This is a genomic window from Salinibacterium sp. CAN_S4, assembly GCF_015752305.1.
Classification (GTDB): Bacteria; Actinomycetota; Actinomycetes; order Actinomycetales; family Microbacteriaceae; genus Rhodoglobus.
In genome coordinates this window covers 1-112,982 of sequence record NZ_JADOVB010000005.1, presented here as the reverse complement: position 1 = coordinate 112,982, position 112,982 = coordinate 1, and the positions used below count along the sequence as shown (strand labels likewise).

The 112,982-nt window shown below is 65.1% G+C and carries 108 protein-coding genes, 2 tRNA genes and 1 pseudogene; 44 read left to right on the top strand and 67 right to left on the bottom strand.

The window, feature by feature from the left end:
• Nucleotides 1–20: 20 nt before the first annotated feature.
• From IWX81_RS12780 to IWX81_RS12770, 3 genes are all read right to left on the bottom strand, one after another.
• Nucleotides 21–1,169 carry a hypothetical protein gene (locus IWX81_RS12780; protein ID WP_199281708.1) on the bottom strand — a complete coding sequence of 383 codons (1,149 nt, stop codon included), beginning with the start codon at nt 1,167–1,169 and terminating at the stop codon, nt 21–23.
• 20 nt (nt 1,170–1,189) lie between these two features.
• Entirely contained in the window at nt 1,190–1,687 is a 498-nt protein-coding gene (locus IWX81_RS12775) for a DUF4365 domain-containing protein (RefSeq protein ID WP_334594251.1), read from the bottom strand.
• Between the two features lie 523 nt (nt 1,688–2,210).
• Nucleotides 2,211–2,286, bottom strand: a tRNA-Lys gene (locus IWX81_RS12770).
• A gap of 93 nt (nt 2,287–2,379) precedes the next feature.
• Here IWX81_RS12770 and bcp point away from each other — a divergent pair.
• Entirely contained in the window at nt 2,380–2,853 is a 474-nt protein-coding gene (gene bcp, locus IWX81_RS12765) for a thioredoxin-dependent thiol peroxidase (protein WP_199281706.1), read from the top strand.
• Here bcp and IWX81_RS12760 read toward each other — a convergent pair.
• A complete protein-coding gene (locus IWX81_RS12760; protein WP_199281705.1) occupies nt 2,850–3,677 on the bottom strand; it encodes a sulfurtransferase in 828 nt (275 codons plus the stop codon). The two genes, bcp and IWX81_RS12760, sit on opposite strands and share 4 nt — an antisense overlap.
• Nucleotides 3,678–3,705: 28 nt before the next feature.
• Nucleotides 3,706–4,110, bottom strand: coding sequence for a hypothetical protein (locus tag IWX81_RS12755; protein ID WP_199281704.1), 405 nt, complete (start codon nt 4,108–4,110; stop codon nt 3,706–3,708).
• A 232-nt stretch (nt 4,111–4,342) separates the two neighbouring features.
• Here IWX81_RS12755 and IWX81_RS12750 point away from each other — a divergent pair, with 232 nt between their 5' ends.
• Nucleotides 4,343–4,591, top strand: coding sequence for a WhiB family transcriptional regulator (locus IWX81_RS12750; RefSeq protein WP_179498346.1), 249 nt, complete (start codon nt 4,343–4,345; stop codon nt 4,589–4,591).
• Nucleotides 4,592–4,665: 74 nt separating this feature from the next.
• Here the strand turns inward: IWX81_RS12750 and IWX81_RS12745 are convergent, their stop codons facing one another.
• From IWX81_RS12745 to IWX81_RS12735, 3 genes are read right to left on the bottom strand one after another with little or no spacing between them, the layout of a single operon-like run.
• Nucleotides 4,666–6,162 (bottom strand): sensor histidine kinase, encoded by a 1,497-nt coding sequence (locus IWX81_RS12745; protein ID WP_199281703.1) that lies wholly within the window; start codon nt 6,160–6,162, stop codon nt 4,666–4,668.
• Between the two features lie 9 nt (nt 6,163–6,171).
• On the bottom strand, nt 6,172–7,404 hold the full coding sequence (locus IWX81_RS12740; protein ID WP_199281702.1) for an AAA family ATPase: 1,233 nt from the start codon (nt 7,402–7,404) through the stop codon (nt 6,172–6,174).
• Nucleotide 7,405: 1 nt separating this feature from the next.
• Nucleotides 7,406–8,035 carry a hypothetical protein gene (locus IWX81_RS12735; RefSeq protein WP_199281701.1) on the bottom strand — a complete coding sequence of 210 codons (630 nt, stop codon included), beginning with the start codon at nt 8,033–8,035 and terminating at the stop codon, nt 7,406–7,408.
• Nucleotides 8,036–8,155: 120 nt separating this feature from the next.
• On the opposite strand from IWX81_RS12735, the gene IWX81_RS12730 reads away from it, so the two are divergent.
• Nucleotides 8,156–8,437 (top strand): helix-turn-helix domain-containing protein, encoded by a 282-nt coding sequence (locus IWX81_RS12730; protein ID WP_199281700.1) that lies wholly within the window; start codon nt 8,156–8,158, stop codon nt 8,435–8,437.
• A 16-nt stretch (nt 8,438–8,453) separates the two neighbouring features.
• Here IWX81_RS12730 and IWX81_RS12725 read toward each other — a convergent pair whose 3' ends face one another.
• Nucleotides 8,454–9,101: a hypothetical protein gene (locus tag IWX81_RS12725; RefSeq protein WP_334594145.1), complete on the bottom strand. Its 648-nt coding sequence runs from the start codon at nt 9,099–9,101 to the stop codon at nt 8,454–8,456.
• A 110-nt stretch (nt 9,102–9,211) separates the two neighbouring features.
• Here IWX81_RS12725 and IWX81_RS12720 point away from each other — a divergent pair, with 110 nt between their 5' ends.
• Nucleotides 9,212–9,691 (top strand): Rv3235 family protein, encoded by a 480-nt coding sequence (locus tag IWX81_RS12720; RefSeq protein WP_334594143.1) that lies wholly within the window; start codon nt 9,212–9,214, stop codon nt 9,689–9,691.
• A 19-nt stretch (nt 9,692–9,710) separates the two neighbouring features.
• Here IWX81_RS12720 and IWX81_RS12715 read toward each other — a convergent pair whose 3' ends face one another.
• Nucleotides 9,711–10,706 (bottom strand): ribonucleotide-diphosphate reductase subunit beta, encoded by a 996-nt coding sequence (locus IWX81_RS12715; RefSeq protein WP_199281699.1) that lies wholly within the window; start codon nt 10,704–10,706, stop codon nt 9,711–9,713.
• Between the two features lie 176 nt (nt 10,707–10,882).
• Nucleotides 10,883–13,327, bottom strand: coding sequence for a ribonucleoside-diphosphate reductase subunit alpha (locus IWX81_RS12710; RefSeq protein WP_199281698.1), 2,445 nt, complete (start codon nt 13,325–13,327; stop codon nt 10,883–10,885).
• A 250-nt stretch (nt 13,328–13,577) separates the two neighbouring features.
• Here IWX81_RS12710 and IWX81_RS12705 point away from each other — a divergent pair, with 250 nt between their 5' ends.
• Together IWX81_RS12705 and IWX81_RS12700 are read left to right on the top strand one after the other, a co-directional pair.
• The gene (locus IWX81_RS12705; RefSeq protein ID WP_199281697.1) at nt 13,578–14,786 is read left to right on the top strand and encodes an MFS transporter; all 1,209 of its coding nucleotides are present in this window, start codon (nt 13,578–13,580) and stop codon (nt 14,784–14,786) included.
• Nucleotides 14,787–14,926: 140 nt separating this feature from the next.
• Complete coding sequence (locus IWX81_RS12700; RefSeq protein ID WP_199281696.1) at nt 14,927–15,121, top strand: hypothetical protein; 195 nt, start codon at nt 14,927–14,929, stop codon at nt 15,119–15,121.
• Nucleotides 15,122–15,165: 44 nt separating this feature from the next.
• On the opposite strand, the gene lhgO is transcribed toward IWX81_RS12700, so the two are convergent.
• Nucleotides 15,166–16,398 carry an L-2-hydroxyglutarate oxidase gene (gene lhgO / locus IWX81_RS12695; protein ID WP_334594140.1) on the bottom strand — a complete coding sequence of 411 codons (1,233 nt, stop codon included), beginning with the start codon at nt 16,396–16,398 and terminating at the stop codon, nt 15,166–15,168.
• A gap of 129 nt (nt 16,399–16,527) precedes the next feature.
• On the opposite strand from lhgO, the gene IWX81_RS12690 reads away from it, so the two are divergent.
• The 3 genes from IWX81_RS12690 to IWX81_RS12680 are packed head-to-tail and all read left to right on the top strand — an operon-like array spanning nt 16,528 to nt 19,451.
• Nucleotides 16,528–17,139 carry an acyltransferase gene (locus IWX81_RS12690; protein WP_334594137.1) on the top strand — a complete coding sequence of 204 codons (612 nt, stop codon included), beginning with the start codon at nt 16,528–16,530 and terminating at the stop codon, nt 17,137–17,139.
• A 21-nt stretch (nt 17,140–17,160) separates the two neighbouring features.
• A complete protein-coding gene (locus IWX81_RS12685; RefSeq protein WP_199281695.1) occupies nt 17,161–18,450 on the top strand; it encodes an MFS transporter in 1,290 nt (429 codons plus the stop codon).
• Nucleotides 18,447–19,451, top strand: coding sequence for a TolB family protein (locus IWX81_RS12680; protein ID WP_334594135.1), 1,005 nt, complete (start codon nt 18,447–18,449; stop codon nt 19,449–19,451). Before IWX81_RS12685 ends, IWX81_RS12680 begins: the two co-directional genes overlap by 4 nt.
• Before the next feature lie 10 nt (nt 19,452–19,461).
• On the opposite strand, the gene IWX81_RS12675 is transcribed toward IWX81_RS12680, so the two are convergent.
• From IWX81_RS12675 to IWX81_RS12660, 4 genes are read right to left on the bottom strand one after another with little or no spacing between them, the layout of a single operon-like run.
• Complete coding sequence (locus IWX81_RS12675) at nt 19,462–19,908, bottom strand: VanZ family protein (protein WP_199281694.1); 447 nt, start codon at nt 19,906–19,908, stop codon at nt 19,462–19,464.
• The gene (locus IWX81_RS12670) at nt 19,901–21,229 is read right to left on the bottom strand and encodes an O-antigen ligase family protein (protein WP_199281693.1); all 1,329 of its coding nucleotides are present in this window, start codon (nt 21,227–21,229) and stop codon (nt 19,901–19,903) included. The genes IWX81_RS12675 and IWX81_RS12670 overlap by 8 nt, the downstream gene beginning before the upstream one ends.
• Before the next feature lie 17 nt (nt 21,230–21,246).
• A complete protein-coding gene (locus tag IWX81_RS12665; protein ID WP_199281692.1) occupies nt 21,247–22,110 on the bottom strand; it encodes a hypothetical protein in 864 nt (287 codons plus the stop codon).
• Entirely contained in the window at nt 22,107–22,811 is a 705-nt protein-coding gene (locus IWX81_RS12660) for a hypothetical protein (protein WP_199281691.1), read from the bottom strand. The genes IWX81_RS12665 and IWX81_RS12660 overlap by 4 nt, the downstream gene beginning before the upstream one ends.
• 140 nt (nt 22,812–22,951) lie before the next feature.
• Here IWX81_RS12660 and IWX81_RS12655 point away from each other — a divergent pair, with 140 nt between their 5' ends.
• Nucleotides 22,952–23,872: a glycosyltransferase family 2 protein gene (locus IWX81_RS12655; protein WP_199281690.1), complete on the top strand. Its 921-nt coding sequence runs from the start codon at nt 22,952–22,954 to the stop codon at nt 23,870–23,872.
• Nucleotides 23,869–24,705: a glycosyltransferase gene (locus tag IWX81_RS12650; protein WP_199281689.1), complete on the top strand. Its 837-nt coding sequence runs from the start codon at nt 23,869–23,871 to the stop codon at nt 24,703–24,705. The genes IWX81_RS12655 and IWX81_RS12650 overlap by 4 nt, the downstream gene beginning before the upstream one ends.
• On the opposite strand, the gene asnB is transcribed toward IWX81_RS12650, so the two are convergent.
• Complete coding sequence (asnB, locus tag IWX81_RS12645) at nt 24,693–26,549, bottom strand: asparagine synthase (glutamine-hydrolyzing) (protein WP_199281688.1); 1,857 nt, start codon at nt 26,547–26,549, stop codon at nt 24,693–24,695. The two genes, IWX81_RS12650 and asnB, sit on opposite strands and share 13 nt — an antisense overlap.
• Before the next feature lie 78 nt (nt 26,550–26,627).
• Between asnB and IWX81_RS12640 the strand changes: the two genes are divergently transcribed.
• The 3 genes from IWX81_RS12640 to IWX81_RS12630 all read left to right on the top strand — a co-directional run bounded on the left by IWX81_RS12640 (nt 26,628) and on the right by IWX81_RS12630 (nt 30,683).
• A complete protein-coding gene (locus IWX81_RS12640) occupies nt 26,628–27,980 on the top strand; it encodes a glycosyltransferase family 4 protein (RefSeq protein WP_199281687.1) in 1,353 nt (450 codons plus the stop codon).
• Between the two features lie 2 nt (nt 27,981–27,982).
• The gene (locus IWX81_RS12635) at nt 27,983–28,834 is read left to right on the top strand and encodes a glycosyltransferase (protein WP_199281686.1); all 852 of its coding nucleotides are present in this window, start codon (nt 27,983–27,985) and stop codon (nt 28,832–28,834) included.
• A 115-nt stretch (nt 28,835–28,949) separates the two neighbouring features.
• Nucleotides 28,950–30,683: a DUF4082 domain-containing protein gene (locus IWX81_RS12630; protein WP_199281685.1), complete on the top strand. Its 1,734-nt coding sequence runs from the start codon at nt 28,950–28,952 to the stop codon at nt 30,681–30,683.
• 67 nt (nt 30,684–30,750) lie between these two features.
• Here IWX81_RS12630 and IWX81_RS12625 read toward each other — a convergent pair whose 3' ends face one another.
• The 12 genes from IWX81_RS12625 to IWX81_RS12570 all read right to left on the bottom strand — a co-directional run bounded on the left by IWX81_RS12625 (nt 30,751) and on the right by IWX81_RS12570 (nt 49,670).
• A complete protein-coding gene (locus IWX81_RS12625; protein WP_199281684.1) occupies nt 30,751–32,136 on the bottom strand; it encodes a glycosyltransferase in 1,386 nt (461 codons plus the stop codon).
• Complete coding sequence (locus IWX81_RS12620) at nt 32,133–33,356, bottom strand: glycosyltransferase (RefSeq protein ID WP_334594130.1); 1,224 nt, start codon at nt 33,354–33,356, stop codon at nt 32,133–32,135. The genes IWX81_RS12625 and IWX81_RS12620 overlap by 4 nt, the downstream gene beginning before the upstream one ends.
• The gene (locus IWX81_RS12615; RefSeq protein WP_334594128.1) at nt 33,353–34,903 is read right to left on the bottom strand and encodes a lipopolysaccharide biosynthesis protein; all 1,551 of its coding nucleotides are present in this window, start codon (nt 34,901–34,903) and stop codon (nt 33,353–33,355) included. Before IWX81_RS12615 ends, IWX81_RS12620 begins: the two co-directional genes overlap by 4 nt.
• On the bottom strand, nt 34,900–36,084 hold the full coding sequence (locus tag IWX81_RS12610) for a glycosyltransferase (RefSeq protein WP_199281683.1): 1,185 nt from the start codon (nt 36,082–36,084) through the stop codon (nt 34,900–34,902). The genes IWX81_RS12615 and IWX81_RS12610 overlap by 4 nt, the downstream gene beginning before the upstream one ends.
• Nucleotides 36,085–36,094: 10 nt before the next feature.
• On the bottom strand, nt 36,095–37,201 hold the full coding sequence (locus tag IWX81_RS12605) for a DegT/DnrJ/EryC1/StrS family aminotransferase (protein WP_199281682.1): 1,107 nt from the start codon (nt 37,199–37,201) through the stop codon (nt 36,095–36,097).
• Complete coding sequence (locus tag IWX81_RS12600) at nt 37,198–37,836, bottom strand: NeuD/PglB/VioB family sugar acetyltransferase (protein WP_199281681.1); 639 nt, start codon at nt 37,834–37,836, stop codon at nt 37,198–37,200. Before IWX81_RS12600 ends, IWX81_RS12605 begins: the two co-directional genes overlap by 4 nt.
• Nucleotides 37,833–38,990: a DegT/DnrJ/EryC1/StrS family aminotransferase gene (locus IWX81_RS12595; RefSeq protein ID WP_334594126.1), complete on the bottom strand. Its 1,158-nt coding sequence runs from the start codon at nt 38,988–38,990 to the stop codon at nt 37,833–37,835. Before IWX81_RS12595 ends, IWX81_RS12600 begins: the two co-directional genes overlap by 4 nt.
• Nucleotides 38,987–39,982: an NAD-dependent epimerase/dehydratase family protein gene (locus IWX81_RS12590; protein WP_199281680.1), complete on the bottom strand. Its 996-nt coding sequence runs from the start codon at nt 39,980–39,982 to the stop codon at nt 38,987–38,989. Before IWX81_RS12590 ends, IWX81_RS12595 begins: the two co-directional genes overlap by 4 nt.
• The gene (locus IWX81_RS12585; RefSeq protein ID WP_199281679.1) at nt 39,979–41,043 is read right to left on the bottom strand and encodes a Gfo/Idh/MocA family protein; all 1,065 of its coding nucleotides are present in this window, start codon (nt 41,041–41,043) and stop codon (nt 39,979–39,981) included. Before IWX81_RS12585 ends, IWX81_RS12590 begins: the two co-directional genes overlap by 4 nt.
• A 54-nt stretch (nt 41,044–41,097) precedes the next feature.
• Nucleotides 41,098–46,797 carry a DUF4082 domain-containing protein gene (locus IWX81_RS12580; RefSeq protein ID WP_199281678.1) on the bottom strand — a complete coding sequence of 1,900 codons (5,700 nt, stop codon included), beginning with the start codon at nt 46,795–46,797 and terminating at the stop codon, nt 41,098–41,100.
• Between the two features lie 2 nt (nt 46,798–46,799).
• Nucleotides 46,800–48,317, bottom strand: coding sequence for a sugar transferase (locus IWX81_RS12575; RefSeq protein WP_199281677.1), 1,518 nt, complete (start codon nt 48,315–48,317; stop codon nt 46,800–46,802).
• A 378-nt stretch (nt 48,318–48,695) separates the two neighbouring features.
• Nucleotides 48,696–49,670, bottom strand: coding sequence for an aldo/keto reductase (locus tag IWX81_RS12570; RefSeq protein ID WP_199281676.1), 975 nt, complete (start codon nt 49,668–49,670; stop codon nt 48,696–48,698).
• Between the two features lie 103 nt (nt 49,671–49,773).
• Between IWX81_RS12570 and IWX81_RS12565 the strand changes: the two genes are divergently transcribed.
• A complete protein-coding gene (locus tag IWX81_RS12565; RefSeq protein ID WP_199281675.1) occupies nt 49,774–50,991 on the top strand; it encodes an MFS transporter in 1,218 nt (405 codons plus the stop codon).
• On the opposite strand, the gene IWX81_RS12560 is transcribed toward IWX81_RS12565, so the two are convergent.
• Both IWX81_RS12560 and IWX81_RS12555 read right to left on the bottom strand, forming a co-directional pair.
• Nucleotides 50,988–51,785, bottom strand: a complete 798-nt coding sequence (locus tag IWX81_RS12560) for an alpha/beta fold hydrolase (RefSeq protein WP_199281674.1) — start codon at nt 51,783–51,785, stop codon at nt 50,988–50,990. The genes IWX81_RS12565 and IWX81_RS12560 overlap by 4 nt on opposite strands.
• A gap of 61 nt (nt 51,786–51,846) precedes the next feature.
• On the bottom strand, nt 51,847–52,053 hold the full coding sequence (locus tag IWX81_RS12555; protein ID WP_334594125.1) for a hypothetical protein: 207 nt from the start codon (nt 52,051–52,053) through the stop codon (nt 51,847–51,849).
• A 167-nt stretch (nt 52,054–52,220) separates the two neighbouring features.
• On the opposite strand from IWX81_RS12555, the gene IWX81_RS12550 reads away from it, so the two are divergent.
• Nucleotides 52,221–53,147 carry a DUF4349 domain-containing protein gene (locus IWX81_RS12550; RefSeq protein ID WP_199281672.1) on the top strand — a complete coding sequence of 309 codons (927 nt, stop codon included), beginning with the start codon at nt 52,221–52,223 and terminating at the stop codon, nt 53,145–53,147.
• Here the strand turns inward: IWX81_RS12550 and IWX81_RS12545 are convergent.
• The 5 genes from IWX81_RS12545 to IWX81_RS12525 all read right to left on the bottom strand — a co-directional run bounded on the left by IWX81_RS12545 (nt 53,144) and on the right by IWX81_RS12525 (nt 59,601).
• Complete coding sequence (locus IWX81_RS12545; protein WP_199281671.1) at nt 53,144–54,175, bottom strand: LLM class flavin-dependent oxidoreductase; 1,032 nt, start codon at nt 54,173–54,175, stop codon at nt 53,144–53,146. The genes IWX81_RS12550 and IWX81_RS12545 overlap by 4 nt on opposite strands.
• A gap of 215 nt (nt 54,176–54,390) precedes the next feature.
• Entirely contained in the window at nt 54,391–56,232 is a 1,842-nt protein-coding gene (locus IWX81_RS12540; RefSeq protein ID WP_334594124.1) for an alpha/beta hydrolase family protein, read from the bottom strand.
• A 123-nt stretch (nt 56,233–56,355) separates the two neighbouring features.
• Nucleotides 56,356–58,113, bottom strand: coding sequence for a glycerol-3-phosphate dehydrogenase/oxidase (locus IWX81_RS12535; RefSeq protein ID WP_199281670.1), 1,758 nt, complete (start codon nt 58,111–58,113; stop codon nt 56,356–56,358).
• Nucleotides 58,114–58,229: 116 nt separating this feature from the next.
• Complete coding sequence (locus tag IWX81_RS12530; protein WP_199281669.1) at nt 58,230–58,487, bottom strand: hypothetical protein; 258 nt, start codon at nt 58,485–58,487, stop codon at nt 58,230–58,232.
• An 82-nt stretch (nt 58,488–58,569) separates the two neighbouring features.
• Nucleotides 58,570–59,601: a sugar-binding transcriptional regulator gene (locus IWX81_RS12525; protein ID WP_199281668.1), complete on the bottom strand. Its 1,032-nt coding sequence runs from the start codon at nt 59,599–59,601 to the stop codon at nt 58,570–58,572.
• Between the two features lie 244 nt (nt 59,602–59,845).
• Here IWX81_RS12525 and IWX81_RS12520 point away from each other — a divergent pair, with 244 nt between their 5' ends.
• Together IWX81_RS12520 and glpK are read left to right on the top strand one after the other, a co-directional pair.
• Nucleotides 59,846–60,607: an MIP/aquaporin family protein gene (locus tag IWX81_RS12520; RefSeq protein ID WP_334594122.1), complete on the top strand. Its 762-nt coding sequence runs from the start codon at nt 59,846–59,848 to the stop codon at nt 60,605–60,607.
• Between the two features lie 58 nt (nt 60,608–60,665).
• The gene (gene glpK, locus IWX81_RS12515; protein WP_199281666.1) at nt 60,666–62,180 is read left to right on the top strand and encodes a glycerol kinase GlpK; all 1,515 of its coding nucleotides are present in this window, start codon (nt 60,666–60,668) and stop codon (nt 62,178–62,180) included.
• Between the two features lie 88 nt (nt 62,181–62,268).
• On the opposite strand, the gene IWX81_RS12510 is transcribed toward glpK, so the two are convergent.
• Complete coding sequence (locus tag IWX81_RS12510) at nt 62,269–63,414, bottom strand: ATP-binding protein (protein ID WP_334594120.1); 1,146 nt, start codon at nt 63,412–63,414, stop codon at nt 62,269–62,271.
• On the opposite strand from IWX81_RS12510, the gene IWX81_RS15010 reads away from it, so the two are divergent.
• Nucleotides 63,400–63,549 (top strand): hypothetical protein, encoded by a 150-nt coding sequence (locus IWX81_RS15010; RefSeq protein ID WP_334594118.1) that lies wholly within the window; start codon nt 63,400–63,402, stop codon nt 63,547–63,549. The two genes, IWX81_RS12510 and IWX81_RS15010, sit on opposite strands and share 15 nt — an antisense overlap.
• A gap of 141 nt (nt 63,550–63,690) precedes the next feature.
• Here IWX81_RS15010 and IWX81_RS12505 read toward each other — a convergent pair whose 3' ends face one another.
• From IWX81_RS12505 to galU, 5 genes are all read right to left on the bottom strand, one after another.
• Nucleotides 63,691–64,332 carry a hypothetical protein gene (locus IWX81_RS12505; protein ID WP_199281664.1) on the bottom strand — a complete coding sequence of 214 codons (642 nt, stop codon included), beginning with the start codon at nt 64,330–64,332 and terminating at the stop codon, nt 63,691–63,693.
• A 43-nt stretch (nt 64,333–64,375) separates the two neighbouring features.
• Nucleotides 64,376–64,451, bottom strand: a tRNA-Ala gene (locus IWX81_RS12500).
• 62 nt (nt 64,452–64,513) lie between these two features.
• Nucleotides 64,514–65,377, bottom strand: coding sequence for a hypothetical protein (locus IWX81_RS12495; protein ID WP_199281663.1), 864 nt, complete (start codon nt 65,375–65,377; stop codon nt 64,514–64,516).
• Nucleotides 65,378–65,560: 183 nt separating this feature from the next.
• Nucleotides 65,561–66,211 carry a GNAT family N-acetyltransferase gene (locus tag IWX81_RS12490; RefSeq protein WP_199281662.1) on the bottom strand — a complete coding sequence of 217 codons (651 nt, stop codon included), beginning with the start codon at nt 66,209–66,211 and terminating at the stop codon, nt 65,561–65,563.
• A 1-nt stretch (nt 66,212) separates the two neighbouring features.
• Entirely contained in the window at nt 66,213–67,103 is an 891-nt protein-coding gene (gene galU / locus IWX81_RS12485) for a UTP--glucose-1-phosphate uridylyltransferase GalU (RefSeq protein WP_199281661.1), read from the bottom strand.
• 40 nt (nt 67,104–67,143) lie between these two features.
• Between galU and IWX81_RS12480 the strand changes: the two genes are divergently transcribed.
• The 3 genes from IWX81_RS12480 to mscL are packed head-to-tail and all read left to right on the top strand — an operon-like array spanning nt 67,144 to nt 68,527.
• The gene (locus IWX81_RS12480; RefSeq protein WP_199281660.1) at nt 67,144–67,722 is read left to right on the top strand and encodes a 5-formyltetrahydrofolate cyclo-ligase; all 579 of its coding nucleotides are present in this window, start codon (nt 67,144–67,146) and stop codon (nt 67,720–67,722) included.
• 17 nt (nt 67,723–67,739) lie between these two features.
• Complete coding sequence (locus IWX81_RS12475; protein WP_199281659.1) at nt 67,740–68,078, top strand: FmdB family zinc ribbon protein; 339 nt, start codon at nt 67,740–67,742, stop codon at nt 68,076–68,078.
• Nucleotides 68,079–68,086: 8 nt separating this feature from the next.
• Nucleotides 68,087–68,527 carry a large conductance mechanosensitive channel protein MscL gene (mscL, locus tag IWX81_RS12470; protein ID WP_199281876.1) on the top strand — a complete coding sequence of 147 codons (441 nt, stop codon included), beginning with the start codon at nt 68,087–68,089 and terminating at the stop codon, nt 68,525–68,527.
• 239 nt (nt 68,528–68,766) lie between these two features.
• Here mscL and IWX81_RS12465 read toward each other — a convergent pair whose 3' ends face one another.
• Entirely contained in the window at nt 68,767–72,477 is a 3,711-nt protein-coding gene (locus tag IWX81_RS12465) for a DEAD/DEAH box helicase (protein WP_199281658.1), read from the bottom strand.
• 171 nt (nt 72,478–72,648) lie between these two features.
• Here IWX81_RS12465 and IWX81_RS12460 point away from each other — a divergent pair, with 171 nt between their 5' ends.
• On the top strand, nt 72,649–73,935 hold the full coding sequence (locus IWX81_RS12460) for a hypothetical protein (RefSeq protein ID WP_199281657.1): 1,287 nt from the start codon (nt 72,649–72,651) through the stop codon (nt 73,933–73,935).
• A gap of 58 nt (nt 73,936–73,993) precedes the next feature.
• Here the strand turns inward: IWX81_RS12460 and IWX81_RS12455 are convergent, their stop codons facing one another.
• On the bottom strand, nt 73,994–74,275 hold the full coding sequence (locus tag IWX81_RS12455; RefSeq protein WP_199281656.1) for an iron-sulfur cluster assembly accessory protein: 282 nt from the start codon (nt 74,273–74,275) through the stop codon (nt 73,994–73,996).
• A 207-nt stretch (nt 74,276–74,482) separates the two neighbouring features.
• Here IWX81_RS12455 and IWX81_RS12450 point away from each other — a divergent pair, with 207 nt between their 5' ends.
• Both IWX81_RS12450 and IWX81_RS12445 read left to right on the top strand, forming a co-directional pair.
• A complete protein-coding gene (locus IWX81_RS12450) occupies nt 74,483–74,680 on the top strand; it encodes a hypothetical protein (RefSeq protein ID WP_199281655.1) in 198 nt (65 codons plus the stop codon).
• Nucleotides 74,681–74,964: 284 nt separating this feature from the next.
• Complete coding sequence (locus tag IWX81_RS12445) at nt 74,965–75,318, top strand: hypothetical protein (RefSeq protein ID WP_199281654.1); 354 nt, start codon at nt 74,965–74,967, stop codon at nt 75,316–75,318.
• 94 nt (nt 75,319–75,412) lie between these two features.
• Here the strand turns inward: IWX81_RS12445 and IWX81_RS12440 are convergent, their stop codons facing one another.
• Nucleotides 75,413–75,736: a hypothetical protein gene (locus tag IWX81_RS12440; protein ID WP_199281653.1), complete on the bottom strand. Its 324-nt coding sequence runs from the start codon at nt 75,734–75,736 to the stop codon at nt 75,413–75,415.
• Between IWX81_RS12440 and IWX81_RS12435 the strand changes: the two genes are divergently transcribed.
• The gene (locus IWX81_RS12435) at nt 75,722–76,015 is read left to right on the top strand and encodes a hypothetical protein (RefSeq protein WP_334594114.1); all 294 of its coding nucleotides are present in this window, start codon (nt 75,722–75,724) and stop codon (nt 76,013–76,015) included. The two genes, IWX81_RS12440 and IWX81_RS12435, sit on opposite strands and share 15 nt — an antisense overlap.
• Nucleotides 76,016–76,152: 137 nt before the next feature.
• Here IWX81_RS12435 and IWX81_RS12430 read toward each other — a convergent pair whose 3' ends face one another.
• Nucleotides 76,153–77,010 carry an aldo/keto reductase gene (locus IWX81_RS12430; RefSeq protein ID WP_199281652.1) on the bottom strand — a complete coding sequence of 286 codons (858 nt, stop codon included), beginning with the start codon at nt 77,008–77,010 and terminating at the stop codon, nt 76,153–76,155.
• A 95-nt stretch (nt 77,011–77,105) separates the two neighbouring features.
• Nucleotides 77,106–77,756: an NAD(P)-dependent oxidoreductase gene (locus tag IWX81_RS12425; RefSeq protein WP_199281651.1), complete on the bottom strand. Its 651-nt coding sequence runs from the start codon at nt 77,754–77,756 to the stop codon at nt 77,106–77,108.
• A gap of 74 nt (nt 77,757–77,830) precedes the next feature.
• Between IWX81_RS12425 and IWX81_RS12420 the strand changes: the two genes are divergently transcribed.
• On the top strand, nt 77,831–78,223 hold the full coding sequence (locus IWX81_RS12420; RefSeq protein ID WP_334594110.1) for a winged helix-turn-helix transcriptional regulator: 393 nt from the start codon (nt 77,831–77,833) through the stop codon (nt 78,221–78,223).
• A 52-nt stretch (nt 78,224–78,275) separates the two neighbouring features.
• Here IWX81_RS12420 and IWX81_RS12415 read toward each other — a convergent pair whose 3' ends face one another.
• Both IWX81_RS12415 and IWX81_RS12410 read right to left on the bottom strand, forming a co-directional pair.
• Complete coding sequence (locus IWX81_RS12415) at nt 78,276–79,112, bottom strand: alpha/beta fold hydrolase (RefSeq protein ID WP_199281650.1); 837 nt, start codon at nt 79,110–79,112, stop codon at nt 78,276–78,278.
• 68 nt (nt 79,113–79,180) lie between these two features.
• Nucleotides 79,181–79,552: a DUF1801 domain-containing protein gene (locus IWX81_RS12410; protein ID WP_199281649.1), complete on the bottom strand. Its 372-nt coding sequence runs from the start codon at nt 79,550–79,552 to the stop codon at nt 79,181–79,183.
• Nucleotides 79,553–79,605: 53 nt separating this feature from the next.
• On the opposite strand from IWX81_RS12410, the gene IWX81_RS12405 reads away from it, so the two are divergent.
• Both IWX81_RS12405 and IWX81_RS12400 read left to right on the top strand, forming a co-directional pair.
• On the top strand, nt 79,606–80,259 hold the full coding sequence (locus tag IWX81_RS12405) for a class I SAM-dependent methyltransferase (RefSeq protein WP_199281648.1): 654 nt from the start codon (nt 79,606–79,608) through the stop codon (nt 80,257–80,259).
• A 40-nt stretch (nt 80,260–80,299) separates the two neighbouring features.
• Nucleotides 80,300–81,046 (top strand): SGNH/GDSL hydrolase family protein, encoded by a 747-nt coding sequence (locus IWX81_RS12400; protein ID WP_199281647.1) that lies wholly within the window; start codon nt 80,300–80,302, stop codon nt 81,044–81,046.
• Between the two features lie 20 nt (nt 81,047–81,066).
• On the opposite strand, the gene IWX81_RS12395 is transcribed toward IWX81_RS12400, so the two are convergent.
• The 3 genes from IWX81_RS12395 to IWX81_RS12385 are packed head-to-tail and all read right to left on the bottom strand — an operon-like array spanning nt 81,067 to nt 83,618.
• Complete coding sequence (locus tag IWX81_RS12395) at nt 81,067–82,452, bottom strand: sensor domain-containing protein (RefSeq protein WP_199281646.1); 1,386 nt, start codon at nt 82,450–82,452, stop codon at nt 81,067–81,069.
• Nucleotides 82,449–83,264, bottom strand: a complete 816-nt coding sequence (locus tag IWX81_RS12390; RefSeq protein WP_334594106.1) for an alpha/beta fold hydrolase — start codon at nt 83,262–83,264, stop codon at nt 82,449–82,451. The genes IWX81_RS12395 and IWX81_RS12390 overlap by 4 nt, the downstream gene beginning before the upstream one ends.
• A 51-nt stretch (nt 83,265–83,315) precedes the next feature.
• On the bottom strand, nt 83,316–83,618 hold the full coding sequence (locus tag IWX81_RS12385; RefSeq protein ID WP_199281645.1) for a DUF7882 family protein: 303 nt from the start codon (nt 83,616–83,618) through the stop codon (nt 83,316–83,318).
• Between the two features lie 151 nt (nt 83,619–83,769).
• On the opposite strand from IWX81_RS12385, the gene IWX81_RS12380 reads away from it, so the two are divergent.
• On the top strand, nt 83,770–84,030 hold the full coding sequence (locus IWX81_RS12380; RefSeq protein WP_199281644.1) for a hypothetical protein: 261 nt from the start codon (nt 83,770–83,772) through the stop codon (nt 84,028–84,030).
• Here the strand turns inward: IWX81_RS12380 and IWX81_RS12375 are convergent.
• The 4 genes from IWX81_RS12375 to IWX81_RS12360 form a co-directional block, all read right to left on the bottom strand.
• A complete protein-coding gene (locus tag IWX81_RS12375) occupies nt 84,027–84,887 on the bottom strand; it encodes a serine/threonine-protein kinase (protein ID WP_199281643.1) in 861 nt (286 codons plus the stop codon). The genes IWX81_RS12380 and IWX81_RS12375 overlap by 4 nt on opposite strands.
• Nucleotides 84,884–85,663 carry an EAL domain-containing protein gene (locus IWX81_RS12370; protein ID WP_199281642.1) on the bottom strand — a complete coding sequence of 260 codons (780 nt, stop codon included), beginning with the start codon at nt 85,661–85,663 and terminating at the stop codon, nt 84,884–84,886. Before IWX81_RS12370 ends, IWX81_RS12375 begins: the two co-directional genes overlap by 4 nt.
• Nucleotides 85,664–85,870: 207 nt before the next feature.
• The gene (locus tag IWX81_RS12365) at nt 85,871–86,617 is read right to left on the bottom strand and encodes a DUF429 domain-containing protein (RefSeq protein ID WP_199281641.1); all 747 of its coding nucleotides are present in this window, start codon (nt 86,615–86,617) and stop codon (nt 85,871–85,873) included.
• Nucleotides 86,614–87,159, bottom strand: coding sequence for a MarR family winged helix-turn-helix transcriptional regulator (locus tag IWX81_RS12360; RefSeq protein ID WP_199281640.1), 546 nt, complete (start codon nt 87,157–87,159; stop codon nt 86,614–86,616). The genes IWX81_RS12365 and IWX81_RS12360 overlap by 4 nt, the downstream gene beginning before the upstream one ends.
• 70 nt (nt 87,160–87,229) lie before the next feature.
• Between IWX81_RS12360 and IWX81_RS12355 the strand changes: the two genes are divergently transcribed.
• Both IWX81_RS12355 and IWX81_RS12350 read left to right on the top strand, forming a co-directional pair.
• Complete coding sequence (locus IWX81_RS12355; RefSeq protein WP_199281639.1) at nt 87,230–88,801, top strand: MFS transporter; 1,572 nt, start codon at nt 87,230–87,232, stop codon at nt 88,799–88,801.
• A 45-nt stretch (nt 88,802–88,846) separates the two neighbouring features.
• Complete coding sequence (locus tag IWX81_RS12350; protein ID WP_199281638.1) at nt 88,847–89,443, top strand: YdeI/OmpD-associated family protein; 597 nt, start codon at nt 88,847–88,849, stop codon at nt 89,441–89,443.
• A 26-nt stretch (nt 89,444–89,469) separates the two neighbouring features.
• On the opposite strand, the gene IWX81_RS12345 is transcribed toward IWX81_RS12350, so the two are convergent.
• From IWX81_RS12345 to IWX81_RS15005, 4 genes are all read right to left on the bottom strand, one after another.
• Nucleotides 89,470–89,880, bottom strand: a complete 411-nt coding sequence (locus IWX81_RS12345) for an arsenate reductase ArsC (protein WP_199281637.1) — start codon at nt 89,878–89,880, stop codon at nt 89,470–89,472.
• Between the two features lie 73 nt (nt 89,881–89,953).
• Nucleotides 89,954–90,850: a metalloregulator ArsR/SmtB family transcription factor gene (locus tag IWX81_RS12340; protein WP_199281636.1), complete on the bottom strand. Its 897-nt coding sequence runs from the start codon at nt 90,848–90,850 to the stop codon at nt 89,954–89,956.
• Between the two features lie 10 nt (nt 90,851–90,860).
• Nucleotides 90,861–92,654 carry a M16 family metallopeptidase gene (locus tag IWX81_RS12335; RefSeq protein WP_199281635.1) on the bottom strand — a complete coding sequence of 598 codons (1,794 nt, stop codon included), beginning with the start codon at nt 92,652–92,654 and terminating at the stop codon, nt 90,861–90,863.
• Nucleotides 92,655–92,771: 117 nt separating this feature from the next.
• Nucleotides 92,772–93,203: a hypothetical protein gene (locus IWX81_RS15005; protein ID WP_334594097.1), complete on the bottom strand. Its 432-nt coding sequence runs from the start codon at nt 93,201–93,203 to the stop codon at nt 92,772–92,774.
• A 107-nt stretch (nt 93,204–93,310) separates the two neighbouring features.
• On the opposite strand from IWX81_RS15005, the gene IWX81_RS12325 reads away from it, so the two are divergent.
• A complete protein-coding gene (locus tag IWX81_RS12325; RefSeq protein ID WP_199281634.1) occupies nt 93,311–93,670 on the top strand; it encodes a bleomycin resistance protein in 360 nt (119 codons plus the stop codon).
• Here IWX81_RS12325 and IWX81_RS12320 read toward each other — a convergent pair.
• Entirely contained in the window at nt 93,651–96,503 is a 2,853-nt protein-coding gene (locus IWX81_RS12320; RefSeq protein WP_199281633.1) for an FAD-binding and (Fe-S)-binding domain-containing protein, read from the bottom strand. The genes IWX81_RS12325 and IWX81_RS12320 overlap by 20 nt on opposite strands.
• Nucleotides 96,503–98,206 (bottom strand): L-lactate permease, encoded by a 1,704-nt coding sequence (locus tag IWX81_RS12315; protein WP_199281871.1) that lies wholly within the window; start codon nt 98,204–98,206, stop codon nt 96,503–96,505. Before IWX81_RS12315 ends, IWX81_RS12320 begins: the two co-directional genes overlap by 1 nt.
• 134 nt (nt 98,207–98,340) lie before the next feature.
• Between IWX81_RS12315 and IWX81_RS12310 the strand changes: the two genes are divergently transcribed.
• A complete protein-coding gene (locus IWX81_RS12310; RefSeq protein WP_199281632.1) occupies nt 98,341–99,036 on the top strand; it encodes a GntR family transcriptional regulator in 696 nt (231 codons plus the stop codon).
• A 15-nt stretch (nt 99,037–99,051) separates the two neighbouring features.
• On the opposite strand, the gene IWX81_RS12305 is transcribed toward IWX81_RS12310, so the two are convergent.
• On the bottom strand, nt 99,052–100,086 hold the full coding sequence (locus IWX81_RS12305) for a substrate-binding domain-containing protein (protein ID WP_199281631.1): 1,035 nt from the start codon (nt 100,084–100,086) through the stop codon (nt 99,052–99,054).
• 413 nt (nt 100,087–100,499) lie between these two features.
• On the opposite strand from IWX81_RS12305, the gene IWX81_RS12300 reads away from it, so the two are divergent.
• From IWX81_RS12300 to IWX81_RS12260, 9 genes and pseudogenes are all read left to right on the top strand, one after another.
• Nucleotides 100,500–101,993: a family 43 glycosylhydrolase gene (locus tag IWX81_RS12300; protein WP_199281630.1), complete on the top strand. Its 1,494-nt coding sequence runs from the start codon at nt 100,500–100,502 to the stop codon at nt 101,991–101,993.
• 289 nt (nt 101,994–102,282) lie between these two features.
• Nucleotides 102,283–102,435, top strand: a pseudogene (locus tag IWX81_RS12295) (hypothetical protein); the annotation flags it as partial.
• Between the two features lie 336 nt (nt 102,436–102,771).
• The gene (locus tag IWX81_RS12290; RefSeq protein WP_334594094.1) at nt 102,772–104,085 is read left to right on the top strand and encodes an ABC transporter substrate-binding protein; all 1,314 of its coding nucleotides are present in this window, start codon (nt 102,772–102,774) and stop codon (nt 104,083–104,085) included.
• A gap of 71 nt (nt 104,086–104,156) precedes the next feature.
• On the top strand, nt 104,157–105,044 hold the full coding sequence (locus IWX81_RS12285; protein WP_199281629.1) for a carbohydrate ABC transporter permease: 888 nt from the start codon (nt 104,157–104,159) through the stop codon (nt 105,042–105,044).
• Complete coding sequence (locus IWX81_RS12280; protein WP_199281628.1) at nt 105,041–105,880, top strand: carbohydrate ABC transporter permease; 840 nt, start codon at nt 105,041–105,043, stop codon at nt 105,878–105,880. The genes IWX81_RS12285 and IWX81_RS12280 overlap by 4 nt, the downstream gene beginning before the upstream one ends.
• 40 nt (nt 105,881–105,920) lie before the next feature.
• Nucleotides 105,921–106,958: a LacI family DNA-binding transcriptional regulator gene (locus IWX81_RS12275; RefSeq protein ID WP_199281627.1), complete on the top strand. Its 1,038-nt coding sequence runs from the start codon at nt 105,921–105,923 to the stop codon at nt 106,956–106,958.
• A gap of 14 nt (nt 106,959–106,972) precedes the next feature.
• On the top strand, nt 106,973–107,944 hold the full coding sequence (locus IWX81_RS12270; RefSeq protein ID WP_199281626.1) for a glycosyl hydrolase family 32: 972 nt from the start codon (nt 106,973–106,975) through the stop codon (nt 107,942–107,944).
• Nucleotides 107,941–108,858: a PfkB family carbohydrate kinase gene (locus IWX81_RS12265; RefSeq protein WP_199281625.1), complete on the top strand. Its 918-nt coding sequence runs from the start codon at nt 107,941–107,943 to the stop codon at nt 108,856–108,858. The genes IWX81_RS12270 and IWX81_RS12265 overlap by 4 nt, the downstream gene beginning before the upstream one ends.
• The gene (locus tag IWX81_RS12260; RefSeq protein WP_199281624.1) at nt 108,851–110,173 is read left to right on the top strand and encodes a right-handed parallel beta-helix repeat-containing protein; all 1,323 of its coding nucleotides are present in this window, start codon (nt 108,851–108,853) and stop codon (nt 110,171–110,173) included. The genes IWX81_RS12265 and IWX81_RS12260 overlap by 8 nt, the downstream gene beginning before the upstream one ends.
• A gap of 20 nt (nt 110,174–110,193) precedes the next feature.
• Here IWX81_RS12260 and IWX81_RS12255 read toward each other — a convergent pair whose 3' ends face one another.
• Complete coding sequence (locus IWX81_RS12255; protein ID WP_199281623.1) at nt 110,194–110,430, bottom strand: hypothetical protein; 237 nt, start codon at nt 110,428–110,430, stop codon at nt 110,194–110,196.
• A 119-nt stretch (nt 110,431–110,549) separates the two neighbouring features.
• Here IWX81_RS12255 and IWX81_RS12250 point away from each other — a divergent pair, with 119 nt between their 5' ends.
• Nucleotides 110,550–111,188 carry a TMEM175 family protein gene (locus tag IWX81_RS12250; RefSeq protein ID WP_199281622.1) on the top strand — a complete coding sequence of 213 codons (639 nt, stop codon included), beginning with the start codon at nt 110,550–110,552 and terminating at the stop codon, nt 111,186–111,188.
• 171 nt (nt 111,189–111,359) lie between these two features.
• Here the strand turns inward: IWX81_RS12250 and IWX81_RS12245 are convergent, their stop codons facing one another.
• The 3 genes from IWX81_RS12245 to IWX81_RS15000 form a co-directional block, all read right to left on the bottom strand.
• The gene (locus IWX81_RS12245) at nt 111,360–111,758 is read right to left on the bottom strand and encodes a PPOX class F420-dependent oxidoreductase (protein WP_199281621.1); all 399 of its coding nucleotides are present in this window, start codon (nt 111,756–111,758) and stop codon (nt 111,360–111,362) included.
• Between the two features lie 40 nt (nt 111,759–111,798).
• Nucleotides 111,799–112,242 carry a TetR/AcrR family transcriptional regulator gene (locus IWX81_RS12240; protein ID WP_199281620.1) on the bottom strand — a complete coding sequence of 148 codons (444 nt, stop codon included), beginning with the start codon at nt 112,240–112,242 and terminating at the stop codon, nt 111,799–111,801.
• A gap of 64 nt (nt 112,243–112,306) precedes the next feature.
• On the bottom strand, nt 112,307–112,624 hold the full coding sequence (locus IWX81_RS15000) for a zinc-binding dehydrogenase (protein ID WP_334594088.1): 318 nt from the start codon (nt 112,622–112,624) through the stop codon (nt 112,307–112,309).
• Between the last annotated feature and the right edge of the window lie 358 nt (nt 112,625–112,982).

The window sequence follows — 112,982 nt, the reverse complement described above, 5'->3', positions numbered from 1 at the left end:
GCGCATTCACTCCCGACAGACTAATCAGTCTGATCACCAGAGAATGCATCAAGCAGGATCTGATCGAGAGGCGTGACGGCGACCGGATCGGGCATGCTCAGTGGTCGACCGGGGCTAGCGACGATGGCGCCGTATGCAAGGGCCGCGCGCCCGGACTTGAACCAGTCCGTCGCTTCCCGGGTTACGTCGGTCGAGGTCGACACCCTGATCTCAGCCATTTTCCCGTGACGAATGGTGCGGATAGTGACCTCGCCCCTCGATTCGCCTGGGACTTGACGAATCTGCACGATCTGCCCAGATATCGACTCCTCCGGACTAGGCTTAGCAACTTTCAGCCGTTTCTCTACCCGCTCCAACAGGCCTTTCGCGTCGTCCGGAATCAACACGCGCTGGGGAAGGCCCGGAGGCGTTCCCACTCCCGGCGCCCATTCGAACCGAGTCTCGAAAGCGTGCACTCCGGCGTTTGACGCTATCGCTCGCACTGCGGTTACCAGCTCTTTGCTGACTCCAACTTGCACAAGATACTCAAGCTCCACATTCGTGGGCTCCTTATCGGGCCTCACTGCGATGGTGTCAAGGGCGGCCAGCGCGGTAGCAAGTGTCCGGGTAGTCCGGCGTTCCGTCGACTCGATCTTGACATCAGTCGCCTGATCCAGAATCTGGTTCACAAGGTACTCAGGGGGTTCGATCGGCATAGCTACCGGTAGAACGAACGATCCTCGTCGCGTGTGCGACAGTCGAGCTTTCTTGGCAATGTCATCGGCGGGCTTGCTGAACCCGGATGCGATGTAAGCGCGCGGTGAACGTGCAGTATTTGCTGCAGCCCGAATGAGTTTGCGGGCGGAATCGAGCACGATCGCTGCACTGTCAAGAAGGGCGCGATCTTCCAGCACGAAAGCGTCAGCTATCCGATATGCCTGCACGTCAAGGAACTCGTGTTCGATTTCCTGCGCCACGGTCTGCTCGGGTCTTTGCTCGTGTCGCGCCACCCCAACGATCAGCGCCGCGAACTCGCGTGAGTCCGCTCGCAGACTGAAGGGCACGGCGATCCGGCTTCGATCGTCGGCAACGCTCGACCAAAGCTCTCCGAACCTGCCCGGTGTACCGCGTATCCAGCCCAGACGTCCGAGGTAGCTTGCGACCTCGTCCCGAAGGTCGTCATCGTGCACTGAAGGTGTCGCTTGATCAGTCATCCGCCGAAGTCCTGAATCATCTCTCGCTGCCATTGACGAAGGGTGGCCGCCTCCACCCGCTGGCTACGCAGGGCTGCGACCGACATATTCTGCGGGCTGAATGAAGTCGGATCGATTCTCGTCCAGTAGGCAGCCGTGTCCAGCATGTCCGTTCCACCCGAGTGATGATTCAACCATGGACCACCGGTAATATCGTGGGGAACTACTACCACAACGAAGTAGATCGGCCTGCGAGCGATCGCCCAGGAATCGACCCAATGTTGCTTGGCCGTATAGGACAACCGCGAATTAGTGCCACCGATTTGGTGCTTGTGCGTGGTCTTCACCTGCACGCCCACAGGCCCTTCAGGAAAGTGCACATCACCATCGAGCCCCAGGGCGTCCGCACCAGACCCTGTCTCGCGCCACTCGTAGCCAGCCGCCGACACGATTGCGTCCAAGTACCTGACCCCGTACCGACCCTTCAGCGAGTCGCCTGAGAGCTGGGGCGGCATAGGAGAAGGCGACACCGCTGGCATGCCCCGACTATACAGTCAAGGATCACTCAGAGTGGAGACAACTTGACTCGACCCAATCCGTGTTTCGTACGCTCGCCGTGTGAGCGACGATCCCTTCCCAAAGACGCCAAACTGCCGGCGGTGCCTCGTCCCGATGGAGTTGCTCGGCGACGAGAGGTTCCGACGTTGGCAGTGTCCGGAATGTGGATTCGTGCGTATTGCTTAAGGTCGAGAATACCCGACGCAAACTCGCTGCTGTGTGGCGTGTAGCCGAGAGGCTCGCTGAAACTTAAAGTAGCTCAATTGGGAGAGCGCTGTGTAGGGGACACGGAGGCAGCGGGATCGAAACCCGCCTTCACTTAGAGAATGGCCCCGCGCATTGTTGCCGGCGCTATTCTACTTTTGGCTCAGCGGCCAAGCGGGACAGCCAGCGGAGGGGTTCTGGAGGGGATGCCGTTTGCATCCCGATCAAGCAGAAAGCCCGGCGCGTCGCTCTTATGCGAGATACCGGGCTGTTGTGTGGTGCACCCCCCCGGACTTGAACCGGGAACCCACTGATTAAGAGTCAGTTGCTCTGCCAATTGAGCTAGAGGTGCCAGGCCCGAGAAACGAATCAACGGGCCGACGAACAAGATTAGCATGGCAGAAACGGGTGTACGAACCGTACGCCGAATCTGATGCGGAGAACCATGACCGACCGACTCGAATCCGGCGCCACCGCCCCGGCTTTCACCCTGCCCGACCAGACCGGCGCACCGGTTTCTCTGGCAGATTTCTCCGGCCAGAAGGTGATCCTCTACTTCTACCCCGAGGCCATGACCCCCGGATGCACCACCCAGGCCTGCGACTTCCGCGACAGCCTGAACTCACTGAAGTCGGCCGGGTACAGCGTGATCGGGGTCTCCCGCGACGCCCCGGACAAGCTCGCCACCTTCGCGCACGAAGACAACCTGAACTTCCCACTGCTGAGCGACCCCGACCTAACGGTCCACAACGCCTACGCGACCTGGGGCGAGAAGAACCTCTACGGCAAGACCGTCACGGGGGTCCTGCGCTCCACGTTCGTCATCGACGAGAGCGGCTCCATCACGCTGCCGCTCTACAACGTCAAGGCCACCGGCCATGTTGCTTCGCTGCGCAAGAAGCTCGGCATCGACAGCTAGCCGACTGCGACCGGGCGCTCCGGATGATTCGACCAGGCGCTCCACGAGCCGGGGAACAGTGCGGCATCCACCCCGGCGATCGCCAGCGCGAGCACGTCGTGGGCTGCGGTGATCCCTGAGCCGCAATACGCGCCAACCGGAGTGCCAGCGGTCACGCCCAGTGCCGCGTACCGCTCCGAGAGGGCGGATGGCGACAGGAACCGTCCCTCCGCGTCGACGTTGCCGGTGGACGGTGCGTTGACCGCACCGGGGATATGCCCGGCCCGGGGATCGATCGGCTCGACCTCTCCGCGGAACCTCTCGGGCGCCCTCGCGTCGAGCAGCACACCGCGCTCGGGGAACGCCGCGGCCTCGTCGATGGTGAGCACGGGAAGGTGCCCGGATTCGAGCACCACTATGCCGGCATCCGGAATCACGTCGCCCTCATCGAGCGCGTGCCCTGCGGCAACCCAGGCCGGCAGCACACCGTCGAGCAGGCGTACGTTCTCGAGCCCGGCCCAGCGCAGCAGCCACCACGCTCTCGCTGCGGCCATGCCCTTCAGGTCGTCATACACCACAACTGAGCTGTCAGGTCCGATCCCCCAGCGGCGCGCGGAGGCCTGCAGGTCAGCAATGTCGGGCAATGGATGCCGCCCCTCCCCGGGCTCGCCATGCCCGGCCAGTTCGCGGTCGAGGTCCACGAACACCGCACCGGGGATGTGGCCGGCGAGGTAGTTCTCCCTGCCATCGGAGCGGCCGAGCACCCACCGCACATCGAGCAGCACGGGCGGCGTCGGGCTGCCGAGCGCTGCCAGGAGGTCGGGGACGGAGATGAGCTGGGACATCGCGCTCCTGTGGTGGATGGTTCGAGGGCTACGGGCGGCGCACTGTCGCGGCCAGGACCGGCGCGGTGAACAACAGCACGAGGGCGGCGATGGCGGGGATGAGCAGCAGCCACCCGAGATCGGGGCGGGCGAATGCTCCCTGGAACGCGCCGATCGCGACGGCGATCTGGAGCACCTGAACCACGATTGTCGCTCCGCGAACCCACGGGCTTCCGCGCAGCACATTGATGCCGATGATGGCGAGCCACACGGCCGCGATGGTGGTGAGAACCGCAAGGGCGACCGCACTCGCGTACGAGTCGGGAGTGGCGATGATCAGCTCGATCACGAGGTACCCGGTGGCGACCGCCAGGAGGGTGCACTGGGCGAAAATCAACACGGCCAGAGCGATGACAAAGGGATGTCTCGCAGAGCCTCTTCGTACGTCACTCACAGTAAGGCCCCATATACAACCATTGATTTGCATCTACCGATATGAGAGTCTATATGAGGTTGATTTCCAGCTCTCAGTGTTGCGAGCGGGTCCCCCATTTCTACGAACCCGATAAGCCCGGGCCTGAGCAGTCGCTATGAAATCCCAGCCTTTTCGCGGCGGGGGATCTCTACACAACTGATGCAGGCCTGCCAGCGGGCCAGCCCCCCGCACGCACTGAAGGAGTACAACTATGGATTGGCGCGACAAAGCTGCTTGCCTCACAGCAGACCCAGAGCTTTTCTTCCCCGTCGGCAACACCGGCCCCGCCGTCGACCAGATCGACAAGGCAAAGGCCGTCTGCGGCCGCTGCTCGGTGACCGAGATGTGCCTCCAGTACGCCCTCGACACCTCACAGGACTCCGGCGTCTGGGGCGGCCTCAGTGAAGACGAGCGCCGCGCCCTCAAGCGTCGCGCAGCTCGCGCCCGCCGCGCCTCCTGACCTCGCTCGCGAACGTCGCCACCAAAAGTGGCGACGTTTCTGCGTGCGCTCCGGGTGGATGACCATGCCGCAGCTCAGCGTCGGTGGAGCCACGTCATCGGAACCTCGATCGTCACCTCGGTGCCGCTGCCCACGAGCGTGTGCCAGTCGATAGTGCCACCCAGTTCACCCTGAATGAGGGTGCGTACGATCTGAGTGCCGAGCCCGGAACCGACCTTGCCCTCGGCGAGTCCGACTCCGTTGTCCCGCACCTTCACGCTGAGCGTCTCGTCGGTGCGCTTGGCGACGATCTGCACCTCTCCGTCCTCACGGTCGGCGAGGCCGTGCTCGACGGCGTTGGTGACGAGTTCGGTGAGCGCGAGTGCCAGCGGCGTCGCATACTCGCTCCGCAGGTTGCCGAAACTGCCCTTCGAAATGGGGCGCACCGTGGTGCTGTGACTCGACGCCACCTCGGCGATCAGCATGAGCACACGGTCGAAGACCACATCGAAATCGACATCCTGCGTCAGCCCCTCCGAGAGAGTGTCGTGCACGACCGCGATGGCCGCCACTCGACGCATGGCCTGGCCGAGGGCATCGCGCGCCACGTCGGAGTGGGTTCGCCGCGCCTGGATCCTGAGCAGCGATGCCACCGTCTGCAAGTTGTTCTTTACCCGATGGTGGATCTCGCGGATCGTGGCATCCTTCGTGATGAGCTCACGCTCCTGGTGCCTCACCTCGGTCACATCGCGGCACAACACGATCGCGCCGACGCGCTCGCCGTGGTTGCGGATGGGGATCGCGCGCAACGACACAGTCACACCGCGCGCCTCGATGTCGGTACGCCACGGTGCACGACCGGTCACGACGAGCGGCAGGGATTCGTCCACGGTCAGCTGCCCGCTGATCAGCCCGGTCGTGACCTCGGCGAGCGACTCCGCCTCGAGCTCGTTGGGGAAACCTATGCGGTTGAAGGCGGACAGCGCGTTAGGGCTCGCGAAGGTCACCATGCCGTCGACATCGAGGCGGATGAGGCCATCGGATGCGCGCGGCGCACCCCTGCGCGGTCCGCTCGGCGCACCCAGGTCGGGGAAGTCGCCCGAGGCGATCATCGCGAACAGGTCGTTGGCGCACTCGTTGAACGTGAGTTCCTGGCGGCTCGGGGTGCGGGCCTCGCTCAGGTTGGTGTGACGGGTGATGACCGCGATCGGCAGGTCTGTCGTCTTATTGCCGGTGGGGCTCAATCGTCGCAGCACCGGCACAGCGCGCACTCGCGTCGGCGTCTCCTCGTACCAATCCGGAGCCGCCGTGTCGACGATGCTCGCGGAATGGAACGCTTCGTCGATCTGCGCCTTCCATTCCGTCTTCACCGCATGGCCGACGAAGTCTCGGTAGAAGAGGGTGGCCGAGCTGGACGGCCTGGCGTGAGCGACGGCGACGAAACTGCCATCTGCGCTCGGCACCCACAGCACGATGTCGGCGAACGCGAGGTCGGCCAGAAGCTGCCAGTCACCCACCAGCAGGTGCAGCCATTCGATGTCTTCCTCGCTCGCTCGTCCCTGGGCCTGCACGAGTTCACTGAGAGTCGACATGCTTTCAGGTTAGCCCGTGGCCCGGGCCAGCCTGAACCGGCTGCGCAGGCTCCGTGGTTGCGCCGGAGGTTCCGGCACGAGGCGCGACGAGACCATGGACCGGATCGCTGCACGGGCTGGCGATCGAGGCGCCGAATCCGCGAGAGTCCTGCCGCTCAGGATGGCCCCGTCCAGACCGGCCTGGTCATGCGGCACGAGCACGGGAGACTCGATCCCACCGAATCTCGACAGGGTCTGGGTCACCTGGGCGTGGGGATTCAAGCCGATGGCGGATGCCCGGATGCGGTTCATCACGACCGTCACGTCGTTCGTCGACGCCGTCTCGATGAGGTCGACGTGCGCGCGAAGGAATCTCGACAGTCCGACAGGGTCGGCCGAGCCCACCGCCACGATGCTGTCGGCCTCGCGCACGGCCGTCACCGCCGCCGCGTTACGACGCGGCGCGAAGAGGTCACTCGAGATCTCTTCGTCGTTCTCGAGGCTCGCACTCGTGTCGAGGATCGTGTAGTCCACCCAGGTGCGGCACTGGGCGATCGTGGCCGCCACCCGCTCCCCCGACAATTCGGGCCAGCGGCTCGGCCGGCCGATGCCGGTGAGCACCCAGAATCCGCCGAGCGTGGATTCGTAGCGCTGGGAGATGCGCTCGAGCTCCGACTGGGACAGGGTGTCGTTGCCCGCCAGTCGGCAGGCCGCTGCGAACCCTGGCGCCTCGTCGAGCATGCCGAGAGCAGGAGCGATGGATGCCCCGTGCGTGTCGACGTCGGCCAGCGCGACACTGTGCCCCATCGCCGCAAGCTCCGCCGCGATTCCTATGGCGATGGTCGTGCGGCCCGGTGAACCCGCCGGACCCCAGACCGCGATGACGGAGCCACGCTCGGCGCGTCGCTGCGGTGGGCTCGGCTCGCGGCCTGCGCCCGCGATCACCCTTTCGATCTCGAGCCAGGGGGACGCGGCATCCACCGCCTCGAAGACTCCCAGCGTCGCAGCGTGCCGACGACCGGCATCGTCAGCGGCCAGCGCGATGAGCCGCACCCCGGCCTCGTCACAGGATGCGAGCACCCTGTCGGTGAGATAGCGCGGTTCAGAGGCCGCGATGACGATATCGGGAGACACGGGCCCGACGAGGGACGCGAGCTCCAGCGCGCTGACCGTCCGCGCGACGACCTCGTGACCGTGCCGCACGGCGTCCTCAGCCATCCGGTCTTCCAGCGCGAGAGGCAGCGCGAGCGCGATGCGCGCCATCTCAACCCCGGCCGGGGATGGTCGCGGGCACGATCGACATCGCATCCGCATTGGACACCGCCTCCAGCACTCTGGCCACCCTGGCCTTGGGCACCAACACCTCGACCGCCACCGATTCGCCGCCGGCCATGATCGTGTCTGACTCCACGAGTCTCACCACCGTCGCGCCGGCCACGATCACTCCTGGTGGCCCGAACTCGCCGTTGGCGACCTCCTTCGACGACCACACGTCGACCGTCGAGCCCGATTCGATGGATGCCGCGAGCGCACCGTTCACGTCGAGCACGAGTGAGGTCAGCCGCAGTCCGCTCACGCTGCCGACGGCTGACGCGGGAATCAGCTCCCCCGCGTCGACTGCTCGCGTTACTACGAATCCGCCGTCCGGAACGTCTCCCGGCAGCAGATAGAGCGACCCGACTCCGGCAAGCCGCACGTTGCTGGTATCGACATCGTCGAGCGTGATGCGGTCTCCGGGCGTGAGGGTGGAGCGAGCGGAGTAGACCTGCACGGTCTCGTCGGCCGTCGACACGATGGCGACGACCGCAGCGACCGAACCGGCCACCAACACCAGTCCGATGAGCAGCCTCGGATCTACCGCGAATCCGTGACGCTGCCGTGAATGGGTCTTCATGGGCCTACTCCCTCGGCAACCGGCTGGCGCCTCGGGACTATGGTCGCGAGTGCGGGCTGTGCCGGGCGAAAGTTATCCACATGCCCACCACGGGCGCCACTTCGGTTTCATACTCGTTGCATGGATGACGCGACTTCGGCCGAGCGACTGGGGCGGTTCCTCACGCTCGGCGACACGGCCGAGCTGCTCAATATCTCGGCGAACCAGGCCTACGCGCTGGTGCGCTCGGGCGAACTGCCAGCCATCAAAGTGGGGGCGAGCGGGCAATGGCGCATCGAACGCAGCGTGCTGGAGTCATACATCGCCGCCATGTACGAGCAGACGAGGCGCATGAACCTCTGGAACCAGGCCGACTTCTCGAACCTCACCGAGGTCTCGTTCGGGCAGCCCAACGGCACCTGACCGGAACCGGCCTCTCCTACAGCCGTACCATCATGACGGAGCCGAGGGGCAGCAACCGCAGTTCTGTCACCGACGACGCCCGGCGTTGAGCGCCCGGTTCGTGCATCGCGAGGTCGAAATGGTCCTTGCCCACCCTGTCGATGGTTCCGTGCAGGGTGGCTGCCGGCGTGACGACATCGATGGCCCGGCGCCTCCGGCACAGGTCTCTCAGTACGAAAGTGAAGCCCAGCCGAGCCGAAAGCTCCGGATGCGCGGTGCCCTCGTTGTCCGCGAGACTCCCCCGCGCTCGTGCGGCCGGGATGCTCACGCTCAGCACCGAATACAACGGGATGATGCACTGGCGCTGTCGACGGGAGTCGTCGATTACATCGGCCGACAACCAGTCACGCCCGACGAGCACGGGACGCACCGAAATTCGTTCTCCATGGGCCAGGATCACCCCCAGGTGCAGCGTGTCTCCGGGGTGCACGGCGTTATGCAGGGCCACGAGACGGTCCCGCAGAGACAGCCTTCCCAGCCGCAGTCGTTCCTCCTCGGCGTCGACGTCGCTCTCCTCGACAGAGATCTCGCGCTCGAGCTGACTCTCGAGGTCGTCGAACAAGCTGTCCCAGCGCATGCCGGTGACGTTATCGACGTGGGCGCGGTCACCGCGGAGGTTATCCACAGCGTGAAAATGCCTATGGACACAAGCCCCCGCGTGCTGCTTTAGTATGCCTACCCCCGTACGGGGGTAGGACGATTCGCACTCCACAGGATTCATCGATTGGGGCAAGCGTGACCACAGCAGCACAGCCCGATGGCCTCGAGTCACCGACCGCACCGGAACCCGCAGCCGCGTCACAGCCGCTTCGAGCTGCCCGCCAGAGATTCGTTCCCGACGAGTTCTTCGGGCAGCAACCGAGCAGCACATCCTCGCTTCCCGACCCGTCTCCGCTTATCGAAAATCTCACCAGGGCGGTAATCGAAATCCTCGCCGGTGCACGCGATCTCGAGCAGATCTCCCGCTGGGTGACCGACGATGTGTATCGTCACGTGCTCAAGCGCGTCGTGCTCAGTGCGCGCGCCAGGCAAGCCACCGGTCGCGCCGCGACCAGGCCGCACTTCTCGATCGGCTCCATCTCGCAGTTCGAGCCACGCGATGGAGCGGTCGAGGCTGTCGTCATCGTGCACAACCGAGCGCGCACCAGGGCTGTCGCCCTCAGGCTCGAGGGTTTGGACAGCCGCTGGCGCGCGACGGCAATCAACGTTCTCTAGAGAACGGTTCTACAAGGGGTCAGGCCTTCGCTCCCACGGTTGCCGAAGCGTTCGACTCGTATGACGTGTTGGTCGACTCGAAGAAGTTCACCAGCTGGAGGGTGTCGTTGGCGGCAGCCATCCACTTGGCCGGGTTCGACACGTTGTAGTGGGCCTCGAAGCCGAGCTCCTCGAGTCGACGGTCGGCCAGGTACTTCACGTACTGGTTGATGTACGTGGCGTTCAGGCCGAGGATGCCGTTCGGGAGGAGGTCGCGGTTGTACTGCTCTTCCATCTCGACAGCATCCACGATCATCTGCTTGATCTCGGCCGCGAACTCCTCGGTCTGGAGGTCGGGGTTCTCTTCGAGCACCGTGAGAATCAGGTTGATGCCGAACTTGAGGTGCAGGCTCTCGTCACGCACGACCCAGTCCATGAGCGAACCGAAGTTGCGCAGCAGGTTGCGCTGGCGGAAGCTCAGGGCGACCATGAAGCCCGAGTAGAACCAGACGCCCTCGAGGATGACGTTGTACGCAACGAGGTTGCGCACGAAGTCCTTCTTGCCCTCTGTGGTGTTGATGTCGAGGGTCTGCTCGGTCATGCGGCGGATGTACTTGAGCTCGAACTCCTCCTTGCGGGCCATCGACGGGATGTCGACGTGGGAGTTGTATGCGGCCTCGCGGTCGATCGGGAAGGTCTCGAGCACGTACTCGAAGCTCATGCAGTGGTTTGCTTCTTCCCACATCTGCTTCGCGAGGTACAGCGAGCACTCGGCGGCCGAAACGTAGGGGTACACGCCGAAGGCGAGAGCCTTGTTGACGAGCAGCTCGTTCGGGTTGAAGTAGCTCATCAGAAAGGTGACGGCGTGGCGCTCTTCATCCGTCATCTTCTTGAAGTCGGCGATGTCTTCCCCGAGCTGGATCTCGTTCGGGAACCACGTGTTGGCAACGGCCTGGTCGTACAGGTCCATGGCCCACTGGTACTTGATTGGCTTGAGCAGAAGGCCGTCCTGAAGGCCTGTTCCGAGAATTCCCATGATGCTTTCCTTAATCCTTTACTGGCAGCTGTCGCATTGAAGGTCGTCCATCGGATCGACCGGTACGTAGTATTCGTCGAGTGAAGCGGTGGGCCATGGCAGCACAGCTGCCCCGGCGCTGGCACGGTCTGCGGCCTGCTGAGATTGCTGCGCAATCTCCATAGTTCCAGCGCGCATCAGGCACCCGCCTTGGGTGCCAGGCCGCCGAACCCTCGGCGGGCCGGGGCCGACGACGGAGCAGACTGCGCTGCGCCTCCCGCCGGTGCCGCGTTCGAAGCCACGATGTCTTCGGACTTATTGACCTTGACCGTCGACTGCTCGGCGGTGTGGCGCGGCTTCATGTGCAGGTAATAAGTGGTCTTCACGCCGCGCTCCCACGCCGCGAAGTAGATGTCCATCATGTCGCCGAGGTCTCGCGTCTCGAGGTACATGTTGCGGCTGATGGCCTGGTCGATCCACTTCTGGGCGCGAGCGGCAACCTCAAGGAAGGAGTACGGCGACAGCTGGAAGCTGGTCTTGTAGACGGCCTTGAGGTTGTCGGGGATCGATGCGATGTTCTGGATGTCGCCCTGGCTGCGAAGGATCGCCTCGCGAGTGGACTCCCAGATTCCAAGCTTCTGCAGGTCGACCACGAGGTTGCGGTTGACTTCGAGGAACTTCCCGTTCGAGGTGGAACGGCTGAAGATCTGCGAGAACTGCGGGTCGAGGCCCGGGGTGGTGCCGGCGACAAGACCAATGGATGCGGTCGGTGCGATCGCCATGAGCGTCGCGTTGCGCATTCCCCCCTTGACCTTGAGGCGCAGGGCGTCCCAGTCCAGGCGGGTCTTGCGGTTGACCTTGATCTCCATGCCGCGGTCGGCTTCGGTGAGCGCGATCGAGTCGAGCGGGACCAGTCCCTGTGCCCAGCGGCTGCCCTCGAAGTTCGCGTATGCACCACGCTCCTTCGCGAGCTCGGTGGATGCGTCGATGGCGGCGTACGAGACGTGCTCCATGATCTCGTCGATCAGGTCATAGGCCTCTTCGCTCTCGTAGCTGATGCCGAGCTGCTCGATGACGTCGGTGAAGCCCATCACGCCGAGTCCGACGGCACGGTTCTCCCGGTTCGAGAAGTCGGCCTCTGCCACGCTCGAGCGGGTGATATCGATGAGGTTGTCGAGCTGGCGGACGGCCAGTCGTGCACTCTCGGCGATCTTGGTGAAGTCGAGCTTGCCCGCATCGTCGAGGTGGCGCGCGAGGTTGATCGACGCGAGGTTGCAGACAGACACGTTGTCTTCGTCCTGCGGCAGCGTGATCTCGGTGCAGAGGTTGGAGAGGTGGATCGTGCCCGTGTTGTTGTTGAGCGCACGGTTGTTGATCGTGTCTTTCCAGGTCAGCCACGGGTGGCTGGTGGTCTGCAGGGAGATGAGGATCGACTTGAACTGCTCTCGGGCGGTGATCTTCTTGAACATGCGCATCTGGCCGGCTTCGGCCATCGCGACATACTCGCTGTACCGAGCCGAGAACGCCTTGCCATACAACTCGTTGAGGTCGGTGACCTCGAGCGGGTCAAAGAGGTACCAGTCATCGTCGTTCTGCACGCGCTTCATGAACTCGTCGCTGATCCAGACCGCGGTGTTGGCGGTGCGGGTGCGGCGGTACGGGTCGCCTGAGTTGTTGCGGAGTTCGAGGAACTCCGGGAAGTCCATGTGCCAGTTCTCCATGTAGAAGCACAGGGCCCCGAACTTCTTGCCACCGCGGCTGACCGCGCGCAGGATCGAGTCGATGGTGTGCATGAACGGGATCGGGCCGGTCGATGACGTGTTGTTCGAGCGGATGGGCGAACCCTGGGCGCGGAGCTTGGTGACCGAAAGCCCGATTCCGCCTGTGCCCTTGGTCAGCCACATGACATCGCGGGTGGTCTTCGCGATGTGCTCCATGTCATCCTGCATCTCCATGACGAAGCAGTTGGCGAGCTGGGGGTACACGGTGCCGGCATTGACGAGGGTCGAGCCCGCCGCGAGGTACTCGAGGGTCGACATCTTGTTGTAGAAGGCAAGCGCTGCCTGGGTGGGGTCGGCCTCGTTGAGCGAGAGCCCCATGGCGATACGCATCCAGAAGTACTGGGGAACCTCGAGCGCGTCGCCGTTGCGGCCCTTGATGCCGTAGCGGTTGTTGAGGGTGACGACACCGATGTACTTCAGCAGTTCGTCGTGTGCAGGCTCGAGCTGGGTCGACAGGAACTCGAGGTCGAACATCTCGACGAGTCGTGAATCGAGCAGTCCCTCGTCGACGCCGCGGGTGACGTTGGCGACGAAGTGCTGCTGGTGCAGGTTCTTGAGTTCGGTCGAGGTCTCGTAGTCGCCGAGCACGCGCTTGTAGATCGTCTTGAGAAGCAGTCGCGCTGCGACGACGTCGAATGCAGGGTCGTCTTTGACGTTCTGCAGGGCGACCTGGATGACCGCTTCGTCGAGCTGCTGGGTCGATATGCCGTCGAACAGGGTCAGTTCGAGCTCCGAGGCGATCTGCGTCACCCAGGTGATGTTGTCGTCAAGGCCAACCGTTGCGGCTTCGATCGCGAGGTTGATCTTGTTCGCGTCATATGGCTCCCGCTCGCCACTGCGCTTAACGACTGTAATTCCCACAAAAATCTCCCTTGGATGCTCTCACTACCGGGCTTGACGCCCGAAAAACAATGACTTACCGCGACCCCCGGCCAGGCGGTGTAATCACTATATATCGTGCCACCGACATCACACCAACACCATATCTAGTGGGCGTGTCGTCCACAGGTGTGTATAACTTCGGCGACTTATGCACACCCTGTGCACTGCGGCGGCAGAGCATGCCTGCCGCCCCAAAACAGGCTTCTCGCGGCACTAAGCTTGTGCTCTTGTGAAGAGCTACCTTGACCTGTTGAGAACGCCCGGAGTGGCGCGCATCATCGCCGCACAACTCACGGCGCGATTCCCCAGTGGCATGCTCTCCCTCGCGTACCTGCTCCACGTCGAGCACATCTTCAACTCCTACGGCGCGGCCGGGCTCGTCCTCGCCGCCACGAGCATCGGGCAGGCCATCGCCGGCCCGCTGACCAGCCGGTGGATGGGCGCGTGGGGCATGCGTCCCGTGCTGATTCTCACGACAGCGGTGGCCGCGACATCCATGGGCATCGTCGCCTTCGTCGCCATGCCGCTCGTCGGCTACATGATCGTCGGATTCCTCGGCGGCCTCAGCCAGCCGCCCGTGCAGCCGGCCGTGCGCACCATCTACCCCAAGATGGTGAACTCCCGGCAGCTGACTCCTCTGTTCTCGCTGGATGCCTCGGCCCAGGAGATCATCTGGGTCGCCGCCCCCGTGCTTGTGACGTTCGTCTCCATCCAGGTCTCGACGGTGCTCGGAATCGTCGTGGCGATGGTCTTCCTGGTCGGAGGCGGCGCGTGGTTCATCTCGAGCCCCGAAGTGGGACGCGTTCGCATCCCGCGCAGCAAGCGCAAGCTCGGCGTCGTGCTGAGCCGACCGCCGGTGCTGCTCGCCACGGTCGTCGGCTTCCTGCTCGTCGGCTCCTGCGCCGCCATCGAGACCGGCGTCGTCGCACAGTTCGGAGAAAACGGGCCGCAGGCTGGAATCATGCTCGCGTTCTGGGCACTGTCGTCCCTCGCTGGGGGGCTCGCCCTCGGCCACGTGCCCGTCGGGCCGTGGGCACTGGCTCGCCGCATGGCCGTCGTCTTCGTGGGATGCACGCTCGCCCTCTTCGCCTGGGACTTCTGGTCACTCGCGTTCGCCCTTCTCATCGCCGGCCTGTGCATTGCCCCGGCCCTCGCCGTGATGTTCGCCATAGTCTCGGCGAGCGTCAAGTTCAGTGACACGGCCGAAGCGTACGGCTGGGTCGGCACCGGGCAGTTGATCGGGGCCGCGATCGGCTCGGCCGTCGCGGGGTTCCTCATCGACGCGAACGGCTCCATCGGTGGCTTCATTACTGCCGCCGTCTTCGCAGCACTCGGCTTCCTCGTTCCGTTGGTGTTCCGGCGAGCGCATCCGGACCTTCGAGGCAAGGATGCGAGCCCCATCGCCGATACCGAACCGGTGGCCGTCCAGCCCAGCTGAGCCGCCCCTGGCCCCGCCCTGCCGAGGAGTGTCGCAAGATAGAGGTGACGGTGATCAGTACGACGCCGCCCGACACTGTGCCATCCACGACCACTGTGCCATCCACGACCACTGTGCCATCCACGACCAGGGAGCAAGACATGACCACTTCGCAGGGAGTAGCCGATAAGGCGATCGCGCTGGGCTTCGACACCGTCACCACCGTCCAGCACGTGGCGGGCGACATCGCCCTCGCGATCTCGGATACCTACCGTTTGAAGCCCCTGAAGTTCTGGGTCGTCGCCGGTGCCGTTGCCATCGCGGTGCTCACGACCGTGGCTGTCGCACGGCGCTGAACCAGGCGGGACTGAGGCGCGAGTCCGCCTCCCGCTTCGCGCCCTCAGGCCCTGGTGAGCATCCGTTCGGCGATCATCCGCCCGATCGGAATCGACGAGGTGGCCGCTGGGGACGGCGCGTTGCCGACGTGGATCTGACGCTGCGTGCTCTCGAACTGGAAGTCCTCGATGAAGGTTCCGTCGCGGCGCACCGCCTGTGCACGGATGCCCGCCGAACGTGAGCCGAGATCCTTCATCGTCAACGAGGATGCGTACTTGCGGCACTCCTGCAGGTAACCGGACTTGAGAAGCGAGTTCTTCATCTCGATGACCGCGGGGCGCAAATTCTTCGACGCCATCTTCCAGAAACCGCCGTACGTCGCGAAATCCAGCACGTCCGCTGGCCGCACCGAGCCACGAGGGTACCCCTCACGAGCCCAGCCCAGCACTGCATTAGGTCCGACCGTGACGCGACCATCGATGGTCGGGCTGATGTGCACGCCGAGGAAGGGCATCGAGGGATCCGGCACAGGATAGATGAGATGGCTCACGAAATCGTTGCGCCCAGGGGGAAGTTCGAAGTACTCGCCGCGGAACGGGACGATCCTGAAATCGATGTCGATCCCGGCGATCCCGGCGATGCGATCAGCCTGGAGGCCCGCGCAGGCCACCAGGCGCCTTGCCGCCCACTCGCCACCGTCTGACGTGCGCACGCGAACCGCGCCGCCATCTATTCCGTCTTCCTCGACAATCGAGGTCACTTCGGCGTTGAAGCGCACTGTGACACCGGCCGCCACGAGCTCATCCGCCATGACGGATGCCATGCGGCGGTAGTCGACGATGCCGGTCGTGGGCGACAGGAGAGCATCCACTCCCTGCACGTTCGGTTCCCGTTCGGCAAGGCCCGCGGCCCCGATCCGCTCGACGACGATCCGGTTCTCGATCGAGCGGCGCTCGAGGTCGTCGAGCCTGGCGCGAGCTGTCTCGTCGGTGGCCACGATGATCTTGCCGACGAGCGAATAGGGGATGTCGTATCGTTCGCAGAATTCGACAGTCTCGATGCGCCCCTGGCGGCAGAGTTCGGCTTTCAAAGAACCCGGCGCGTAGTAGATGCCGGCGTGGATCACGCCCGAGTTGTGGCCGGTCTGTCCAGTGGCAACATCCGACGCCTTTTCCAGCACGGTGATGCGCGCAGCGGGGATCTTTTCGAGGATGGCGCGAGCAGTGGCCAGCCCGACGAGACCGGCGCCGATGACCAGATAATCGTCCATCTCGCGCCGCACCTTCCGTGACGTCACCCGATCGGGAGTCTTCCCCGTGCAGGGGAGTGCGAATACGCTACCATTCATGCACTCTGCGGTGGTCGACGGATTTTCCCGCACCGACGACCGCTGAAAACCGAGCTCCGCCACCCCGACAGGCAGATCGTGTCAACCGAACCCGCCCCGCGAATCGCCGCTACCGCACAGGTGGACGACGGCGCGCGCGTCGAACCCGGTGCGGTCGTCTGGGAGCTCGCCCACGTGCGGGAAAACGCTGTCATCGGCGCGGGATCGAGCCTCGGTCGGGGTGCCTACGTGGGTCCAGGCGTTGTGCTGGGTCGCAACTGCAAGATCCAGAACTACGCACTTCTCTACGAACCAGCGATTCTCGAGGACGGGGTCTTCGTGGGTCCCGCCGTGGTTTTCACCAATGACCTCTACCCCCGGGCGATCAACCCCGACGGCTCTCGCAAATCCGGAGACGACTGGCACGCCGTCGGCGTCACAGTGCGAACCGGAGCAGCCATCGGGGCGCGCTCGGTCTGTGTGGCTCCGGTGGAGATCGGCGAATGGGCGCTCGTCGCCGCTGGCGCGACCGTGATCCGGGACGTTCCGGCCTTCGCTCTCGTAGCCGGAAGCCCTGCCAGGCGCATCGGCTGGGTCGGTCACGCAGGCGCCAGGCTGGTTCAGGATGGCGACGCATTCCGCTGCCCGATGACCGGCGCGATGTTCCGCGAAGATGATGGACAACTCTTTCCCGTCGAGTCCGGCTCCTGACCGTCCCGAGCCGCTTCCGCCGTGTACATCTCCCTGACCAATACGCCCGGTGATCCCGAGGGAACGCCGAAGGGGCCGAAGGCCGCCAACCGCGTGTCGTCAGTGGTGATCTCGCTCGGAATCGTCAGCATGCTGACCGACATCTCGTCCGAGTCGGTGTCTGCGATCCTCCCCCTCTACGTGACGGGTGTGCTCGGGCTGTCGACCGTCGCCTATGGCATCCTCGACGGGCTGTACCAGGGGGTCAGCGCCATTGTCCGCATCGGCGGTGGCTGGGTCGCCGACCTCGGAGACCAGCCGAAATGGGTGGCGTTTTTCGGATACGCGCTGTCGGCGGTGGCCCGCATCGGGTTGCTGTTCGCATCGAGCTTCGGAGCACTGACAGCGGTGCTGACGGCTGACAGGCTGGGCAAGGGCATCCGCACGGCACCCAGGGACTCGCTCATCACCGCGGCCTCACAGCCGCAGAATCTCGCGGCATCCTTCGGAATGCATCGAGCGCTGGACAACACCGGAGCCGCCATCGGACCGCTGCTCGCATTCGTCATCCTGTCTATCATCCCGAACGGTTTCAGCACAGTGTTCGTGGTCTCGGTGACTTTCGCTCTCGTGGGCGTGGCGGTACTGGGGATCATCGTTCCCAACCGACGCTCGAAGTCTGCCGCTCGCGGCACGGAAGACCCAGCGGAAGCCACCGCGGAACCACGCGGAGAACGTCGTCGGGGTCGCTGGCGCGAGTTGAACAATCCCGGGCTGAAGCGCCTGCTCATCGTCGCCGGGATGCTCGGCCTGCTCACGATCGGCGACGGATTCATCTACCTCGTGCTGCAGAGCAGAAGTTCGTTTGCCGCACAGTTCTTCCCGCTGCTGTACGTCGGCACGAATGTCGCGTTCCTCGCATTCGCCGTCCCGATCGGCCGCCTCGCCGATCGCTTCGGACGGGCGCGTACCTTCGTGCTCGGCCACGGTCTGCTGCTTGCCGCATACGTGTCGGCCGCGCTTCCCATCACGGGTGCCGCGATCACGATCGTGTGTCTCGTATTGCTTGGTGCTTATTACGCGGCCACCGATGGGATCCTGGCTGTGCTGGCCACCCAGTTCACGACCTCGGAGACCCGGGCGACCGCGATCGCCGCCGCACAGACCGTTGTCGCCATCGCGCGGTTCATCTCCGCGGCCGGCTTTGGAATCCTGTGGTTCGCTATCGGGCGCGAGTGGTCGATGGTGCTGGTGTCGATCGGCATTGCCATCGCGATCCCGATCGTTGCGGTCATCCTGCGCGGCGCCCGGCAGTACAGGGCGGACGTATGACCAGCCGGCAGCGCGTCGTCCTCCTCAGTGCGATCTCGGCCATCGCACTGGTCGTCATGATCGTGTTCGGTGCCCATGCCTACCTGCAGTCGCAGGCGCAGCGCGCCGCTCCGAGCTCGGTCGAGGCGACGCCGGTCACGAGCTTCACGGGGCCGCGCATCGAATTCAGGAACACCGCAGCCGGTGCAGACTACGGGAAGGTCGCGAGCGTGGCGCTGGATGATCCGTCCGGTGCCCGTTCGGTGTCCCCCCTGTTGTGCGACAGGGTGTACTCGACAGCCACGCTCACGATGTGCCTCACGACGGAGGCCGGGATCGTGACGACATGGACCGCGAAGCAGACCGGCGCCCAGGAGCAGAGCTGGGCCCTGCCGGGGGTACCGAGCCGCACGAGGATCTCGGCCGACTCGCAACTCGTGGCAGAAACATCCTTCGTGACCGGAGTCTCGTATGCCGCCGTGGGCTTCGCCACTGAGACGATCATTGCTACCGCGGCGGGCGAGAGCTACGGCAACATCGAGCGGTTCACCCTCCTGGTGGATGGCGTGCAGGTGACCGCCGCCGATCGCAATATCTGGGGCGTGACGTTCACGGATGACGACCGGCACTTCTACGCGACAGCGGCGAGCGGAGGCTCGACCTGGCTTGTGCGTGGAGATCTCGTCGAACGCACCCTCACTTCCATCCACAATGACGGGGAGTGCCCGTCGCTGTCGCCGGATGGAACGAGGATCGCCTTCAAGAAGAACGGAGGCTCCTTCACTGCCCCCGACTGGCACATCGCTGTTCTCGACCTCGAGACCATGGTCGAAACCATCGTCTCGGTCGAGCACAGCGTCGACGACCAGGTCGAGTGGCTCGACGACTCCACACTGCTCTACGGGCTCCCCCGGCCCGACGTGGTGGGTGACAGCGACATCTGGCGTGTGCCCGCCGACGGAGCTGGCGCTCCAACGGTCTTCATCGAGCACGCCTGGTCACCCTCGGTCGTGCGACGGTAGACGGCAAGACCTAGGGGCGGCCGGACTGGCGGGCAACCCGTGAAGCCCGCCTGTGGCTGACCCGCCAGTGCCGGATCAGCCAGACGACCATCGCGCCGATGACAGCGCCGATCATGTTGGCTATCACATCCCGCACCGTGGCTTGCCGGAAGGGAATGACGAGCTGCGCCAGTTCGACCCCGACCGACACGAGGATACTGGCGATCACGCCCACTGCAGGGCGACGGAACTGCAGCGTCAGCAGCACCCCGAGCGGTACGAAGAGCACGATGTTCGCCGAGAATTCGATCCATCCTGAGCCGAACAACGTGCGGTAAGAGTCGCCCATCAGGTCGCGTATGGAGGCGATGACGTCGCCGTACGAGACCGGCGCAAGCAGAACGACCAGCGCCGCGACGGCGTAGAGGATGAGCCCGGCGGCTAACCACCGGCGCGAGCGCGCCGGTCGGTCATCCATGATCGGCGAACGATTCGCCGTGGGCGACAGAGCGCATCGCCGCGGCCATACCCGCCATGAAGAAGAGCAGCCCGCCAGAGATGGTGAACGACAGCCCGTCGAAGAAGATCATCAGCACCGCGATCGTGATCATGGATGCCGCGATCGCCCTGCTCATCGCCTTCGTGCTGGCCACGGGCGACCTCCGGCTCGCCCAGTACGCGCTTCCGATGGCGATCGTCACGAACATCGCAAAGCTCACTACTCCGATGACGCCCAGTTCCACGAGCACGAGCACCCAGGCGTTGTCGAAGATGTAGTACCTCGGCAGGAAGGTTCCGAATCCCTGGCCGAGCAGCGGCGATGAGGAGATGAATTCGGGGACACGGGCCAGGCCATCCACCCTCGACTGCGTGCTGGGGTCGTCTGACGCGCCGGCGAACAGCCCCACGATGGTTCCCAGAAGTCCTGGCACCACCGCGAGCACGACGAGGGACAGGATGCCGCCACCCACGCCGATCACCCAGCGGAAGGTGACAGGAACGGCAGGAAGAGAGAAGATCACGGCCACCGCGAGTCCGATGATCGCCGATCGCGACACGGCGATCACCGAGGCTATCGTGATCACCGCCACGGCTACCCACCACCATCCCTGGTTGCGCGAGAGCCGAGCGCGGAATCCGCCGCTGACGGCTGCGGTGACAGCCAGCGGCAGGCTGGCCACGACGGGGACCGCGTACTCCAGCGGATGAATAGCCGTTCCTGACGCGCGGGTGAATGAACCCCGGGTCGCGGCGTCGGCCAGATCGACGGTCAACCCGGGAATGCTCGCCGTCCAGTCCAGGAGGGTCTGTCCCGTGATGAACTGCGCAAGCCCTAGTGTCGCCAGGGCCGCGCCGCCGATCGCGAGCCGTCGCACCAGCCTGGCGGCGTCCGAGTGAGTGCGGATGCCATCCATGACGACGAAGAACACCCCGGCCCACGACGCGAGCCGAATCAGGGCTGTCACGGCCGGGCTGACCTGGTCTCCTGGCTGACCCCGCAACATGGCGGCGGCGAAGCTGATCAGAGCGACGATCGCGAACGCGGCGAAAGCGTAGCGCAGGGGTTGCGGGATCGACCGGTCGTCGTCCGTTCGGGTCTGGAGCCTCGTCAGAATCCACCAGAAAAGCAGGACGAGCCCCCACAGCAGCGACGGGCGCCCGAGGCTTCCCAGCTGGCTGATGGACACGAAGGAGGGCCAGGCCAGCAGAAGCACGATGTAGACGGTCACCATCGTGGATGCGGTGATACCACGCCCACGCGTCGTGACCCGGCGACCGATGGCAGCGACGGGTCGCATACTCTGGCCGCCGACGCTCATCCGGCCGGGGCCTCGTCCGAATGCACGGGAAGCTCACGGCTCGCGTGGGTGTCAGTCTTATGCGCAAGCCCGACCCCTGAGCGGTCGCGCCCGGCTACTCTGCTTCGCCCGGATCGGAAGAGCCTTGGTCCGGCGCTCCTGCGTTCCCGATCGTCGGAATCCGGGGTGGTCGAGGGTGGGTCGGGGACACCATCCGGCTCTTCAGGTTCGTCCTCCGCTTCGCCGTCCGCGTCGGAGCGGGTGCTCTTCCGTTCTCGGGCCGGAGAGCGGCGAGACAGGCCGTCCAGCAGACTCGCGAGGAGGATGGTGAGCACCGCGATCCCGGCGCCGACGCCGACGGTCGCAACGAGACGATTGCGCTGTTGCAGCGTGCTCGACTGGTCCTGGGTGAGGGTAGAGATGGTGATGCGATCGACGACCCTCACATTCTGATCGCTCTGCAGTCGTTCGAGGATGCCGGCAGATCGGGAAAGGATGTCGGTGAGAGCTCCTTCCGCGTCGGCATCGCTTTTCGCTGTCACCGTGATCAGGATGATCGGACCGGACGTGCTCGGATCTTTCGAAGCCGCAATCTCTGCGCCGGGGTATTTGTCCACTACCTCCCCGGCCGCTTCGTCGGCGTTGAGGGAGCGCACCAGAACGTCAGCGGACTGCGTGAGCCCGCCGAGAAAGAGGTAGGGGTTCGTGGCGCCCTCCGGGATCGTCCCCTGGCCCGGCAGCAGCAGCTGAGTGGCCGTCCGCTCGAAATCCGGCTTGATCGAGGTGAACGCGACGACCGCGAGCACGGCGGCGATCAGCAGCCCGGGAATGACGATGTACCACCGCCGCACCAGCCCCCGCAGCGTATCTGCCAGATTCATGCGGTGATGCCTCCCCGGGTCGTCGGTGATGGCTGGGACCGTTCTCGCCGGCCGGCTGCCGAGTAGCGGCGGATCACGAGGTCGAGTGCGACCGCTGCCCCGATGCCCAGAATGGATGCCGCGAGCGCGAGCGCACCGAACGCGAAGATCTCGGACGAGCGCGACGGGACTATCTCATCGATGCGGGTACTCGTCGGTTCCACAGTGCCCGTGATGCGGTTCTCACTACTGGGTACGGCCAGACTCTGCTGGGCGCCAGCCACCTCGGCAATCTGGCTGAGGAGCTGCTGCTGCCTCGCCTCCACCCATTCCCGGGTGGGACCGACGATCTGGATCTCGATCGTCGCAGACGGGAAGATCGCCATCCACTGGTTTCCTTCATTGCGCAGAGAGACGAGCACCCCCTCGCGGACCCCGGCGCCGTAGTACGGCGCGTCGGCCGATGAGTAGTTCGCCACCGGCTTGCCTCGATTGATTTCGCTCGCGATGGCCCCGGCGAAAGCGATCACGCTGGAATCGTTGCTGCCGTTATTGGCCATCAGGGTCGTCGTCGCTGGGAGGGTGAACGTCACTGCGGTCCTCGTGGTGAAGGTGCCGCCGTCTCGATACAGGGTGAGGGCCAGGAACGCCATCGCCGCTAGAACCAGCACGAGCACGTACCAGCGCCGAAATGAGGCGTGGGCGATGTCGCGCACTGTCATACGTCCCCTTCCCCCACTGGAGACTTCACGGGGATTGCGAGTCGAGTATACTCATCTCGCCCCGAAGCCTCACCCCCATTGATGACGAGGTGCCGCATCGTAATCTCCCTGCAGTCCTCGACAGTCGGTGCGGGTCCCTCATGACCTCCGCGAAGGCCGACGCCACCGTCGACTTCTCGATCGTCGTCGTGTCCTATCACAGCGCGGGCGACCTTCCCGGGCTCATCGCATCCCTCGACGCCGCCGCGGCTGGCGCGAGCTGGCACGCGACCATCGTGAACAACGCTCCAGAACAGCCACTGGCTCCGTTGCTCGATTCTCACGATCACGTGACGATAGTCGAGGCTGGCGCAAATCTGGGATATTCCGGCGGTCTCAACTTCGGCGTGGCCCATGCCCCGGTGTCGAGGATGATCGTCTTCCTCAACCCCGACCTGACACTGCACCCTCGATCTCTCGAGCACCTCGGCGCCGTCATCGATGCGGGAGCCGACGCTGCCGTCCCCCTGATCGTCGATGCTGCCGGCCGTCGGCAGGATTCCCTGCGCACCGAACCATCCGTTGTCGCTGCGGTCGGCGATGCCCTGTTCGGTGACCGCTGGAGCACTCGACCTGCGGCGCTCAGCGAAACCGTCCGCGCTCCGGAGCGCTACCGGCGGGCCCATGCGATCGAATGGGCCACCGGGGCCGCTCTCGCCATCAGGACCGGTGTCGCGGAGTCGGTGGGTTCGTGGGACGACCGTCGGTTCTTCATGTACTCAGAGGAGACCGACTATGCGCGCCGGATCCGCGAGCGCGGCGGCACCATCGGATTCGAACCGCGTGCCGTCGTCGAACATCGCGCCGGCGGATCCGGCTCGTCGTCAGCCCTGGATGCACTGATGGAAGTCAATAAACTGCGGTACTACCAGAAATGGCACGGTGCTGCGGGATCGGCTGCGTTCGCCGTCGTGCTGCTCGCGCGCAACCTCATCCGCCCCCATCGACCCGGGGCGCGGGCCGCGGTTCGCGCACTGCTGTCGACACGTGCGCGAGCGGGCCTGCCCGGGGGAAACCGATGAACCAGGGCACAGTGATCATCGCCGCGCACGATGAGGAAGCGGTAATCGGTCGCACGCTCGATGCGCTCGGCGACGTTATCGCGGACGAGTCGGTGCGGGTCGTCGTCGTGAGCAACGGCTGCACGGATCGGACGGCTGACGTCGCGGCAGGCCATCACGGCGTGCGAGTGGTCGACATCACGGTGGCGTCGAAAGCGGCGGCGCTGAGGGAAGGTGACCTGCACGCGGCATCCGGCCCCCGCATTTACCTCGACGCCGACATCGTGCTGACGAGCCGGGCTGCTAGGGATGTCATCGACGCTCTCACACACGGTGCCATCGCCGCTCGCCCTCCCCACTCGTTCGACTCATCGCGAGCGACCTGGATCGTTCGCGCCTGGTACAGGGTGCGCGCCGAGCTGCCCTCCATCTCTGCGGCCCTGTGGGGGGCCGGCTGCTACGCCCTGTCCGAAGAAGGTCGCGCGCGATTCGCGGAATTCCCCGACCTCGTGTCTGACGACCTCTTCATCGACAGCCTGTTCACGGCCCGTGAGATCACGATCGTGGCGACCGATCCCGTCATCGTGACGACGCCGCGAACGACGGCCGACCTTCTTCGGATCCTGCGACGCAGCTACCGCACCCAGTCCGAGGTAGCGGCGAGCCACAGCCGCCTGTCCGACGGGCAGCGAGGACAACTCGGAGACCTTGCAGCGCTCCTGCGCCGGAACCCCGCGCGTGTCGCTGACGTTCTCGTGTATGTCGCGGTCATCGGCGTCGGTCGCTTCCGAGCCAGGGCGGCGCGCTCGACGGTCGGCTGGGAGCGCGACTCCAGCTCGCGTCAGCTGGACTGACGCTGCGTCGACACGAAGAACGTCTCGTGCCACACCTCGAGCGACATGAGCGTCCAGATCCGGGACTCCTCATTGAAGCGCCCGCTATCGTGACGATCGAGGAGGTCGTGGATCGCGTCCTTATCGAAGGTGTCGGCGACGAATGATCCGCTGCCGGTGAGACGCTCCCGCACCGAATCCCGCAGGGACGACCGGAACCAGGCATCGAGCGGAACGCGGAACCCCACCTTGCGCCTGTCCACGATGTTCGCCGGAAGATATCGACGAGCGACTTCCTTGAGCACCCACTTGGTCTGCCCCGACCGCACCTTCACCGACGACGGTAATCGGAACGCGAGGTCCGCCAGTCTGTAGTCGAGCAGGGGGGGCCTCAACTCCAGGGAGGCTGCCATCGACATCCGGTCCCCTCGCTCCAGGAGGTTGTCTGGCAGCCAGTTGCGCAGGTCGGCGAGAAGCATGGCCCGGATCGGATCGACGCTGCGACCGGCGGCCGCCACCGAGGTGCGCCTCGTGCTCACGCCGGTGAGCAGCTGTGCGCGTTCCTGCGCCGAGAATGGCGCAAACCACGCGCGGAACTGCTCGTCGCGGTCAGCGGTCGACCAGACGCGCAGGGCGATCCGGGCCCTGGCAAGCCTGGCCGGCAGGTGGCGATCGATTATTTCGCCGACCCCGCGACGGAACCCGCCAGGGAGAATGGATGCCGCAGCCATCGCCTGCGCGGCGCGGTACTTCGGGTACCCCGCGAAGAGCTCGTCGCCACCTTCCCCGGAGAGCACGACTGTCACGTGCTCCCGCGCGGCCTGCGCCAGCCGGTAGACCGCGAAATCCGCCGGCTCGGACATGGGTGCATCACGATGCCAGGTGAGGGTGGGCCAGAGCGACTCCAGGTCACGGGCATCCACCCGTACCTCATGGTGGTCGGTACCGACGTGATCGCTCACCTGGCGCGCGAACGGCAGCTCGTCATGGCGGGGGTCGCCAAACCCGGCGGAGAAGGTCTTCAACCTGGCGCCGCCGATCAGCCCGGCCGCCTTGGCGACGATGAGGCTACTGTCCACGCCGCCGCTCAGGTAGGCGCCGACGGGCACGTCTGCCACGAGTGCCGAGCGCACGGACTCCGTGACCACCTGGTCGACGGCGTCCACGGCATCGGCGGCGGTCCAGGCCGACTCATCCTGTTCCGGTGGCGCCCAGAACACCTGCTCGGTGATCGTTCCATCCGGCCGCACCTCGGCACGATGAGCCGCCTCGAGCTTGCGGACGCCCTCGAAGAGGGTGAAGGGTGCGGGGACGGACCGACCGTGGAGGTAGGCACCGAGGCTTTCGTAGTCGACCGACGGTGGCTGGTCCATGCCCGCGAGGATCGCCTTGATCTCCGAACCGAACAGCAGGGAGCTTCCCGACCTCCGAAAATAGAGAGGAAGGATGCCCAGCCGGTCCCGCACGAGATGAACGATCCCGGTCTGCTTGTCGAAGGCCGCGAACGCGAACTGCCCGACGAGGTGGTCGACGTAGCGGATGCCGTGCGAGACAAGTCCGGCGAGGATGGTTTCCGTGTCCCCCGACGTGCGGAAAGGGTAGTCGAGCGACTGTCGCAACTGCTGGTAGTTGAAGATCTCGCCATTGAAGACGATGGTCCACCGGCCGTCCACGCTCTGCATGGGCTGATGGGAGCCACCCACGTCGATGATCGACAGCCTCCGGTGGCCGAAGCCGATCGGCCCTTCCACCCAGAAACCATCGTCGTCAGGCCCGCGATGATGCACGGCTTCCGCCATCTCTTCGATGCGGACGCGTGACACCGCACCGCCATCGAATCGGACTGCGCCGACGATTCCGCACATAGGATGATCGTAGCGACACCCGAAGCTTCACAGTTTGTCAAAGTCACTATCCGCAGCACGCTACTGGGGGGCTCTCGAATGGCTACAGCGGGCAGGCGCCGGCGGGTTCTCATGATCGTGCAGAACCTTCCCGTTCCTCTCGATCGGCGCGTCTGGCTGGAGTGCCAGGCGCTCGCGGCGCAGGGCTACGAGGTGTCGGTGATCTGCCCGAAAGGCCCCGGAGATCCGGCCTTCCAAGAGATCGACGGCATCCATATCTATCAGTACGCTCCCGCGCGCGAAGCGAAGGGTGTTCTGGGATTCGCGCTCGAGTTCGCGTACTCCTGGCTCCGCACGGCTGTGCTGTCGGTCAGGGTGTGGGGGCGCCACGGCTTCGACGTGATCCAGGCGTGCAATCCGCCCGACACGTACTGGCTGCTCGCCCGGTTCTGGCGCTTGCGCGGAGTGAGGTTCGTCTTCGACCAGCACGACCTGAATCCCGAGTTGTATCTCTCGCGTTTCGGCACACCGACCGGGATCGCCGGACGGTGGCAACTCGGCGGTCTCGTTCGGCTGGAACGAAGCACCTACCGCACGGCGGACCGGGTGATCTCGACGAACGGATCGTATAAGCGGGTCGCAGAACGCCGCGGCAACCTGGATGCGGCCAGAGTTACCGTGGTCCGCAGCGGGCCAGACACGACGGTGATGCGACCGATCTACCCCGACCCGTCGATCAGGGACGGCGCCTCACACCTGCTCGCGTATATCGGGATCATGGGCCCGCAGGACGGGGTCGAGAACATCCTTGCCGTGATGCACGAGCTCGTCCACGTTCGCGGCCGTACCGGGATCCGGGCTGTGATGCTGGGGTTCGGCGACTGTCTCGAGAGCCTCACTCTCGAATCGACCCAGCGCGGCCTCGACGACCACGTCGTGTTCACGGGACGGGTGGGGCCGGATCAGATCGCGCACTACCTGAGTTCGGCGGACCTCGGCCTCGGCCCCGACCTGAACACCCCTCTCAACAACGTATCGACGATGAACAAGACCATGGAATACATGGCATACGGCCTCGTGCCCGTCTCGTTCGACCTCATCGAGACCCGTGTTTCCGCTGGCGACACCGGTGTATACGTCCCGTCCGGTGACATCGGCGCGTTCGCCGATGCGATCGAGTCGCTGCTCGACGACCCGGATCGCCGCATAGAACTCGCCCTGCGAGCGCGCGAGCGTGTTGCGACCGAACTCGATTGGCGGCCCCAGGCGCAGGAGTACGTCGGCGTGTTCCACGATCTGATGGGCAACGTCCCTGACGAGACGGCCTGGCCCTATGCGCCACGCCCGCCCCGACTCCGAGGCGCACGGGACGCCCTCGGCGTCGACCTCGAGGATGCCACGGAACTGCGCCGGTTCCTGCGCGACCGAACGACCCTCACCCCGAAGAACTGATCATGCCGACGATCGACCACGTCATTCTCACCAGGTTCAATTTGCCATCCGGCGGCGCCGAGGCGCGTATCCGCGCGAGTGAGAGTTGGCTCGTCAATCGCTGGCGTCTCTTCGAACGGTATTGCGCGCCCTCGGTCGAGGCGCAATCGAACCGCAATGTCTCGTGGATCATCTACTTCGATCCCGAAAGCCCGGAATGGCTCAAAAACGCCATCGCCCCCTACGCAGAACGGGGCCTCTTCACTCCCGTCTACCGTGCCGAGGTTCCTTACGACGATCTCGTCGCCGATGTGCGGCAGGTGTCGACAGGATCGGCGGCCATGCTGATCACGACGAACCTCGACAACGACGACGGGCTCGCGATCGATTTCGTCGAGCGCATCCAGGCCGCTGTCGACTTCTCCGATCGACGGGCCCTCTACCTCGTGAACGGACTGATCAAAGGCCCGGGCGGGGTGTACCTTCGCACTGACCCCGACAACGCGTTCTGTTCGGTGGCGGAGTCGTGGGACCGGCCGAAGATGTGCTGGGCCGACTGGCACCTGATGCTCAGGCGGACCATGCCCGTCGTGGAAATCGACGGCGCACCCGGCTGGTTACAGGTGGTACACGGAGAGAACGTCAGTAACCGGGTTCGAGGCCGCCTGACGACTCCCGAACCGTGGGTGTCACGGTTTCCTGGGGCGCTCGATGACGCCCGGCAGCCCGGTTTCGGGGCGCTGGTGAGCGACCGTGTCGTTACCGCTCCGCTGAGGTGGCTGCGCGACTCCGGCCGGTCTGCAGCACGCAGGATGGCGATCGCCGCACTGGGAAAGGACGGGATGCAACGTGTAAAGGCGCGATGGCAACGCTGATTGTTCCCCTGCTCCGGCGTGTCGATGGTAACGATAGGCGACAATCCGTCATATAATTGTTATCTTTTTTTCTCTTTCGTGTGCTTTAATGACCACTTCGTTACGAGGAGAGTGAATGTCATCCCAGAACCCCGGGCAGCGAGCACAGATCCGCCGCCGGAACCGACTCAAACGACGATGGTTTCGAGGTGGATTCGCCAGCCTCGGCGTGATGGCACTGGCGGTCGGCACCGCTGTAGCCATCCCCGCCTTCGCCCAAACCCCCGCTACCGCCACGTCATCCATGCGGCCGGCAACATCTACCACCGGAATCTTTTCCGATTCACTGAAGCCCTCAGTGGCAGTCGATCCGGATCGCGACCCCGTCGAACTCGGGCTGAAGTTCTCCCCGGAAAAGAGCGGCTCCGTCACGGCGCTGCAGTATTTCCAGAGCCGCGCCGCAAGCGGCGTCACCTCGGCAACTCTCTGGACCGCGGACGGGAAGAAGCTTGCGACCGCGTCCTTTTCCGCGACCACGCGCGAGGGCTGGCGCACCATCATGCTCACCACTCCCGCCGCACTCGAGGCGGGTCGTTCTTACGTCGTCTCCTATTTCGCCCCCCAGGGCTCATATGCCGTCAGTGAGCGTGACCTGACGTCGAAGAAGTCGCTGAACGGCTTCACCATCTCCCGCGGCGCTGGCGTCTACAAGTACGGCCAGGGCGGTTTCCCCACCAACTCGTACAACGCATCCAACTACTTCGTCGACGTGGTGTTCGCCCCGGGCACGACGGTCGGCAGCACTCCTGCGACGCCCCCGAGGAGCCCGGGGACAACCGCTCCGGCGACCCCCAGCCCGTCGCCTGTCGCGACCAGGCCTCCGGTCCTGCGCCCGATGCCCGCTCCGGTCCCGATCATGACGCCGCCCGCTACGCCCGCGCCGTCGCCCACGCCATCTCCGGCTCCGGCTCCGCCCCCCGCGCCGTCACCTGCTCCAGCACCCACCGCTCCTGGCACCGCCGGATGGACCGTGTCTGCGAGCACCGTCGGACTCGCTCCGCTCGGCCTGACCTGCGCCAGCCTGCCGGCCTACACCGGCAGCAGCAGCGTTCCGTCGGGATCGGTGATCTCGGGAAAGCGCATTTCGGGCGGGCTGGACCTGTCGGCCGGAAGCATCACCATCGAGAACAGCTGCATCCAGCCGACGTCTGCCGGTCGCGGAATGCCCGTGGTTGCCACCCAGAACTTCAACACGTTCGCGATCGCTCCGAGCAAGGTGACGATTCGCAACAGCGAGTTCGACGGATCGCGGCTGCCGACACAGGACGCCGCGTGGGCGACGGCGTTCATCGGCATCGCGGACCTCACAGGCAATTACATCCACGGCTTCGGCAGCGGAATCGGAATCATGAATTCCGGATCGAGCCTGGATGCCACGATCGAACGCAATTACGTCACCGGTCTGGTCGCGTGGGGCAACCCCGCCACGAACGGAAACCACTCGGATGCGTTCACCGTCCGTGACTTCACCGACCGCTCCCGCGCCGATCGCAAGCTGACGGTGCTCAACAACCGCTTCAACTCCAACTCGGGAAGCGACACGGGTGCGCTGTTCATCCAGACGTACTCCGGGAGCATCGACAACGTGCTCATCCAGGGCAACCTGCTCGAGGGAAACGGCTACCAGCTCGGCCTCAACCAAATGAACGACTCCTACAGCAACCTGCGCGCGGTGAACAACAGGTTCTCCGGCACCGGCTTCGGTGCGACCTATGTGCAGAACGGCCCCGGCTGGGCCCAGTGGGATTCCAACTTCATCTACAGCTCGTCGGCCACCGAGTGTAAGGGCGCGGCCGTCAGGCAGCCGTAGCGACTCCGTATCCATGACATGAAGCCCGTATCCGCACACCGAGGATGCGGGCTTCATGCGTGTGCGGTCAAGCGTCGGGCCGCGCAGCCCTGAGGAGGAGCTCAGCGTGAGCCCTCACCATCTCTCGCACGCCCGGGCCGTGGATCGGCGGCACACCCGCCCTCCCCGACTCGCGATCGAGTACCACCCGCTCCGCCACCCTCACTATCGCAGTGGCGAGGTGCTTCGCGTTGGGCTGCCGACCCGAGCGCCACCTCGCCCAACCCACCCTGGAATCCGTCACTTCGACTGCCGGCCCCGTCGCATTGGGGACCACGATCGACCTCGCAGGATCGCGTCCTACGAGTTCCACCGCCCCACCCACGTCGCTCAATACCAGCGGCAATCCGGCCTCGAGTGCTTCGGTGGCAGCCACGGGCCAGCCCTCGAAGAACGAGTCGAGCACGAACCCGTCGCCAGCGTCCAGAAGTGAGCGGGCATCCGATTGCCCCAGCAGGTGCACTCGATCCCGGTGGCGACTGCGGCGGCGGATCCCGTCCGCTCGACGCAGTTCGACCCAGTCTGACGGGTCCCCGGCGATGACGAGGTGAAGGGGAAGATCCGTCGAGTCGACCGCCCGCAGGAACGACGACACGGTTCCCGCGATGTTCTTTTGCGCGTCGTATCGTGCCAGGCAGATGAACACCACGGCATCCGTCAGATCCTGACCGACTGTCTCGCTGAGGCCGACCCTCGCCGCCCTCCGAGCGGCCTCGTTCACGAGCGGCCGATTCGGGGAGCCATTCGGAATGACAACGAACCGGTCTTCCGACGACGGTGACAGTCGGTGTCGGTGGAACTCGCGCACCACATGGCTGACCGCGATGGCCGAAGACGCGTGGGAGTACAACGCCGCGAACCCGATCCATTGCCGGCGCGAGTAATGGATCTCGGTGTTGTGGAGCACGGCCACTACGGGCAGCCCGCTGTCGATGGCCGCCTGTTCCAGCACCGGCGGAGCGCTGTGAACCTGCACGACATCCGCGCCAGCATCGATGACCGCCGAGGTCTCGATCGTGCCATCCGCAACGGATATCACGCGCACGCCGGCATCCCTCAACCGCTGGGCCCGCGCTCCATCCCCCTGGCACACGATCACCGGCCGCACACCGAACTCGCTGAGACCGATGGCCAGCGTCTCGACGACCGAGCCGATCCCGCCCACGTCGAGTTTGTCCGTCACGATGGCGCAGATGATGGAAGCGGGCTGCCCAGCAGCCCTGGGTGTTGAAAGCGCGGCGCCGGATGAAGCACCCACCACGCCCAATTGTCTGGGAAGCAGCTTCCGGGTAATCGGATGCACGTAGGCATAGCGCCACTTCGGAGGCAGCAGGCTCGTGGCATCCGCCATGATGCCGAACATGAAGGCGCTCATCGCTCCACCGACGCGACCGCGAAACGGGCCGGTCGTCATACGGGTGCTTTTCTCGAGGGCAAGGCGATGCCCGCATACGGGCGAGAGCGGCTGTATTCCCAGAGTTCTCCTACATCGGAGCGCGACACCCCCATCACCATCCACAATCGCGCTTCCTGCGAGAAACCGACGATGCGGGGGCACCCGGCAAGCTCGAGAGAGCCGAGATCCTGCGCTTCGAGATTGGCGAGAACGACGATTTCCCCCGCCGCGCGCGCGCCGATCTCCGCGTTCATCGTCGCGAGGTCTGCCGTGGCTGCAGAGGTGGGCCGGCCGAGTCGCTCGAGGCCGCGCACCCGGGTCGAGATGCCGCCAGCGATCTCGCGGTCGAGCGCGCGAATGCCCGACGCACCGCTCAACTCTGCTATCCGGTCGATCACGAATCGCACGTCGGCGAGCACGACATCGCGGACGGGAACGACGCCGCCTGCCGCTCGAGCTGCCCGCGACTCCCGCTCCCACCGGGCAAGGCCGCTGGCGCGACGCGCGAGCGATGCTGCGCTGCCGGTTCCACCGTTCGGCTGGATCGTGCCGCAGGTCGTACGCAGCGGCAGTTGTGCGGGATAGGAATCTCCCACGAATCGGTGCGAGACGTCGAGGTGCCTGAGGTTCGAGCTGAGACTGTTGTGGGTCAGGGGGACGTCGCGGACGACAGCCCTGAGGCCCACTTCCCGCATCCGAGCCGAATACTCGACGGCGTAGGCATGCCAGCCCAGTCGAGCGTCGTCAGCGAGAGGATCCTGTCGCCAGCGGTCGCGCGTGATCATGAAGAGCACTTCGTCCATGCTGTCGACGTCACGGGGTCGCGGCGCCGGCGCGCCCAACCCGATCACCCTGTCGCGGATGCGCCCGAGTATGTGGCCGGAGCGATCGATGCCCACCGCGCCCATCACTCCAATCTGCGGGGAGCAGAGCAACTCGTGCGCTGCCCGTTCGAGTTCGGCTATCGAGTGCAGGAACACGTCCTGGTGGGCGAAGACCACCACCTCATTCACGGCCTGCGCTGCTCCGTGATTCAGTGCGGCCCCCGCCGTCGCGAATCCGCCGTCGCGGCTGTCGACAGCTATCAGCTCCGTCAGCGTCGTTGCCGTGCGGCCTTCGTCGACGGATCGCCTGAGGCAACTCGCGAGCACCTCGGGATCATTGAAAACGCAGACGATGGACACCGGAGCGCGGCCAGGGCGCTCCGGGTTCGAGGGGAATTCGGCATCCTGCATCATGTCGTGGACCCCCGGTGTCGGAGAATCGGCATCCGCCTTCCCCATCGGCTGTGCGCCAGGATGCGCACCCCCTCGTCGATGACCGTGCGGGCAACGAGCCTCGTGACCCCGAGGTGGGTGAGGGTGACGGCGACGCCGATAGCCAGAATCGACAGTACCGGTGGCAGGTCAGAGGTCAGGAGCATCATTCCCCAGCCGGCCGCGCCCGCGATGACCGTCACCACCACGAGGTAGCAGAACGGGCCCGCGACGCTGTACCAGTGGGTGTCCAGCAGCCGCGAGGTGAGAAACCAGCGCACCATGGTCGCCACGAGGCACACCGCGAGGAATCCCCAGGCGACAGCGACGAGCCCTGACGAGACGAGTGCGATGGTCGTACCCAGCGTGAGCGCATCGATCACGATCGCGTACATGAACCACCTGCCCGGCTTTCCGACACCGTAGAACAGCCCGTGATCGAGCCATGCGCCGATGGACAGTGATCCGGCGAGTGCGAGGATCTGCGCGACCGCGAAGCTCTGCTCCCATCCAGGTCCGAAGACGATGGGAACGATGAGAGGAGAGGCGACTGCCACGAACGTGAGCGGCAGTGACAGGGCAGCGTACGTGAGTCGGAGCGCCCGGACATACGCGGCCCTGAGTCGTCCGACATCGTTCCTGATCTTCGCGAAGGCGACCTGGGTGACGGGTACAATCGCGCCGCCGGTGAGGTCCTGGACCATCTGCACCAGGCGCTGGGCGATATTCATGTACCCGAACTTCGCGAGGCCCAGGCTCGAAGAGATCACGGCAGCCTCACCCGATGCCCGCAGCATGGCCACGAACTCCACTCCGAGCACCTGGCTGCCGAAACTGACCATCCTGACGAAGTCCGGGCGGGAGAATCCGAGCCCAGGACGCCAGCGTGCGCTGATCCACAGCAGGATGGTGGAGATCACCGGCGCCGTGAGTGATTGACCGACCAGTGCCCACACGCCGAACCCGCTGAACGCCATGGCGATCGCGACCACCTGCGCAGCCAGTGCGGCGATCGTCGCCTGGCCCGCGATCGCGGCGAAGCGCATGTCGCGCCGCATGATCGCCAGCGGCACCGATCCGACCGCCGTGGCGATCACCCAGAGCGACAGCACCTGCATCACCGGGATCACATCGGCGTCGCCGAAGAGTCCGCCGAGCAACGGTGCAAGCGCGAAGAGCACCGCGCACAGCACGATCCCCGCGCTCATCGAGAACCAGAACGCCGTGCTCAGCATCCTGCGATCGGTCTTGTCGACCTGCACGATGTATGCCGCGAACCCGAGGTCGGAAAGAAGGTAAAAGAACGGGAGCACTGTCGACGCCGCCGCCACGGTTCCGAAGTCCTCTGGCGACAGCAACCGGGTCAGGATGATGATGGTCACGAAGCTGAAGATGCGCGCTGCCCACTTCTGCGCGGTCAGCCAGAGAACCCCGCGAGTCGCCTGCTGCCCGACGCTGAGCATCGGGGGTTGCTCCGACCCGACCTCGGTCGACTCGAGCGCCGTGGACGTTCCGGTGTCCTTCTTCACGGTGCCGTCCTCGTCACCAGCCGCTGGAGTTTCTCGACAAGGCGCCGGCCCTCCCGGGGAAGGTCCCTGATCCAGCGGATGGCGGCTCGGCGAGACAGTGCCCGTGAGTACACCTCCACGAGCCGGTCGGTCATTGCCTCCAGCCCGAACCGGGAGATCGCGAAGTCGCGCCCGAACGCGCCGAGTTCAGCCCGGTAGTCGGGATCGTCGAGCACGGGGGCCAGGGAATCCAGGAGCATCCGGACCGGGTCTGGCACAGTATCCGGGCTCCAGAAGCTCGATCGGGCGAGCATCGTCGCCGAAGCGGGTTCGAACAGAGCGGAGAAACCCGCCTCACCCTGCACCACCAGCGGCGTAGCGAACGCGAGACTTCGGGCGGCAGACCCGCCCATGCCGAGCACGATGTCGGCGGCAGCGTACGCCGCCCTCGGATCGGCCATCGGCCCCAGCATCCTCACGGCATCGCGGCCAGCCTCGGCATTGACCTCAGCGGCGTGCAGGGCGATCGCCGGCTCGTTGTCTCCTGTGCCCACGATGGCCAGGGTGACGCCTCTTTCTGCAAGGGTCCGCATCGCGTCGATAGCCACTCCGATCGGCAGCGACTTCATGCTGCTGACGAGTCGACTGACGATCACCAACACCACCCCTTCGCCGAGTCCGTGCATGGTGCGGAAGTCGTCGCGGTCGACCGCATCCGGGCTGTCGGCCACGAGGTCGACAGGTGGGCTGATGAGCACCACCCCGCCTGGCCGGCGCGACTGCTCGTCGAGAAGGTATCCGGTGCCGACGATGAGCGGCACATGCCGATACATCTTGAATGACACCTCCATCTCGTACACGGTCAGTACCCACGGCCGGATTCCCCAGCGCGCCGGGCCCCAGAAGGTGGGTCGGCCGCCACCCCAGGAACCGTAGACGTGCACGAGATCGGCGTCGAAGTCGTCGGCGAAACGGCTCAGCTGGCGCGCATGCGCCACCAGCCCAGGCTCGGCGTCGTATGCCTTGACGCGCACACCCTTGGCCGAGGCGATCTCCAGCAGCGACGGGCCGCTCCGACGCGAGCCACGGTCGCCGACGAGCAGGCTCTCGACACCTCGGGCCCGCAGGGCCGCCGCGAAGTCGACGGCATTGATCTGCGTACCGCCGAGTTCGAGGCTGTTGAGGTGGACGAGAATCCGCATGGCGTGAGCCTCAGGCGCCGACGGCAGAACGCAGGGCGTCCGCGACGCGCTCCTGCTGCTGCGCGGAAAGATGGGGATGCATCGGCAACGACAGGATCGAGCCTGCCGCCGCCTCGGCGACAGGGAACTGGCCGCGAGCGTAACCGAGCGACGAGTATGCCTCCGTCAGGTGCACGGGAGTCGGGTAGTGGATGCCGGACCCGATGCCCGCGGCGGCGAGCTCCGACATGACGCGCTCTCGCTCGCCGACCCGCACCACGTAGAGGTGCCAGGCATCGATGTTTCCCTGGCGCACCGAGGGCGTGCGAACTCCATCGACGCCCGCGAGCATGGCGGAGTACCGGCCGGCCGCCGCCCGTCGAGCGGCATTCCATCGGTCGAGCCTGCGCAGTTTTGCGCGCAGCACGGGTGCCTGGATCGCATCCATCCTCGCGTTCATGCCGACGTGGTCGTGCACGTACTTCGTAGAGCTGCCGTGGGCGGCCAGGTTCCTCACGAGCGCGGCGGCGTCAGGGTCGTCCGTCATCACAGCGCCGGCGTCCCCGGCGGCGCCCAGGTTCTTCCCGGGGTAGAAGCTCGTGGCGGAGATGCGCGCCATGGCCCCGGCGCGACCGGCGGCCGACGACGCGCCCTGCGACTGCGCGGCATCCTCGACGACGGCGATTCCGTGACGGTCGGCGATCGGCAGGATGCGCTCTACAGGGGCCGTTTGGCCGAACAGGTGCACCGGCACGATGGCACGGGTCCGGCTCGTGACGGCGGCCTCGACCGCTAGAGGATCGATGAGCAGGTACTCATCGTCGACGTCCACGAAAACAGGAACTGCTCCGATCCGAGACGCGGCTTCGGCTGTAGCGATGAACGTGTTGGCCGGCATCATGACCTCGTCGCCGGGGCCGACACCGACAGCGCGGTAGGCGAGCTCGAGGGCATCCGTGCCGTTGGAGACGCCGATAACGTGCCCGACACCGATGAAGTCCGCGTACTCGCGCTCGAAGGCATCGATTTCGCTGCCACCGATGAATCCGGCCGAATCGAACAGTCGCTGCCATGCGGGCAGAACCTCGTCGGCGATCTCTGCACTCTGGGCGGCCAGGTCGAGGAAGGGTACGGTCACGCCGTCACCCCCAGCGGCCGGGCCGGCACGCCCGCCCAGGTGCCCGAATCGTCGACATCCGTGAGCACGACGGCACCCATGCCGACGGTCGCACCAGGGCCGATCGACAGTCCCTGCCGAACAGAAGAATTCATCCCCAGGTAGGCGCCGCGGCCGACACGCACACCACCACCGAGAGTGACCCCGGCGGCGAGGGTGGCGAAATCATCCACGAGGCAATCGTGCGTGATGGTCACGTGCGGCATCGCGACAACGTGCGCACCGACGACGGCATCCGCGGTGATGACGACACCGGCGAGCAGGATGGATCCAACCCCGACCGGGCAGGCGCCGGGGTTTCGTACGGAAGGATCGACAACCGTGGCATACCTCGAGGAATCGACGCCGAGCTCAGAGAGCCGTGCGACGACACGCTCGCGGCCGGTTCCTGAGCCCACACAGACGAGCACATCGGCGTCGGGGTAGAGCGGAATGTCGTCGAGACCGCCGAGCACCGGAGCGCCGGCGATGGTGCGCGGGAGCTCGCCGTGCCGGTCGTCGAGGAAGCCGAGCACCGCCCGGCCCGACTCCCGCAGCACGGGAATCACCTCACGCGCGAGGCCACTCGCGGCGATGAGCAGCACGGGCCTCGTCATGCCGCTGCCCCGGCCGAGCGCGCCGCAGCCTCTGCCAGCGCGTCGATGACCTGCGCGAGTTCGGCCTCGGTGAGCTGGTGGTACACGGGCAGGATGAGCGTGTTGTCGCTCAGGTGCTCCGTGATCGGCAACGGAACACTCCCGGTGTCCCTGTGTTCATACGCGGGCTGGCGATGGGCCGCCATGATCCCGCGGCGGGCCGAGACATCCGCTTCCGCGAGCGCTTCGATCAACTGCTCCCTGGTCAGGGGGAAGCTTTCGTCGACCTCTACCCACAACGACTGGAAGTTGGAGGTGCCATGCCCGGGGTCGGCGACGAGCCTCAGTCCCGGAATCCTGGCGAGGCGCGCCCGGTACTCCGCCGCGATCTCACGACGCCGCGCAACGATCGCGGGCAGCCTGCCGAGCTGCACGATCCCGACGGCGGCCTGGAGGTCGGTCATCCTGTAGTTGAATCCGATCTCGCCGTACTGCTCGGGTGGCGCGATCACGGAGGCGGCCCGATCGGCGGCCGAGACGCTCATCGCGTGTTCGCGAAGCCGACGCGCGCGCGCGGCCCATTCCCCATTCGAAGTCGTGAGCATGCCGCCCTCCCCCGTGGTGAGGAGCTTGCGCGGGTGGAACGACCAGGCCGCGATGTCGGCCCCTGTTCCGACCGGTCGACCCTTGTACGTGGAACCCGCGCCGCATGCGGCGTCTTCGATGAGCAGGATGCCACGGGGTTCTGTGACCGCGCGGATCGCGTCGAGGTCCACGGGCATCCCGCCCTGGTCCACGACGATGACGGCGCGCGTCTTGTCGGTGAGTGCCGCGATCACGCTCTCGGCAGTGAGGTTGCCGGTGAGTCGATCGACATCGGCGAATACCGGTCGGGCGCCGACGTAGGTTGGCGCGTTCGCTGTGGCGATGAAGGAGAACGACGGGACCACGACGTCATCTCCCTTCCCGATGCCACCGACGACAAGCGCGAGATGCAGGGCGGTCGTGCAGTTGGAGGTCGCCACGGCGTGCTCGACCTGCATCGCCTCCGCGAACGCGGCCTCGAATGCGGCGACCCTCGGACCCTGAGCAACCCAGCCCGAGGCGATGACGTCCGCCACGGCCTCCGACTCCTCTGTGCCGAGCCACGGCTTCATGACGTTGACCCTGCTCATGCGATGGCCTCCGATTTTCCCGCGGAGATCTCGTCGCGAAGAGGGCTCCACCATTCCACGAGCGAGCGCAGGCCGACTTCCAGCGAGGTCTTTGCCGTGAAACCGAGATCCACCTGGGCTGCCACCGTGTCCGCGAGCCGACGTGTCACCCCGTTGACGGCGCGCTCAGGGCCGTGCTCGACGATGAGATCGGAATCCATCGCTCGCAGGAGGGCCTGCGCGAGCTCGAGCAGGCTGGTCTCCCGGCCACTCGCCACGTTGTAGACCCCGTCGACGACGTCACTCCGGGCGGCGAGGATGTTGGCGCGGGCGATGTCCTGGGTGACGACGAAGTCCATGGCCTGCTGGCCATCCCCGAAGATCAGCGGAGGCTTTCCGTCGGCGATGCGCTCCATCCAGCGCACCAGCACCTCGGTGTAGAGACCGTGCACGTCCATCCGGGGACCGTAGACATTGAAATAACGCAGGATGACGAAGTCGAGTCCGTTCATGGCCCGGAAGCTCCGGATCATGCCCTCGTTGAACGACTTGGCCGCGCCATAGAACGTGTCGTTGTTGTGGTGGTGGTGACGCTCTGTCGTGGGGAACTCCTCGGCCAGCCCGTACACAGATGCGCTCGAGGCTGAGATCAGCTTTCCGACGCCGAGTTCGGCCGCGGCCTCGACGACGTTGAACGTGCCGTCCACCAGCACCTCGAGGGCGAGGCGCGGGTCTTCAGCGCACTGGGTGATGCGGATGGCTGCCTCGTGGAAGACGAGGTCTTTCTCCGCGGTGAGCTCGCGGACCAGCTCCCTGTCGCGGATGTCACCATCGTGCAGGGTCACCCTGCCAGTGGCCAGCGCCTGGTCCAGGTTGGCGCGACGTCCGCGCACGAGGTTGTCGAGCACATCGATATGAGCCGCCCCCGCGTCGAGCAGCTGATCGACGATGTGGGACCCGATCGTCCCGGCACCGCCGGTGACGAAGACTGACGAACCGGAAATCTCGGTCATGATGCAAGCTCCATAGGAATGGGGATGGATTCGATCGGGCTCGGGGCACCCGAGAGGGCGAGACTGCGGCTTGCCGCCTCGAGAACGGAAAGCACGCGCAGTGCGGCATGCCCGTCGGTGCGCGGCGTTCGCTCCCGGCGGATGCTGTCAGCGAACTCGGTCGCCATGGCGGCGAGAGCCTCCCGTTCCGGCAGAGCCGGCGACCAGGTGTCACCCAGCCGGTACGACACTGTCGCGGCGGCGCGATCTGCAGCCGACGTCGAGACCTGGGTGAGGTCGACGCCCCTGTCGTACACACTGAGGCGCTGCTGCGGATTGAGGTCGTCCCACACGAGGGTGCGCTTGGTTCCCCCCACCACCATCTGGCGGATCTTCGTCGGGCTGAGCCAGTTCACGTGCACGTGCGCGATCGCGCCACCCTCGAGCGGAAGGCTGAGATAACCCACACAGGACTTCCCCGCTCCCAGCGGGTCGGCCCCCTGCGCCGCCGCGGTGGTCGCCTTGAGCCCGCCCGGCAGGATGAAGTCCATGATCGACAGGTCGTGGGGCGCGAGATCCCAGAAGACATCGACATCGGGCTGGATGAGCCCGAGGTTGATCCGCACGGAATCGATGAACAGGATGTCTCCGAGGGCGCCATCCTCGATCAGTTCCCGGATCTTCATCACGGCAGGCGTGTAGCAATAGGTATGGTCGGCCATGAGTACAAGGCCGCGTTGCTCTGCTTCGCGCACCATGTCGAGCCCGCGCTCTCGACTGTCGGCCAGCGGCTTTTCGACGACGACATGCTTTCCCGCGCGCAGCGCGCTGATGACCACGGCGTGATGAGTGCGGGCCGGGGTGGCGATGGCGACGGCGTCGAGTTCGGGATCAGCAAGCAACTGGTCGAGATCCGTCACGACGGGCACCCCGCCGAGCGAGTCTGCGAGTTTCTCGGCTCGCGCTCGGTCGAGGTCGCAGATCGCGACGAGTTCCCAATCAGGGCTCATCCGGAAGTTTCTGGCGAGGTTCGGGCCCCAGTAGCCGGCCCCGACGACAGCGACACGCAGCGGACGGTTCATCTGTTTCCCCCAATCTGTTCTGTGCGGGTCATTCCAGCGACCCGCGATTCATGGTCACGATGTCGGAGCGAAAACCAGGTCGACCCAGTAGTTGTGTGGCGAGGTATTGCTCAGGAATTCGCTTCCGTAGACGTAAGCGCCTGCGTTGGCTGGCGTGCTCAACGAACCGCTCGTGGACGCTGTGGCCAGTCCGTTCAGGTCGACGGCGTACATGCCCGTCGTGCTGAGCAGCCCCACCCGATACTCGAGCCCCGGCTCGAGCGTCACCGGCGTGCTCAGGGTGGCCTGCTGCCAACCGCTCGCCGTTTCGCCCGAGAAGGAGACTGTTGCGAGCAACGTGCCTGTCGCCGACCACAGGTAACCGGTGTGGGTACCCGTATTCGCCGGCCCTTTATAGAAGCGGATCTTCGTCACGGTTCCGGCGACAGAGGCCAGGAATCGGGTGCCCACCTGCACGGCCGTGGGGTCGTTCCAGTTGACGTTGGCGGGCACAGCATCAGCGGCGAAGATCGATTGGGCGGTCACGATGACCGGCGCCGAGGTCGTCGTGAACGACCACGACGATCCGATCTGCGTCGACCCTGAGCTCACCGCGGCCGTATAGATCGTCGACCAGTCCAGGGGAACTGTGGGTGTGAACGTGACGGTCCCGGTGGAATAGGTGCTCGTACCTGCGACCGGGCCGGCGGAGGAAGTCACGGTGATCGTTGCCGTCGCGGCATCCGCCCCACTGACGGCCGCCGTGATGGACACCGTCGGTGCGACGTCGGTCGCGCCAGCAGCAGGCGCCACTACTCCGACGGTGACAGCGGGAGCCGTGGGGGTCGGCGTGGGGGTCGGCGTGGGGGTCGGGGTCGGAGTCGGAGTCGGAGTCGGAGTCGGGGTCGGGGTCGGAGTGGGCGTGGGGGTCGGGGTCGGCGTGGGGGTCGGGGTCGGCGTTGGCGTAGGCGTGGGTGTCGGGGTCGGGGTCGGCGTTGTGGGCGCGAAGACGACGTCCACGAAATAGTTCGTCGAATTCCAGACGGATGCCGGCATGCCGCCTCCCGCACCGTAGACGTAGCGCCCGTTGCTGGCGTCCGCGGTGAGTGGACCACTCGTCCTTGCGGTCGTGAAGTACGAGGACGTGCTGGAGTACCGACCGTTCGGAGCGAAGTACGAGACGATATAGGTGGTCCCCGGCGTCAGCGCGAGCGGCGTCGCGAGAGTCGCGGTTTGCCATCCGGTTGCCGTCTCGCCGCTGAAGGTCACGGTGGCCAGCCGGGTGCCGGAGGTCGACCAGACCGATCCGGTGTGTGTTCCGGTGTTGCCAGCACCCTTGTAGAACCGGATAGCCGTGACCGAACCGGCCTGCGACGTTCTGAATGCCATGCCGAGCTCGACGGCGCTCGCGTCGTTGTTAGCCTCGGTGGCTGGCGTGCCCGAGATCAGTGAGAACACGGATGCTGGCGGGGAGGTGGTGCCGGTGGTGAAGGACCAGGTACCACCGCTCACGACGGTTCCACCCACGGAGACTGTTGCGGTGTACGTCGTGGATGACGCGAGGGCGGACGGTGCGAAGGTGACGGTCTTCGTCGCGGTCGAATAGGTGGAGGTGCCGGCGACGGCTCCTGCCGGACCGGTGACGGCGAGCGAGGGCGTGCCAGTGACGATGTCTCCCGACAGTACGGCGGAGACCGAGGTCGTGGTCGGCACTCCGACTGCCGCCGATGCCGGGGTTCGCGAAGCGACGCTCACGGGGACGGGCGCCGAGGTCACGAACGTGACATCCACGAAATAGTTGGTCGCCTGATAGCTCGACGTGGGGAATCCGCCAGACGCGCCGTACAGGTATCTGCCGTTGGTTGCGACGTCCGCGGCGAGGGGCCCGCTCGTCCTCGGGAAGGAGAAATAGTTCGGGGTGGAGGAGTAGCGACCCACCGGAGCAAAGTAGGACACGATGTACGTGGATCCCGGCGTCAGCGCAAGGGGGCTTGCGAGCGTCGCGGTCTGCCATCCACTGGCTGTTTCACCGGTGAACGTGACGGTGGCGAGCCGAGTCCCGGTCGATGACCAGATCGATCCCCTGTGCGTGCCGGTGTTGCCTGCACCCTTGAAGAAACGTATCTGGGTCACGGAGCCTGGCTGTGACGGAGTGAACGCCATACCGAGCTCGATGGCACTCGCGTCTGCCGTCGATGCCGTCACCGGGGTGCCGGAGATCAGGGAGAACGAGGTGCCGGTGGGCGGTGAACCGGCTGTCGTGAACGACCAGGAACCGCCAGACAGCGGTGTCGCGCCGGAGGCGACGACGACGGAATGCGCGGTGCCTGCGACCAACGCCGAGGTCGGCGTGAACGTCAGCGTCCTGGTGCCCGAGGCCCAGGCTGTCGTGCCGGCGACGGGTGTGGTGCCGGCCGTGACGGAGAGACTGGGAATCGTCGCGCCTGGATCGGCAGACAACACAGCCCTGATCACCGTAGAGGTCGCGACGGCTGTCGCACCGGCTGCCGGGGTCGTCGAGGTGACGGTCGGCAGCGGTGCTCCGCTTCCACCCGGAGGCGCGAACAGCACATCCACGAAATAGTTGGTCGTCGATGACGACGATGGGAAGCCGTCAGCGTAACTGTAGACAGCGCCACCGGCAGGAACGGTGAGGAATCCGCTCCTGAACGCCGCGCCGAAGACTCCCGAGGTCGTTGAGTAGTTGCCGGTCGTGGATCGGTACGACGCCACGTATTGCGTGCCGGCCGTGATCGCCACGGGCTGGCTGAAGGAGACGTTCTGCCACCCGGTGGCCGTCTCGCTCACGAAAGTAGCCGTCGCTAACGCCGTCCCTGTCGACGACCAGAGGGTTCCCGTATGTGTCCCCGTGTTCGCGGCGCCCTTATAGAACCTCATACCGACGATCGAACCGTTGGAGCTCGAACTGAAGGTCACCCCGAGGGTCACAGGGCTGTCGGGGACCTGCGGCACCACCGGCACCGTCGACGTGGGGAAGATCGATACAGGGCAGGATGCTGAGCTACCTGTCGCTGCTGTCGTGAAGCTCCAGGTCTGGCCGGTCGAGAGCGCGCCACCAGCACCGGACGCCACGATCGTTGCCGTATAGGACGTGTTCGCGGCGAGCGCCACGGTCGGTATGAAGGAGACCCGCATCGTGGCTGCGTCGTACGCAGTCGTCCCACTGATGGCGGCTCCTGCCGTCGTAGCGAGAGTCATGCCGACAGTGGATGCCGTGACCGTGCCCGCCAGCCAGGCCGTCACCGCGCTCGAGGTTCCCACGCAGGTCGAGCCTGCAACCGGGTAGCGGGAGATCACCGACGGCGGGGTCACGTTCTGCGTCGAGAACAGCACGTCGACGTAGTAGTTCGTACCCTGGTAGCTCGATGTCGGGAAGGTGCCGGGGTTTCCGAAGACGCCGGGCGACGGCGTTCCGTACGCGTAAGGAACAGACAGGGGCGACGACAGGCTCGACCAATAAGTCCAGTAGTAGTAGCCGGAGGAGTAATGTCCGGACGGCGCCGTGTACGACACCGTGTACTTCTGGCCAGCCGTTACACCGACGGCACTCGAGAACTGGGCTGTCTGCCATCCGGTCGCCGTCTCGTTCGTGAAGTTCACCTCCGCGAGCAAAGCCCCGGCGGAGCTCCAGAGCGACCCCCTGTGGGTGCCGACGTTGGCTGCGCTCTTGTAAAAGCGCACGCCTGTGACGAAACCGTCGACCTGGGGAACGAAGTTGAGGCCGAGTTCTGTTGCGCTCGGGTCGCCGGAATCGACGTCGAGGGGAGTCTCAGAACCGAAGACACTCGCCTGCCCCGTGACGGTCAGCGGCAGGATGCTCGGGGCCGAGGTATTCGCGCTGTCGTCAGTGGCTCGCACTCGCACGGCCTGAGATCCGATGCCGCTCTGGCTGTACGTGTAGCTCCACGATGCTGTACCGGTGGCGGCATACCACTCGGTCCCGCCGTCCGTCGAGACCTCGACACCGGCAACTACGCCTCCGATATCCTGGGCCGTGCCGGACACTGTGACGAGGGCGCCGCTGCTCCTGGTCGAGTTCGCCGCAGGAGCCGTGAACGTGACGACCGGCGCTGTCGTATCGGTGCTCCTGGAAGCGGCGGTCAACCCGGGCATGAGCGTCAACGGTTGAGCGGACATGTCGGCCAGGATGTTCACCTGGGCCTGCTGCATCCGGGGATCGGCCGGGGCACCGTTGCCGTCGTGATTCTGTGAGAGCCCCCACGCCCATTGGATCGTCCCGGCGCCGAAGACCAGCGCCCCGCTGGGAGCACGGTAGAGGGTCAGGTTGTGCGTGGTGGTTCCTGGCGCCACGGTATTGCCGAAATCCTGCAGCAATTGTGGAGTCGGACCTACGGTCGTGGACAGCCTGATGAGTCCGGCCGGGCTGAATCCGTTGTCGACGACCTCGTTCGATTCATAGCCCACCGTGTGCGGGGCAAGCGCCTGGCTGGTTCCTGCCGCGAGCGTCGTCAGCGAGGTGCCACGCCACAGCCGCGTCTTCCCCTGGTCGGCCGTCACCGTGACGGGGAGATCGTCATCGTTCGACATGTACATCGAGCCGGTCAGGGAGTTTTCAGGCCTCCCGGCTCCTGCGCTCGGCGCCGCGAACCGCGGGTCACGCCAGGTGCCGGTCCAGGTCGCGCTGGGGTCGATTTTGGCATTGGACCATGTCTCCTTGTACGAGACGAGGGTCCGGTATGCATTGGATCCGGGCTGGACCGTGGACGGCTCGTACCGCGTGTGCCAATAGACCTCGTTGCCCGACAGGAACTGGAGATTGACCCCGGCGTCGCGAGCCGCCTCGACATTGGCTCGCTGCCCTGTCGACCAGTATTCGTCGTGGCCCACGGAGAGGAAGACCTTGTGGTTGAGCAACAGGGGTCCGAAGCGATCGGTATCGACACCGGACGCGTACGTCAGGTCGTAGCCGTTCTGCTCGAGGAACTGCACCTGCGCGAATTCCGAACTGAAGTAGAAGTCGCGCGCCGTGATTCCTTCCCGGGTCGCGAACGGGCGGTTATAGCTGAGTTTGAATGCTCTGCCAGCACTCCCGCCCTGGTAGAAACTCGATCCCCCGTAGGTGTTGTACGCCTGCCACGTCGTATCCGATGTCTGGAAGAGCACATCAGAACGGCTGGAGTCATCGCGCACGACGAAGATGATGTGACTCGTCCCACCGGTGTCTGCGCGTTCGAGGACAGCGATGTACACGCCGGACACCGCCGTCGCGGGGACAGCCCACGAGGCCGAAAGTCCCCAGTTCCCGCAGTCGACCAGGCCGGTCGCGCCATCCGACGCGCAGGGAGGCTGGATCTGTGGGAGAGACGCGGAAGGCGTAACGGTCGTGATGAATCGCGCCCCGAGCCCCTGGTAGTAGCCCGTCCGGTAGATGTCGAGACGGTAGCTCGACGCCGGCGTGGAGACCTTGAATCCGATCGTCGAACCGACGTTGACGCTGATGTCTGTTCCGAAGCCCTGGATCGTCGGATCCCCCGCACCGTCGATATCCCAGAGAGCTGGATCGGTTCCCGCTTTGCTGTTCTCGCACACGATCTTGTTCGAGCTGGGACCACAGGGATCCGTTGCCGCATCGGCGGGCGCGGCCGTTGTGGCGACCATCATGCTCGCCACGAGCGCGAGAATCGCCGCAGTCGCGACCGCGAAGCGACTGCGCGGGTGCTCGCGGCGCAGGGACGGACCGGTGCCGGTCAGACGGTGGTGTATCCGGGACAGTGCGGTCGGGCGATCAAGCATGGTCAATACGCTCCTACCGGTCCGATGACGACACCGATAGTGCGCCACATGATGAGCAGGTCGCCCAGGAGCGACCAGTTCTCGACGTAATTCAGGTCGAGACGGATGCTCTCTTCCCAGCTCAGGTCCGACCGTCCGCCCACCTGCCAGGCCCCCGTGAGCCCCGGCTTGATGTACAGGCGACGCTGGAGTCTGTCGTCGTACTGCTCCGCTTCGCGCACAAGCGGGGGGCGCGGACCGACGATGCTCATGTGGCCCACGAAGATGTTCCACAATTGGGGAAGCTCGTCCAGGGAATAGCGACGGAGCACGGCACCTACCCGGGTGACGCGAGGGTCCGACCGGAGCTTGAAGAGCAGCCCATTGCCCTCGTTCTGCTCGAGAAGCCCAGCGAGATCCGCCTCGGCGGTGGTGGCCATCGAGCGGAATTTGACCATGGAGAATCTCGTGCCATCGACACCCACGCGCTCCTGGCGGAAGAACACGGGGCCCTCACTGTCACGACGGATCAGCACCGCGATCACGGCGAAGAACGGTGCCAGGAAGATCAGGGCGAGACCGGAGAGCACGATATCCAGTGCCCGCTTAGCCCGGTGCTTGGCTCCCGAGAACGTCGGTGTAGCAACGTGCATGAGGGGCAGACCGTCGACGGTATCGAAGCGCACACGCGAACGGTCGACGGAATCGAGGCACCACGCGAGAACCAGCTCAGCTGAACTGCTCTCCAGCCTCCACGAGAGTCCGCGCACGAATTCACCCCCGTCACCCGGATGGCTCGCGAGGATCACGACGTCCGCGTTCGCCATGGCGACAGCGTCGGTGATGGCGGTGATCGTGTCGATCGTCGACGGTGCGGTGTCAGCACTGTCGCCGGGGCGCCCGTCAGACAGCACCGCGGCGGCGACCACGTACCTCGGGGCAGAGGAACGACCGAGTTGCTCTGCAACGAAGTTGATATCGGGCCCGGCACCCACGACGACGGCCCTGGGCAGGCTCAGTCCTCTCGCGCGCTCGGTGTCGAGCCGGCGCTGCCAGAATGTGCGGCCCCCGACAAGAAGCACAGCTCCCAGGGGAAGACCGACGAGAAGGTACGCTCTCAGCCCGTCCACGTCCATGAACTCGCTGACCATGGCCAGGATGCCGAACGCGGCGAGCGACGCACCGACGACCCGCCCGAGCTCGCGGCTGCGGCCCACGATCCGGAGCTCGGAGGTGCGCCGCAGACGGAGCGCCCCGAACCAGAGGAGGACGAACGCCGCGGCGATTCCAGCCTGGCTTTCTTCCGGCGCCCAGGGAGCGAGCCCCGTCCAGCTGCCGACAGCAACTGATGATGCCACCGCGGTGATGACGATCGCGAGGTCGGTCAACCGATACGCGTGCAGATGGCGGTGTGCCCAGGCCGCGGAGCCGGATGGGGAAGCTGCCGCGTGTGTGCGCGCGCGCGGCTGGGCGGCGGTGGCTTGGAGGTCGACGGTGCGAGCGTTCGCTGACGGTAGACCCGTGCCGATCGTGCCACTCATCACGACACCACCATCATGGAGGCGCGGTCGGGTGACCATCGGGGGGTTGCTGAATTGCTGGGCTTTTCGGGTTGGATCGGGCGCGCGAAAAGCACCTCGGGAGGAGCATTCATGGGTTGTGCCTGCTGGGGACAGGTGGTGCGCGAGTCAGCGGATTATTCGGGTAACCGCTGACGCTTCGGTCGGGATTCCGAAGTGTTGTCAGGTTAGTGCTGCGTCCTCACGCCGTCAAGAACATTTTGCTGATGATGAGCAAAAGCAAGCCGACACGCCGGTTTCGTCGACATTGTGTTCAGGTTGTGGACCGGTTGCGGCTACCTGGTGTTCGCCGGACAGTCGACAGCAGTGTCCTGCACGATGACGTCGCTGACCGAAGAACTACCAGCGGTCGTGGATCTCGGCCCGGAACCGTCGGTCGTACAGCTCGGTGATCTGCGGGGTGAGAGCGAGCTGATCGACGCTTCCTGCCGAGGCGTTGGACGTCGCCTGCCTGACATTACGGGCGCCGGGAATGACGGTCGTGACCCCGGGGAGCTGCGACAGCCAGGCGAGGGCTGCAACGGGTGCGGTGAGCCCCACACCTTCCGCGAGCGCCGAGAACTCCTGGGCTGCGGCGACTCCCTCGTCGAAGTCCACTCCGGAGAACGTCTCCCCCACGTCGAACGCTTCGCCGTGGCGGTTGTAATTGCGGTGGTCGTCGGCGGCGAAGATCGTGTCTTTCGTGTACTTGCCGCTCAGCAGTCCGGAAGCGAGGGGCACCCGCGCAATGATCGCGACACCGGCATCGCTCGCGGCCGGAAGCACAGCATCCAGAGGCTTGAGCCTGAAGGCGTTCAGGATGATCTGCACGCTGGCCACGCCGGGACGCGCGATCGCGGTGAGGGCCTGCGCCGCTGTCTCGACGCTCACGCCGTAGCGGGCGATCGCCCCCTCAGTGACGAGCGTGTCGAGGTTGTCGAAAACGGCGTCGCTCTCGATCACGGCACTCGGCGGGCAGTGCAACTGCACCAGGTCGAGGGTGTCCATGCCGAGGTTGGCGCGAGACCGGTCGATCCAGGCCCGGAAATTCTCCATCGAGTAGTTCTCTGGCACCTGTTCGAGACGCCGACCCATCTTGGTGGCGATGAAGATTTCGGGGTGCGATTGTGCGAAGCGACCGATGATCTGCTCGCTTCGGCCGTCACCGTAGACATCCGCGGTGTCGAAGATCGTCACGCCGGACTCGACTGACGCCTCGAGGATGGCCGTGGCATCCGACTCACTGACGTCACCCCAGTCCGCGCCGAGCTGCCAGGTTCCCAGTCCGATCGCTGAGACTGGACGGCCGAGCCTGGTGAGGGGTGTTGTGCGCATTCCTCCACCATATGCGGCCCGTGTCCGCTTGTAGAATCGTGGGGTCGGGCGAGCAGCCGGCGGGCATCCCCGTCTTCGTCTGGCCAGGAATGGATTCGAGCCCGTGGCCCTCCCCCTGGTACGACCGTACGTCGAGATCCTCGCCCAACCCCGCGCCTGGCGCTTCTCGCTGGCCGCGTGGTTCGGGCGGATCATGCGCTCCACGGCGGGAATCGGCGCCATCCTCCTGATCGCCGACCGCAGTTCGAACTATGCGCTGGCGGGCGCGGTATCGGGTTGTGTCGTGCTGGGGGCCGCCGTGCTCAGCCCGATCTGGTCGCGGGCGGCGGATTCGCGAGGGCAGGGGGCCGTACTCCCCCTCGCGATCGCCACGGCGTTGCTCTCCGCGACCGCGCTGATCGCCGTGGTGCACCTGGGCGCACCGGTCTGGTCATGGTTCGTCGCGGCATTCCTCGTCGGCGCGAGTTCTATCGATGCGGGGACTCTGGCGAGAGCCAGGTGGGTGCACCTCCTGCGCTCCCCGCACGATAAGCACACCGCGCTCGCTCTCGAGTCGGTAGGCGACGAGTTCACGTTCGTGATCGGCCCACCCGTGGTCACCCTGCTCGCCGGACTGGTGTCACCCGCGTTCGGCCTGGCGACCGGCGTCGCGATCTCCGTGGCGGGGCTTGCAGTGCTACTCGCTCAACGATCGACCGCGCCCGTGCCGGTGCACTCGCAGCACGAGCGGCGTCGACTGCTTCCGGCGGGAATCATCGGGCTGTTGCCTGGCTATGTCGGGGTCGGCCTGATGTTCGGTTCGATCGACCTCACGGCGGTGGGCGTGGCTCGAGAGGCGGGCAGCCAGGTTCTCGCGGGAGTGCTCCTCGCGGTGTTCGCGATCGGCAGTGTCGTCTCCGGACTGGTCTTCGGAGCACTCAGCGGAGGCTGGTCAGCTATCAGGCGCGTGCTGTTCGCGTCTGTGGCGTTCGCCGCGGTGGTCCCCTTGCTGCTCCTGGTGCGGGACATCCCCTCCCTTGCCATCGTCAGCTTCACGGCGGGCCTGGTAACGACGCCTGTGCTCATCTCTGGCTCGTCCCTCATCGAGATCATCGTCGATCGCTCAGAAATCACTACCGCCATGGCCTGGCCGAGCGTCGCGCTGTCGCTCGGTGTCACCATCGGGGCGACCGTGGGCGGTGAGGCGATCAACCGTGGCGGCGCGTGGGCAGGGCTGCTGGTGTGCGGCGCCTCGGCTGCGCTCGTCGGCGGTTGCGGCATCCTGAACGCGGCGCTGCGCCGGCCACGACTTCCTCTGCCGGAACGGGCATCCTCGAGCTAGTTGATGACCTCGGCCACGGCCTTCGCCAGGCGCTTGCGAATGAGGTGATCGCTGAGTTCGACCCTGTGGGTGGTGACGTGCCGCATCTGCTCGATGATGGTCATGGTGCCCGGCGTGAGGAATTGGTCGAGAGTGCCGTAGATCACGTCGATCGGCACCCTGATGGACGCGATGTCGCTCACGGTGGTCTGGGATTCGATGCAATTCTGCAGGCTCAGGATGAACGGGGTCCAGTTGCGCTCCGAGACCTCGAGCACGTCCTTCAACTGGAACAGGCTCGCGATCCTGTCGACATTTCCGATCGTGAATTCCTTGTTCTCCCGCATGAATTCGTAGGCGCGCATGTACGCACCGAGCCGTCGTCGTGCGCGCGGATCTCCCATTTCGGTGGGCGAGAGGTAGACGGGAGGGCTCACCAGCACGAGTCGGGACACGTGTGCAGGATGCACGGCCGCATAGCGCGCAGACAGCAGGCTGCCGAGCGAGTGACCGACCAGCACGAATGGTGCCGAGAGGCGGAGTGAGCGGATCGTGTGGTGGATGGCTGCCACGTGCTCTTCGATCGTGTACGTGGAACGGGCGGGCGCCGGGGATTCCCCGAAGCCCAGGAGCTCGATCGAAATGCACCGGTACCGGTCGGAGAGCAACGGCACGAGCCGCTTGAACGTCGCAGCCGACGACGCGATCCCATGGATCAGGATGATGACGGGGCCCTCTCCTGCATCACCAGCGATGTTGAGCAGGGGTGTGGTTACCGGCCGGACTTTCTCGACGACCGTGCTCCACCAACCCATGGGGCCAGCTTAACGTCGGAGCGGGGACGACCATGGGTCGCCCCCGCTGCGTCGAACGGCGCTAGTCGCGCAGGTCTTCCTTGAACTCGTTCTTGGCCTTCGTGGTGTCCCGCTCGGCCTCGGCGCGCTTGACGTCGGCCTCGGCGCGCCTGACTTCGCCGTCTGCCTTGCCCTCGTCGACCCTGTCGCTCACGCGCTCCTTGGTGTCGTCCGCTACCTCGCCGATCTTCTTGCCAGCGGCCTGGGCTGCATCTTTGGCGTCATCCATGAATCCCATGTCTATCTCCTCGAATGGTGTCGGTGGTGTCGCGGGTTGTTCCCGGCTCAACCAGATTAGGTCGGACGCGGGACGGGTGGCGAGGGCTTGACAGGTGACGCCCGTGCCCGCAAAAACGTTGGGTATCGCCTTCTGGACGCGAGGGATACCGTTACGCCATGAGGCGAATACTGATCATTCCGACAGCAGCAGTACTGCTGACCATGGCCATGGCCGGCTGCACGGCAGGCTCAGGAACGAGCAGCGACAGTCCGGGCGTCGTAAACGAGCAGGCTCCCCAGGTCTCTCGCGACGGCGGTGAGTCCTCGGGCAGCGACGCGGCAGGGGGTGGTGACTCGATCGTGACCGAATCGACAGTAGATTCCGGCCGCCAGGTCATCGTCACCGGCTTCGTCACCATCACCGTCGAGAAGCCGGTGGATGCCGCATCCGACGCCGTCCGCATTGTCGAACAGTCCGGGGGCAGGGTTGACGGCCGCTCCGAGATCGCTCCCGTCAACGGCAGTGACGGCAGCGCGACCCTCACCCTGCGCGTCCCGTCGGACACTCTCACCGCCACCCTGGACAAACTCAGGGAACTCGGGGCCGTGCAGGAGGTGTCGCTGAACTCGGCGGACGTGACGATGGAGACCCAGGATCTGGACGCGAGGATCACGGCGATGTCGGCCTCCGTCGACCGGTTGCTCGGTCTGCTCGCCACAGCTACCGATACCGAGAACCTCATCACCCTGGAGACGGCCATCTCGGATCGCCAGGCGCAACTCGAGAGCATGCAGAGCCAGCGGCGCTACCTCGCCGACCAGGTCAGCCTCTCGACGATCACCCTGAACCTCGTCTCCGATTTCACCGCTCCGACACCTGAGCCCGACAACTTCTTCGACGGTATCTCGGCCGGATGGGCGGCCTTCGTCGGGTTCTTCGCTGGACTGCTCGTGGTGTTCGGCGTGCTGCTTCCCTGGATCGTGTTTCTCGGCCTCATCGCGCTGGTCGTCATCGTCATCCTGAGGCGTCGCTCGACGTCGGCAGCCACGTCAGCGGTAGCTCGTGCGACCGAACCAACGACCGAGACGACCGCAGTCGACTAGGAGAGCATGTCTTTCACCATGGGGATGACCTTCGATCCGTAGAGCTCGATCGAGTGCATCATGAGCTCGTGCGGCAGGGTTCCCGCGCTGTACTTCAGGTCGAATCGCTGGATGCCGAGGGTCGAGATCGTGGCCGCGAGTTTGCGGGCCACGGTCTCGGGTGAGCCGAGGTAGAGGGATCCGTGGTTGATCTCGTTCGAGTACTCGCCCTCGTTCGTCTCGGGCCAGCCCCGCTCGGCACCGATGCGGTCGCGCATCGCCTTGTGGTGCAGCCAGTATTGCTCTGCCGCCTCGTCGTCGGTATCTGCGATGAATCCTGGTGAATGCACGGCGATCGGCAGATCGGGCTTCTCGAGCTGGGCGAGCGCGCGGTGGAAGAGATCGACGTATGGTGCAAACCGGGCGGGGTCGCCGCCGATGATCGCCAGCACGAGGGGCATGCCGTAGCGCGCGGCCCTCACTACGGATTCGGGGCTTCCCCCCACACCGATCCAGGTGCGGATGTGGCCGGCCTCGGTGTGCGGATAGACGCTCTGCTCGGTCAGGGGTGGCCGAAGGTCGCCGCTCCACGTGACGGGCTGCTCTTTCAGCAGCTCGGAGAAGAGGTCGAGCTTCTCCTCGAAGAGCTGCTCGTACCGGCCGAGGTCGAATCCGAAGAGTGGGAACGATTCGGTGAATGACCCACGCCCGAGGATGACCTCGGCCCGGCCGTTCGAGAGAGCGTCGACTGTCGCGAAGCGCTGGAACACCCGGATCGGGTCGTCCGAGCTCAAGACCGTCACGGCCGAGCCGAGACGGATGTTCTTCGTCACCGACGCGATGCCGGCCAGGACGACCTCGGGAGCTGACACCGCGAAATCCTCGCGGTGGTGCTCACCGACACCGATGAAATCGATACCGAGCTCGTCGGCCAGCACTCCCTCTGCAACCAGGTTGCGGATCACCTGGGCCTGGCTGATCGCCGATCCGTCGACGCCGACGGTGACGTCTCCGAATGTGTCGAGTCCGAATTCAACATGCTGCGCCATGGCCACTCCTTCAGTATCCCTGCACCATATCAATGCAAACGTATAGTTCTGACAACCATTGCCGGATCATCTCTATTCCACGGTTCTGAATATTCTCGCCGGCTCGGAAAAGCCCCGACCCGCACGAGCGGATCGGGGCCTACCGTCGACGACCGACCACCACAACCGGTCGAGAATTCAGGCGCCGGACCGGCTGCCCGCCGGCCGACGCTGGATCAGTACGTGACCGTCAGGGTGTTGCTGACCGACATCAGCGTGACCACGGCGGCCATGATGAATCCCCCGATGTATGGGTTGTTCGTTGCGCGGTAGAGCTTGCGCGAGATCACCGCCGCCACGGCCAGGATGACGATCACGGGGAACAGCCAGATGCTGAAGATGCCGCCGAAGCCGAGGATGAGTTCTCCGGTGATCGCGAAGGTCGTGTACTGCGCCGCGACGAGGATGATCGGCGCGAGCGAGTTGAACAGCGCGAGCACGGCCGTGTTGCCCCATTCCTTGCCGCGGATGGTGAACCTGTTGAAGCTGTTGATGGCCACCGAATTCAGCAGGAAGTAGATCAGGAAGAAGGGCAGATAGAGCAACCCGATCCAGAGCTTGTCAGGGCCGAAGGCCTTGATGGCTACCACCCAGAGCCGGAAGTCGGTCTGGAAGAAGTAGTCGACGACGAAGACGAGCCCGAATGCGGCGGCCACGACCACAGCACCGAGGCCGATGCCGTGGAAGAACTTCCGCCAGCCGGGCAGCACACCGATCGCGCGCAGGTCTGTGCCGTTCTTCTTGCCGAACAGATGGTACGAGACCGTCATGATGACCAGGCCGATGAGACCGTTGAGGGCGGCCCAGGTGGCGATGAAGAACACTGCGCCCTGGGTGAAGATCGTCGGAACGACGTTGAAGGCGATTCCCGCCATCAGCGGGCTCTGGCTGAGCAGCACGTAGGTGATGGCCGATGCGAACGCAGACACCACGAGCCCACCCCAGAACCAGGTGTGACCCTTGCGGTCCCGGGCGACGAGCGCGTCCCCACCCTCGAACCGAAGGCCCGCGAACGCGCGGGTCGTCAGCAGCGCCCTGGCGAATGCCAGCAGGAAGATGCCGAAGCCGATCAGGCCGACCGTCGTGAAGGCTTCCTTCACCTGCCAGACCTGGCTGCCCTCGGCGATGGGGTTGGGAGCGCCGAACGACTCTTCCCAGAAACCGATCTGGCTTGCAACGGTCGTCTTGGAGATGGTTCCCCACGGGTGGGTTTCTGCGGGCGTGTAGATGACACGGAATGCATCGTCACCGTCGACCTTGCCATCGTAGAACTGGCCGGCCTCGCGTGATTCCGTGCCTTCTCCGCCGAAGTTCAGGAACGACTGGGCGTTGGCGGTACCGATGTATTCGCGGGGCGGGGTGAGCGCTGCTCCCTCAGCGCTGTAGCTGCGGAAGAAGAACTCGTCATACTGGTCGGCCACGATTCCCGCGTCGCGAGCTCCGTAGATGTTCGTGAAGGCACCGTCGGCATCCGTGTAGACACCGTCGTTGTCGACGAGCAGCACCGAGGCGATCAGCGGAGTGTCGGCTTCGTTGTCCAGCCCGATCGAAAAATTCGCCGCTCGTGCACCGTTGGAGTGGCCCGAGACGCCGATCTTGTCCTGTTGCACGTATGGCAGGTCTGCAACGAGCTTCACTGCGTCGTACATCCCCGTGCCGCCGATCGCCAGATCGGCGTTCGGCAGGTAGTCGGAGTTGCCGTGGCCATACATGTCGATCGAAACGACCACATAACCGCGGCGCGCGAGCTCGACGTAGTTGGCGTCCTGCATTTCCTTGTTATTCCACCACCCGTGCGCCACAACGATCGCGGGCGCGGGGTTGTCTGCCGAGACACCGTTCGGCTTGTAGAGAAGCGCGCTCAGCGACTGGCCCGATGAGGTCTCCCAGTTCATGTCCTTCACCGTGACCGTGTAGGCCGATGTCTGGATGAGGGATGCCCCGATCGCCGACAGCATCACCAGCACCAGCGATAACGCCAGCCAGAACCTGTTCCTCGTAAACAATGCGCGTTTCATTCCACTCCTTTGTGTATGGGTCCAGCAAGCACACGCCCGGGGGGGCGCGCATGGCTCGGCACCAGGAAGACGGCACCAAACACTCGATGCTGTCGTCCCGGCGACTCACCGGTTCGGTCGGAACTAGGGTCGCGGACGCGACCCCAGGTCGATCATCGGCACGATTTCCGCAGCGGCAGCCCTGGCACGAGCGGCGCTCGCATCGTCGGGCTGGTCGGCTGCGTCCTCGTCGGCGGCTGCCCGCTTGCGGTACAGCTCGGTTTCACGCGCGGCCTGCTCGTCACTCCAGCCGAGGGTGACCCTGGCCAGTTCGACGACCTCGGGCACGGCATCCATCGCCTCATTGAGGTACTCGTAGACCATGCGCGTGCGACGCATCATGAGGTCATCGAGGTGCAGGGCTCCCTCGTGGGTCATCGCGTACACGATTTCGGCACGGAGGTAGGCGGATGCATGCTCCAGGGGAGCCGCGAGACTGCTGTCGTTTTGGGCGATCTCTACGATGTCCCTGACGTTGGCGCCGTAGCGGTGGAAGAGGTGGTCGGTCATGCTCGTCGACCAGCCCAGCCCAGCCATGGTCGACCGCAGTTCGCGCTCGGTGGCCTTGAAGCCGTCTGCACCGATCAGCGGAATGTGCTGCGTGACCGAAGGCCGACCCTTCGCGGCCGCACCCAGGGAGAAGTCGACAGCATCCTTCGCCATGACCCGGTAGGTGGTGAACTTTCCGCCCGCGATCGAGATCAGGCCGGGCACAGAGGATGCGACGGTGTGCTCGCGCGACACCTTGGCAGACTGCGTCCCGGTCTTCGTGCCCGGCTGCAGCAGTGGGCGGAGTCCCGCCCATGTTCCGACGACGTCGGCGTGACTGATCGGCTTCGCCAGGACCTTGTTCGCTTCGGCGATCACGTAGTCGATGTCGGTCGCCGTGGCGACCGGGTTCATCAGGTCTTCGTTCCACGGAGTATCGGTCGTGCCGATCACCCAGTAGCGCGACCACGGAATGACGAACAGCACGCTTTTGGAGGTCTGCAGGATGAGCCCGGCTTCTCCGTCGATACGGTCACGGGGCACAACGATGTGGATGCCCTTCGACGCGAGCACGCGCAAACCGCCGTCGTTGCCGGCCAGCGACTGCGACTCCTCGGTCCAGACCCCGGTCGAACTGATGACTGATTTCGCCTTGACGGGGAACATCGCACCGGTTTCGAGGTCCATCAGAACGGCACCATCGACGGCTCCTGCCGCATTCTTGGTGAGCTCGACGACCTGGGTGCGCGCCGCGGCGTGAGCACCGCGCTCGACGGCGGTTCGCATCACCGTGAGCACGAAGCGCGCGTCATCGACGTTCGCATCCCAGTACTCGATGGCTCCCACCGCCGCGTCCTTGGCGAAATCGGGGAAGGTCGTGTCGAGAGCCTTGCGGGAGAGGTGGCGGTGGAAGGGCAATGCCCTCTTTCCCGGCCTGGCGCTCGCGAGCAGGTCGTAGAGCATGATGCCCGCGCCGACAAACAGTCGCTCGAAGACCCGGTGTTGCAGCGGGTACAGGAACGGGATCGGGCGCACCAGGTGCGGCGCGATCTCTGTCAGCAGCAGGTCTCGCTCCTTGAGGGCTTCGAGCACGAGCTTGAAGTCCAGCATTTGCAGGTATCGCAGGCCACCGTGCATGAGCTTGCTCGAGCGGCTGGATGTGCCTGATGCCCAGTCCTGGGCTTCGACGACGGCGGCAGAGAGGCCGCGGCTCACGGCGTCGAGAGCGATGCCGGCGCCTGTGACGCCTCCGCCGATAACGAGGATGTCGAGTTCTTCGCCGGGCTTCGTGCTGTTGGCCAGTCTGGCCAAAGCGCTGTCGCGGGTGTGGGCGGTAAGGCGGCTATCAGTCATGGGATCAGTCCTGCACGTCGATTCGCTATGCGCCGAATTCGGCGCCATTATCAGCGTATTACGGGGTTACGGGGTGGTGAGCGAAATGCCAACCAACTTGCACGAATGTGCAGAGGCTATTTCCCGTCGGTTTTGTCGGCGTCGGTGTATTGCCCCTCGACGCCGTCCCGGTCGTGCGCGCGAGGATCTGTGTTCACATCCGTGTACTCCCCTTCGATGGCGGAGTCGGAAGCGGGATGACCATCTTCTGCCGTGTAGTCCCCGTGCACCTCGACGACTTCGGGAGCCTTCCCATCCACCTCGGTGTAGCGACCCTCTGCTTCGGTCGACTCGGTCTTCTCAGTCTTCTCGTGCTTGTCGTGCGATTCGGTCATGAGGAGCTCCTTCGCTCGGTGATCGTGCGCCATCTCGGCGACCGCGCCTTCATCGACGCTAACCCGGGCCATGCCACAAGCGCTACGGCTTGACCATCTGTGCAGGTTCGGTCACCATGTCGCCCGTCACACTGTCGAGCGTCACGCTGTCGAGCAATGCTCTCGCCGAGCCCTCGTCGATGACCAGATCTGTCACAAGCCCCGCGGCGAGCGCACCACGCAGGCTCGCGACCTTCGAGACTCCTGAGACCACACAGATGCGACGTGGCGTGCGACGCAACTGGTCGAGATCCGGTCCGCTGGCCCGATCATTGAGATGGATGTCGCGATAGCTGCCGTCCGCGCGATAGAAGACCGTCGCACAATCGCCCACGACTTTTGCCTCGTCGAGCATCCTGAAATCCTCCGGCTCGAGGTACCCGCCGATGTAGACGTGGCTGGGCACGTCGGCAAACGGGGACCCGAGCCCGAACAGCGCCACATCCATCCGCGCCTGCATGTCCAGCACCCGACGGGTGCTGCGCTCGCGCCACAGTGCCTCCTTGGTGCGGGGATCGTCGAAGAACGCCGGCACCGGGAACTGCTGGCTGGTTCCCGAGTATGCGTCGCCGAAGCGACGCAGCATCTCGCTCGCGTAGACGATGCCGGTGGTCTGGTTGTTGCCGGCCCCGTTGAGCTGCACGAACTGGACGTTGTGGAGTTCCTTCGGCACGAGATGGCGGCTGATCGAGGTGAGGGTCGAACCCCAGGCGAGGCCGATCACCATGTTGGAATCGAAGTAGCGGTCGAGCATCCTCGCGGCCGACATGCATACCCTCTCGAGTCGATCGACGTTGCTCGCGTGATCGGGCACGGGAACGATGTGGACAGCAATCTGGAAGCGTTTTTGGATGGCATCTTCGAGGCTTGACGACCCATGATGGGGCGCTCTGATCTGAATGTCGACGAGACCGGTCGAGCGGGCGAACCCGAGAAGTCGTGAGATGGATGACCGTGAGGTGTGCATCTCCTGAGCAATGGCGTCCATCGTCAGATCCTGCAGATAATAGAGATGGGCGGCCCGCAGTGCTTCACGGGTCTTGTCGGACCTCTCGCCATCGATGTCGTTCGGCATTCTTCTCCCTTGCACGTATGTGCGCGATAGCCGACCGCTTCGCCCGAGACAAATCTACCCAGCCTGACCGGGAGTAGACACGCTTGCGCCGTCAACGATGCACGAATGTGCACGACGGTTCCCTTGTTGAAGTCTCACCGCCGCGGATAGCGTCGAGGTGCAGCATCCAATCCCCAGCGTCGGGTGGCCTCCATTCTGGCCCGAACCGGCGCAGAACAGGACGGTCAACGTGGACAATCTCGGCGTGGTATTTCTCTCAGAGGTAGTGGGGACAGCGTTGCTTGTCCTCCTGGGAACCGGAGTGGTGGCTAACGTCGCCCTCGCGAAAAACAAGGGCTTCAACGGCGGATTCCTGATGGTCACCATCGGATGGGGACTCGCCGTCTTCGCCGGTGTGATCGTCTCCTACAACTCCGGAGCTCACCTCAACCCGGCCGTGACGCTCGGACTGGTCGCCAACGGTGCGACCGAATTCGGATCGGGTGTTCCCGTCAACCTCCTCTCGGTCGTGGCCTACATCGGCGCGCAGCTGATCGGCGCGATCCTCGGAGCGGTCTTCTGCTGGCTCGCATACAAGCAGCACTTCGACGACGAGCCCGACCCGGCCAACAAACTGGGCGTCTTCGCCACCGGTCCCGCCATCCGCAGCTACGGCTGGAACTTCGTCACCGAGGTCATCGGCACCTTCGTCCTCGTGTTCGTGGTCATCGCGTTCGGAGGCGGACGCCAGGGCGACGGCGGCCTCGCAGCCCTCGGCGCACTCCCCGTCGCACTGCTGGTGATCGTGATCGGTGCCTCCCTCGGTGGTCCCACCGGCTACGCCATCAACCCTGCGCGTGACCTCGGCCCGCGCATCGCGCACGCGCTGCTCCCCATCAAGGGCAAGGGCGGAAGCGACTGGAGCTACTCCTGGGTCCCCGTCTTCGGCCCGATCGTCGGAGGCCTCCTGGCAGGCTGGGCAGCTCTCGTACTCCTGCCCGTGCTGACAGCCACAGCCGGCGCCTGATCACCCCCTCAGCAGCGACCATCAACCCCAACGCAGAAAGACAACGGAGTTCACTCTCATGACTGATTACGTCATCGCTATCGACCAGGGCACCACATCCACCAGGGCCATCATCTTCGACAATTCGGGATCCATCGTCTCGTCGGGCCAGCTCGAACACGAGCAGATCTTCCCGAAGGCGGGCTGGGTCGAGCACGACCCGAAAGAGATCTGGAACAACACCCGCGAGGTGATCGGCAAGGCACTCTCCAACGCCAACCTCACCCGCCACAACATCAAGGCCATCGGCATCACCAACCAGCGCGAGACCGCCGTCGTCTGGGACAAGAACACCGGAGAGCCGGTCTACAACGCCATCGTGTGGCAGGACACGCGCACGCAGTCGATCGTCGACCGGTTCGCTGCCGATGGTGGCGTTGAGCGCTTCAAGCCCATCGTCGGGCTTCCGCTGGCCACGTACTTCTCCGGCACGAAGATCGTATGGATCCTCGAGAACGTCGAGGGTGCACGCGAGAAGGCCGACGCCGGAGACCTCCTGTTCGGAACGACGGACAGCTGGGTGCTGTGGAACCTCACGGGTGGTGTCGACGGTGGCGTCCACGCGACCGACGTCACGAACGCCAGCCGCACGCTGTTCATGGATCTCGAGACCCTCTCATGGCGCCAAGACATCCTCGACGTCTTCGGCGTCCCCCTCTCGATGATGCCGGAGATCCGCAGCTCGTCCGAGGTCTACGGAGTCGCCGAATCCAACAGCCTCCTGCGCGAGGTGCCCGTCGCCGGAATCCTGGGAGACCAGCAGGCGGCCACCTTCGGCCAGGCCGCGTTCGACACCGGCGAGGCGAAGAACACCTACGGCACGGGTAACTTCCTGATCTTCAACACGGGTGAGGAGATCATCCATTCGAAAAACGGCCTGCTCACCACTCTCGGGTACAAGATCGGCAACGAGAAACCGCACTATGCACTCGAGGGTTCGATCGCCGTGACCGGATCGCTCGTCCAGTGGATGCGCGACAACCTGGGCCTGATCAAGTCGGCCGACGAAATCGAGACGCTTGCGGCATCCGTCGACGACAACGGAGGCGCCTACTTCGTGCCGGCGTTCTCGGGACTGTTCGCACCGTACTGGCGCGCAGATGCCCGTGGCGCGCTCGTCGGCCTCACGCGGTACGTCAACAAGGGCCACATCGCGCGCGCTGTGCTCGAAGCGACCGCCTACCAGACACGCGAGGTGCTGGATGCGGTCAACGCCGACTCCGGTGTGCCGCTCACCGAGCTCAAGGTCGACGGCGGCATGATCGCCAACAACCTGCTCATGCAGTTCCAGGCCGACATCCTCGGTGTGCCCGTTGTGCGGCCCGTCGTTGCGGAGACCACCGCGCTCGGCGCGGCCTACGCCGCTGGGCTCGCCACGGGATTCTGGAGCGACCTCGACGACCTGCGCAAGAACTGGCAGGAAGACAGCCGCTGGACGCCGAGCATGGACTCCGAGGAGAGCGAGCGCCTGCTGCGCAACTGGAAGAAGGCCGTGACCAAGACCTTCGACTGGGTCGACGACGACGTCCAGTAGAGCCTGACCACACCGAAACCGGTCATCCGCCCTCTGGTGGATGACCGGTTTTGTGGTGGATGACCGGTTTGGTGGTGGACGCGGACCGTCAGAGCCTGGCCAGCGACTCGATGTCCTGCAGGAACTCGGCAGCCACTTCGCGCGAGACTGTAGCGCGCGTCGCCGCGATCGCCTCGAGATAGTCGAGAGTGACCGGTCCCGTGGCCGCCGTGCCCGCGTCATCCGGATAGAACGTCTTCTCGAGCGCGCTCTGCGACGCTTTCCGCGCCGCGAATTCGATGTCGGCGGGCGAGAAGCCGTCAGTGCGCGAGACGAGTTCGCCGAGGTCGATGCCTGCGGCGGCCGAGGCGGGGATGTACCGCTCCCAGATCGATCGGCGGGCATCCTCATCCGGCAACCCGATCGGGATCACGTAGTCGAATCTCCCGTGACGGAGGAACGCAGAATCGAGGGCCCTGATGAAGTTGGTGGCGCACACGAGCAGGCGGTCCGGCTGTTCCCGGAACGCCGGGATGATCTTGAGCAGCTCGTTCGTGACGCCCTGCAATGGCGACGGCGGCTCGCCGCTGCGCTGCGCTGCAATCTCCTCCACCTCGTCGATGAACACGACGGCGTGCTCCAGGTCGGCGATCTTGAGGAAGGTCTCCCTCAACGCACCCGCCAGGCCCTTGGGATCGACAGCCAGTCGCGACGGGAAGACCTCGATGAACGACCACTCGAGCCGGGAGGCGATCGCCCTCGCGAATGTCGTCTTGCCGGTTCCCGGGGGGCCGAAGAGCATGACCGCGCGGGGCGGCACGACCCCGTAGCTCTCCGCGAGATCCGGCTTGGAGAGTGGCATCACGAGTCTCCGCTCGAGCAGCTCCTTCTCCGCCGCCATGCCGCCGATCTCGTCCCACAGGCCGCGGGCCATCAATCGCCCGCCGACCTCAGACAGCACGCTGAGTTCTTTGCGCTGCACGGGGATCTCGCGCTCGAAGTACCGCAGGTTCTTCTTGACCTCGAAGCCCTGGTCGATGAACGCATCGACGCGCATGGCCGTGTCGGGAAGCAGGGCCGAGAGTTTCGAGAGCCCGTGGGGGGCCATCCTGCGCTCCAGAGCACCCAGCATCGCCCTGCCCACGCCCTTCTCCTGCCACGCCAGGGTGGTCGACAGGAAGACGATCCACCCCTGCGCGTGGGCGGCGCGACCGACGGCAGCACCGATCAGTTTGTCATCGTGGATGGCAACCACGGCATGATCTTCCTGGCACGACGCAAGCACCTCCGAAAGCCCGTAGACAGGCTCCGCGGGGGAATCGCGCATCTCTTCCCAGAGATGCAGGATGCCTTCCACGTCTTCAGGGTGGAAATCTCTGACACGAAATGACGCCATGGAATCCTTCTCTCACTCGCACGGATCTACTGCGGCTGGGCCTGGATCATGGCCAGAGCCTGGACAGATTTTCGGCGACCGGTGGGTTGCGCGAGATCGACGCACCGAGTGAGAGGCGACGCTGTGGGAGCAGTCTTACACAGTCCACCGGATTGCGGCGATAGTCGCAGCAAACACGCTGAGTTGCACCACGACGATGAGCGTGGGGGCCCGCCCGCCGAGCCTCCGATGGTAGGCAACCCACCAGTACACCACCGCCGACGCGAGCATAGCGACGGTCATCACCCGGATGATCGGGGCTGGGTCATCCCCCGTCACGATCGCGCCGATCTGGTAGAACGCGATCACACCCCACGGCACGACGCCTACGGCGGCACCGAACGCGAACGGCCACCGTCCGGCATGGGAATGCTGGTGCAGCAGCAGGAACAGACTGGCCGCTGCCGTGAGGGCGTAGAGCGCGACGAGGGCGGCGACATCCTGAACCCCATTCAGTTGCGCGATGAGAAACACCGTGACGGCCGATACCTGGGACCACTCGACCAGCCCGATCAACGGATGAGGCCTCAGTGCGGCAGCTGCTCGACAGGCGGCCGAGAATGCCAGCATCACGACGACAGCCACGTCCAGGTTCACGTCGGTGAGGGTGAAGCCGTCGTTGACATCAACAGTGACCGGCAAGAGCAGCGGCGTCGACATCGCGAAGACAATGGCAGCCACGACTGCCTCGAGCGCGAGGATGACCGCAGCTGAGGCGGCGATGACCCTGGGCGACATGGCTCAACAGTAGGACAGTCGAGCGACTGCGGAACGTGAATTGTGGTGGACCCTAGGAGATTTGAACTCCTGACCTCCTCGATGCGAACGAGGCGCGCTACCAACTGCGCCAAGGGCCCCTGCGCCTTGCGGCCCAGTGCGTAGCTAGGTTATCACTAGCTGGTGGGGTGGCAGGTCCGGGTCAGCCGACGGCCCGGCGGCGGGCCAGCACGGCATCCAGATCTGGCGCGGCGGTGGCGGCGTCATCCACGATTCCCATGCGTGCGAAGCGGCTGGGAGCAGCCACCGGAGCCGACTGTGGTGCAGGGATCTCGGCGACCTCCTGCTGGGATGTCCGCACGGCCTGCTCAGCGCTGGCTGACGCCAGCCGTAACTGCGCGGCCACGTCTGCCGCCGCACTGGCCGGAGCCAGCGACCGTGACAGGTAGAGGGGCCTGGGAACGGGCACGGGGGTCCAGCTCGCCTCACGCTGCTCCACAACGGCGGACGGCGCGGGAGCGCGGCTCATCGAGGTGCGGCGAGCGACGGGCGCGCTCACGCTCGTGCGCGCCCGTGTCGCGCCTGCGAGGGTCGTCAGCAGGGATACGGAGCCGATCGAGACCGCTACGGCCCCGGCGAGAACGATCCAGGATGCGAGGACCGCCCCCGCGGTGATGATCATCGTGAGCTGCACGAGAGTCACCACCACCGACGCGAGGAGCGCGATCGTGGCGACGGCACGGCCGCGGCGCAGTCGGCGCGCGGCGAGGGTGCGGGCATCCTCCCGGGGCACGGCGGGTGGCCGGACGGGTCCGACGGCAACGGGGCCCTGCCTCAACTCGGCGCGCTGGGCCTGGGCCAGCTGCTTCGCTGCGAGGTCTGCCCTGACGGCATCCGGAATCTCGGCACTTTCGGCCAGCACCCGGATCGTCTGCTGCAGTCGCACAGCATTGCGCTCCGTGGCCAGGTATTCACGGCGCTTGAACCAGTTCGGCACCAGGTAGGCCAGCCACAGGGCTGCGGCGATCGCGAGCATGAGCCCGCCGCCTGCTCCCGTTAGTTCCATAGGCATACGGTACGAGCCGCGCGGCCTCTTGGCGCGGCACCACGCGGAGGCGAACCTCAGCTTGGTCATAACTCCTGCAGATCGCACCCGCTCGGGCCGCGCCGGAGCGCCGTAACGCGCCGCGGGGCATCCGTCGCGGGCAGTCTGCAGGAGTTACGAACGCGGGAGGGGCGGGGTGGTCCGTCAGGTGACGAGTGGTCGGGCCGCGCGTGCCCTGTCGGCAGCGGGCACTTCCGCATCCGCCGGGACAGCCTTGCCATCGCGCCAGCGGCGAAGCACCCCGGTCGGCAGCTCGTCGACGGTCAGGGCGAAACAGAAGTGATCGCGCCAGTCGCCATTGATGTGGATGTAGCGCCGCCGAAGTCCCTCGTAGCGGAAGCCGAGCTTCTCGACCACGCGCAGGCTCGGCTCATTCTCCGGGCGGATGCAGATCTCCATCCGGTGCAGCCCCACGCCGAAGAAGCAGTGATCGGTCGCGAGGGCCACCGCCGTGGGGGTAAGCCCCTTGCCGGCGAAACGCTCGGACACCCAGTAGCCGATGGTCGCCGACGAGAGCGATCCGTACGCGATGGATGACACGTTCAACTGCCCGGCGAGCTCGCCATCATGCTCGATGATGAACGGCAGGCCGAAACCGGCGCGTGCGTTCTGCTGCAGGCTCCGGATGCTCGACCGCACGTCGAACGACATGGGACCGTGCGGGTTGGTGGCTTCCCACTTGCGCAGCCAGCTTCGGTTCTCGGCCAGCTCCCGTTCGAGCGCCCGCGCATCACGGACCCTGATCGGACGGATCGTCGTGCGCCCCTCGGAGAGGGTGGGAATGGTTGAGGCCACGTCAGTCGAGGTCGGCTGAGAACTGCTTGAGCCACGGCCGCAGTTCGGGGCCGAGGTCGTCGCGTTCCACGGCAAGCTGCACGATCGCCTTGATGTAGTCGACACGGTCACCGGTGTCGTAACGACGACCACGGAAGACGACCCCATAGACCCCGCCCGCGATATTCTCTGAGGCCATGGTCTGGAGGGCATCGGTCAGCTGGATCTCGTTGCCCTTGCCCGGAGCCGTGTGCTCGAGCACGTCGAAGACGTCGGGCTGGAGCACGTAGCGCCCGATGATCGCGTAGTTGGACGGCGCCTCGCCGGCAGCCGGCTTCTCGACGAGCCCGGTGATCTTGACGACGTCGGGGGTGCCGGTCTTCTCGACCGTGGCGATGCCGTAGAGGTGGGTGGAAGCCGGGTCGACCTCCATGAGGGCGATGACGCTCGCGTTGCGGTTGTTCTGCTCCTCGATCATGCGCGACAGCAGCACATCGCGGCTGTCGATCAGGTCGTCACCGAGCAGCACGGCGAAAGGCTCGCGACCGACGTGCATCTTCGACCTGAGCACGGCGTGCCCGAGACCGCGCGGATCCCCCTGGCGCACGTAGTGCATGTCGGCGAGGTCATTGGAGAACTCGACCTTCTTGAGGCGGTCGGTATCGCCCTTTTGCTCGAGCGTGGCCTCGAGTTCGGTCATCCTGTCGAAATGATTCTCGAGGGCGTTCTTATTGCGACCCGTGATCATGAGCACGTCGGTCAGACCGGCCGCTACGGCCTCCTCGACGACATACTGGATGGCGGGTTTATCCACCACCGGCAGCATTTCTTTGGGCATGGCCTTGGTTGCAGGTAGGAACCTGGTACCAAGGCCGGCGGCGGGGACGACTGCTTTTGAAATCCTGAAGGCCATGAACACAGGCTAGCGGCAGTCTGCTCATAGTATGAGTCCCATGTCTGATGAGGTCGGTCTCGAGAAGCGTGCCCTGAGGGCTGAATTGCGGGAGCGCCGCCGCATCGCCACGGCTACCGGTCGGGCCGAAGCGAACGCCGCCATCACCGCCAATCTGGTTGCGCTGGCCACCCGGCTGAAGGCGCGCTCCCTCTCCGCGTACCTGTCGATTCCGGATGAGCCGGGCACCAGGGACTTCCTGGCGTGGGCCTGCGCCGAGGGAATCACCGTGCTGTTGCCCGTCTCGCGCGCCGACGGCCTGCTCGACTGGGCCCTGTATGACGGCAAGGAGGAGTTCGAGGACGAACTCGGAATGCCCGCCCCCACGACCGAGCCACTCAGCCCCAATGCACTCGACGACGTGGACGTGATCATCGTTCCGGCCGCATCGGTCGATCGCACCGGCATGCGCATGGGGTGGGGGCGCGGCTACTTCGACAAGACCCTCGGATCAATGCAGCAGTGTCCCCCGGTCTATGCTGTGATTTTCGACGATGAACTCGTGGATGCCGTTCCGAGCGAACGGCATGACCAGCGAGTCGACGGCGTGGTGACCCCCTCCGGCATTGTCGCCTTCTGAACTTCTAAGGACTGAACGTGCCCACATACTCTTACCGTTGCACCGAGTGCGACCGCGCGTTCGACATCGTGCAGGCTTTCACCGACGACACGCTCACGGTGTGTCCCACGTGCGGCGGCAAGCTGCGCAAGGTGTTCTCCCCCGTCGGCGTCTCCTTCAACGGCTCAGGCTTCTATCGCACCGATTCCCGGTCCGGTTCCACCGGTGGTGGATCGGGCCCGTCGAACTCCCGGACTGAGTCGTCCGGTTCGACCTCCGAGTCCTCGCCCCCGGCGAAGGAAAAGGCATCACCCGAAAAAAGTGCGGCTACCCCCGCCGCATCTACCCCTGGCTCTTCTGGGAGCACTACAAGTTAGGAAGCATGATGCTCAATGGATTCAAGGAGTTCATTCTCCGCGGTAATGTCATCGACCTCGCCGTCGCGGTCGTCATCGGCGCCGCGTTCACCGCGATCGTCACCTCGATTGTCGACGGGGTGATCAATCCGGCGATCGGCGCACTCTTCAACGCGGCGGACCTGGCCGAAGCATTCCCTGTTCCGATCCCGACCGTGTCCGGCGGCGAGGCCGTCATCTACTTCGGCGCCGTGCTCGCGGCAGTCATCAACTTCCTGCTGGTGGCTCTCGTCGTCTACTTCGCCCTGATCGTGCCGGTGAACATCCTCAAGAAGCGCGCCGAAGCACGCAAGCAGGCCGGCGGAGAAGTCGTGCAGGAGCCCGTGAAGACCGAGATCGACCTCCTCGTCGAGATCCGCGACCTTCTCGCCAATCCGGTCGTCGAGACCGGCAAGCACACCGACGCCTGATCCCCACGAAACGGGCTGGGTCTGCGGCTACGCCGGGGACCCAGCCCTATCGTGTTAACCCCAGTGCGGAGGTTTATCCCTGCGCAGTTGCTCGTCGTTTTCCGTGGACGAATGCCGGGGCGGTTCCGGCAACGGGGTCGGGTCTGACCCCAGCGGCGGCGGGGTGCTCGCCCGACGTCGTCGAGTGCGCGGCGATGGCGTCGGCGCATCCTTCCCCTCGGACCCGGAGGAGTCAGGCATCAAGGTCGCGAGACGGCGGGACCGATCACCGTGATGGGCTCGGTCACCGGTGACGGGTCTGCCCCGAGCATAACGGCGACCTTGGATGCCACGGCCTCAGGATCGCTGAACAGTTCGAAGGCGTGCACCCGCAGGTAGTGCCAGCCGAGGCGCCGAAGCAGCTCTGGGCGGAGCCTGAGCGACTCCCGCAGGCTCGACCTGTGCAGCACCGTGTCGGTCTCGATGGCGACACACATACCGCCCCTGGATGCCACGAGGCCGAGTTTTCCGCGGTGCCCGAGTGCCACGTTCAGTCCCCGGGTCCTCAGGCGCTGGGCGAGGTCCACGAGCATCGGCTCGCTGTCGTCCGGCACGGGCACTGCGGCCTGGCGTGCGCCGATCTCCCCGAGGATTTCGGCCAGCGCGACGGCACCGTGCCTCATGCGGCCGTCGTCCAGGTCGTCAGGTTTGAACGAACTGACGATGACCATGGAGCGACGCGCTCGCGTCATCGCGACGGCCAGCAGTCGTTCGCCACCGGGTTCGCCGAGAGCACCGAAGTCCGACAGCACCCGTCCGTGCGGGGTCCGACCGTAGCCGATGGAAAAGATCACGCGGTCGCGGCTCTGTGCCACGGCCTGGTCGATCGTCGAGACGGCGAACGGCTCCGGCCGGTCACTGACGACGAAGTCGACGAGCCCGGCTCGCGTGCCGGCGGCATCGAGCACGGCCTGCATGACCCGCACGGCATGCTTCTGGCTCGCCGTGATGACCATGAGCGATTCGTGCGGGCGCTTGACGGCGTGGTCGAGCACGAGGTCAACGACGCGCTCCACTTCGGCATCGGGACTTTCGACGGCACCCGAATCCGGGTCGGGCATGCCGTGACCCTTGACCACATAGTCGAGCGCGAGGCTGCCGTGACCGAGGAACGTGCCTGCCCAGGGCAGCGAGACGATTTTGCCACCATAGAAGCGCCGGTTCACGAGCTCGGCGAGGTCTTCCCCGCCAGGGCGGTAACTGCGCGTCAGGGAGAGCGTGGGCAACAACCCACCGAGTCTGGCGAGAGCCGAATTGGAATGGAGCTCATCGCGGGACTCGTCGGTCTCCGCGGGGCCGTCGTCGTCCACCGCCCGGTCGCTGATCCCGATCTCGAACGGTGCGGGGGTTTGCGTGACGGGGTCGCCGAACGCGATGACCTGCTTCGCACGACGGATGGCGCCGGCGTTCTCCGCGATCGTCGTGGCACCGGCATCCACCAGGATGACCACATCGAAGGGCATCGTCTCGACGATCGAGTCGATCTCGTAGGGCGAGGTGAGCCACACGGGCGCGACCGTGCGCGACAGGTGTGGAGCTGTGGTCTGCAGGTCGAAGGCCGACACCGATTTCCGCCCGAGCATGCGCTTGAGCAGCTTCGCTTCGTCCGGCCAGTCGACCAGTCCGATCTTCCAGTTCTCGGCAAGCTGCCAGCTCAACTGCTGGGCATTGCCCTGCGCGTGCGCCTCGTCGACGAGCCTGAAATCGGCCTCGAGCCTGTCGAGCACCGACGTATTCGCACCGAGGAGCGCCTTCTCGGATTCGAGCATCGACTCGAGTGCTGACTTCCACCACGACAACTCGAGCTCGGCCGCAACATCACTTTCGGGAACGTGCCGGCGTGCCAGGTCGTCGATGAGGGGATCGAGTTCGAGCTCGCGCAGCGACGCCATGAGCGTCGTGCGTTCCTGGAGATTGTGCAGCACGTCCGACTCGGCAGCAAGACTCGACAGCTTCTCGAGCAGGAACGGGATGGCGAGCGTGCCGAGCTGGTTCTCGCGAGTCGTGAGACCGAGCGGCTGGTCGAGCTCGGACAGGTCCTGGGCGACCTCGTTGAAGGCGGCCTGCACCTGGCCGATGCCGACAGGGACCTCGGGAGTCGCACCCTCGGCGACGAACCTGTGCCACAGCACGCGCTGTTGCTGGATGCGCACGAGCGACTGGTGCAGGTCGGTGACCTTCACGCCGGGTCGCACGTACTCCATCGCCAGCTTCTTGAGCCTGCGACGATTCCCGCCGGACATGTCGGGGAAGTCCTTGCGCGGAGCCGTGGCTGCAATCAGTTCGGTGATCGACCGGTCGAAGACCCTGGGGAGGAAGCGGTCGAGACTGTCACGAAGATCGATCAGCAGTCGCAGGTACACGCCGAGTTCCGTCACGCTCTGGAACGGTCGCATGTGGGTGCCCGAGATGAGCCGCATCCCGGAATCCACGAGCGCGGGCACGCTCTGGTTGAGTCGCTTGGCGATCTCGTGTGCGCGGAGCGCTTCCTCGCCGCTGGCGAACTGGGCGCCATACCAGGGCGAATCCCCCGGGCCATAACGGAACTCGCCGAGCCTCGCCGCGGCGACCATGATCTCGGCGGCACGTGAACGGTCTTTCGCCAGCAGCTCGACGGTGCGTCGCGACAGCCGCGCGGTGGTGGCCGGTGGGTGCGGAAGCAGCGCGAGTCTGCTCAGCTCGGTGACGCATTCCAGCACCGAGATGTCGAGGTCGGGATCGGTCTTCGACAGGCCGAGTCGATAGTCGAGAATCACCTTGCGGAGCCGCACAAGTGCTTCATCGACTTCGCCGACCGACGGCTGGGTCGCCTTCTCGCTGCGGGAGATGGATGTGATGATGTCGCGTCGAAGCGTTCGCGGCGCGACAGCGATGCCCGGCAGTCCGATGTCTCTGAGCCTGTCTGAGATCGACAACAGGGATGCCCGGCGAGCACTCGACACGAGAACCCGCTTGTTCTGGCCGACCAGCGTTCCGATCACGTTCACGATCGTCTGGGTTCCGCCGGTGCCTGGCAGCGTCTTGACGACGATGGAGTTGCCCGCGGTGATTTGCGCGATCACGTTCTCCTGCTCGGAGTCCGCGTCCAGCAGAAGGCTGTCGGTCGACGGGGTGCGTTCGTCGGCCGCGACGGCGGTCACCGGCGCGTAGCCCTCTTCGATGGTCCACCGCGCCGACGTGTTTCCGGCCAGCGCATCGAGCACAGGATGCTCGAGATTCGCCGCGTCGGAGAGCATTCCGTTCGACACCTCGGCGAACGATGAGACGATGAGCCTCGGGCTCACGGTGAACCATTCCAGGTGCGAGGTCAGCCCGCGCAAACGGTCGATGACGGGGTTCGGCTTGAATGTGCCGTCGTCATCGGTCAGCGCCACGAACGCGTGAGCGTCGAGCCGCAGGTTGAACTGCTCTTCGAGGGCGCGTGCGAGGGCAGGGTTGAGGAATGCCGACCCGCGCAGCTTCACCTCGAAGTCGCGGCCGTGACGCCGGATCGCGAGCGGACGCAGCAACACCGGAGCCCGGAAGTCGGTGACCCCGTGGCGCCATTCTGCGATGCCGATACCGAGGTGAACAGAATCGATGCCGCGAGCGCTGTGCAGTTCGAGGCCCTTGGATGCGATCGCGCCAGCGGCGATCTTCGCGGCGCGCAGTGCCACGTCGTCCCGGATGAGGTTCGACAGCAGGGTCGTTTTACCCGTGATGAACTGCGCGAGACCGCCGGGGTGGGTCGTCGACAGTTCGATGTGGGTGCGAGGTGAATCGTCGAAGTGCAGCAGCGGGCTGAGGCCGCCGATTCCCGCCAGTTCTTCGCGCCACTGGGACCACACGGGCTCGGCGACGTTTCCGGCGGACACGGTGGGATCGCCGAGACTGATCACGTGCGGGGCGGTCACCTGCGGCTGTGCACTCACGTGACTCGCCGCGGGGTCGCTGGAGCCCGCCTGCTGCTCATCAGGGTCAACAGTGAAATTTTCGGAAGGTTTGTTGGCACGCCACACACCGCAACCTTAAGGCGGCAGCACGCAGAAAGCCCGGTGATACGGCCGGGTTTCGCATTATCGCGACCCCGTAGAATACGGACCATGGATGTGGTGACAGGCATCGTGCTGGCCGGTGTGACCGCCCTGGTTCTCGTGGGTGGTGCCGTCGCCGTCGGTTTCGCGACACTGTTTCGTCGACGCGGTGACCGCACCGTCGCGGCAGGATCGCCGTCTGGTTCGGCCGCCTTCGGCTTCGGCTCCGCGCCGTTAGCCGAGCTCAGTCTGGCTGCAGGCAGCGCCCTGGTCCGGATGGATGACGCCGTGCGCGCCGCCGATCACGAACTCGGATTCGCCATCGCGCAGTTCGGCGCCGAAAGATCGCGGGAGTTCGGGCAGTCGATCACGGTGGCCCGCGGCAAGGTCGCCGAAGCGTTCCGCCTGCGGCAGTTGCTCGACGACAGCACCCCGGACGGCGACCGCCAGCGGCGGGAGTGGACGCTGCAGATCATCGCGCTCTGCGAGCAGGCCGGCGCGATCCTTGCCCAACAGGATGCCGCGTTCGCAGGCCTGCGCAGGCTGGAGGTGGGTGCAGCCGACGCCATCGCCGACGTGCGCGCGAGAATCGCGGCGGCGCGCACCCGGGTGGAGGCCACTCGGGTCACTCTCGCCCGACTCGAGGCCGCCTTCTCCCCCGCCGTCACGGCCGGCATCGCCACCAACGTCTCGTCGGCCGAATCCTCTCTCGCCGAGGCCGAGGCCATCGCCGATGACGCCGCCTCCGACGTCACGGTCACCGGGGTGAGTGCCGTCTCTGACACCGTCCGGCGGGCATCCGACGCCACCAGCCGCGCCGAGCAGCTTCTCGATGCGATCGATCGAACCGACCGTGACCTCGAATCCGCCGGAGCCGCGCTGGCGGCCCTGCGCGAATCCGCCCGGAAAGACCTCGACGAAGCCAGGCTGCAGCGGGACTCTGCGCCCGATGCCGGATCTGGGCAGGGGATCATCGACGCCATGACCGCGGTCGACGATGCTCTCGCCACTGGCAGCGGGCCGGCTGATCCGGTCTCAGACCTGGACAGGATCGGTGACGCCGTCGCCAGGCTCGACCTCGCTCTCGCGAGCGCCCGGAACCAGGCCGATCGACTTGCTCACGCTCGCGCCGCCTACGCTGGCACCCTCGTGTCTGCCGCCAGCCAGATCGCCGTCGTGCGCGACCTCATCGGAGGGCGCGGCGGTCGCGTCAGTGCGCGCACGAAGCTCGCCGAAGCCGAGCGGCAGTATGCGCTGGCCCAGGTCGAGACCGACCCGGTGGAGGCGCTCGACACGATCAGGCGGGCGGTCACCCTGGCCAGGGACGCCGATGCACTGGCGCGCTACAGCGACTGAACCGCATACGACGAAGGGCCGCACCTTCCGGCACGGCCCTTCCGTTGGATGCTGTGGCTCAGCGCGAGGTGAGCGCGAAGGTCACAGCGCCCTCTTCCGAGACCTCGGCATCGAGCACCTTGTCGTCGAGGGCACGCGACGCGTTCGGCTCGAGGAATACCCGGGCACCCGAGGTCTCGACGACCGAGTCTCCGGGTTCTGCACCGGCGACGACGGCGACATTGAAGTTCGTGGCATCCGGGGCATCACCGTGAATGCGCAGGCCAGCCGCATCGGACTGAGGGGCCTTGTCGACGATGGATTTGACGACGGTCGTGGCTGTGTCGGTCAGTGTAAGCATGGAATTCGTCCTTCCGTTATCAAGCAGTGTCGTGCGGTGAAGTCAGCCACGCTTCCGCACTCCCCTCCGAGCCCGCAAGCTGACGGCCGGACTCGGAGGGGATACACATGTTCCGGATGACGTCACACACGTTCACCTGAACTTCATCTTCATTCGGCACCGATGTCAGCGCCCGGCGCGAGAATGTCCGAGGAACGGAGGCGTTGGATGACCCATTCGCAGCACTTCTACCTGATAGAAAACGGGCATGGCCGGTGGATCATCCGGCACCAGATCACCGACATCATGGCGGGCAGCATCCTTCGCACTGCGGGAGGGTTTCGCCTCAAGAACGAGAACGCCCGCACCGTCGGCAACTTCCCGTCGATCGAGGCGGCGCTCGAGGGGCTGTACGCCACGGTCTGACGCTCCCCAGATAACAACTCGCTCACAGCGGTTGCGGCGCGCCACGCGGTGTCGCTACGGTGGGGCACGCGATAGCCAGAAGGAGGCCACGATGTTGATGACACAGTTCACGGGAATGACACCTGTCACAGACCCCCGCATTCCGGGCACTTCTCGGCGCCTGCCCATCGCCATCGCCTAGCGAACCCTCCACCCATTCGACGGTGGCTCGCTTTCGAGGATCGTCCCAGCGCAGTTCGACTCGCTGAGGCCCTCCGTCCGGCTTCTCTCATCACCGTGAGTTGATGCCCTCCCGCCGCTCACCCGGCGATCCAGCGCGTGTCGCAGCTGCACCCCAGCCGACCGCGCACAGGTTCACGCAGAAAGACACGCTCATGCGCACAACCATGACGACCGCTCCCGGCCGCCACGATCATCCACCCCAACCGCAACACACGAATTCCCATCCCGCCCTGCGGGTTGCCGTCATCGACAGGTTGGCCCTGCATCTGGGTCTCGCCCTCATCAGATGGGGCCGTCGCCCGAGATTCGGTCCGACCTTCGAGCGTCGGGCGAACCGCGTAGAGCGGGAACTCGCGCTCGAGTCACGAGAGCGGGCGTGGGAACGCACAGCACGGCTCACCCTGCCGCTGCGATGAGACGGCACGGGCGGTCCGGTGGCGTCATCACCTCGAGTGAGGTCGCCGCCGGACCGACGTCGTTCCTCTACTGCAGCGCAAGCCGGGCCACGTGTCAGCGTTCGCTGGCGAGAGCCGCGATGAAACCGCCTACGAAGGAGTCGCCGAGACCGATCGTGGTCGGAGTGGTCGTCGTCAGGTCGAACGCGGGGATGCATCGCACCAGCGTCCCCAGTCGCCTCTCCAGCGCTGTGGCAAGTGCCACGCCCGCGCTGTTCTGGGCCCAGTCGGATACGGCGTCGTAATCGGCCGCCGTGAAGTCGTCGCCGAAGGTGTACCGCGTGCTCGCCATCGTGATGCCTCCGCGGAGTCCTGCCTCCCACGAGGCTGCACCCTCCCCCACTGCGACCGACCAGTAGCGGGTGTGTACGACGACCACGCTGGCCGGGATGAGCACGCGAAGCTCGATAAGGGCATCCTGCATCGCATCGGCGTCGAGCAGGTCGACACTGCGACCGAGGTGATGATGAACGAGATGGTGTCGCGCGCGACCCGTGTGGCCATCCTCGCGGACTCGACGAAGTTCGGCAGGCAGCTGTTCGCCCAGGTGGCCGAGCTCGGCCGGGCCGATTACTTCGTGACGGATGTCGCACCGCCCGCCGACCTCGCCGACGCGCTGAAGCGCCACAACGTAGAAGTGCTGTACCCGGAATCCTGAGGGTGGCCCGGAGACAAACTGGCGCGAGTGTGCCGCTTACGCCGCCTCGGCCGCAGTCGAGGCGGCAGAAGCGGGACACTCGGCGGCGCTAGAGCGCGCGAAAGCGACGGAAGCGACGGAAGCGGAACACTCGCGGGTTACGCGGAGAGTCGCGCGATCTCCTCGGCGGTGAGCTCGAGCTCCGCGGCGAGCGCGGAATCCGTGATGCTTTCCGGTCGTGAGGCGCCGGGGATGGGGATGACGATCGGAGCCAGCGCGAGCTCCCACGCGAGGCAGACCTGCTGCGGGCTCACCCCGTGTGCGTCGGCGATTGTTTGGAACTCGGCCCACTTTCCGCCGAGCTCCTTCGCACCGCCGATGCCGCCGAGCGGGCTCCACGGCAGGAACGCGATGCCGAGTTCGGCGCAGAGCTCCAGCTCCGGCTCACTCGAGCGGAACTTCGGCGAGAACTGGTTCTGCACCGAAACGAGGCGGCCGCCGAGAATCTCGTTGGCCTGGCGGATCTGGTCGGGGTTCGCGTTGGAGATGCCCGCCATGCGGATCGTGCCGTCGTCGAGCAGGTCGCGGATCGCTCCGACCGAGTCCGCGTAGTCCACCTCGGGGTCGGGGCGGTGGAACTGGTACAGGCCGATCGACTCGACGCCGAGACGTTTCGCTGAGGCCTTCGCGGCATCCTTCAGATAGTCCGGATGCCCGTTCTGGGCCCAGGCGCCGGGTTCCGGTCGGAGGTGACCGCCCTTGGTCGCCACCAGGATTCCGGTCGTGTCCGAACCCCAGGACGCCAGTGCCTCGGCGATCAGCGTCTCGTTGTGTCCGACCGCCTCGCCGACCTCCTGGTAGGCGTCGGCGGTGTCGATGAAGTTGACCCCGGCATCCAGTGCAGCGTGGATCGTCGCGATCGATCGCGCGCGGTCCGGCCTGCCCTCGATCGACATGGGCATGCCACCGAGCCCGATCGAGCTGACCTGCACATCGCCAATGGTGCGCTGCTTCATGGATGACCGTCCTTACGCGTGGGGGAAACTGACGTCTTCCACACTACGTTCGGCACGGCCATCCATCAGGGCATTGACGACGTTACCGGAGTGGCCTAGTACGCAATGCTGATGAGCGCGCGGTGGTGGGCCGGCTTCTCTACCTCGTCGACGATGGCGAGAGCGAAGTCTGCGCCGCTGACGGCTGAGACACCGTTGCTGTCGAAGAGCGCCACCTCGCCGCCCACGCGGTAGTGTCCGAGCGATTCTCCGGGAGCGTATGCACCGAAATTCATGGCAGGAGCGACGAACACCCAGTCGACGGAGTCGTCGGTAGCCATCAGTGCTTCGAGCACGGCGACCATCTGCCTGGCCTCACCGGCGAATTCGGCCGGAATCTGGTCGCCTTCCGCGATGCGGTTGCCACCGGCCTCGGTACGAAGCGAGCTGAATCCGCCGACGACGACGAACCGCACCCCGTGCTCACCTGCGAGGTGGGCCAGCGCGAGATCCGCCTCGAGAATCCGGCCGTCCAGCTCACCGCGGGGAGACAACGCCGAGACGACGACGTCACTCCCGGTAATGGCACGACTACGCACCTCCGCGTCGAGCATCGATCCTGTGTCGTATCGCACGCCGGCGACGCGAGCATCGTCTGCGGGGAGGGTGCGGCTGAAAGAAATGACGTCGTGCCCGCGGCTGGCCGCCTCCTTCACGATGGCACTTCCGGCGTAGCCGGTTCCTCCGATGACGGTGACGATCGACATGACATTCTCCTTTTGATGGTGTGAGTACCCCGCTACGCTAAGTCCAATAGTCACTTTTGGGAAGTAGGCACTTTGTGGTAACCACCACGTCAACCGAGCGTGCGCTGCCAGAGCTCGATCCCTATCAGGAAGGATGCCCGAGCCGACGCGTGCTCGATCGCATCGGTGACCGGTGGACCGTGCTCATCGTCGGCACGCTCTCGACCGGCCCTCATCGCTTCTCGGAGATCCGCCGCAGCGTGCAGGGAATCTCGCAAAAGATGCTCACGCAGACTCTGCGTGGGCTGGAACGGGACGGACTCGTCACCCGGACCGTCTACGCGGAGGTCCCCCCGCGGGTGGAATACGAGCTGACCGAGGGAGGCCGTTCACTGTGTGCACCGCTAAAGGCACTCGAGGACTGGTCGATCGCGCACTTCGGTGAGCTCGCGACATCGTGGGACACCTACGACTCGATCGCCCGCTGACGCGACGACGGCGCCCGCCGGAGAACCGGAGGGCGCCGTCGATGATGGCTGGCTACTTGTCGAGGAATGCCAGCAGCGCCGAGTTGAACTCGCTGGCGTGGCTCACGTTGACGCCGTGCGGGCCGCCCGCCACCACGTGCAGATCGCTGCCCGCGATTGCGGCGTGGGTGCGTGCTCCCGAGCCCTCGAAGGGCACGATGCCGTCGGCATCGCCGTGGATGACGAGGGTCGGAACCGTGATCTTCGGAAGGTCGTCCCTGAAGTCCGTGGTGCCGAAGGCGGCCATAGCCTGGAGGGCTGCATTCTTGTCGGCCTGGTTCGCGAGGCGCACGGCATCCTGGCGCTGCGCTTCGGTCACCTTGAGTTCGCCATTCGCGGTGAAGAACTGGGTGGTGAAGCCGTCATAGAACGCGGCGGGGTCTGCTTCGAGCCCCTCCTTCATACCGTTGGCCATCTCCTCAGTGAGGGGTCCGTCAGGATTGTCGTCCTGCTTCGGCAGGAACGGGGGAACCGCTGAGGCGAAAACGACACTGTGCAGTCGCTCCTCACCGAAGCGACTGACGTAACGGGCTACCTCACCACCGCCCATCGAGAAGCCGACGAGGGTCGCATCCGAGACGTTGAGGGTTTCGAGGATGGCCTGAAGGTCGTCTGCGAACGTGTTGTAGTCGTATCCACCCTTCGGCTTGTCGCTGCGGCCGAAACCGCGACGGTCGTAGCTGATCACGCGGAAACCGGCGGCGGTCAGTGCGGGGATCTGCTCGCTCCAGGATTCGCCCGACAGGGGCCAGCCGTGGATGAGTACGACGACCCGGCCGGGGCCGCCGGTGTCATCAACGTGGAGGTTGACGTCGTGAAGAATTCCGTGGTGTGCGGTTATGTCGATCATGCCTCACGATAAGCAGGTCGAGAGTCACCCGGCCACCCGTTGCGCATTGCCGGGTGGTCGGTTACCGGCTACTTCTTCTGGCGTGCCTGAATGAGTTCGATGGCGGATCGGATCAGCGCCTGGAGCGCCTCGGGCGGCGTGCTGTCGCCCTCGAAGAAGTCGATGGCGCGCCGCTTGTTTCCCGCGAGTTCGGCGTTGAACAGATGGTCGGGATCGGCGAGCGCCGCGCCATCCATGAACGTCAGCTTCGCCTTGTTCTTGTGGATATTGCCGACGCAGATGATGCCGCCGAGCTCCCACACGGGTGACCCCATCCACTTCCAGGTCTCGACTATCGCGGGGTCAGTGGCGAGAATCGTCGCGCGCAGGTGAGCGAGCATGTCGCCTCTCCAGTCCGGAGCGCTCGCGATCAGGTTGTCGATCTCTTCACCGGGGGTCATGGCTCGAAGCGTACCGGTTTGCTCTCCCCTGCGCGGATGAGCAGAGTTGACCCATGAGCACAGACGACGCCGACCAGACGGCCGCCGAATACTGGCAGAACCGGTACCTGTCGAACGGCAGGTCGTGGAGTGGCAACGTCAATGCGGCACTCGAGCGGGAGATCGCGGGCGTCACCCCGGGCACGGCCCTCGACCTCGGCAGCGGCGAGGGCGGCGACGCCCTCTGGCTGGCCCACAATGGATGGACGGTCACGGCGGTCGATATCGCCCCCGCGGCGCTGGCCATCGGCGCGGCAGCACAGCAACCCGGCGACGATATCACCTGGGTGGCCGCCGACCTCGGCGAGTGGCATCCACCCGTCAGGTACGACCTCGTCACGGCGTGCTTCCTGCACTCGACAGTCGACCTCCCCCGCGAGTCGATCCTGCGCCGGGCCGCCGAAGCCGTCGCCCCCGGCGGAACGCTGCTGATCGTCGGCCACGCCGGTGTTCCGCACTGGGTCGATGCCGAAGCGGATGGCCACGACCATGCCGAAGAACTGCCCACCGCGGATGAGGTGCTCGACTCCCTCTTCGTCGACAACCCCCGACTCACACTGGCCGACTGGACGGTGCTGACGAAGGCCCTGGTGGCGCGACCGGTGACCGCCCCCGATGGCTCGACCGGTTCGATCGACGACACCGTGCTGACGCTGCGCCGGGCGTGACCACACCGGGTACAGATCAACCGTGCGCGATGATGGGCTGATGACCTATTCCAGCTACGTCGCCATCGGCGACAGCTTCACCGAAGGAGTCGGCGACGACCTGCCCGACGGCACGGTGCGGGGGTGGGCGGACCTGGTGGCGCGAGGGCTCGCGCTCGCGTCCACCGGCACTGTGACCTACGCGAACCTCGCCATTCGCGGGCGACTCCTCGACCCCATCGCGACCACGCAGATGGATGCCGCGATCGCGCTGAAGCCCGCCCTCATCAGCATCAACGGCGGAGGCAACGACATCATGCGACCGAGGGTCTCGATCGCCGCCGTTGCCGACCAGCTTCTCGCAGCAGTGGACTCAGCCACCGATGCCGGCATCCACGTGGTGCTCGCCAGCGGAGCCAACCCGACCCGTCACATCCCGCTCGGCGCATCGATCGAGAAGCGTGGAGACCTGCTCGCGCAGGCTGTGCGTGACAGGCTTCCGCGGGACGGCGTCACGTGGGTCGACAACTGGGCTGATGACGAACTCGCGCAGCTGCGGTACTGGTCGGTCGACAAGCTCCACCTCAACGGCGCGGGGCATGCGCGGGTCGCGGCAAACGTGCTCGCCGCGCTCGGGGTTCCCATCCTCTCGCCTGCGGGAGACGATGGCGACATCGCCCGCCCTCGCACGTCGGCGTACTGGCGGGCCTACGTGCTGCCGTGGATCGGGCGCCGGCTCACCGGCCGGTCATCGGGTGATAACCGCGAGCCGAAGAGCGCCACTCTGCAGCCCGTCATCACGGGCTGAGGAAAACTGACGTCACTCGACTACAGCGTCACCGCGGTGATCCGGCCGGCGCCGGCCGACTTGGAGGTATACATGGCTGCATCCGCCGCCCGCACGAGTGCATCGAGAGTCGGGAGAGGTTTACCCGGGAGAACTGTGGCGATGCCGACGCTCGCGGTGATGCACCCCACTCCCTCCACAACAGGGATCGGCTCGGCGATCGCTGCGACCACCCGCTCCGAGATGAGCAGTGCCGCACCGGTGTCAGCTTCCTCGCAGACGATCAGGAACTCGTCGCCACCGAACCGACCCACAATGTCGCCTTCGCGCACGACTCCATTGACCCGCGCCGCGACGACCTGCAGGACAGCATCACCGACGCGATGACCGAATCCATCGTTGATCTCCTTGAAACCATCGAGGTCGAGAAAGATGATCGACACCTCACGCCCCGCGCGTTCGGCGCGCGCCAGGGCGTGCGAAAGCCGTTCGCGCAACAGGTTTCGGTTGGCGAGACCCGTGAGTTGGTCGTGAAGCGCCATGTTCTCCAGCTCGGCCTGAAGTCGGAGTCGCTCGAGTACCTGTGACGCCTGGCGGGCTAAGGCCACATGCAGGTTCAGGGCAGGTCCGTCGAAGTCCCTCTCCCGCCCGAAGAGCAGCACGAGGCTTCCGAGTGCACCCTTCCCGCCGGTGAGCGGTGTCGCGGTGAGGGCTTCCATTCGCACGGACCGGAGGATCCCGGCCCCGGCAGCAGACGTCGCTTCCGCCTCGAGCAGACTGGCGACCGTGGTCACCTGTTCGACGGGTGGTTCGGCGAGGTCGGGCACGGCGCGCCACAGGTCGAGAAGCTCGAGCGCGCGCAGATTCCCCGCCACAACCCGCCTGATACCGGCACCATCCTGCAGAACTACCGCGCCGTCGGCGGCGATGAGAGCGTCTCGCGCGATCTCGAGCAGCGCCTCGGCCAGTGACTGCTCGGTCGATGCGGTGAAGAATGCGGTCGAGGCATCCTGAAGCACGCGAACCCTTGTCTCTGACAGTTCGGCTGCGCGTCGAGCCGCCAGCAGGTCTCGCTCGTAGTCCTGTCGCTGGGTCGAATCGAAGACGGCGATTCTCGTCGACTCGCCGACGACTGTGGCATTGACGAGGATCGGCAGCCCCGGCCGATCACCCCGGCTGAGCTCCAGTGCGACCTCCCGAATCTCTCCGCCGAGCCGCAGCACAGGCTGATACCGGGTCTCGTAGAACAGCTGGCTGCCACGGGTGAGAAGGTCGCGGAACATCACCCCGATGACCTGTTCACGTGATCGCCCGCTCCAGTCGAGGAACGTCTCGTTGACGACGACGACGACCCCGTCGGCATCGGTTGACAATTGTCCGCATGCCGCGAACTGATACAGGTCTTCGAACGATGTTTCGATCGTCACGACAGGAAGTCCCGGATCTCCTTCACGAGTTGATCGGGATCCGAGAGGTTCGGCATGTGGCCGCGCGAGGTCATGACGACCATCTCGCTTCCCCTGATGTGCTGGTGCACGTAAGTGCCGACCGGCAGCGGAGCCAGGATGTCGTCGGAGCTCTGCAGCACGAGGGTCGGGGTGGTCACCTTCGGGAGGTCGGCGCGATTGTCCGACATGAACGTCACTCGCGCGAAATGGCTGGCGATAGTCGGATCGACGCTGCAGAAGCTCGCGGTGAGCCTGTCCCCGACCTCCGGGCGATCCGCATTGCCGGCAATGGCCGGTGCCATCACCGCCGACCAGCCGAGGTAGTTCGAATCGAGGGAGTCGAGCAGGGCGTCGATGTCGTCCTCGGTGAATCCACCGGTATACCCGTCAGCGTCGACGTAACGCGGCGATGGGCCGACCAGGATCAGCGCGCCGAACAGCTCAGGTCGGCGAATCGAGGCGAGCACCCCGATCATGGAACTCACCGAATGCCCCACATACACAACGTCGTCGAGGCCCAGCTCGTCGATGATCTCGATGAGGTCATCCGCATACCCGTGCAGGGAGTCGTACTTGCCCCGGTCGTACGCGGAGAGATCCGATTCGCCGGCGCCGACCTGGTCGAAGGTGATCACCTGGTTCGTCCCGGTGAAGTGCGGAGCCACGTCCCGCCAGGCTTCGTGGCTGCACCCGAAACCGTGGGCGAACACCATCGGACGCGCAGCGACGACACCTGTCAGCTCCACGTTGTTTCTCGCGACGGCGCCTGCTGCCGGTGGCGACGTGGTCATGGCAACTCCGGAGAAATGATGTCTGGTTCGGTCGGGGCGATGCTGCTGGACCTAGCGCGAGGGCGTCGGTTCATCAGTCAGGATGAGGCCGGATGCCCTGCCGGCGCTGGCGATCATCAACTCCAGCCATTCGCGGTTGATCGTCACGTTGCGCGAACCGCTGTAGAAGAAGTGAATGGGAACGCCGTTGTCGATCCAGATGGCGTGGCGACCGCTTCCGCGATCGGCGGGCACCGGCCAGGTCAGGAAAAAATCTTCTTTGCGGCGCAACTTCGTGCTGATGACCACCTGGAGATGCGTCAGGATCCGATCGTCGAACTCGAATTCTTCCCCGCTGTAGTGCAGGATCCCCACGGCGATTCCCCCCTGTCGATGGCCCGGCAAAAAAGGAAGCCGTTCCCTTCGAACAATACAGCGTCACATCTGATCCCGTCGTCGGGGCTCCATCAACAAGCAATGGCGATAGCGTTAGTTCTTCATCCTCACTACGGCAGACGGGCTTTCGATGATCATTCACCGGCTTACTGTGGACGGCAAGGATTACTTCCTCCCGTCCCCGATCGACACGCTGAAAGCCAGCATCCTTGAGGCGATCAAAGCCGGTGGCGGGTATGTCACGGTGCCTCCGCTGCGGGGCGGCCCCGGGCTGGAGATCCTGTTCTCCCCGGGGATGCCTGTCGTGTGGGCTCAGATCGAGGTCGCGGATTCCGAGCAGGACACGTCCACACCGGTCGTCGACGCCGGGTTCGACGCCGAGGGCCTCTAGCGCACCTCGCGTCCGGGGGCGCGCAGGGCGGCCCTCAACGCCTCGATCAACTCTCCTGAGGTGGGCCGGGCATCCGGTTCGCGCTGGGTCATGGAGATGAGGATCGGCGAGAATCGGGAATCTATCCACAGTGGCACCTCGGGGTCCCGTGTGATGCGTGCCACCGCCGACGCCACGGGAGTGCCCGGAAATGCGATTTCCCGGGTGAAGCATTCGATGAGCACGAGACCGAGCGAATAGATGTCGGATGCCGGCCCGAATGTTTCGTTCAGCGCCTGCTCCGGGCTCACGTAAGCGATAGTGCCGAACAGTTCCTCGGACTCGTTCTTGCGCGACAGGGTATCGATGGAGATTCCGAAGTCGGTGAGGCGTGCCCGAGGCCGGGAGTGCGCGGTGCCGTAGTCGACGAGCATGATGTTCGAGGGAGTGATGTCCCTGTGGATCACGCCGCGATGATGGATGTACTCCAGAACCTCAGCGATCTCGAACCCGATCTCGCCGATCTCCCGCACCGTCAGCTGGCGGTCGACGATGGCCTGGCTCACCGTGATGCCGCGCACGAGCTCCATGACGATGAAGGGGCGAGGGTCGCTGGGGGTGGAATCGTCGATGCCCGCGTCGATCACGGCGACGACGCCGTGATGGCTGAGGCCGGCGAGCATCCTCAGCTCCTCCTGCTGCTTCCTGACGTCGGCGACAGACCCGGCGTTGAACAGCTTGATCGCCACATCCCGCCCGAGGATCTCGTCGCGACCCCGGTAAACCGACGACGATCCGCCGCGGGCCAGTATCCTCAGTGGCCGATATCGGCCCAGCAGCAGCGGGGCATCGCTGATCCGCTGGTTGTGGGGTGTCATGTCGACCGCGACGCGGAGACGAATTCGTCGAATTCGTCACCGGGCATTGCCCGTCCGGTGAGATATCCCTGCGCTCGGTCGCAACCCAGGGTCGTCATCGTTGCGAGCTGCCCGGGCGTCTCGATACCCTCGGCGACGACACGCAGGCCTTTGTCATGAGCGAAGGATATGACCGCGGCGAGCAGTGTGTGCGAATTTGCTGCGCGGTTCTGCACAAGGCTCTGGTCGATTTTGAGTTCGCTGGCCTGCAGCGCGAGCAACTGGTCGATAGACGATTGCCCACGCCCGAAGTCATCGATCGAGACCGTGACGCCCGCGAGGCGCAGAAGATCGAACCGCTCGCCCACGGCAACGATGTCGAGCACAGCTTCGCTCTCCGTGATCTCGATCGTGAGGTGGCGCGGATCCAGACCGTGCTGTGACGCGCAATAGAGCACGTCGGCGGCGAAGTCTTCATTGCGCAACTGGATGGCAGAAACGTTCACCGCAATGTCGATCGAGGCGCCGTGCCGGGCACGCTCCGCGCCGAAACCACAGGCCGTCGTCAACATGTGGTTGCCGATCGCGGAGATCGCACCGGCAGCTTCCGCAAGAGGAATAAAGACCTCGGGAGAGACCAGGCCGAGTTCCGGGTGGAACCATCGACTCAGCGCTTCGGCGCCCACCACTGCGCCGGTGAGGATGTCGACCTGCGGCTGGTAGAACGCCACGATCTCGCCGCGCACGGCAGCACCGGGCAGATCAGCGACCAGTTGTGATCGAACGTCGTCGTCCATCTCGCTCACGTTGTCGCAGCCGCACTGATAGCCATAGAGCGATGGTGTCTCTTCTGTCCGGTACGGACAACGGGGCTCGCGCCGCGGATCGGGTAGCTATAATCGCGAAACCAGCGTTGAGAGGCTCCGTACAGTGCGACGCGCCGTCGATATAGGGTGGAACTCTCGAAGTGTAGGACTCGTCGCGTCTTCGCGCAATGGGTCGGTTCAGGAGTCGATGAGCGTTCCGATCGGGAGCGAGGGCAGCGCCATCCATCCCTCCCGCGTCGCGCGCTCGCGAGACTGCTCGGGGATGCCCCAGGTGGTGCCCTGGGCTGATGCGCGCGAGATGAGGGCTGCCACCACCGCGTCGAACGCATCGTCGGATGTCGCCATGAGCCCGAGGTGATCGTCGCCGAGGTCGAGCCATGGTGCCGCGGCGCGGAGGTTCGCTGTGGCGGCGGCTCGGGCGGGCGGGTCGGTCTTGTAGCCATCGACCGCGACGCCCCAGAACCGCAGGGCAGCTGCCGGATACACCTCGGCGAACCGCCCCTCCCCGCTCCTGTCGACGATGACGTGGCCGTGGCGCTCGAAGGCTGCGAGCAACTCGGCGCAGTGCATTGCCGTGAGCCCGAGCCTGTCGGTCGAGACGCTCAGCGGCCAGCGCCCCACTTTCTCGCGCACGAAGCGGTCGGTGTCGCGGTAGGCGAGCCTGCGCCGCCAGTCGGCTCCGGCCAGCTCCCGTGGAGCGACCTCGCCGCGGGAGTGGGCGGCGACGAATTCGACGAACTCGTCAGGCCAGCCGAAGGCGCAATCGATTCCGACCTTGGCGGCGTCGACCGACAACTCGACGATCTCAGGATCGGTGACTCCGAGCTGCAGGTGCCTGACGGTTGCCGTCGACCCGACCCATTGGACGACGGCGATCGCTGTCTTCTTCGGCTCTGCCGCCAGGTCGACGCCCACGGTGATCACGGTCGAGGTCCGGCCCCCCTGGCCTGACGCTTGTCGTCAGGTGGTGCTGTGCCGAGGCGCGCTGCGTGCTCGCGCAGTCGTTCACTGGCCACGCGCAGATAGCGCTGGATGATCTCCTGCTCCCCCGCGCTGAACTCGTGTGACAGGTCATCCAGGTCCACGAAGAGGGGCCCGAGTTCCCCCAGGATCCGGCCGACCGCGTGGTGCTGTGCAACCAACTGGACGCGGCGTCGATCGCTGCTCTCACGGGTGCGGACGATGTGTCCCGACCGTTCCAGGCGGTCCGCGAGTTCGGTCGCCGAACCTGTACTGATGCGCAGTCGCTGCCCGAGCTCTGCGGGGCCGAGGTGCGCGCCATCCTGATCCATGATGTGACCCATGGCTTCGTAGTCGAGAGGGCGAAGGCCCAGTTTCTCTGCGAGAGCGTGCTCGAGTTGGGCGGACGCCCGGTTGAGGGATCGAAGAGACCACGACAATTCCTCGGCAGACATCCGATCCCGCTCGACCCGTTCTGCCCGAACGTCACCGTCGCTGTCTGTCATGCCACAATCATAGTTGACAACTAGCTCCGTTGCCGAGAGACTCGGTAAACCAACTATCTAGGAGCGATCGATGATGACGAACCCCCGCAACCACCCAAGTCCGCTGTCCCCCGCGCAGCTTCGAGCCCTGCTCATCGTGCTCTGCGCCGCGCTCGCGCTCGTCGTGGCGGGAAACTCCGCGCTCGCGATCGCGCTGCCGAACATCGCCGAAGACCTGGGCGCCGACCAGTCGGAACTGACCTGGATCATCGACGCCTACGCCCTCACCTTCGCGGCCCTTCTGCTGACCGCCGGGCTCGCCGCCGACCGGATCGGGCGCCGAACCATCCTCGTAATCGGGCTCGTCATCTTCGGCGTGGCCTGTGTCGCCTCGGCGTTCTCCCCCGATCCGAACTGGTTCATCGGCCTGCGGGCGATGGCCGGAATCGGCGCGGCCGCGGTCTTTCCCGTGACCCTCTCCGCGCTGGTCGACGCCTACCCGGAGGAGCGTCGCACCTTCGCGATCGGCGTCTGGTCCGGCGTCAGTTCAGCCGGCGCCGTGGTCGGCACGATCATCGCCGGCGCGCTGCTCGAGGCGTGGTGGTGGGGAAGCGTGCAGCTGTTGTTCGGCGGTGTGGCGCTGGCGATCGTCATCCCCGTGGTGCTGCTCGTCGCGCAGAACCGGAATCCATCGCTCTCCCTCGATCCGCTGGCGGCGATCTGGTCGATCGTCGCCCTGGGCGGGCTGGTTTTCGGGGTCGTCGAGGGCCCGCAGCGGGGATGGCTGGATCCGGTCACGCTTCTCTCGCTGGCTATCGGCGCTGCCGGGTTCGTCGGTTTCGTCGTCCACCAGCTGCGGGCGAAAGCGCCGTCGCTCGACGTGCGGTTGTTCGCGAATCCGGGGCTCGCCGCGGGTTCGGTCATCGTCACCGTGCAATTCTTCGCGTCCCTCGGCTTCTTCGTACTCTCGCCGCAGTATCTCCAGATCGTGCTCGGCTACACGCCGCTCGGTACCGCCCTGGCACTGCTGGTGGTGCCCGTCGGTGTGGGGCTCGGCATCGGCGCCTCTGCCGCCCTGAGCGCGAGACTCGGAGCCAGAGTTCCCGGATCGCTCGGCCTGCTGCTCATGGGCGCCGGATTCGGGGTCTTTGCGGCGGGGCTCTCCGGCGGTCTCGATCCGTCACTCTGGGTGCTCGGCGGTGGCGTCTTCGTGTTCGGCATCGGATTCGGCATGGGTATCACCCCCGGCACGCAGCTCATCATCGACGGCCTCCCCGTGGAGCGGCGATCGATCGCGAGCGCCGTGAACGACATCACCCGCGAGGTCGGCGGGGTGCTGGGGATCGCGGTGCTGTCGAGCATCCTGGTCAGCTTTTACCGGGCCGACGTCAAGCCCGCCCTCGAGGGGCTGCCAGACCAGGTGCGCGAGGTCGTGGACGCGGGAGCAGGAGCCGCCGTCGGAATCGCCGAGTCGTTCGGACCGCAGGGCGCCACCCTCGCCGACGCCGCGCGCGAGGCATTCGCCGTGGGACTCGGCGCCGCGATGTGGGTCGGCGCGGTCATCCTCGCCGTCGCCGCTGTCATCACGTTCATCGTCGCTCCCGGTAAGCCCGCGGCCGCACGAACCGAGTCGTCCACCGAGGAGCAGGAGATCCCCGCGTGACCAGAAGCATCCTCTCGGCCCAGCTTGACGAGGGCTGACGCGACGATGGCAGACCCTTCAGTGGCACCACGAATTCACTGCGAGACCCAGGCACAGTGGCGCGAGTGGCTGCAGGCCAACCACGCGGAGGCCGAAGCAGCCTGGCTCGTGTCGTGGAAGAAGGCGACGGGCAAACCTGCGCTCAGCTACGACGAGTCGGTGCTCGAAGCCCTCGCCGTCGGGTGGGTCGACAGCAAACCCCAGCGCCTCGACGACGAGCGCACCATGCTCTACTTCACGCCCCGCACGCCGAAGAGCGCCTGGTCGCGCCCGAACAAGCTGCGCATCGAGACCCTGCGGCGGGGGGGTCTGATGAGCACGGCGGGTGAGGATGCCGTCAGCCAGGCCATCCGGAATGGAGCATGGTCGCTGCTCGACGACGTCGAGAACCTTCTCGTTCCGGACGACCTGGTCGACGCTTTCGGCCGACATGCAGGCTCCCGCGGGCACTGGGACGACTTCCCGCCGTCAGCTCGACGCGGGATCCTGGAGTGGATCGTGCAGGATAAACGGCCCGCGACCCGCGCGAGGCGAATAGAGGAGACGGCCCGACTCGCGGCGCTGGACCAGCGGGCAGCCCAGTGGAGCGGTCGCACAGCCTGAGGGCGGTGTTAGCCAGTCAGCGGTGCTCAGACGGTGGTGGGGAGCAGCTCCGCCAACAGGGCCTCGACGCGTGCCTTGATGTCGTCACGGATCGGACGCACCTCGTCGATCGACTTGCCCTTCGGGTCGATCAGCTCCCAGTCTTCGTAGCGCTTACCGGGGAAGATCGGGCATACGTCGCCGCAACCCATGGTGATGACGACCTCGGAGTCTTTGACCTGCTCGGTCGTCATCAGCTGGGGAACCGCCTGCGAGATGTCGATGCCCTCCTCGGCCATCGCCGCGATCGCCATCGGGTTGATCTGGTCGCCGGGCTCAGACCCGCCGGAGCGCACCTCCACGGCGCCGCCCGACAGCGTGCGCATGTACCCGGCAGCCATCTGCGAGCGACCAGCGTTGTGGATGCAGACGAACAGGACGGTGGGCTTCTCAGACATGGGGTTCCTTCTCTCAGCGACACTCAAAGCATAGACCGCGATCTATGTATTGTGTCCCTGGCGGCTCGAGAGTTCAGGCAGCGTTCACCTCGAGCGACTCCAGCAGCGCGCGGACTCGCGCTTCGATGTCGTCCCGGATGCCGCGGACCGTGCCGAGCGGCTCCCCCGCGGGATCGGCGATCTCCCAGTCGAGGTACTGCCGGCCGGGGTAGATGGGGCACGCATCCCCGCACCCCATGGTGATGACGACATCGGCGGCCCGCACCACCTCATCCGTCAGCGGCTTCGGGAACTCGCCACCGATCGACACCCCGATCTCGTCCAGTGCGCTGATCACGACCGAGCGCACCGCGCTGGCGGGCTCGGATCCGGCGGTGCGCACCCGCACGGCGTCCCCGGCCAGGTGCCGGAGAATCGCGGCGGCCATCTGGGAGCGGCCCGCGTTCTGCACGCAGACGAAGAGGATCTCGGGCACGTGGCCGCCTGTGGAGGACTGGCTGCGGGCGAGGGCAGTGAGCCGGTCGGCGGCGAAACTGGAGGCGAGCGAGGGGCGGTGGCGGGTGGCATCCTTCGACAGGATGGCGTAGCTCTCGCGCACGTACCGCTCGACAGTCTCGGGGCCGAAGACACCGGCGAACCGCGCGGAGAGGTCTGCGGAGATCCGCTCGAGCACGCCGTCAGGCACCGTTGTGGCACTGGCTTCGCCGAGCACCTCCGAGATGCGGTCGGCCTGATCCGACGCGATCGAATACCAGGCCCGGCGACCGTCGGGGGTGCGGGTGACGAGGCCCTCCTCGCTGAGCAGCCTGAGGTGATGGCTCACCGTGGGCTGGCGCAATTCGATCTCGGTCGCGAGCTCGCCCACCGAGCGCCTGCCCTCGGGGCTCTGCATGATGAGTCGAAGGATGCGCGCGCGGGTCGGATCCGCGAGCAGCTTCAGTTGCGCCGGCAGCCCAGCATCGGAACTCATAGACCCGAGTCTATGGATGGCGCGCGACGCTCGGCTGTGGTCGTCTGCTTCGCGTCCACTTGAGCCGATGAACCCATTGTTGAAGCAGGGCGACGGTCCCGCCCAGAAACAGGGCTCCTATCGCCCACAGGCTCGACGCCGACGAAGCAGAAACGGGAATGCCGTTTCCGTCGATCTCTCCGATGACAAGGGTTCTGGTGAGCGCGCTGGCGAAGAGCAACGCAGCGAACACACCGGTAGAAATTGCGGCGGCTACAGCCCAGCCACCCAGGCCCGGAGTCGAGGCAGCCACTGCCTGAGGCGAAGGCGGCTGCGGGATCACATCGGTCGCACGTGCCGGGAGGCGCACGACGACGCCGGGCGGTACCGATGCGTCGAACCGCGCCACTTCCTTCTCGCCGAAGTGAAGCAGCACAGTGGGTTCGATCGTAATCGTTGTTCCGTCACCGCCCATGATGAGACGCCCTCCGTCACCCCACTGCATCACCAGAACGCAGTCGCTCAAAAGCACGGTAAAGGATTCGTCGCCCGCTATTACAGAAACGCCTTCAGCACTGATGACGAGCCGCTCGCTGCCGATCGCACGGAAGTAAGCGAGGCCGTACACCGGCTCGTCTCTCTGGCTCCCCACGACATTCAGGCCGGTAACTCCCTCTGGTTCCGACGGAATCTGCCAGATTGCGTCGTCCCAGAACGTCCGCGCGACGGCAGCCAGGTCGTCCTCGGTCACGGTGTTGCGCTCGGCAGACTCGTCACCCAGTTGCCAGGGCTCGCCTCCGAGGAGGAATCCGACCGCGGCCGACCCCAGCATCGATTCAGGTGTCTCCACGGCCTGCCGCGAGGCCTCGTCGATCTGCTCACGAGCGTCCGCGACATCCGCCGGATCCAATTGTCCGTCCCGAAGCGCCGAGAGGGCACCGGCCAGGGCACCGACCATATCCCCAGCCTTCTCTGGGGCAGCGTCGGCGAACACGAAGATCCGGGCAAAATCGGCGTCGAGCGGCTCGTAGTTCGCCCCGACCATATACGAGTAGCCTCGCTCCACTCGCAGTTGCCGGAACAGCGACTTGCTCAGCACCTCGGTGAAGAGCACCGCTGCAGTCGAACGAGGTACCACGGCATCGACGAGGGCGATGCCGTCAGCGCCCTCGAACCAGGCAGGTCGGTTCTCGAGAAGAGTCGGCGAAGTGACGTGTATCTGTCGTTCGCCTTGAGGAAGCCGCAGATCCAAACCTTCCGGGATGTCGTCAGTCGTGATGTAGGCGACGGCGTTCCCGCGAACGAACCAGCGGCGCGCCCATGTGACAACGTCCTCGGCTGTCGCAAACTCGGCGCCGAACTCCCGGTAGGTGCGACGCGCGACGCCCTGTGCGCCAAATCGAAATCTCATCAAAATGTCGTCCATGGGGTTGAGTCGACCCTGAGCCTCTACCGCCAGAATGGATCGTTCGGCCTCAAGTCTCTCGACGGGCAGGTCTCGCAGCCCCGCGCACACGTGATTCAGAAACGCGACTACCTGACGCTCACTACCGGAGACGACGAACTGCGTGATCGTGGCGCCCGTCATTCCGTTGCGGTGATCTGACGGACCTACCTGACCGTGGAGCGCGAGATGCTCGATGAGGTGGGTAAGGCCACGCTGGGGAAGCGGTTCGTCAGCTGTTCCGACCCGGAAACAGAGTGCACCGCGAACTGGTCCCGGCGCACCGACATGCACCACGGGCACTCCATCGACACGCTCTACCCGGAGGCTGTCACCAAGGGTGGCAAACCAGTCAAGCTCTTCGTCGCGTGCCATCGTCACGTGCGCCCCATCCGACCCGTGCCACGTGATCCGGGGCACGCCGATGCTAGCAAGCGAGAAGTCCTCGCGATAGCCACTTCTAGTGGGGGTAGCGCGGGAAGTTTCTTGGCTGATCCGCTACTTCTGGGTCACCTTGTAGACCTTGCCGCGAGCGTCATACGTGGTCCAGGTGCCGACTACCTCGCCCAGCACGAAATGCCCGGACCGCTTGAGGGTGCCGTCGATGCGGTACCACTCCCAATAGCCGTCGGGCTGGCCGTCGACCATCTTGCCCTTCGACCATCGCGTCACGCCATTGGCGTGGTACTTGATCACGAAGCCGTCGACCAGGTCGGACTTCTTGGGCTTGACGCCCTGCGGAGCCTTCAGGCACAGCCCGCTCCGGTCCAGGGACTGCTTCAGCACGGCGATCGCCTTCGGCCCGACCCCGTGCAGCTCGGCGAGCTCCTGTTCGGAGATCGTGCCCAGGTCGTCAAGCTGCACAATTCCGACCGCTGCGAGCGCTCTGGTGGCCGGGCGACCGATCGCGGGGGGGAGAGTCTGGCTCATGCAGCAATTCTCGCGCAGCGGGTGGCGCGGCTCAAGATGTCACCCATCGGTGCGTTTCGTTCTCGGGTGGACAAAACTAAGACATACACGATGTGAAGGGTAAATCCATGATCGACCGAACCGTGCCAAACCTGCCCTCGCGCGACTTCAATGCCACCGAGGCGTTCTACGGCGCGCTGGGATTCGAACCCGCCTACCGCGACGACAGCTGGATGATCCTGACCGCCGGGGACCTTGAACTCGAGTTCTTCCCCCGCCCGGACCTTGACCCGTCGACCAGTTCGTTCATGTGCAGCATCCGTATCGCAGACCTCGATAGCCTGTATGCGCTCATCCTGAACTCGGGCGTACCGGTTGTCGGCGAAGGAAGACCCCGACTCTCTCCCCCGCGCTCCCAGCCCTGGGGCCACCGCGTCGCCCACCTCATCGATCCGGATGGCACCCAGCTCAACTTGATCGAACAGTAGCGTCAGGGCGGGATACCTCCTCCAGCAATTCGAGAACGTGTCGGTACTCCGCGCCGGTTGCCCGGGTGAGGCCGAGTTCGCAGGTGCGATTGCAGGAGACGAATGCCGACGCCTCCATCGCCTTCACCTCCGCGGCCTGAGTGCGGGTGGCCGATTCGGTGAGCTCCGGATGCAGCATGCCGCGGTCACCCGCGAAGCCGCAGCATCCCCAATCGTCTGGTACCCGGACCTTCTCCGCGACGCCACCGGCAACGTCTCGCAGAGAGTCGTTAATGCCCATCCGGGTAGACGAGCAGGTGGGGTGCAGCGCGAGTGAGTCGATCTTGCGATAGTCAGGGAGTGACGGCAGGATGCGCTCGGCCGCGAACTCGACGGCGTCGACGACCCGCAGGCGCGGGCTGCCCTGGTCACCTTCGATGGTCTGCCGCAGGCCTTCGGTGCACGACGAGGCGTCGCAGATGATGGCGAGCTCGCCATTGCGGGTCACCGTGCGCAGTGCCGCGAGGGTCTTCTCGCGCATGGTGGCCTCTCCGGCCGCCATGCCCTTCGACGACCACGGAGTTCCGCAGCAGAGGCCGTCAATCTCGGGTGGCACCACGAGAGTGATTCCGGCCCGGTCGCACAATTGCTCGAAGCTGAACTGCACCCCCGGCGTTCCGGAGGTGGCCGGCCCGAACATGGTCTGCACGCAGGCGGGGAAATATACGGCTTCGGGTGCCAAAGACGGAGCGGGACGAGCTCGGGAACGACCGCCGCCGGGAAGCTCGCTCGAGTACAGCGGCACGGTGTCGGTGCCGAGCGCCATCCGTCCCAGCCTGTTGGGTACTGAGATCACAGGTGCGGGAATTCTGCGCACCACGGTGAGGGCGAGCCCGGCGCCGCGCGTGACCGCACCCCAATTCTTCGCGGCAGTGTTCCAGACCCCGTTAACCAGGGCTCCTCCCTCGTCTCGCCGGAGCTGCTTCATCATGGTGCCTGTGTTGATGTTGACCGGGCACGCGGTCTGGCACATCCCGTCGACCGCACAGGTTTCCACGGCTTCATAGTCATAGTCCTTCTCGAGCTCCGCGGACAGGGCCAGGTCACCGTCCAGACGAGCCTGCTCGGTGTCGCGCAGCACGACGATGCGCTGGCGCGGCGTGAGTGTGATGTTCCGGCTGGGGCACACCGGTTCGCAGTAGCCGCACGAGACACAGCGGTCGACGATCTCGTCGACCGGCGGCACCAGTTTGATGTCACGGAGGTGCACCTCGGGGTCGTCGTTGATCAGCACTCCAGGGTTGAGCATCCCCGAGGGGTCGAACAGCGACTTCAGCTGCCGCATCACGTCGTAGAGCTCGTCCCCATACTGGCGCCGCACGTAGGGCGCCATCACCCGGCCGGTGCCGTGCTCGGCCTTGAGCGAACCACCCTCGCCCAGCACCAGGTCGACCATGTCCTCCGTAAAGGCGCTGTAGCGATCCAGTTCGCTTCTGCCGGTGAAGCCGTCGGTGAGCATGAAGTGGATGTTGCCGTCTTTGGCGTGCCCGAAGATCACGCTGTTGCGGTAGCTGTACTTATCGAACAACGAGATCAACGCGACACAGGTGCGCCCGAGGGCATCCACCGGCACGACGACGTCTTCGAGCAGGGCGGTGGTACCCGCGGGGCGGGCGCCAGCGACGGAGGCGTAGAGCCCTTTCCGCAAGTGCCATAGCTGGGCGCGGGTGGCGGCGTTCGCGCTGAACTCGACCGGGGCGCTGAGCCCAAGCCTCGGCATGATGCCGAGTGCCGCACGCTGCAACTCCCCGAGCCGTTCGGGGTTGTCGGCCTGATACTCCACCAGGAGGGCGGCGTGGTCGGCCACCGTCAGATCGCGAACGACCGGGGGGACATCGTCGAGGCCCTGCCCGACCTTGAGCGAGAGGGCATCCATCAGTTCGAGGGTCGCCGCACCGGTGGCCACCAGGGCCGGGAGGGCGGCGTTCGCCGCTTGAAGGCCGGGAAAGACCAGCAGGCCGGTGACGGTATGGGTGGGGCGGGGAACGGTGCGAAAGACCGCCTCCGCCACGAACCCCAGGGTGCCTTCACTGCCCACAATCAGATGGGCGAGAATGTCTGCGGGCGAGTCGTAGTCCAGCAGTGAATTTAGGCCGTAGCCCATGGTGTTCTTCATCGAGAACTGATGGCGCACGGTGGCAACGGATGCTGGATTACCCCGCACTCGGCGGGTCAGGCGCACCAGGCCCTCGTGCAGTTCCGGCTCGAGCGCGCGCAGTCGGGCGTCGGCATCCGTCTCCCCGGTGTTGACAACCGTGCCGCTGGGCAGAACCACCGTCACTGATTCCAGGGTCTGGTAGGCATTGTCGACGGTGCCACACGCCATGCCTGAGGAGTTGTTGGCCACCACCCCGCCGATGGTGCAGGCGGACTCACTGGCGGGGTCGGGGCCGAACTTTCTGTCGTAGGGGGCGAGACGGGCGTTCAGGGCGCGCACCGTCACCCCCGGCTGAACACGAACTCGGGCGCCATTGTCGAGCACCTCGATGTCGGTGAAATTGCGTCGCACGTCGACGAGCACGCCGTCGGTGAGCGACTGCCCGCTCAGACTGGTCCCACCGGAGCGGAACACGAGCGGCACTCCCTGGCGCTTGCTGGCGCGCAGCAGGCGCCCGACCTCGTCGGCATCGCCGGCCACGACGACGGCGCTGGGCACCATCAGAAAATGCGAGGCGTCATGGGCGATGGCGTGCCGGTCGATGGCGCGGGTCTTCACCCGCGACGGATCGGCAACCGCTGCCCGCAGAGCCTCAAGAGTGTCGGCCGAGAGGTCGGGCGCGCTGGCGCGAGCCATTAGGGAACCATCCAGCCGAGCACCGGGGTGGACTGGAGCACGACAAGGATGGTGATCAGCGCGAGCAGACCCAGGCTCCAGCCGACAAGCTTGCGGAAGAGGGTGCTTTCGGCGCCCTCCATTCCGACCGCGGCCGCAGCGACCGCCAGGTTCTGCAGCGAAAGCATCTTTCCCAGAACGCCCGCCGAGGAGTTGGTGGCAGCCATCAGCACTGGCGAGAGACCCGTGGAGTTGGCGGCGGTGACCTGCAACTGCCCGAAGAGCGCATTGGAGGAGGTGTCTGACCCGGTGAGAGCGACGCCGATCCAGCCGATGAGGGGAGAAATGACGGCGAAGAATGCACCGGTAGAGGCAAGGAACGCGCCGAGGGAGGCGGTCTGGCCGGAGAGGTTCATCACGAAGGAGAGGGCCAGTACAGCGGTGACGGTGACGATAGTCAGCCGCAACTGCACGAGGGTTTCCCAATAGATCTTGATGCCATCGCGGATCGAGACCTTATAGAGGGCCATCGTGATCAGGCCGGAAAAGAAGAGAAGGGTTCCCGTGGCCTTGAGGTGATCAAGCTTGAACATGGTGGCGGGCACCGGGTCGCCTACCGCATCGACCAGGTCGAGCCCGGGCCAGGGGAAGGTGACACTGCCGACCATGCCCAGCCAGACCTTGACAGCCGGGATCTGGGCGATCGAGAAGATGACCATGATGATCAGGTAGGGCGCCATGGCTTTCCAGACGTGGCCCGCTGGCGGGCGCTTGTAGATTGTCGGGTCGGGCCTGGTCACGGTGGTGGTGCTGCGCGCGGCGACGGCAGGCGCGCCTTGGTCACGGCGGGTCTGGGAGTCGGCACCGGCGGCCACGATCGCGTCGATGTCGTCCACTGACCCGATCTGTTCAGCCGGCTTCCAGAAGCGCAACATGACGAGCACGGCGATCACGGTCGCGACCGCGGCCACCACATCCGTCAGTTCGACGGCGAAGAAGTTGGAGGTCACGAACTGGGCCATGCCGAAGACGAGCCCGGCGACGATGGCGACCGGCCATGTCTGCTTCAGGCCGCGCCTGCCGTCGACGATAAAAACGAGAATCAGCGGAACCAGCACCGCCACGAAAGGCGTCTGGCGCCCGGCCATGGAGGCCAGCTCCTGGATCGGCAGGCCGGTGACGCCGTTGAGGGCGATGATCGGTGCAGCCATCGCTCCGAAGGCAACCGGGGCGGTGTTGGCAAGCAGGGAGACCATCGCGGCCTTGAGCGGCTTCATCCCAGCGGCCATCAGCATCGCGGCGGAAATGGCGACCGGTGCGCCGAAGCCGGCCAGCGACTCCAGCAGCGCCCCGAAGCAGAACGCGATCAGGATGGCGAGTATCCGCAGATCATTGGAGATCGAGCGGATGGTGCGGCCGAGCGCTTCGAACCATGGAGTTGCCACCGTGAGCTTGTAGATCCACAGTGCGTTGACCAGGATCCACAGAATCGGGAAGAGGCCGTAAAAGGCACCGGCGGCCGTGGCGCTCAGCACCTGGTTCACGGGCATTTGCCAACCGACCACCGACAGTACGACGGACAGCAGCAGGCTGGCCAGGGCGGCCTTGTATGCCTTCATTCGGAACACACCGAGCAGAACGAAGAGGAGAAGCAGGGGGAGGGCCGCGCAAATGGCCGACAACACGAGGGATCCGAAGATGGGATCGAGGATTTGTTGAAAGATGAGGTCTCCACTCTGAGGTCCTGGCCACACCGATGTGACGTTACCCCGATTGTCTTACAAGTATGCTAGTAAGTCAATACAATGTGTGTTCTTGTCTGGCATGATGAGGCTCATTCGTGGAAAGGCGGACGGTCATGGCATCCCGTGTACAGGCAGTTTCGATCGTGGATGCGGTCGCCAATGACCTGCGCAGCCGGATCCTCCGCGGGGAGCTGACGGCGGCTTCGGCCCTGACCGAGACCGACATAGCCGCCGCTTACGACGTCGCGCGCCCCACTGCCAAAACGGCAATCGAGAAACTCGTCGTTGAGGGCCTCCTCGCGCGCGGGCCGCACAAGACTGCACGCGTAACCGAGTTCGGGCCGGAAGCTGTGCGTGACATCTATTTAGCCCGGGCCTACCTCGAAAGCGAGGTGCTGCGCCGCCTGGCACGGTCCCGCACGGTGCCCGACGGGGCCGTCAGGGCGAATCTCGATATCGCGGCCGTCGCGAACGGTTCCACGATGGATGTCGTGGAACCCGACATGCGGTTTCATACGAGCCTGATCGACGCGGTCGGTAACGAGCGCATCAGCCGGATGTATCGTTCCCTCGTCGGTGAGGTGCGGCTGTGCATGACCCGAGTTCAGTCGCTGGAGCTGTTGGATACGGCCCTGATCCTGGCGGAGCATCAGCGCATCCTCGATCTGATAGGCGACGGTGACGGCACGGGCGCGGCTCACCTGCTCGACGAGCACCTCGGTCGCGCACGCGAACGCCTGGTTGCGGCCATCGGTGGCGAAGCCGGGCCGGAAGCCGATCTCCCGTCCGCGTTGACGCCGCTCACGTGACGTTCGGCCGATCACCTAACGCGGGCTAGGGCCGCTCGACTTGCGGATGATGAGAGCCGCCGGTGTGTCAAGCACGGGTGATCGATCGATCGACGGCTCGATCATCTGAAGAAGTCGGTTGACTACGACTCGACCTTGTGTGTCCCAGTCCAGTCGCACCGTGGTGAGCGGCGGCGTGAAAAAAGCCGACTCCGGGATGTCATCGAACCCGACAACGCTCATGTCATCTGGCACCCTGACTCCTCGCTCGGACAGAGCGCTGAGTGCGCCGAGCGCCATCTGGTCGTTGCCGACGACCAGGGCAGTGACCCCGCGATCGAGTGGCATCTCCATCGCGGCCAGGTAGCCAGATTGCGCACTCCAATCTCCTTCGAGCACTCCCACGATGGTGCCGTTGCGCGACGCCACAGTGTCGCGCAACGACTGAGTGCGCAATTGCGCGGCAATGAACTGAGAGGGTCCTGAAATCTCGAAAAAGCGGTCGTGACCAAGATCGAGAAGGTGATGAGCGAGCAGCCTCACTCCCACTTCGTTACCGTGCGGCGCGAGGAGCAAGTTGGGCTCGTTGAGGTCAGACTCAACATAGACGGGAACCACGAAATCGGCGTTGCGCACAGCCTCAAGCACGCTGCGCATGGGCGCGAACACGACAATCCCCGCGACGTCGGTCTGATTAATCCCAGCGATGCCATCGATAACAGACCGGTCGTTCAGCCCGATAACCGTGAGAATGTCGAGCTGGTAGCCTGCTTCGCCCGCTGCGGAATTCACACCCTGAAGAATTCTTGCCGGCCCAACATCGTCAAACCTTTCGTAGAACACAACGGCGAGGCGGTGGGATTGCAGGGTGACCAAGGATCTGGCGGCCTGATTCGGGCGGTAGTTGAGCTCGGCAATGGCAGCCTCGATTTTTTCTCGGATTGCCGGGCCAATATTGGTCTGTCCTCGCACGAGTCGAGACACTGTCTGATGGGAAACGCCCGCGTACCGGGCGACGTCATGCAGGGTCGGTTGCCTGCGACGCGGTGGTGCGCTGCTCGACTCGGTCACTGAACGCCTCCCTTACCGTGGGGCCGTAGCCAGAATAGCCCTTCGTGAAAACCGCAAGACTTTCTCGGTTCCAGTAGCGTCACTGGACTTCATGGCAGATCGCAATGACTTTTAGCAGCTCAGAGGCTCTACTGGATGGGCGGAGTAACGGCCCTTTCCCACAATCCGATCCGCGAGATTCCTTCTTGTCGATACCACGACGCCAGTCCCGCGGTTCCCCACATTGACCAAACGGACAGAGCGTGACTCCCCCGCCCGCTCCGCGATAGTTCGGGAAGAGTCCGCGAGCCGTCGACCGAGGATTCCGCACGACACTGACTCCTCGTCAAGCGATGAAGGCTTGAGTTAACGTTCACTCGGTGCCAAGATCGTCGATACGAGCCTGTCCGTGAATGGAAACAATGGAGTTCCCCATGAGATTTCGTAAACTTTTCGCCCTCTTGGTCAGCGCTGCGTTGGTCGCGATTGCCTTGGTCGCATCGGGAGCGCCTGCGGCGGCCGCGCCACGAACATCCATTCCCAACGACACGTGGTGGTACGACGCGGGCGGCAAGATCATGAGCTCGCAGGGTGGCAGCGTGCTGAAGGTTGGAAATACCTATTACTGGGTCGGTATCGAGTTCGCCACAACCGGGCAGTACCCCTTCGGTGCAGTGAACATGTACCAATCTACTGATCTCGTGAATTGGACTTTCGTGAAGGCCATCGTCACCCCTCAGACCTCGGGTGATCTCGCCAGTGGTCGTTGGGTCGGCCGCCCCGACCTCGTCTACAACCCCACAACCAGTACGTACGTACTCATCATGGAGATCGATGGGAGCGGCTCGGGCGTCGGCCCCGGCAACAAGATCGGGTTTGCCACCAGCAGCACCGTTACCGGCACGTACACCTATCGCGGCAGCACGGCCGTCAATGGCTCAACTATGGGCGATCATTCGGTGTTTGTGGATGGGCCGAATGCCTACCTGGCCTATTCCGGCGATACTCCCGGTGATGTCGGCCTGGGCGGGCGAAATGTGACAATCAACATCGCGCAACTCGCGAATGACTGGCTTTCAGTGAGACCGGCGATGTTCTCCGAGGCTAACGGTGGACACGAAGCCCCCTTCATCCTGAAGATCGGCTCCAAGTTCCACTGGTTCACATCAGGAACAAACTGGTGGGCTTCGACTGCGACACAGCACCGTGTATCGACGACGCTGACCGCGTGGCCGGCGTGGAATGCCGTCGCCACCACTCCGGCGTCTCCAGACTCCTTCAACACCCAATTCGATTTCATCATCCCGATAACGGGAACTTCTGGTACCTCTTACATCGCCGCTGGCGACCGCTACACGAACTTTCAAGGCCAGGGATACCCAGCACCAACAGGCATCGGCCGCAACGCTTGGATGCCGCTGACTTTCGCCGGCGACACCCCCACGCTCCACGGGTACTCAGACCTCACAATCAATCTTGCATCGGGAAGTCTCGGCGGCAATGCGATCGCGAATGCGAGATTTGAGAACGAAGGCGGGACCCAAACCCCAGCGAGCTGGTCTGAGTTTGGTGACAGAGCACCCACGTACACCAGGACGGGGGGAGTAACCGGAAACCGACTCACCTTTTCGAGCACCGCTAAATACGACAGCTACGTTTACCAAACGATAACAGGGCTCCGTAATGGCACCTACACATTGTCGGTGCAGATGACCGGTTCAGGTACCCACGAGTGGGCCGCCCTCATCGGGAAGCCTTCTGGCAGCCTGGAAGCTCAAGCGAACCTCAACTTCGTCGCCAGCCAATGGACCACGAGAACGGTGACCTTCACGGTCACGAATGGTTCGGCTGAAATCGGTGTTTATGTAAAGGGAACACCCAACTCGTGGATCAAGCTGGATAATTTCAGCCTCACTCGCAACCCCTAGGGCGCAGACGCCGTATCGCTCAGGCGGCCGTTCCAGAAACATGCGAATCGATCGGCGGCCACACCTTCCACAACGACGTCACCGAGGCGTGCCCGGTACCTCAAGACTCTCGGCTCGACAGGGCGCGGAGAGCGACCAACCGCCCCGACTACGTAGTACCAAGAATGCGCCAGTGAACAGGAATAAGAAAAAAATGAGCGAGCGATAGATGCCAAGGCATGCTGATGGGGTTACCGACCGGAACAGTTGCGTGGTGAATCGGCTCTGATACGGAGGCGACTACAACCCGGAGCAATGGGGCCGTGACGTTGGGGATGACGACCTACGACTCATGCGGGCCGCCGGGGTCACAGTCGCGACTGTCGGGATCCGCGAGATGCCAGCCCCTGCTGCCCGATGGCATGGACGTCCTCAAGCCCCGGTGGGATCCGGTTCATGCTGAATCACTCCCCTATTACGCTGACGTTCGACGGCGTGACTGTGCGGGCCGGGGGTTCGGTGAAGAACGCCGAGCGGTAAGCCGATACATGACGTGGGCTCCCCATAAGCACCTAAACCACTCCATCGATCAGCGCAGCCAGACCCAATGCCACACTCTTCCTCGAAGCACTTGGGCGTCTGGAGGATCGGCGAGATGTTTTGGCTCACTTTGGCATTGGACAAAGTCCCTGCCGTCACGCACACTCGTGCCAAGACGTTTTGCCAAAACGTTTGATCATCATTATGGTGGTCTCAATCACAGTGGGTAGCAGTGCTGCTACCAAAGAACGGAGTCGAAGTGACGAAGCTTCGCAAGATACGCGGGACTCGAGCTGCGTTGTTCGGAACGGCAGTGCTCTCAGTTACGGCCCTGGCCTTGACCGGGTGCGGTGCTGGCGGTGGAACTACTGGTGCATCCGATGACGAACTCACGGTTCTCGTCGAAGGCGGTGGGCTCGCAGAGCTCCAGCCGATCGCAGACCTGTACAAGGAAGAAACCGGAACGTCTGTCAAGCTCGTCGAGCTTCCCTACGACGGCCTGTATGACCGGATCCAGACCGAGCTCGGCTCGGGCAGTGTGTCGTTCGACATCGCGGCCCTCGACGCCATCTGGCTCAGTGCGTTCGCGGACGGTGTGCAGCCCCTCGACGATCTGTTCACCGACGACGTGAAATCGGACCTCTTCCCTGGCCTCGTCACCGAGGCGCAGGTCGGCGGCAACTACGTCGGTATGCCGATCTTCACCAACTCCGAGATCCTCTACTACCGCACCGACCTGTTCAATGATGAGACGAACAAGGCCGACTTCGAGGCCGAGTACGGATACCCGCTGGCACCGCCCTCGACGTGGGAGCAGTACACGGACGTCGCGAAGTTCTTCACGCGGGACACCGACGGCGACGGACAGGTCGACCTCTACGGCACCGACGTGAAGGGCGCTGTCGAGACGGAGTGGCTTGCCACTGTCTCGCAGGCTGGTGAGACCACAATGGTCCTCGATCCGGCGAGTGGCGAAGTCACGATCGATGACGCCGACCACCTCAAGGCTCTGGACTTCTACACGAGCCTGTTGCCGTATGCCCCCGCGGGCGCCGCGCAACTCGACTGGGCGGGCTCGCAGAACCTCTTCTATCAGGGCAAACTCGCCATGATGCGCTTCTGGGGTCACGCCTACACGCAGACCCCGGACGACGCAGCGGTGAAGGGCAACATCGGCGCGGCTCCGATGATCGCCGGTCCTGGCGGAATTGCCGGCGTACCCGGCGCATGGTACCTCTCGGTGCCGACCGCGACGACCAAATCGGAGGCTGCGAAGGCATTCATCGCCTTCGCGTACGAGAACAACGAGCTCTCCGTCGACACCTCGCTCGGGCTGGTCTCGCGGATTTCCGCTTTCGAGTCGCAGGCCGAGGTCGAGGGTAAAGAGAACTACCCCGCGATCCTCGAAACGCTGAACTCGCCGGCCACATACGCTCGCCCGGCCACACCCCAGTGGCAGGAGATCGTCAACACGGTTCTGACTCCGATGCTGCAGAAGGCCGTCGAGCCGGGTGCTGACAACGCCGCGCTTCTCAAGGAAGCCAAGGCTCAGATCGAAGCGATCATCAAATAGCTCGGTCCATCCCGGGGCAGTCGGTGACGTCGCCGACTGCCCCATTCCTCCTCCGTACTGAAGGATTCATCGTGCGTATCACCGACCGCCGGTTCGCCCTCCTGATGATGGCACCGGCCGCCGCCTTCCTCGCCGCATTCGTCTTGTGGCCACTCATCCGATTCATCTCCAACGGCTTCTTCGAGATCTCGCCCATCGCTGGAGGCCCTCGCGATTTTGTCGGCTTCGACAACTTCGTGGCGGCGTTTCAATCGGCGGCATTCCAGGGCGCATCCCTGCGAACCATCGTTTATACGCTCGTCGTCGTCGTGCTCGAGTTCACTCTCGGGCTCGGCGTTGCCCTGATCTTCGCTTCCCTCGGGGCTCGCTCGGCGGTCTTCCGCACGGTGTTCATGTATCCGCTGATGATCGCTCCGGTCGTGGCCGGCCTCCTGTGGCGGTTCCTGCTCATCGACAACTTCGGCATCATCAACGAGCTGCTCCGGCAGGCAGGCATCCTCCAGAGCACGAGCCAGATCGGTTGGCTCAGCGACCCGAACATCGCGCTCTTTTCCGTCGCCCTGCCGGACATCTGGCTCACCACCTCGTTCATCACCCTGGTTCTGTTCGCGGGGCTACAAAACGTTCCCGGCGACATCATCGAAGCGGCCAAGCTCGACGGCGCGCGCTTCCCGACACTGTTGTTCCGCATCATCATCCCGCTGCTGCGCCCGGTGATCGCCGTGGCCCTGATCGTTCGCGGGATCGATGCCGCACGCGCGTTCGACATCATCCTGATCCAGACGAACGGAGGACCTCAGGAAAGCACCACCACCCTCAGCCTCCTCATCTATCGAACCATGACGAGGTACGGCGACCCTGGCCTGGCCAGCGCCATGGGCACCATCTATCTCATCGCGATGCTCGTCATCGCGACCGTGGCGATCTTCGCCATCTGGCGACCAGGGAGTGACCGATGATCGGCATAGAGACGAACCGCAGGTCATCCCGGGTGCTGCTGTGGATCACCCTCGCGGTGGTGCTGGTGATCTACGGTTTCCCCTTCATCTACCTGCTGCTGACGTCGTTCAAGACTCCGCTCGACGCGATCGCGGTGCCGGCTTCGGTGTTGCCGTCACAATGGACGCTCGAGAACTACGTCGCTGCACTCACTAAGGATGGCGTGGCCCCGGCGCTGATCAATAGCGTTGTGACCGCGGTGCTGAGCACCGTGTTCTCCCTTGTGCTCGCGGTGCCGGCGGCGTACGCCATCACGCGCTACCGCACGCCCAGCGGCCGGGTGTTCGTGCTTGCGGCGCTCGTGACACGAATGGTTCCCACTATCGCGGTGGGTGCTCCCCTCGTAGAGACCATGCGAACGCTGGGACTGACCGACACGTCGCTCGGGCTCGCGATCGCCCATACGACGATCTCGCTCCCTCTGTCGATCTGGCTGATGTCCAGCTTCTTCGAGTCGGTACCGGATGAGCTCGAGGAGGCAGCGAAAGTGGATGGCGCCTCCAGACTCGGAGCCCTGTGGCGCGTGGTGCTCCCCGTGGTGTCGGGGGGTCTCGCCGTGACAGCGATCTTCGCTTTCCTCGCGTCGTGGAACGAGTTCCTGTTCTCCCTGTTGCTTACCTCGGTCCGGGCTCAGACCACACCCATCGTCATCGCCAATTTCCAAACCCAGTTCGGGCTGGACTGGGGCGCCATGACGGCGCTCGCGGCGGTCTACTCCATCCCGGTCATCCTGCTGACGCTCGCGCTGCAGCGCCACATCGTCGCGGGACTCACACTTGGCGCGGTGAAGGGATGAGCGGCACCTCGATCAACGGGTTTGGGAGGACACTGTGGCAATGAGAAGCGTAGGCATCCGAGACGTTGCCGAGCTGGCCGGTGTTTCGGTCACGACGGTATCCCACGTGCTGAACGACACCCCCCAGATGCGCATAGCCGCGGACACCCGCACACGGGTTCGCGAAGCGGCGAAGACGCTCGGATACGGTCCGAACCGGGTCGCGCAGGCACTGCGCACCAACCGGTCGGGGCTCATCGGCCTTCTGAGCGAGGAGATCGCCACCACGCCCCACGCAGGCAGGATCATCCTCGGCGCTCAAAATGCGGCACGCGAGCACGACCTCACTCTCGTGATCATCAACACCGAGCGAGAATCTGAAAATTCGCATAAAGATGACGTGCAGGCGCTCCTCGACCGGCAAGTCGAGGCGCTTCTCTACGCGACGATGTACCACCGCCAGGTGTCGCTGCCACCAAACCTGCAGGGGTTGCCCGCTGTCCTGATCGACTCGACCGACCGGGCCGGGATAGTTCCTGCCGTGGTGCCTGATGAGGTCGGCGGCGCGGTCGCCGCCGTTACCCACTTGGTGGAGGCCGGACACCGCCGGATCGCCTTCCTCAACAATGACGATGACGTACCGGCCACCCACGAACGTCTTATCGGGTACAAGCAGGTGCTGCGCGAACACGGCATTCCACTCGACGAGAGCCTTATTGTGCAGTCGCCGTCGGAAACCCTTCCGGGCTATGAGCTCGCAAGGGAGATCCTTGCGAGACCAGATCGACCCACTGCACTGTTCTGCTACAACGACCGGATGGCGATGGGCGCTTACCGGGCCGCCAGCGAACGTGGCCTCGACATACCCACCGATCTCTCGATCGTGGGCTTCGACAACCAGGAACTCATCGCGGCGAACCTATTCCCCGGCCTGACGACAGTCGCACTCCCCCACTACGAGATGGGAGCCTGGGCCGTCGAGACTCTCGTGCACCTCTTGAACGGGAGCGCTGATGGCAAAAGCCTTGCGGACACCCCCACGCGCCTGAACTGCCCCCTAGTAATCCGGGGCTCGGTCGCATCACCACGAAACATCTGAAAGGCTACAAAACCATGCTTCGACTGGCCGCATCCTGGGTGTGGGACTTCTGGATCGCCGACGATGGCGACCGCTACCACCTCTTCTTCCTGAAGGCATCTCGGGCGCTCATCGACCCCGGCCGGCGCCATTGGCGTGCCACCGTGGGGCACGCGACCTCCACAGATCTCACCACGTGGACCGAGCACGCCGATGCGATCATTCCCGACGATTCTCCGGCATTCGACGACCTCGCTACCTGGACGGGCTCGGTCGTGCGCGACGACAAAGGCCTGTGGCGGATGTTCTACACCGCCGTCAGCCGTGCGGAGGGCGGGATCAACCAGCGCATCAGTTCGGTGGTGTCGGACGACCTGTTCACCTGGCGCCGCGAAACTGACCGGCAGGTGGTTGAGCCGGATGCCCGCTGGTACGAGACGGCCGAGTCGAGGCAGTGGCCTGACCAGGCCTGGCGCGACCCGTGGGTGTTCCGTGGCGACGACGGCTGGCACATGCTCGTGACCGCGCGGGCCAACCACGGCGACCCTGACGACCGCGGCGTCATCGGGCACGCGACCTCACCCGATCTCGTCCACTGGACCGTCCAACCTCCGCTCTCCGCTCCCGGCGCTGGTTTCGGCCACATCGAAGTCGTGCAGACCGTCATCGTCGACGGTAAACCAGTCGGCCTCTTCTCTTGCCTTGGCTCGGAACTCGCCGCGGGGCGCCGCGAGACTGATCCCGTAGGCGGCGTATGGGCGTTCCCCACCGACTCCCTCGTGGGTCCTTTCCGCACGGCTGAGGCATACCGCCTCACTAGCGAAGACCTCTACGTCGGCCGACTCGTGCAGGATCGCGAGGGCAGCTGGCAGTTGCTCGCGTTCCGCAATGACGACGGCGACGGCGGCTGGGTTGGCGAAATTACCGACCCGCAGCCCGTGGGCTGGATCGACGGGCGGCTTTCGGCCGGAGTGACGACGGCCGTGCCGGAGCGGGTGCCGTCATGAACGCTGGCGCTCTGGTAGTCGGAGAGGCGCTGATAGACGAGGTACTGGAGGGTGATCGTGTCAGCCGCCACGTTGGAGGATCACCCGCAAACGTCGCACTCGGGCTCGCCCGACTGGGGGTGCCCACCCGACTGCACACTGCCATCGGGGCCGACGAGGACGGGCAGCTGATCCGAACGCTCCTGAGCGACTCCGGCGCTGCCCTCACCGAGGAATCCGTGACCGACGTCAGCACCTCCAGGGCCACGGCTACGCTCGCGGTCGACGGATCTGCGAGCTACGAGTTCACTCTGAGCTGGGACCCACGACCGCTCGACGATCTGGGGTCGCCCACCGTGATCCACACGGGCTCGCTCGGGGCGTTCCTCGAGCCTGGAAACGAGATCAGTGCAGACATCGTCCGGCGAGGTCGAGGATCGGGTGCGATCGTCACCTTCGATCCGAACATCCGACCGAGCCTCATCCGCGACGCCCTCACGGCCCGGAGCCGTTTCGAGGCCCTCGCGTCGTCCAGCCATGTCACGAAGCTCAGCGACGAAGATGCGGAGTTCCTCTATCCGAGCAGGTCGATCGACTTCGTACTCGACGCCCTGGTCGATGCGGGAGTGGCCGTTGTGGGGATCACGCGCGGGGGCCACGGCGCACGGCTCGCGAGCGGAGCCGAGCGAGTCACCGTGCCGCCGGTAGTCACCTCGGTTGCGGACACCGTCGGCGCCGGCGATTCCTTCATGTCTGCCCTCATCTGGGCGCTCATCTTCAACGGCGAAGGTTGGGATGGGCAGCCCATCCCTCAGCGGCGTCTCGAGCGCATCGGCAGCATTGCAGCAAGCGCCGCGTCTATCACCGTTTCCCGGCCGGGCGCCGATCTGCCGAAACTTGACGAACTGATCGCCGGAGGGACTGCCCGTGCCTAGTGCCAACCGATACGACATCACCGAGTGGCCCGTGGGAGACCCCACCGACGACGTCGGCGAGGTGTTCAACAGCATCATCGCCGATATCAAGAGTCGACAGACAACCGACAAGCCCGGAGCCGTGATCTACATCCCGCCAGGAGACTACCGCCTGCGCACCCAGGTGCTCATCGATATCAGCTTCCTTCGAATCGAGGGCTCAGGGCACGGTTTCACGTCGTCGAGCATCCGCTTCAACGTTCCCGAGGGCGAGTGGGCTGACCTGCACGAGCTATGGCCGGGCGGCAGCCGCATCCTCGTGGATATCCCCGTCGTTGATGGCGCCGAGGAATCCGCGGGCGCGGCGTTCTACGTCCACCGCGAGGGTAGCCCCAGGATCAGCTCTGTCGAGTTCTCGAACTTCTGCATAGACGGGCTGCACTTCGTCTCTGACGGCTCCGGAATGCACCCGGAAAACACCTACGTGAACGGCAAAACGGGCATCCACGTCGCTGGTGCCAACGATTCGTTCCGCATCAACGGCATGGGGTTCGTCTACCTTGAGCACGCCCTCACCATCTGCAATGCAGACGCGCTCTCGATCCACGACAACTTCATCGCCGAATGCGGCAACTGCATCGAACTGCGGGGGTGGGGGCAGGCGTCGAAGATCACCGACAACCTGATCGGAGCGGGCTTCAAGGGCCACTCGATCTATGCCGAAAACCACGGCGGGCTGTTGATCACCGCGAACAACGTGTTTCCCCGCGGCGCGAGCAGCGTGCACCTCGAGGGTGTCACGCGATCCAACATCAGCAATAACCGGCTGCACTCGTTCTACCCGGGAATGGTCGTGCTCGCGGAAAACAGCTCGGAGAACCTGGTGGCGTCGAACCACTTCCTGCGCGACCTCGAACCGTGGACGCCGTTCCTGGGCATCGACAACGGCCTGGACGATCTAACCGGGCTCCTTAGCATCAGTGGTAGCAATAACACGATCGTCGGGAATCACTTCTCGGAAGTGATTGATTCACGGCACATCCGACCCGTCGGCGCCACGCCCACCATCATCCGCTTGGTCTCGGGCGGCGCCAACTTCGTCTCGACAAATCACGTTGTGGCGGTCGACGTTCACGCCACGTCGGGCGGGTCGGCCTACGAAGCTCAGGTAGAGGCGCTGCTGGCAACAAGGGTCTCAGACGACCTGGCTGTTAGCACCGTCACCGTGGACGCCGGATCTGCGGGGAACACGATCCTCGATTCGGGAACCGACGCGCAGGTGGCCATGAACCGCTCGGTCAACGCGTTCAGGGCCACCCCCACCTTCGGACCGTGACAATGCGGTCCTGAGGGCGCTCATTGCGAGCATGTGATGGAGCAGCTCGCCACCGGTGGACATCCGTCGCCGAAGTCCGACGGCTTGACCATCAAGGGCGAGAGCTTCGCGCAACTATCGACGACGTGCACCTCGACATCTACCTGCCGTTCGAGTCTGAACTTGGCGGCAAGCTGCGCGTCAAAGTCGAAGTTCTCGCGGTGTAATCCGACGAGCTTTCGTTTGAGAAGTGGACGCTCCTGCGCGTCGACGTCCACAAACTGCGCGCATCGCTCCCGCAGACAGATCGACCCCCGCTGCGAGATCGAGCACGAGCTGGATTGCCGCCTCTACCGGCGCCCAGTTCTCCTCGCGGCGATCAGACCATACTGAGGGCTTGCCAACAACTCGCGGCTTGGATCGACTCGTATTCTTCACGGACGCCGTGACGGCTATCGCCATTACATTGCTCGTGCTGCCGTTGGTTGACTCTGTCGCTCAGGCCGCAGACACCGGGCAGACTGCTGAGCAATTCATGGGCGACAATTTCGCATCGATTGCAGCCTTCGAATTGAGTTTCGTAGTCATCGCGCGACTCTGGCTCGCCCACCACGCGACGTTGGAGCACGTTGGGTCATACAGTCAGGTATTTCTCTTGCTCAATCTTTTCTGGGCGTTCACCGTCGTGCTGTTGCCCCTGCCGACGGAGATGATTTCTCAGCTCAGAACGTCGCCAGCATCCGTCGGGATTTACATCGGGACGATGGCCGCAAGCAGTCTGGCTCTTACGGCAATGACGCTGCTCATTCGACAACAAGGTCAGCTGCAGGCGGACCGCAACCCCATTGAAGACCGCAGGGTTTTCTCCAGTGTCGTCATGACTCTTGGCTTCTTCGTCGCACTGATCGTGGGCGTTCTCGTGCCATCCATCAATCTGTATGCGCTCCTGATCCTTCTCCTGACAACCCCACTGCAATGGCTCTACAACCGACGAACGGTCTCAACTCGCCCAGGAGAACGCGCATCAGCGGGGTGAAGTCCGAGCACTCAGTTAAGGCAACCCCGGGCGGTTCCGTGTGCAGCCCCACACGAAGGAGGCGAGGGTCCGGATGAACGGGAAGATGATCACGACCGCCACCCACACGCCACGCTCGACGACGCGCTAGACGGTGAGCGCGATTGGAGCAGCCTGAGGCGACGGTCGATTTCAGCTCGGCGCGGCCGTGATGCGCAGCGCGACCCGCTTCTCGAGCTCAGTGCCGAGGGAGCCCTCGAGCCGGAGTATCAGGGGGTACTCGATCGGCAGCTTGGCGCGCAGCAGTTCGGTGACCCGCATGACGGCGGATGCGTCATCCAGAATCTCGGCGATACCCTCGACGGGCTGCTGGTTGGGCTTGACCTTGCCGAAGCGTCTGCACGGCACCAGTTGCACCCTCGGGTTGTTGCGCAGTCGCTTGAGCTTGCCGGAGTCCCGAGGGGTCGACACCAGCAGTGCGTCGCCGTCGCGCACAACCCATACCGGAGTGCCCACGGCCTCCCCCGTCTTGCGAAAGGTGGTCAGCAGCAGGAACCGCCGGTCGGCGAGGGCGAGGACGGGATCGGTCACGGCGTCAGCCTAGATGGTGTCTTGCCGTCGCCGTGACGATCTAGAGGATCTCGATCGTGAGCACGAGCTCGACCGCCGCGCTGATGAGCTCCAACTCCGCCGACCGGTCGAGATCAGGCCTCTCGCTCCTGAAGTCGAGCATGGTATGCACGAACGTCAACCCGGTCACGAGCGAGGCGAGCAGCACGGCGCGCTCATGCGGTCGCGACAGCCCGAGTTCGATGATCATCGGGAGCATCATTCGTCGCACGAACACGTCGCGAAGTTGCGGTGCGGCCTCAGGCTTCGTGCTGGCCGCCCGCATAATGGCGAGAATGTTGTCCGGGGACTGCTTCAGCACGGCGATCGCCTTCGGCCCGACCCCAGGCAGCTCGGCGAGCTCCTGTTCGGAGAGCTTGTCCAGGTCGTCAAGCTGCACAATTCCTACCGCTGCGAGCGCGTTGGTGGCCGGGCGACCGATCGCGGAGGGAAGCGCGTGGCTCATGCAGTGATTGTGGCGCAAAGAATCAAATGGCTCAAGGCCACGATGAGCCAGCCCGTGCGGTTCTTCAGGCCCAAGGCTTGAGGATGATCTTGCGCGTCGTGGCACGCTCCTCGATCGCACGATGGGCTGTGGCGGAGTCTGCCAGCGGATGGATGCTGCCAATCGACACGGTCATCAGACCTGACGCCACATACCCGATCACAGTCTGCAGAGCGCCGATGACGGCGTCGGGCGCGAGACCAAAAAGCGCCCTAGGGTGAAGTTGCGGATCGACTGATTCAGCAACGGACGATAGAAGAACATCTCGATCGTTTCGGGGCTCATCGTGAGGGGGCGTCCTCTGGCCCGACCGGCGGCGACCGCCAGTCGGTGGATGGGTCACAGCAACTTAGCTATCACGTACAGGATGTAAACATACCTCTTCGCAGTTGACCGCGCCGCTGACATGGACAAGCTCGATGCGTACCTCGCGACACCCACTTACCTACCTATGGGGTTGAAGGGGGAGTAAGCGTAGAAGAAGGAGTAGGCATTTGCGAGGGTGTGCTGGTGGGCGTGGAAGTTGGCAGCTCGTTGAAGCGCCTCAGGTTTTCTGCCGCTCCTTTGCGGGTTGCGGCTCTCGGTTGAGGGTCGCGTAGTGGGCTTTGAAGCGCCCCAGGTTTGATGCCGCATCCTTTTGAGTTGGAAGGATGTATGTCATGCCTAAGAAGATCGATCCCGCGCTGCGTGAGCGCGCTGTC

What these genes read in the sequence shown, in the direction of transcription:
- IWX81_RS12775 (WP_334594251.1), bottom strand. Translation starts at nt 1,687, where the DNA reads ATGCCGCCCCAGCTCTCAGGCGACTCGCTGAAGGGTCGGTACGGGGTC.
- bcp (WP_199281706.1), top strand. Translation starts at nt 2,380, where the DNA reads ATGACCGACCGACTCGAATCCGGCGCCACCGCCCCGGCTTTCACCCTG.
- IWX81_RS12760 (WP_199281705.1), bottom strand. Translation starts at nt 3,677, where the DNA reads ATGTCCCAGCTCATCTCCGTCCCCGACCTCCTGGCAGCGCTCGGCAGC.
- IWX81_RS12750 (WP_179498346.1), top strand. Translation starts at nt 4,343, where the DNA reads ATGGATTGGCGCGACAAAGCTGCTTGCCTCACAGCAGACCCAGAGCTT.
- IWX81_RS12745 (WP_199281703.1), bottom strand. Translation starts at nt 6,162, where the DNA reads ATGTCGACTCTCAGTGAACTCGTGCAGGCCCAGGGACGAGCGAGCGAG.
- IWX81_RS12740 (WP_199281702.1), bottom strand. Translation starts at nt 7,404, where the DNA reads ATGGCGCGCATCGCGCTCGCGCTGCCTCTCGCGCTGGAAGACCGGATG.
- IWX81_RS12735 (WP_199281701.1), bottom strand. Translation starts at nt 8,035, where the DNA reads ATGAAGACCCATTCACGGCAGCGTCACGGATTCGCGGTAGATCCGAGG.
- IWX81_RS12730 (WP_199281700.1), top strand. Translation starts at nt 8,156, where the DNA reads ATGGATGACGCGACTTCGGCCGAGCGACTGGGGCGGTTCCTCACGCTC.
- IWX81_RS12715 (WP_199281699.1), bottom strand. Translation starts at nt 10,706, where the DNA reads ATGGGAATTCTCGGAACAGGCCTTCAGGACGGCCTTCTGCTCAAGCCA.
- IWX81_RS12700 (WP_199281696.1), top strand. Translation starts at nt 14,927, where the DNA reads ATGACCACTTCGCAGGGAGTAGCCGATAAGGCGATCGCGCTGGGCTTC.
- IWX81_RS12680 (WP_334594135.1), top strand. Translation starts at nt 18,447, where the DNA reads ATGACCAGCCGGCAGCGCGTCGTCCTCCTCAGTGCGATCTCGGCCATC.
- IWX81_RS12675 (WP_199281694.1), bottom strand. Translation starts at nt 19,908, where the DNA reads ATGGATGACCGACCGGCGCGCTCGCGCCGGTGGTTAGCCGCCGGGCTC.
- IWX81_RS12670 (WP_199281693.1), bottom strand. Translation starts at nt 21,229, where the DNA reads ATGCGACCCGTCGCTGCCATCGGTCGCCGGGTCACGACGCGTGGGCGT.
- IWX81_RS12665 (WP_199281692.1), bottom strand. Translation starts at nt 22,110, where the DNA reads ATGAATCTGGCAGATACGCTGCGGGGGCTGGTGCGGCGGTGGTACATC.
- IWX81_RS12660 (WP_199281691.1), bottom strand. Translation starts at nt 22,811, where the DNA reads ATGACAGTGCGCGACATCGCCCACGCCTCATTTCGGCGCTGGTACGTG.
- IWX81_RS12655 (WP_199281690.1), top strand. Translation starts at nt 22,952, where the DNA reads ATGACCTCCGCGAAGGCCGACGCCACCGTCGACTTCTCGATCGTCGTC.
- IWX81_RS12650 (WP_199281689.1), top strand. Translation starts at nt 23,869, where the DNA reads ATGAACCAGGGCACAGTGATCATCGCCGCGCACGATGAGGAAGCGGTA.
- asnB (WP_199281688.1), bottom strand. Translation starts at nt 26,549, where the DNA reads ATGTGCGGAATCGTCGGCGCAGTCCGATTCGATGGCGGTGCGGTGTCA.
- IWX81_RS12640 (WP_199281687.1), top strand. Translation starts at nt 26,628, where the DNA reads ATGGCTACAGCGGGCAGGCGCCGGCGGGTTCTCATGATCGTGCAGAAC.
- IWX81_RS12635 (WP_199281686.1), top strand. Translation starts at nt 27,983, where the DNA reads ATGCCGACGATCGACCACGTCATTCTCACCAGGTTCAATTTGCCATCC.
- IWX81_RS12630 (WP_199281685.1), top strand. Translation starts at nt 28,950, where the DNA reads ATGTCATCCCAGAACCCCGGGCAGCGAGCACAGATCCGCCGCCGGAAC.
- IWX81_RS12625 (WP_199281684.1), bottom strand. Translation starts at nt 32,136, where the DNA reads ATGACGACCGGCCCGTTTCGCGGTCGCGTCGGTGGAGCGATGAGCGCC.
- IWX81_RS12620 (WP_334594130.1), bottom strand. Translation starts at nt 33,356, where the DNA reads ATGATGCAGGATGCCGAATTCCCCTCGAACCCGGAGCGCCCTGGCCGC.
- IWX81_RS12610 (WP_199281683.1), bottom strand. Translation starts at nt 36,084, where the DNA reads ATGCGGATTCTCGTCCACCTCAACAGCCTCGAACTCGGCGGTACGCAG.
- IWX81_RS12600 (WP_199281681.1), bottom strand. Translation starts at nt 37,836, where the DNA reads ATGACGAGGCCCGTGCTGCTCATCGCCGCGAGTGGCCTCGCGCGTGAG.
- IWX81_RS12595 (WP_334594126.1), bottom strand. Translation starts at nt 38,990, where the DNA reads ATGAGCAGGGTCAACGTCATGAAGCCGTGGCTCGGCACAGAGGAGTCG.
- IWX81_RS12590 (WP_199281680.1), bottom strand. Translation starts at nt 39,982, where the DNA reads ATGACCGAGATTTCCGGTTCGTCAGTCTTCGTCACCGGCGGTGCCGGG.
- IWX81_RS12585 (WP_199281679.1), bottom strand. Translation starts at nt 41,043, where the DNA reads ATGAACCGTCCGCTGCGTGTCGCTGTCGTCGGGGCCGGCTACTGGGGC.
- IWX81_RS12580 (WP_199281678.1), bottom strand. Translation starts at nt 46,797, where the DNA reads ATGCTTGATCGCCCGACCGCACTGTCCCGGATACACCACCGTCTGACC.
- IWX81_RS12575 (WP_199281677.1), bottom strand. Translation starts at nt 48,317, where the DNA reads ATGAGTGGCACGATCGGCACGGGTCTACCGTCAGCGAACGCTCGCACC.
- IWX81_RS12570 (WP_199281676.1), bottom strand. Translation starts at nt 49,670, where the DNA reads ATGCGCACAACACCCCTCACCAGGCTCGGCCGTCCAGTCTCAGCGATC.
- IWX81_RS12560 (WP_199281674.1), bottom strand. Translation starts at nt 51,785, where the DNA reads ATGGGTTGGTGGAGCACGGTCGTCGAGAAAGTCCGGCCGGTAACCACA.
- IWX81_RS12555 (WP_334594125.1), bottom strand. Translation starts at nt 52,053, where the DNA reads ATGGATGACGCCAAAGATGCAGCCCAGGCCGCTGGCAAGAAGATCGGC.
- IWX81_RS12550 (WP_199281672.1), top strand. Translation starts at nt 52,221, where the DNA reads ATGAGGCGAATACTGATCATTCCGACAGCAGCAGTACTGCTGACCATG.
- IWX81_RS12545 (WP_199281671.1), bottom strand. Translation starts at nt 54,175, where the DNA reads ATGGCGCAGCATGTTGAATTCGGACTCGACACATTCGGAGACGTCACC.
- IWX81_RS12540 (WP_334594124.1), bottom strand. Translation starts at nt 56,232, where the DNA reads ATGAAACGCGCATTGTTTACGAGGAACAGGTTCTGGCTGGCGTTATCG.
- IWX81_RS12535 (WP_199281670.1), bottom strand. Translation starts at nt 58,113, where the DNA reads ATGACTGATAGCCGCCTTACCGCCCACACCCGCGACAGCGCTTTGGCC.
- IWX81_RS12530 (WP_199281669.1), bottom strand. Translation starts at nt 58,487, where the DNA reads ATGACCGAATCGCACGACAAGCACGAGAAGACTGAGAAGACCGAGTCG.
- IWX81_RS12525 (WP_199281668.1), bottom strand. Translation starts at nt 59,601, where the DNA reads ATGCCGAACGACATCGATGGCGAGAGGTCCGACAAGACCCGTGAAGCA.
- glpK (WP_199281666.1), top strand. Translation starts at nt 60,666, where the DNA reads ATGACTGATTACGTCATCGCTATCGACCAGGGCACCACATCCACCAGG.
- IWX81_RS12505 (WP_199281664.1), bottom strand. Translation starts at nt 64,332, where the DNA reads ATGTCGCCCAGGGTCATCGCCGCCTCAGCTGCGGTCATCCTCGCGCTC.
- IWX81_RS12495 (WP_199281663.1), bottom strand. Translation starts at nt 65,377, where the DNA reads ATGGAACTAACGGGAGCAGGCGGCGGGCTCATGCTCGCGATCGCCGCA.
- galU (WP_199281661.1), bottom strand. Translation starts at nt 67,103, where the DNA reads ATGGCCTTCAGGATTTCAAAAGCAGTCGTCCCCGCCGCCGGCCTTGGT.
- IWX81_RS12480 (WP_199281660.1), top strand. Translation starts at nt 67,144, where the DNA reads ATGTCTGATGAGGTCGGTCTCGAGAAGCGTGCCCTGAGGGCTGAATTG.
- mscL (WP_199281876.1), top strand. Translation starts at nt 68,087, where the DNA reads ATGCTCAATGGATTCAAGGAGTTCATTCTCCGCGGTAATGTCATCGAC.
- IWX81_RS12460 (WP_199281657.1), top strand. Translation starts at nt 72,649, where the DNA reads ATGGATGTGGTGACAGGCATCGTGCTGGCCGGTGTGACCGCCCTGGTT.
- IWX81_RS12455 (WP_199281656.1), bottom strand. Translation starts at nt 74,275, where the DNA reads ATGCTTACACTGACCGACACAGCCACGACCGTCGTCAAATCCATCGTC.
- IWX81_RS12450 (WP_199281655.1), top strand. Translation starts at nt 74,483, where the DNA reads ATGACCCATTCGCAGCACTTCTACCTGATAGAAAACGGGCATGGCCGG.
- IWX81_RS12445 (WP_199281654.1), top strand. Translation starts at nt 74,965, where the DNA reads ATGCCCTCCCGCCGCTCACCCGGCGATCCAGCGCGTGTCGCAGCTGCA.
- IWX81_RS12430 (WP_199281652.1), bottom strand. Translation starts at nt 77,010, where the DNA reads ATGAAGCAGCGCACCATTGGCGATGTGCAGGTCAGCTCGATCGGGCTC.
- IWX81_RS12425 (WP_199281651.1), bottom strand. Translation starts at nt 77,756, where the DNA reads ATGTCGATCGTCACCGTCATCGGAGGAACCGGCTACGCCGGAAGTGCC.
- IWX81_RS12415 (WP_199281650.1), bottom strand. Translation starts at nt 79,112, where the DNA reads ATGATCGACATAACCGCACACCACGGAATTCTTCACGACGTCAACCTC.
- IWX81_RS12410 (WP_199281649.1), bottom strand. Translation starts at nt 79,552, where the DNA reads ATGACCCCCGGTGAAGAGATCGACAACCTGATCGCGAGCGCTCCGGAC.
- IWX81_RS12405 (WP_199281648.1), top strand. Translation starts at nt 79,606, where the DNA reads ATGAGCACAGACGACGCCGACCAGACGGCCGCCGAATACTGGCAGAAC.
- IWX81_RS12400 (WP_199281647.1), top strand. Translation starts at nt 80,300, where the DNA reads ATGACCTATTCCAGCTACGTCGCCATCGGCGACAGCTTCACCGAAGGA.
- IWX81_RS12390 (WP_334594106.1), bottom strand. Translation starts at nt 83,264, where the DNA reads ATGACCACGTCGCCACCGGCAGCAGGCGCCGTCGCGAGAAACAACGTG.
- IWX81_RS12380 (WP_199281644.1), top strand. Translation starts at nt 83,770, where the DNA reads ATGATCATTCACCGGCTTACTGTGGACGGCAAGGATTACTTCCTCCCG.
- IWX81_RS12375 (WP_199281643.1), bottom strand. Translation starts at nt 84,887, where the DNA reads ATGACACCCCACAACCAGCGGATCAGCGATGCCCCGCTGCTGCTGGGC.
- IWX81_RS12370 (WP_199281642.1), bottom strand. Translation starts at nt 85,663, where the DNA reads ATGGACGACGACGTTCGATCACAACTGGTCGCTGATCTGCCCGGTGCT.
- IWX81_RS12360 (WP_199281640.1), bottom strand. Translation starts at nt 87,159, where the DNA reads ATGACAGACAGCGACGGTGACGTTCGGGCAGAACGGGTCGAGCGGGAT.
- IWX81_RS12355 (WP_199281639.1), top strand. Translation starts at nt 87,230, where the DNA reads ATGATGACGAACCCCCGCAACCACCCAAGTCCGCTGTCCCCCGCGCAG.
- IWX81_RS12350 (WP_199281638.1), top strand. Translation starts at nt 88,847, where the DNA reads ATGGCAGACCCTTCAGTGGCACCACGAATTCACTGCGAGACCCAGGCA.
- IWX81_RS12345 (WP_199281637.1), bottom strand. Translation starts at nt 89,880, where the DNA reads ATGTCTGAGAAGCCCACCGTCCTGTTCGTCTGCATCCACAACGCTGGT.
- IWX81_RS12340 (WP_199281636.1), bottom strand. Translation starts at nt 90,850, where the DNA reads ATGAGTTCCGATGCTGGGCTGCCGGCGCAACTGAAGCTGCTCGCGGAT.
- IWX81_RS15005 (WP_334594097.1), bottom strand. Translation starts at nt 93,203, where the DNA reads ATGAGCCAGACTCTCCCCCCCGCGATCGGTCGCCCGGCCACCAGAGCG.
- IWX81_RS12325 (WP_199281634.1), top strand. Translation starts at nt 93,311, where the DNA reads ATGATCGACCGAACCGTGCCAAACCTGCCCTCGCGCGACTTCAATGCC.
- IWX81_RS12320 (WP_199281633.1), bottom strand. Translation starts at nt 96,503, where the DNA reads ATGGCTCGCGCCAGCGCGCCCGACCTCTCGGCCGACACTCTTGAGGCT.
- IWX81_RS12310 (WP_199281632.1), top strand. Translation starts at nt 98,341, where the DNA reads ATGGCATCCCGTGTACAGGCAGTTTCGATCGTGGATGCGGTCGCCAAT.
- IWX81_RS12300 (WP_199281630.1), top strand. Translation starts at nt 100,500, where the DNA reads ATGAGATTTCGTAAACTTTTCGCCCTCTTGGTCAGCGCTGCGTTGGTC.
- IWX81_RS12280 (WP_199281628.1), top strand. Translation starts at nt 105,041, where the DNA reads ATGATCGGCATAGAGACGAACCGCAGGTCATCCCGGGTGCTGCTGTGG.
- IWX81_RS12275 (WP_199281627.1), top strand. Translation starts at nt 105,921, where the DNA reads ATGAGAAGCGTAGGCATCCGAGACGTTGCCGAGCTGGCCGGTGTTTCG.
- IWX81_RS12270 (WP_199281626.1), top strand. Translation starts at nt 106,973, where the DNA reads ATGCTTCGACTGGCCGCATCCTGGGTGTGGGACTTCTGGATCGCCGAC.
- IWX81_RS12265 (WP_199281625.1), top strand. Translation starts at nt 107,941, where the DNA reads ATGAACGCTGGCGCTCTGGTAGTCGGAGAGGCGCTGATAGACGAGGTA.
- IWX81_RS12240 (WP_199281620.1), bottom strand. Translation starts at nt 112,242, where the DNA reads ATGAGCCACGCGCTTCCCTCCGCGATCGGTCGCCCGGCCACCAACGCG.